The organism is Variovorax sp. GW821-FHT09D04 (genome assembly GCF_059416405.1).
The window spans coordinates 1-112063 of record NZ_JBWKPA010000002.1 but is presented as its reverse complement, the minus strand read 5'-3'; the positions used below and the strand labels follow the sequence as shown (position 1 = coordinate 112063).

Below are 112063 nucleotides of genomic sequence, written 5' to 3'. Positions count from 1 at the left end.
CGACAAGCTCTGTCGGGCATCGCCCTGATTTGTCTCATTTCGCACGCGTGCCTATCACCGCGGCCGAGATGATCAGCGCCGCCGCCAGCGCGATGCTGGCCGTGAGCGCCCGGCCGGTCACGGCCAGCAGCAGCGCGGTGGAGGCCAGCGGCGTGAGGTAGCTCAGGATGCCGATCTGCCGCGCGTCGCCGCGCTTGAGCGCCATGTCCCACACGAAGAAGGCCGCGCCCAGCGGGCCCAGGCCGCACAGCGCGACCAGCAGCCCGTCTTTCGCCGACAGCGCCACCGACGGCTCCAGCAGCGCATGGCAGGCCAGCGAGAGCGCGCCCGACACCAGCCCGAACAGGCCGATGGCCGAGGTCGGGAAGGGCGTGACACGCTGCGTCCACAGCGAATAGCTGGCCCAGATGAAGGCCGAGCCGGCCGCGGGCAGGAAGCCCCAGTACGTGGCGGGCGCGCCGGGAAGCGCCGCGCCGCCGCCGCGCGCACCGAGGATCGCGATGGCCGCGCCCGCGAAGCCCAGCAGCGCCGCCACCACATGCAGCGGGCGCAGCGACACGCCCGGCAGCAACACCGGCGCCAGCACCACCATGAGCAGCGGCCAGAGGTAGTTCACGAGGTTGGCCTCGACCGGCGGCGCATGCCGCAGCGCGATGAACAGCAGGAAGTGAAAGCCGAAGAGCCCGTACACCCCGAGCGCCAGCGTGCGCGGCGGCACGCGCCAGGCGCGGCGGTCGCGCAGCACCAGCGGCCAGCTCGGCACGCTGCCGACGATCAGCGCCAGCCCGGTCAGCAGGAAGGGCGGCAGGTGCGACAGCGCGGTGCCGAAGGTGGCGAGCGTGGCCCACAGCGCGATGGCGAGCAGGGCGTAGAAGGTGGCGGGCATGGACGCCGAGGCTACGCGCGGCGCTCGTCGCGGCCCGACGGTGCGTCGTCGCGCAACGACGGAGTCAGCGGCGCAGCGCGGCCGTGAGCGCCGACGGCGACCGGTAGCCCGTGCGGCGCGCCGTCTCGGCCACGCTCAGGCCTTCGAGCCGCAGCTCGCGCGCGTGGGCCAGCCGCAGCGTGCGCAGCCAGAGCATCGCGCTCTGGCCCTGTTCCTCGCGGCAGCGCTGTGCGAACTGGCTGGGGCTCAGGCAGGCGACCTCGGCCAGGTCGGCCACGCCCAGCGGCCGGTGCCAGTTCGCCTGCGCCCAGGCCGCGAGGGCCGGCCAGTCGATGCGGCGGCGGCGCGTGTCCGCGACCGACGGGGCGGCACCCCAGGCCTCGAGCAGCAGCGCCGGGCCGTGCTGCAGGGCGAGCGCCGCGTGCTGCGGTTGCTGCAGGCAGTGCGCAAGGTAGCGGGCCAGCGCGTGCAGCCGGGGCGCATCGGCCGGCGACTGTTCGACGCAGCGCGCCCACGGGGCGTGCGGCGTGTCGAGCACGAGGCAGACGCTGCCGCCGCGCCGGGCCTCGAAGTCGTGGCGGTCGCCGGGCGCGACCACCTGGGCCTGGCCCGTGCCGATGCCCGAACCGCGGCCTTCGACTTCGATCTCGAGCACACCGTCGAGCCCGAGCAGCACCTGGAAGTGGTCGTGCGCGTGGCTGCCGCGAGATTGCGTGTAGTCGCGCAACGAGAGGACGGGGGCGGAGGTGTTCATGACGAGGAACCGATTGTCCGCGCCGCCCCGCCGCCTGTCATCACCCCAGCCGCAGCAGCAGCGCCGAGGCCGCGCACACCAGCAAGAACGGAATGCTGATGCGGTGGAACTCGCGCGGCCCGTGCGGCAGCTTGGCCAGCCGCAGCGCGATCAGGTTGGCCAGCGAGCCCAGCACGCAGCCGAAGCCACCCACGCTCACGCCGGCCGCCAGCGCGGGCAGGTCGTGCACGTAGCGGTCGAGCAGGATCGCCGCCGGCACGTTGCTGATGACCTGCGAGGCGGCAATGGCCGCCAGGTAGGCGCGCCAGCCCTCGCCGATGGGCCAGTGGCCCAGCAGCGCCGCGATGGCGGGCAGCTCGGCGGCCTGGCGCAGGTCGACGAACATCAGGGCGATGATCGCCAGCAAGGCCCAGTCGATGCCGCGCAGCACGCGCGGGTAGGTGAGCAGCAGCACGCCGAACACCGCGCCCAGGCCCGGCAGCAGCCAGTGGCGGTCGAGCGCGACCACGAAGCCGATGAAGAGCACGCCGGCGAGCGCCAGCAGGCGCGGCTGCACGGGCGCGGCCTCGGTCTCCTCGCGCAGCGCGATCGGCGTGCGCGGCACCAGCCACCACACGGCCACGAAGAGCCAGAACAGCATGATCGCCACGGTCGGGCCCATCATGGCCATGAAGCCGAAGAAGCTCTCGCCCGAGCGGTGCCACAGGTACAGGTTCTGCGGGTTGCCGATGGGCGTGAGCGCCGAGCCCGCGTTCACGGCCAGCGCCTGCAGCACCACCAGCCGCGCCAGCGGCAGGTGCGCCTGCACGGCCAGCACCCGCGTGAGCGGCACCAGCAGGAACAGGCTCACGTCGTTGGTCACCAGCGCCGACAGCAGCGCGGCCGTGGCCGTGAGCGCCATCGCCAGCCCGCGCTGGCTGTGCGTGTGGGCCAGCAGGCGCCGCGCGGCGGCCTGCAGCATGCCGCTCTTCTCCACGCCCTGCGTGATGGCGAGCAGGCCCGCCAGCGCGCCCACGGTCTGCCAGTCGACCAGCCGCAGCCAGTCCATCGGCGCGCGCGGGCGCACGAAGGCGAACACGACCGCGACGGCCACGAGCACCCACAGCAGGCCGTTGCCACCGCCGTGTTCGGGCGGGGCGGTGTCGGTGCTTGCGGCGCTCACTCAGGCACTCAGGTCGCGCAGCTCGCGCTTGAGCACCTTGCCGATCGCGCTGCGCGGCAGCTCGTCGATGAAGCGCAGGCGCGCCAGCCGCTGGGTCTTGCCGACCTGGGCGTTGGCCCACTGCAGCAGCGCCTCTTCGGTGGTGGTGTCGCCCTCGCGGCGTACCACGAAGGCCGCGGGCGTCTCGCCCCACTGCTCGGACGGGATGCCGACCACCGCCACGTCGGCCACCGCCGCATGGCCGCGCAGCACGCCTTCGAGGTCGCTCGGGTAGATGTTGAAGCCGCCGCTGATGATCATGTCCTTCTTGCGGTCGAACAGCGTGAGGAAGCCGTCGGCGTCGAAGCGGCCCACGTCGCCGGTGCGGATGAAGCGCTTGCCGGTGGCGTCGAACCACTCGGCCTCGCGCGTCTTCGCGGGCTGGCGGTGGTAGCCGGTCATCATGCCGGCCGAATGGCCCACCACCTCGCCGGCCACCTCGGTGTCGCCGCGCGGCAGCTCGTTGCCTTCCTCGTCGATCAGTCGGATGTCGCTGCCCGGCGCGGGCTGGCCCACGGTGTGCAGCTTGGTCGGGTTCAGGTGCGCCTCCAGGATGCAGGTGCCGCCGCCCTCGGTCATGCCGTAGAACTCGACCAGCCCGCCCGGCCAGCGCTTGAGCACGTCGGCCTTGAGCGCCGCGTTGAAGGGCGCGCTGGTGCTGAACTTGTGGCGGAAGGTCGAGAGGTCGTGCGCGTCGAAGCGCGGGTGCGCCATCAGGCGCTGGTACTGCACCGGCACGAGCATGGTGTGCGTCACGCGGTGCTTTTCGGCCAGCTGCAGGTAGCCCAGCGCGTCGAACTTGGGCATCAGCACCACGCAGCCGCCGAAGGCGAGGGTGGGGAAGAACACCACCAGCGTGGTGTTGGAGTACAGCGGCGTCGACAGCAGCGTGACCGTCTCGGGCCCGTACTCGTACTTGGCGCCGCGCTGGATGTGCGACCAGCGCATGCCGTGGCCCTGCACGATGCCCTTGGGCTCGCCGGTGGTGCCCGACGAATAGATGATGTTGAAGGCCCAGTCGGGTTGCACCTCGACGGGCTCCGGCTTCGCGCCGGGCGCCGCGAGCCAGTCGTCGAGCGCGCGGCCGACGTTGGAGCCGTCGAGCGCGATGTGCGGCAGGCCGGTGGCCTGCGCGGCGCCGACCACCTCGGCGGCCGAGGCGTCGGTGAACAGCAGGCGCGCGTCGGCGTCGGTGATCATGCGCGCCAGGCTGGCGGGCGCCGAGCCGGGGGCCAGCGGGGCCACCGCCACGCCCGCGCGCAGCGCGCCGAGGAACACGGCGGCGTAGGGCACCGACGAGGCGGCGCAGACGGCGATGGCGTCGCCGGCGCGCAGGCCGTCGCGCTGCAGGGCGGCGGCGATGCGGTCCATGAGCGCGTCGAGCGCGCGGTAGTCCAGCGTCTGCTGGGCATCGGCCAGCGCGGGGCGCTCGGGGGTGTGCTGGGCGTGGAGGCGGACCAGGTCGGCAAGGGTGCCGAAGTCGCGCGCGGCGGCGTCCTGGAGGGCGGGGTGCAAGTTCAAGGTCGATCCTTCGTCTGGGGCCAGACGGCAGGATAGCGAAGAAGCCCGCCGCGGGGTGTGCCGCCCGCGACGAAACCCGATCAGCCGGCCGTGTCGTCGCCCTGCTGCGCCACCTCGAACAGCGCGCGGATCAGCGGCCGGTCCTTGCGCACCGCCAGGCAGCACAGCGAGTAGCTGATCGACAGCTCGTCGTCATCGATTTCCACCATCTTCAGGCCGGGCAGCGGAATGCACTCGATCTGCGTCACGAAGCCCACGCCCATGCCGTTGGCCACGGCGTGCAGGATGGCCTCGCGGCTGTTGATCTCCATCACGCAATTCATCTGCACGCCCTGCTGCGCGCAGGCGCGCTCCACGCGGTGGCGCGTCTTGGAGCCGGGTTCGCGCAGGATCACCGGCTCGCCTGCGATGTCGCGCGTGGCGATGGTGCGTTTCCTGGCCCACGGGTGCTTCGCGGGCACCACGGCCACGATGCGCTCCACGCGGTACGGCACCTGGTGCAGGCCTTCGATCTCGGGCGGCTCCACGAGGATGCCCACGTCGATGTCGAAGTCCTGCAGCCCGCCGAGCGTGGAGGCCTCGGAGCCGATCGACACCGTCAGGTCGAGCCCGGCGTGGCTGCGCTTGAAGCTGCGCGCCAGCTCCAGCGCGATGGGCGGCGACACCGCGCCCACGCGCACCAGCCCCGTGCGCAGCTTGTGGGCGCGCTGCAGGAACTGCATCGCCTCTTCCTCCTGCCCGAACAGGCCCTGTGTGATCGCATACAGCTGCTCGCCCGCGGCCGTGAGCCGCACGGCGCGCCCGCTGCGCAGGAACAGCTCGACGTTGAAGCGCTCTTCCAGCGCCTTGACCTGGTCGGTCACGGTGGGCTGGCCGATGTGCAGGTAGCGCGCGGCCGTGGTGAAGCCGCCGGTCTTGGCGACGGCGTGGAAGCAGCGGATCCACTTGTAGTACTGGTGAAACATGGGGCGATCGTGAGGGGCGTGCGCCGAGCCTCCCTCAGATGCGGCGCCGGCGCCTATGCAGGCTTTCCCGAAGGCATCCATCGGTTTTGGACGGGTTGCACGCGCGAAATGCGATTGGACGCCCCGGCACGCCGCTTCGACACTGCGGCCCAGACAGAAACCGGAGACAAAAAACATGCCCCACGCCTACCGCAACCCCGTGTCCATTCATTCCGGGCGAGGCAGCCTCGCACGGCTGCCCTCGCTCCTGGCGGGGCGCCGCGTCGCCCTCGTCACCTTCCCCGAGGCCCGCGGCCTGGGCCTGGTCGATCGCCTGCAGGCGCTGCTGGGCGACGCGCTCGTCACCGTGATCGACGACGTGCGCCCCAACCCCGACGTCGCCCACCTGCGCGACCTGTACAACACCTTCTGGCAGTCGGACGCGCCCTGCGACGCCATCGTGGCGGTCGGCGGCGGCAGCGCCATCGACACGGCCAAGGCGCTGATGGTGGGCACGGCCAACGGGCAGTTCGACGAACTCGTTGCGCTGCTGGCCACCGGCAAGCCCTTCGTGCCCGCCAGCGTCAAGCCGCTGATCGCCGTGCCGACCACCGCCGGCACCGGCAGCGAAGTAACGCCGTGGGCCACCATCTGGGACGCCGGCAACCAGAAGAAATACTCGCTGCACCTGGACGCCACCTGGCCCGAGGCCGCCATCGTCGACCCCGAGCTCATGCTCTCGGTGCCGGCGGGCACCACGGTGTCGACGGGGCTCGATGCGCTCTCGCACGCGCTCGAAGCCATCTGGAACGTCAACGCCAACCCGGTCTCCGACACCTTCGCCGTCTCGGCCGTGCGCGACATCTTCGACTGCCTGCCGGCGCTGCTCAAAGACCTGGGCAACCTCGAGCTGCGCGAGCGCATGGCGCTGGCCGCGCTGAAGGCCGGCATGGCGTTTTCCAACACCAAGACGGCGCTGGCGCATTCCATCTCCTACGAGATGACGCTGCGCCACGGCCTGGCCCACGGCATCGCCTGCTCGTTCACGCTGCCCCTCGTGCTGGAGAAAGCCTGGGCCCGCTCGCCCGACCGCGACCGGACGCTGCAGCTGCTGTTCGGCACCGACCTGGCGACCGCCACGCAGCGACTGCGGGCTTTCCTGCAGGGGCTTGGCGTGAAGACCGAGTTTGCCGACTATGGCGTGGCGGACAGCGAAGCGGCGGCCATGATCGCGCGCGCCATGGACGGGGCGCGCGGCAAGAACTTCATCGGCGCGGCGGCGTTGGCCTGACAGGCAGGGACTGCGCAGCGAGACAAGACAGAGACAGCCAGACACGACAGACAGCATGCCGGCCATCGAGCCGGCCCCACGGGCCCCACGCCCGTCAAGACAAGGAGACATACCATGCAAGCGGCCAATCCCATCCTGCAGGCGGGCACCTACGCACGCCCCCTCGACAACTCGTTCCGCAAGGCGCAGTGGCGGATGCTGCTGGCGGCCATGTTCTGCTACTTCTTCTTCTACACGGGGCGCCAGACCTTCGGCTTCGCCATCCCCGGCATCCAGAAGGAGTTCGGCCTCTCCAAGGAAATGCTGGGCTGGGCCTCGACCTCGCTGCTGTGGTGCTATGCCGTCGGGCAGGCCATCAACGGCAACCTGGGCGACAAGTTCGGCGGACGCCGCGTGATGACCGCCGGCGCCATCCTCTCGTGTGCTGCCAACTGGGTCGTGAGCTTCGCGGTCGGCTTCAAGAGCCTGGCGATCCCGTGGGGCATCAACGGCTACTTCCAGGCCCTGGGCTGGGCGCCGGGCAGCCGGCTGCTGTCGAACTGGTGGGGCGCTGGCGAACGCGGCAAGGTCTATGGCTTCTATGTGTTCGCCGCCGGCTGCGCCTCGGTGCTGTCGTTCGTGACCTCGATCATCGTCGTCAACGTACTGCACCTGGACTGGCGCTGGATCTTCCGGCTCCCCGTGCTGCTGATGCTGGTGGGCGGCATTGCCTTCTATCTGATCGCCCGTGAGCGGCCGGAAGACCTGGGCTTCAAGTCGCCCGATACCGGCGTGGCCAACAACAACCCGCAGGAAGCCGAGAAGGCCGGCGTGGCCGACGGCGAGCCGCAGGAAAGCTCCTGGTCGCGCTACAAGGCCGTGCTCAGCAACCCCAAGCTGATGATCGCCGCGCTGGCCATCGGCTTCCAGAATGCCGCACGCTACGGCCTCATCGTCTGGGTGCCCGTTCACTTCCTGGGCAAGGACTGGGCCAAGGCCGCCGACGGCATGATCGACCCGGCCTGGATCTCGGTGGCGCTGCCCGTGGGCATGGCCTTCGGTGCGCTCACCAACGGCTGGATCTCCGACAAGGTGTTCGGCTCCAAGCGCTACAAGGCCATCGTGCTGTACATGCTGCTGGGCGCCATCGCCTCGATGGGCATGTACCTGCTGCCCACCAGCATCCTCGGCCTGGGGCTGCTGTTCCTGGCGGGCTTCTTCGTCTACGGCCCGGCCTCGTCGTTCTGGGCCCTGTGCCCCGACCTCGTGGGCGCCAAGCGCGCCGGCACCGCCACCGGTGTCATGAACTTCTTCTCGTACCTGCTGGCCGGCCTGGGCGAACCGCTGATCGGCCGGATGCTGGACCACTCGGGCAGCACCTCGGTGGTGTTCCCCATCGTCGCGGCCAGCTGCCTCATCAGTGCCTTCATCGCGCTGTTCATCCGCCGCTGAAGCCCGCGCACCGACACACCCAACTTGCCAAGGAGCATCTCTTCATGAAATCCGACTCACTCGAAGTCAACGGCCGCAGCTACCGCTGGATGGTCCGCCCGGTGGTCGTCGTCTGCGTCGACGGCTGCGAGCCCGCGTACCTCGACGCGGCCATTGACGCCGGCGTGGCCCCGTACCTCGAGGCCATGCGCAAGGACGGCGCCGACCTGCTGGCCGATTGCGTCGTGCCCTCGTTCACCAACCCCAACAACCTGTCGATCGTGACCGGCGCGCCGCCCGCGGTGCACGGCATCTGCGGCAACTACTTCTTCGACCGCGAGCTGGGTCAGGAAGTGATGATGAACGACCCCAAGTACCTGCGCGCCGGCACCGTGCTCGCGGCCTTTGCCGACGCGGGCGCCAAGCTCGCGGTGGTCACGGCGAAAGACAAGCTGCGCAAGCTGCTGGGCCACAAGATGAAGGGCATCTGCTTCTCGTCCGAGAAGTCGGACCAGGTGACGATGGAAGAGAACGGCATCGACAACGTGCTCGACATGGTCGGCATGCCGGTGCCCTCGGTCTACAGCGCGGAGCTGTCGGAGTTCGTGTTCGCCGCCGGCGTGAAGCTGATGGAGTCGCGCCGCCCCGACCTGATGTACCTGTCAACCACCGACTACGTGCAGCACAAGGCCGCACCGGGCAGTCCCGCCGCCAACGCGTTCTATCAAATGATGGACGGCTACCTTGCGCAGCTCGACGCATTGGGCGCCACCATCGTGCTCACGGCCGACCACGGCATGAACGACAAGCATGGTGCCGACGGTTCGCCCAACGTCATCTACCTGCAGGACGTGCTCGACGGCTGGTACGGCCCGGACCGCGCGCGCGTGATCCTGCCGATCACCGATCCGTACGTGGTGCACCACGGCGCGCTCGGCTCGTTTGCCACCGTGTATGTGCCCAGCGAGGACGAGGTGCCCGGCTGGATCGACCGCATCCAGCGCATCCCCGGCATGCAGCTCGTGCTCTCGCGCAAGGAGGCCGCGCAGCGTTTCGAGCTGCCGCCGGACCGCATCGGCGACATCGTGGTGGTGAGCGAGCAAAGCACCGTCATCGGAACCTCGGCCACGCGCCACGACCTCACGGCGCTCGAAGTGCCGCTGCGCTCGCACGGCGGCGTGTCGGAGCAGAAGGTGCCCTTGATCTGCAACCGCCCCGTCGCAGGCGTGGCGAGCACGCGCCGGCTGCGCAACTTCGACGCACTCGACCTCGCACTGAACCACGCCCAAGGCCCGCTGGTGGCCGCCGCCTGAACTTATTTGACGGAGCATTCCATGAGCAAGTCCGACCATGCCGCCCTGAAGACCGGCACCGTGTACCGCGAGGCCCTGCGCATCGCCGGCGAGAAAGTCCACCGCGACCGCACCATCGAGGTCACCTACCCGTACACCGGCGAGGTGATCGCCACCGTGCCCAAGGCCACGCTGGACGACGTGCGCAACGCCCTGCGCATCGCCCGCGACTACAAGCCCACGCTCACGCGCTACGAGCGCTACAAGATCCTCATGCGCGCCGGCGAGATCATCGCCTCGCGCCTGGACGAGATGTCGCGCACCATCACGCTCGAATCGGGCCTGTCGCGCAAGGACTCGCTGTACGAAGTGGGCCGCGCCTCCGACGTGCTGCTGTTCGCCGCCAACCAGGCGCTGGTGGACGACGGCCAGGTGTTCTCCTGCGACCTCACGCACCACGGCAAGAGCCGCAAGGTCTACACGATGCGCGAGCCGCTGCTGGGCGCCATCACCGCCATCACGCCGTTCAACCATCCGCTGAACCAGGTGATCCACAAGGTGGCGCCGGCCATCGCGACCAACAACCGCATCGTGCTCAAGCCCAGCGAGAAGACGCCGCTCACGGCCTTCCTGCTGGCCGACATCCTGTACGAGGCGGGCCTGCCGCCGCAGATGCTGTCGGTGCTCACGGGCGACCCGAAAGAGATCGCCGACGAGCTGCTGACCAATGCCGACGTCGACCTCGTCACCTTCACCGGCGGCGTGCCCATCGGCAAGTACATCGCGGGCAAGGCCACCTACAAGCGCCAGATCCTGGAGCTGGGTGGCAATGACCCGATCATCGTGATGGAAGACGCGGACATCGAGGAGGCTGCCACGCTGGCTGCCAACGGGTCGTACAAGAACTCGGGCCAGCGCTGCACAGCGGTGAAGCGCATGCTGGTGCACGAAGCCGTGGCTGATCGTTTTGTCGAACTGCTGGTCGAGAAGACCCGCGCGCTGAAGTACGGCGACCCGATGGACCCCGACACCGACATGGGCACCGTGATCGACGAGGCAGCTGCGAAGCAGTTCGAGGCCGTGGTCAACGAAGCCATCGCCGCCGGCGCCAAGCTCCTGTACGGCAACGAACGCCGCGGTGCGCTGTACTCGCCCACCGTGCTCGACCACGTCGACCCCGAGATGACCGTCGCCAAGCACGAGACCTTCGGCCCCGTGTCGCCGGTGATCCGCTTCAGGAACATCGACGAGGCGATCCGCATCTCCAACGGCACGGCCTACGGTTTGTCGTCGTCGATCTGCACCAACCGGCTGGACTACATCACGCGCTTCATCCGCGAGCTGAACGTGGGCAGCGTCAACGTGCGCGAGGTGCCGGGCTACCGCCTGGAGCTCACGCCCTTCGGCGGCATCAAGGACTCGGGCCTGGGCTACAAGGAAGGCGTGCTCGAGGCCATGAAGAGCTTCACCAACACCAAGACCTATTCGCTGCCATGGTGAGCGGCGCGGCGCACGAGGCGCATGGCGCGTCGCGCGCCGTGCGTGAGACCCCGCCGCCGATGGCGTTGGCCGTCGCGCTACAGCCGCGCGCCCGCGCCTTCGTCCAAGGTGGTCGACACGGAAGGCGAGACCACAGGCGATGCAGATCGCAACGCCGCGCGCTGGATCGCCTGACCCGCGAGCACACGCGCATGCGCATCGGCCGCGAGGATGTCGTCGAGGTTCTCGTGCGCAGATGCGGGCGCGTGTTGCAGGCAGTCTTCCACCACGTGCGCAATGTCGGTGTAGCGCAGGCGCCCGTTCAGGAACGCATCGACCGCCACTTCGTTCGCCGCATTGAGCGTGACGCTGGCCGCGCACCCCTCGCGCTGCACCTCCAGCGCCAGGCGCAAGCAGGGAAAGCGCTTCAGCTCGGGCGCGGCGAAGCTCAGGTGGGCGAGCTGCAGGAAGTCCAGCGGCGCCACGCCCGAGTCGATGCGCTCGGGCCAGGCCAGCGCGTGCGCGATCGGCGTGCGCATGTCGGGGCGGCCCAGCTGCGCCAGCACCGACTGGTCGGCATAGGCCACCATCGAATGGATCACGCTCTGCGGGTGGATCACCACCTCGATGCGCTCGGGCGGCATCGCGAACAGCCAGCGCGCCTCGATGGTCTCGAGGCCCTTGTTCATCATCGTCGCGGAGTCGACCGAGATCTTGCGGCCCATGCGCCAGGTGGGATGCGCGCAGGCCTCGTCGGGCGTCACCCGGTCCAGCGCCTCCAGCGGGCGGTGCAGGAACGGCCCGCCCGAGGCGGTGAGCACCAGCCGCTGCACGCCCGCGCCGCCGGCGGGCGCGCCCGCCAGGCACTGGAAGATCGCGTTGTGCTCGCTGTCCAGCGGCAGCAGCGTGGCGCCGTGCGCGGCCACCGCGCGCATGAACAGCGCGCCGGACATCACGAGCGCCTCCTTGTTCGCCAGCAGGATCTTCTTGCCCGCGCGCGCCGCCGCCAGCGACGACAGCAGCCCCGCCGCGCCGACGATGGCCGCGACCACCGTGTCGCAGCCCGCCGACTGCGCCACCTCGCACAGCGCCTGCGGGCCGTGCATGACCTCGGTGCGCAGGCCGGCCGCGCGCAGCCGCGCCTGCAGCTGCATGGCGTCTTTCACCTCGCCGACCACCGTGACCTCGGGGCGGAAGGCGACGCAGTGCGTGAACAGCTTGTCGAGGTTGCGGTGCGCCGTCAGCGCATGCACCGTGAAGCGGTCGGGGTGGCGCGCCACGAGGTCGAGCGTGCTGTCGCCGATCGACCCGGTGGCGCCGAGCAGGGTGAGGCGTTGCGTGGCCATGGCGATGCCTTCAGACGGCCGCGATCGGCACGACGCGCTCGCGCGACGACGGCTTCATCCACGCACCCAGCCGCTCGCTCGCCTCGGCATCGGCGCCGTAGCGCGCGGCCACGTAGGTCTCGACCAGCCGCGTGAAGTCGTCGGCGATGTGCTCGCCCTTGAGCGTCAGCGCGCGTTCGCTGTCGATGTAGACGGGGGCCACGGGCTGCTCACCCGAGCCCGGCAGCGAGATGCCCAGGTGCGCGAGGCGGCTCTCGCCGGGGCCGTTGACCACGCAGCCCATCACGGCCACGTGCATGTCTTCCACGCCCGGAAAGCGCACGCGCCAGGCCGGCGCCTGCGCGTGCAGCCAGCCTTCGATCTGGCTGGCCAGCGACTGGAAGAAGGTGCTCGTGGTGCGCCCGCAGCCGGGGCAGGCCGTCACGCTGGGCGTGAAGGCGCGCAGCCCCATCGATTGCAAAATTTGCTGCGCCACCAGCACCTCGCGCGTGCGGTCGCCGTTCGGCTCGGGCGTGAGCGACACGCGGATGGTGTCGCCGATGCCCTGCTGCAGCAGCACGCCCATCGCCGTGGCCGAGGCCACGATGCCCTTGGAGCCCATGCCCGCTTCGGTCAGGCCCAGGTGCAGCGGGTAGTCGCAGCGCGCTGCGAGCTCGCAGTACACGGCGATCAGGTCCTGCCCCTGGCTCACCTTGGCCGACAGCACGATGCGATCGGGCGGCAGGCCCACGTCTTCGGCGCGCGCGGCGTTCTCCAGCGCCGAGACGATGAGCGCCTGGCGCATCACCTCGTCGGCCGGCTGCGGCTGCGGCTGCGCGGCTTGCGCGTTGACGTCCATCAGGCGCGCCAGCAGCGCGGGGTCGAGGCTGCCCCAGTTCACGCCGATGCGCACCGGCTTGCCGTGGCGGCAGGCGATCTCGATGAGCTGGCAGAACTGCGCGTCGCGCTTGTCGCCCCGGCCCACGTTGCCGGGGTTGATGCGGTACTTGGCCAGCGCCTGCGCGCAGTCGGGGTACTGCGCGAGCAGGCGGTGGCCGTTGAAGTGGAAGTCGCCCACCAGCGGCACGTGCACCTGCTGGCGCGCGAGCGCGTCGCGGATCGGTGCGACCTGCGCGGCGGCCTCTTCGTTGTTGACCGTGAGGCGGACCAGCTCGGCCCCCGCGCGGGCGAGCGCCGCCACCTGCGCCACGGTGGCGGCCGCGTCGGCGGTGTCGGTGTTGGTCATGGCCTGCACGGCCACGGGGGCGTCGCCGCCGATGCGCACCGCACCGACGCGCACCTGCCGCGAGAGGCGGCGTGCGACGGGCGGTTTCATGGCGCGGCCTTGCCGACGCGCGTTGATGATCCGGGCATGGTCGAGGCTCCTTGGTCCATCGTGGCGGCACCCTGGCGCTACGGGCGGTCGAGCACGACGTGGCGCGAGCGCGTCCAGTCCCAGCCGTTGCCGCGGCTGTCCACGTAGCGGTCGTTCTCCAGGATCCAGCGCAGGTTGCCGGCGCACATCAGGCCGAAGCTGTCCAGGTACAGGCCGAAGCGATCGGCGTCGGGGCGATGGGCGTAGCGGCGGCGCAGCAGCTCGCAGGCGTCGACGCGCGTGCGGTCGGCCTCGCGGATGCGCTGGCAGAGGATGTCCGCGGCCTCCTGCGGGCTGTGGCCGTGCGCCATGCGCAGGCTTTCCATCGCGTTGAGGGTCACGCCCACGGCATGCTCCTTGTGATGGGAGAGCAGGTCGTTGACCAGCGCGACGTGCTCGTTGGTGGCCAGGATGGCGCGCTGCAGGTCGGCGTCCTGCGCCAGCAGCTCGGTCAGGTCCAGGTCGTAGATGAACTCGGAGACCGGGAAGTAGGGCAGCAGCCCCGTGTTGGGATGGCGCAGCGCAAGAAACTCGTCGTACGGCAGCACCTTGCCTTCGGCCACCAGCCCGGCCTCCACTTCCACGCTGTCGAACCAGGCCTTCCACTCCAGGCAATAGCGGCGGTAGACCTGCGGCGACATGGACTGCCTGAGCCGGCCGAAGATGTCCGCGGCCGCGCGTGCCAGCGGGTGGCCTTCCAGCAGCGCGACGTCGCCGTCGCCGCACACCGCGTGCCGGCCCAGCGGCATGTCGTCGATGGCCAGGATGAGGCCCGTCACGCACGAGGTCAGGAAGATGCGGTCGGCCGAGCCGATCGGAAACAGCAGGCAATCCCACATCGGAAGGTGCAGGCGCAGGAATTTCAGCCGCGTCGCTTCGTCCGGAAACGGCAGGAACTCGCGGCCCCAGGCGGCATTGCGCTCGTCGATCACCGGGTAGTCGGTGTGGATCTTCGGGGGCACGCTGCAGAACATCTCCGGGATATGGAAGCTCACTTCGGGAAAGACGATGCGGTCGGGGTAGTTCATGGTGGGGTTCCGGTGGTCTTGGGGTGGGCCGTGGGTCAGGAAACGGGCGCGAGGGGCTCTGCCGATGCACCGGCGGCGCCCGCACCCGAGGCCGCCGACGAGACCGGCGGCACCGGGCGGATGGGAAAGACGCGCTTGTCGGTGGACGACGGCGGATAGAACCGGGCAGACCAGCGCCGGAACTCCGCAATCCCGCGATCGCCCCGGAGCAACTTGGGACGGCCGAGGAAGGCGCGGGCGTTCCAGATCGGAAAGTCGATCTGGGCAAAGCTGGCCAGCCAGCGCTTGGCCACCGGACCCAGCAGCGCATAGGCGGCCCGTCGCAGCGGCCGGGGGAGGCGTTCGAAGAGCGCGAGCTCAAAGGTGTCGATCCAGCTCATGGTCCATTCCATGGGCGCGGTGGGCGTGGAGTACAGCATCGTGATCACGCGAAAACCGATGCGGGACATCTCGCTTTCCGCCTGCACATGGCCCATGCCGAACTGCCGCATGCGCATGCGCATCGGCTGCCCGTGCCAGCGCGCGGTCAGCAGCGTTTCCATCCAGCAGTCGCCCACCTCGTAGGTCGCGGCGGTGTCCGTCAGTCCGTGGAGCCAGCCGAAATGCACCTGGTCGACGCTGTTCTCGCCAGTGTCCTGGGGATAGCCGCGCATCTCGTGGCTGCTGTGCTGCGGCGGCGATGCGAACGCGCTCAGGTCGCGCTCGGGCACCTCCCAGTTCGGCGGCCGGTTCTCGTGGTCCGCCCACACCATCACCGCGCCGTTGACTTCCTTCGTGTAGCGCAGCGTGAGCGATGCATCGGGAGGCGTGGTGCCCTGCCCGGTGCGCACGCAGCCGCCCTCGGGGCTGAACGCCAGTCCATGGAACGGGCAGACCAGTTCCTCGCCCTGCACCTTGCCTCCCACGCCGAGGTGGGCCCCCAGGTGCGGACAGTAGGGGTCGATGGCGCAGGCGCGCCCCGCGGCCGTCCGGTACAGCACCAGGTCCTGGCCCATGAAGGGCACGGTGCGCACGGTGCCCGGTGGGAGGTCCCGGCTGAAGCAGACCGAGAACCAGCCGTCGGGGTAGGGCAGCGGTGCGCGTGTTTCACCCACGGTGCTGCGCCTGTTCGATGGCATGCCGCCGGATGCGGGCGGGGCGACGTCGCTGGCCGTGGCCTGGGGGAGGGCTGCAGTTCTCGTCATCATCTTCTCCGTTGACGGTGGGCGTGCGCGGGCGCGGCGATGCGCGCACCCGGCGTCATGGCGTGGCCACCTCGGCGGCGGCCTCCGCGGCGAGTTCGGCCGGCAGCCGGAACACCACGTGCTCCTCGCGCCCGGGCAGCGTCAGCAGTTCCACCTCGGCCAGCCGGCGCAGCGCGGCGACCACGTCCTGCACCATGGTCTCGGGCGCCGAGGCGCCGGCGGTGACGCCCACCGCGCCGGCGTCGCGCACCCAGTCGGGCTTGAGCTCGCTGCCCTGCGCGATGAGGTAGCTGCGCACGCCGGCCTGCGCCGCGATCTCGCGCAGGCGCTGCGAGTTGGAACTGTTCTGCGCGCCGACCACCAGCACCACGTCGACCTGCTGGCTCAGTTCGCGCACGGCCGTCTGCCGGTTCTGCGTGGCGTAGCAGATGTCGCGCGTGTCGGGCCCGACGATCTGCGGAAAGCGCCGCTGCAGCGCGTCGATGATGCCGCGCGTGTCGTCCACCGACAGCGTGGTCTGCGTGATGTAGGCCAGCGGCGTGTCGGCATCGAGCACCAGCGCGTCCACGTCGGCCTCGGTCTGCACCAGCGTGACCGGCGCGGGAATCTGCCCCAGCGTGCCGGTCACCTCGGGGTGCCCGGCGTGGCCGATGAGGATCAGCGCATAGCCCTTGGCGGCATAGCGGCGCCCCTGCTCGTGCACCTTGGTGACCAGCGGGCAGGTGGCATCGATCGCGCGCAGGCCGCGCGCGCGGGCTTCTGTTTCCACCGCGCGGCTCACGCCGTGCGCGCTGAAGATCGCGACCGCGTCGGTGGGCACCTCGGCGAGTTCTTCGACGAACACCGCGCCCTGCGCCTTCAGGCCGTCGACGACGTGCTTGTTGTGGACGATCTCGTGGCGCACGTACACCGGTGTGCCGTGGCGCCGCAGCGCGTGCTCCACCGTGTCGATGGCCCGCACGACGCCGGCGCAGAAGCCTCGGGGCTGGGCAAGGATGACGCGCATGGTGGGAGCTCCTGGTGGGGGTGGTTCATCGTTCCGCCGACGCTCTCAGGACCGGCTCGGTGTCCGCGTCGCCGGGCGGGGTGGCGGGATAGAACTGCGCGGACCAGCGGCGGAAGGCGGCGATGGAGCGGTCGCCCGCCATGAGGGCGGGGCGCTTGAGGAAGGCGCGGGTGCGCCAGAACGGCATGTCCTCGCTGGAGAACGAGATCAGCCAGCGATGCGCCATGGGGTTGAGCACGCGGTAGGCGAGCTTTCTGGCGGGCGAGGGCCAACCGTCGAACCGCGCGACGCTGGGGATGTCGATCCAGCGGAAGGTCCAGCGCAGCGGTGCGATGGGCGTGGCATAGACCAGCGTCGTGACCCGCAGGCCGAACTCCGGCATCTCGTTTTCCGCCCGGGTGTGCCCGAGGCCGAAGTTGGTCAGGCGCATGTTCAGCCGCTTGCCCTTCCAGCGCGCGCTGATCGAGACGGTGAGCGTGTGCTGCTCCATCTCGTGCGTCATCGCGGCCTCGGTGAGGCCGTGAAGCGATCCGAAATGGATCATGTCCACGCTGTTCTCTCCCACGGCGTCGCCGTAGCCGTCGAGTTCCCGCTGTCCGTACTGCGGGTAGATGCGATCGTCGAGGTCGAGGCTCGGAAAGTCCCATTCGGGCGGGATGTCCTCGCTGTGGCGCCACACCATGACCACGCCGTTCGCTTCCTTGGCGTAGCGGCTCGTCAGCGCTGTGCGCGGCGGGGTCTGGCCCGGGCAGGCGCGCACGCACGCGCCATCGGGACCGAACACCAGGCCGTGGAACGCGCAGGTCAGGTGCTCGCCGTCGATCGTGCCGCCGTGCCCGAGGTGGGCGCCCAGGTGCGGGCAGTACGGCTCGATGACGCGAAGCAGGCCCGACGCCGTGCGGTAGACGACCAGGTCCTGTCCCATGAACGGGACGGTGATCAATGCGCCCGGCCTGACTTCGTGGCTGAAGCACACGGCGAACCATCCGTTGGTGTAGGGCAGCGGCATGCGCGTGTCGCCCGAGGCGCTGCGCGTGTGCAGCAGCGGCTTGCGGGCACTCACGAGGCGCGGGGCGTGCTCGCCGGCGTGGGGGCCGGTCATGAGGCGGGTCGAGGGTTCAGTCATGGCCGAGGCTCCTTGTTCGAAGGCGGGGGGACGCACCTGTGCGCGGGCGGCTCAGTGCGCGCGCTGGATGACCAGGTCGGCCAGCTGGCCGAGACGCCGGGCCCCGGGCCCGAGCGGTGCAAGCGCGGCGTGGGCGCGTTCGCGCAGTTCGCCGGCCAGCGCGCGCGAGGCCGCCAGGCCGAGCATCGACACGCAGGTCGGCTTGTCGTCGTCGGCGTCCTTGCCGGCGGTCTTGCCCAGCGTGGCCGTGTCGGCGGTCGCGTCGAGGATGTCGTCGACCACCTGAAAGGCCAGGCCGATGGCGTTGCTGTAGTCGTCGAGCGCGCGGTACAGCGCGGCGTTGACCGGCGTGTCGGCCAGGCCGCACAGCGCGCCCATGCGCACGGCCGCACGGATCAGCGCGCCGGTCTTCATGCGGTGCATCTGTTCGAGCGCCGGCTGGCTCAGCGACCGGCCCGCGCTTTGCAGGTCGATGGCCTGGCCGCCCACAAGGTGGCGAGAGCCGGCGGCCTGCGCCAGCTCGCGCATCAGCGCGATGCGACGCTCGGCCGGCAGCGGCAGTTCGCTCAGCGTGAAGAAGGCCTGCGCCTGCAGCGCGTCGCCCACGAGGATCGCGGTGGCTTCGTCGTAGGCCACATGCACGGTGGGCTTGCCGCGGCGCAGGTCGTCGTCGTCCATCGCGGGCAGGTCGTCGTGCACGAGCGAGTAGACGTGGACCATCTCGATGGCGGCGCCCGTGGCGTCGAGCGCATCGGGCGGCGCTTCGGCGAGGGCGCCCGCCGCCTGGCACAACAAGGGGCGGATGCGCTTGCCGCCGCCGAGCGCGGCATAGCGCAATGCCTCGTGCAGGCGCGTGGGCCGGGTGTCGGGCGGCGGCAGGTGCAGGCCGAGGGCCGTTTCGATGCGGCGGGTGGTGCCCTGCATCCACGCGTCGAAGGCACCGGCGGGTTCGATGCCGGTGCGCGGGACCGCGCGTGCCTCGTCCTGCCACGGAGCTTCTTGGTTCACTCAGGTCTTCCCGGGGTGGGGTCGGGTCGGTGCGCGGGACTCAGGTCCGCCGCGCAATGAAGCTGAACGACGAGGCTTTGTCCTTGAGCAGCGCGTCCGAGAAGCTCACGGCGATGTCGCGCAGCTCGGTGAACGTGGCGGTCTTGCTGGTCGGGTGGTGCGCGTCCAGGTTGTCCTTGACCAGCCCGTACCAGCGGATCACCTCCGCGTTCGACGGCAGCACGCGCTGGTCGAGCACCGCGAAGCCGTGGCGCTCGAGCACCTGCTTCACGCCGTCGGGTGTCTTGCGGTAGCCCGACGCGGCGCGGTCGACCTTGTCGGGGATGTGCGACTTGTAGGTCGCCAGGTCCACCTTGTAGAGGCTTTCCGAAATGATGACCGTGCCGCCCGTGCGCATGCGTGCCGACAGCGAGGCCATGGCCTGCTCCAGCACCTCGGGCGTGAAGTGGATCAGGCTGCCGCGCAGGATGGCCAGGTCGTAGGGCACCTGCGAATCGGGCAGCTCGCCGATGTCCTTGGCGTTGCACTGGTACAGCCGCACGCGGTCGGCCAGGCCCTCGTGCGCGATGAGTTCGCGCGCGCATTCCAGCTGCGGGCGGCTCACGTTCACGCCGTCGATGCGCGCGCACTGCGGGTAGCGCTGCGCGATGAACTTCAGCACCGGGCCCCAGCCGCAGCCGATGTCGATCGCGCGGCGCACGGTGGCTGGAGACAGGTCGGCGCCGGCCTGCTCGGCGAGCTCGAACTGGTGCTCCATGTGGCGCCGGCCGGAGGCGTCGAGCGGGAGGTCGTGCGGGTCCATCTTGTCGTCGAACACGCCGTACTGGTACCAGAGCTCGTTGCCGATCGCCTTGCGCCACTGGTCGGGCGTGTCGGCATAGACCTGCTCGATCTTGTCCTGGTAGTGGTCGAGGCTGCGGCTGTGGATGACGTCGATGCCGACGGCTTGCGCGGATGCTTGCATGGTGTGGGCGCTCCTGGTGGGGGAAATTCAGAGGCGTCGCGCGATGACGCTGTAGGTCGAGAACTTGTCCTTGATCAGCGCGACCGAGAGGCTGACCGCCATCACGCGCAGCTCTTCCAGCGGCGGCGGGATGGTGTCCGGCGTGAAGTTCTTCTCGATGTTTTCCTTCACGTCGGTGAACCAGCGCGCCACGTCGATGTTGCGCGGGAGCACGCGCATGTCTTCGACCACGAAGCCGCTCTCTTCGAGCACGCGGCGGAAGTAGGCCGGCGTCTTGCGGTGCTTGCAGGCGAGGCGGTCGACCTCGTCCTCGATGTCCGAGCGGTAGTTGTCCAGCGGGATGTTGTAGAGGTTGTCGGAGATGACGACCTTGGCGCCCGGGCGCATGCGTGCGGCCACCTGCTTCATCGAGCGTTCGTACAGGTCGTTCGGAAAGTGCGAGATGACGCCGCGGATCGTCACCAGGTCGTAGGGCGTGTCGGGGTTGGGCAGCAGGGCGACGTCCTGCGCGTCGCACAGGTACAGGTTCACGCGGTCGCTCAGGTGCTGCTGGGCGTGGTACCGGGCGCAGTGCGCGAGCTGCGTCTCGCTGATGTTGATGCCGTCGAGCTGGCGGCATTGCGGAAAGTGCTCCGCGAGGTAGCGCAGGCCGAAGCCCCAGCCGCAGCCCACGTCGAGGATGCGCCGGATGGGGAAGGGCGGAGGCTGGTCCAGGCCCGCGATCTCCATCTGCTGGTCGAAGTAGCGCAGGCCCGATTCGTTGAGCGAGATCGGCGGCACCGAGCGTGGGTCGTCGTAGACGCCGAACTGGAACATCAGGTCCTCGCCGATGGCCTTGCGCCAGTCCTCGGGGTCGTCCTGGTAGGTGTACTCGACCTTGGCGTGGTACGGGTTGGCCTCGGCACCCCGGATCACTTGAAGCGAGGGCGGGGCGGGCGCGTCGATGCGGCGTGCGGTGGCTGTGCTCATCGGGTTCTCCTGTGGCTGGCGGTCACGGTGGGTTTCAGGAAACGAGGCTCATGCGAGCCGTGCGGAACGCGGGGGCGTTGGCATCGAAGAACGCCTGGATTGACTGCACCAGCCCGTCGGCATCCAGGCCATGGGCCGCAAGCAATCGGGCGCAGTCGCCGTGTTCGACGAACTGGTCGGGCAGGCCGAGTTGCAGCGACGGAATCAGCACGCCTTGCGCGGCCAGCGATTCGAGGCAGGCCGCGCCGGCGCCGCCCATCACGCAGCCTTCTTCGACGGTCACGAGCACGTCGTGCGTCTCGGCGAGCGAGAGCACCAGGTCGGCGTCGAGCGGCTTGACGAAGCGCATGTTGGCGACCGTGGCGTCGAGCCGTTCGGCGGCGGCCAGGCTGGGCGCGACCATGGTGCCGAAGGCCAGGATGGCGATGCGCGCGCCCATCGGCTGCGTCGATTCGCGCCGCACCTGGCCGCGGCCGATGCGCAGCGGTTGCAGCGCACGCACGGGCAGCGTGCCGGGCCCGCCGCCGCGCGGGTAGCGCACGGCGGCCGGGCCGTCGTGGCGCAGGGCGGTGTGCAGCATCTGGCGGCACTCGTCCTCGTCGGACGCGGCCATCACGACCATGTTCGGAATGCAGCGCAGGTAGGCGACGTCGAAGGCGCCCATGTGCGTCGCGCCGTCGGCGCCGACGATGCCGGCGCGGTCGACCGCGAACACGACCGGCAGATTCTGCAAGGCCACATCGTGGATCAGCTGGTCGTAGGCGCGCTGCAGGAAGGTCGAGTAGATGGCGACCACCGGCCGCATCCCCGCCGCCGCGAGGCCCGCGGCGAAGGTCACGGCGTGCTGCTCGGCGATGCCGACGTCGAAGTAGCGCTCGGGAAAGCGCCGCTCGAAGTCCATCAGCGCCGAGCCCTCGCGCATGGCCGGCGTGATGGCGACCACGCGCGCATCGGCCTCGGCCTCGTCGCAGAGCCAGTCGCTGAAGACCTGGGCGTAGGTCGGCTTGGCGGGGGCGGCTGCCGGGGCGGTCTTGATGCCGGCGGCGGGGTCGAACTTGCCGGGGCCGTGGTACAGGACCGGGTCCTGCTCGGCCGGGCGGTAGCCGTGGCCCTTCTGCGTGACGATGTGCAGCAGCTGCGGACCCGGCTGCGCCTGCAACTTCTGCAGGGCCGGGATCAGCGCGCCCAGGTCGTGGCCGTCGATGGGGCCGGTGTAGTGGAAGCCGAACTGCTCGAACAGGGTGGCGGGCGACAGGCCGAGCTCCGAGGGCTCGCAGGGGGCCAGCGCCGGGCGCATGGCGCGCAATCTTTGCCGGCTGGCTTCATTGGCGCTGGCATAGGCGCGTTCTGAAATCAATCCGCCCAGATAAAGGCGTAGCATGCCGACGGGTGGTGAAATCGACATGTCGTTGTCGTTCAATATCACCAATAAGCGGCCGCAGGCCTGCGTATTGTTCATGGCCTCGAAAGCCATGCCGGCGCTCAAGGCCCCGTCGCCGATCACCGCAATGGCGTGGTCGGTCGAATTGGAAATGCGGGCGGCCTGTGCAAATCCCAGGGCGGCGGAAATGGAGGTGCTGGAATGCGCGGTGCCGAAATGATCGTGCTCGGATTCGGCGCGCCTCGGAAATCCGGAAATACCACCGAATTGGCGCAAGGTGGGCATGGCCTGGCGCCGGCCGGTCAGGATCTTGTGGGCATAGCTCTGGTGGCCGACATCCCAGACGATGCGGTCGCGCGGGGTGTCGAACACATAGTGCAGGGCGACCGTCAGCTCGACCGTGCCCAGGTTGGAGGCGAAGTGGCCGCCCGTGCGGGACACGCTGTCGACGATGAAGGATCGCAATTCATCCGCAAGGCCCGGCAATTGCGCAATGCCGAGCTGGCGCAGCGAATGGGGCGAATCGATGGCTTCGAGCAGGGCATGCATTCCGGTTTCTCCGTGAGATGGAAACGCGCGGGCCGTGGCGACTGAATTCTTTATGCGATGCGGTACTGGCTAATTTCGGACGAAACAATGCCTTGGAAATTGACGGTTCAATTTCCTTGTCAAAGCCTCCGAGGGAGCCTGAAAGCGCGTCGGCTCCGGGTTTTTAATTCCGGGTCGGGCGAAATCAGGAGGTCAGCGTAGGGGATGGATTTGACGCACGCAAGCGAATGCGGTTGCAAATTTTTTGATACCCCGGGTTATTTACCCCCGAGGTTTTAATCAGTTTTTTGGATGGCGCGGCGCGCGCGCACGACCGCCGCGGCCGTTCGAAAACGGCCGTGGTGCGAGGTCAGGGGGGAGAGGAGGGAGGGGGCGCCGACGCCCGCGCATGGCGGGCGATCGGGCGGTGCCGTCAGACGCCGGCGGCGTGCGCCTGCTGGTCGGCGTGGTAGCTGGAGCGCACCATCGCGCCCACGGCGGCGTGGCTGAAGCCCATCTTGTAGGCCTCTTCCTCGAACATCTTGAAGGTGTCGGGGTGCACGTAGCGGCGCACCGGCAGGTGCGAGCCCGACGGCGACAGGTACTGGCCGATGGTCAGCATGTCGATGTCGTGGGCGCGCATGTCGCGCATCACCTGCAGGATCTCTTCGTCGGTTTCGCCCAGGCCCACCATGATGCCGCTCTTGGTCGGCACGTTGGGGTGCAGCGCCTTGAACTTCTTCAGCAGGTTCAGGCTGAACTGGTAGTCGCTGCCCGGGCGCGCTTCCTTGTACAGGCGCGGCGCGGTTTCCAGGTTGTGGTTCATCACGTCGGGCGGCGCGGCCTTGAGGATTTCCAGCGCGCGGTCGTCGCGCCCGCGGAAGTCGGGCACCAGGATTTCGATCTGCGTCATCGGCGAGAGCTCGCGGATGTTGCTGATGCAGTCGACGAAGTGCTGGCTGCCGCCGTCGCGCAGGTCGTCGCGGTCGACGCTGGTGATCACCACGTACTTCAGGCGCAGCTTGGCGATGGTCTTGGCCAGGTTGAGCGGCTCGTCCTTGTCCAGCGGATCGGGGCGGCCGTGGCCCACGTCGCAGAACGGGCAGCGGCGCGTGCACTTGTCGCCCATGATCATGAAGGTGGCCGTGCCGTTGCCGAAGCATTCGCCGATGTTCGGGCACGAGGCCTCTTCGCAGACGGTGTGCAGGTTGCTCTCGCGCAGGATCTGCTTGATCTCGTAGAAGCGCGTGGTGGGGCTGCCGGCCTTGACCCGGATCCACTCGGGTTTCTTGAGCACTTCGCCGGTCTGCACCACCTTGACGGGGATGCGCGAGAGCTTGGCCGCGGCCTTCTGCTTGGCCAGCGGGTTGTAGGTTTCGGCGCTCTGGGCGTCGCGGACGACTTCGGTGGTGCTCATTGGTGTGTCAAGGAGCCAGGAAAGCGCCGAGCTTTTGGCTCAGCACTTTGGCGGCTTCTTCCCATGTGGTTTGGACGCCGATTGTAGAAAGGTCGACCGTTTGCAGCCCCGCGTAGCCGCAAGGGTTGATGCGCGAGAAGGGTTCGAGGTCCATCGCGACATTGAGCGACACACCGTGGTAAGTGGCGTGGCGGCTCACCTTGATGCCCAGCGCGGCGATCTTGCCCAGGCCCCGGAACGGGTCGGCGCCGGGCATCGGGCCGGTGAGGGCGGCGTGCGAGAACGGGTCGTCCAGGCGCACGTAGATGCCCGGCGCGCCCGCCACGCGGTGGCCCGTCACGCCGAAGTGGGCGAGCGTGCGCAGCACCGATTCCTCGATGCGGTAGACGTATTCCTTGACGTAGTAGCCCGCGCGCCGCAGGTCGATGAGCGGGTAGGCCACCACCTGGCCCGGGCCGTGGAAGGTGACCTGCCCGCCCCGGTCGGTCTGCACGACCGGGATCGGGCCGGGGGCCAGGATGTGGTCGGTCTTGCCCGCCAGCCCCTGCGTGAACACGGGGTCGTGCTCGCAGATCCATAGCGCGTCGGGCGTCTCGGGCGTGCGCTCCTGCGTGAAGCGCTGCATCGCCGCATAGGTGGCGAGGTAGTCGGCCCGGCCGAGCCACTGCGCTTCGAGGGGCGTCAAAGAACGACTTTCACCATCGGGTGCGCGGACAGGGCGCGGTAGAGGTCGTCGAGCTGCTCGCGGCTGGTGGCGGTGACGGTGATGGTCACGCCCAGGTAGTTGCCGGCCTTGCTGTCGCGCAGCTCGACCGTGGTGGCGTCGAAGGCCGGGTCGAAGCGCTCGGCGATCTGCGTGATGGCATGCACGAAGCCGTCGACCTTCGCACCCATCACCTTGATGGGGAACTGCGAGGGGTACTCGATCAGCGATTCCTTGCGCGGATCGGGGATCGATGCGGTGTCGGTAGGGGGCGTTGTGTCGGTCATGCGGTGGCTCCTGGCGCGTCGGCGTTGCGTTGCTTGGCCTGTTGGTAGGCGGCATACAAGCTCTGGTAGATGGGGCCGGGATGGCCATTGCCAATGGCCCGGCCATCGAGTGTGACAACGGGCAACACTTCCTTGGTGGCCGAGGACAGCAGCAGCTCGTCGGCGCCGAACACCTCGTCGCGCGACACGCGCCGCAGCGCGAAGGGAATGCCGCTGTCCTGGCACAGGCGCTCGAGCAGGCCGTAGCGGATGCCGGTCAGCACGAGATTGTCTTTCGGTGGACCGATGAGCGTGCCGTCCTTCACGATCCACACGTTGCTCGACGAGGCCTCGCTGAGCCACTCGCCGCGGAACATCACGGTCTCGGTGGCGCCGGCCTCGACGCTGATCTGCCGCGCGAGCACCGCGCCCAGCAGGCTGGTGCTCTTGATGTGGGCCTTCTGCCAGCGGAAGTCGTCGGCGGTGACGCAGGTCACGCCCTTGGCGCGCACCGCATCGGCCACGGGGGGCAGAGGGTTCACCATCGCGAACACCGTGGGGCGCAGGCCGCGCACCATGACGTGGTCGCGTGGTGCCACGCCGCGCGAGACCTGGAAGTAGATCGCCTGCGGTGCCTTGCCCTGCGGCGCGGCAAGCCGCGTGGCGATGGCGCGCCATTCGTCGCGCGAGTAGGGGTTGTCGATCTGCAACTCGGCCAGCGAACGCTCGAGGCGCGCGATGTGTTCATCGAAGCAGAAGGGCACCCCGAAGTAGACGGGGATCACTTCGTAGATGCCGTCGCCGAAGATGAAGCCGCGGTCGAGAACGCTGATCTTCGCGTCGCGCAGAGGGGTGAATTCGCCGTTGAGAAAGCACGGCGTGTCGGGCAGTGCCGAGGTGATGTCTTGCATCCGCAAATTATGGGCGGACGCCACACTCGGTGCAGAACTGTCGACGAAGTGTCACGTTATGGCGGGACCCCGCTAGGTTTTACTTATAATCAATGGCTTTGTAAAATTCTCCGGGGACAAACACGGGGTGCATTCGAATGACAACCAACGCCCCTGTCCCTGAGGTTGACGCCGAAGAATCCGATTTCAAGCCACTCACGGCCGAAGAGGCCCAGAAGTTGCGCGAGCAAAACCCCGAGCTGTCACCCTGGTGGGTGATCGCAGCCCAAGTGGCTGCAGGCGTGGTGGTAGCTTGCCTGGCGTGGATCTGGACGGCGCGATCCGAGGCTGCAATCTCGGCGTTTTACGGAGCCATGACAGTAGCGATCCCCGCGGCCTTGTTTGTCCGCGGTGTCCGGCGCAAACCGGGCATGCCGTCGCAGGCTGTCATGTTGAGGTTTTTTGTGTGGGAGATGATCAAGATCGCGCTGACCGTTGCCTTGCTGGCCGCGGCGCCGTGGCTGATCGGGGGGCTCGTCTGGCTGGCCATGGTGGCTGGCGTGGTGGTCGCCATGAAGATGTACTGGGTGGCACTGCTGGTGCGGCCCAAATTTTTGAACCGGATTTGACTGTTTTGGAAGAGAGACGCTGAAAGATGGCCGCCGAAGGACACGCCCCGACCGCGAGTGAATACATCGTTCACCACCTCCAGCACTGGCAAGTCGACTGGAGCCTCAAGCCCGTCGTTCAATCCGCCATTGTTGACTTCAACGTCATCAACCTCGACTCGGTGCTCTACGCGCTGATCATCGGCGCATTGGGCTGCTTCGTGCTGTGGCTGGCTGCCCGCAAGGCAACGCCCGGCGTGCCCGGCCGTTTCCAGGCGGCGGTCGAGATCCTGGTCGAGATGGTCGACAACCAGGCCAAGGCCAACGTGCACAACGCCGCCAGCCGCAAGTTCATCGCCCCGCTGGCGCTCACCGTGTTCGTCTGGATCTTCCTGCTGAACGCGATGGACATGCTGCCGGTCGACCTGCTGCCGGCCATCTGGACCCAGGTCTACTCGGCCCTGGGCCACGATCCGCACCACGCCTACATGCGCGCCGTGCCGACCGCCGACCTCTCGACCACGCTCGGTCTTTCCACTTCCGTGCTGCTCCTGTGCCTCTTCTACAGCGTCAAGGTCAAGGGCCTGGGCGGCTGGGGCCATGAGCTGATCACCGCGCCCTTCGGTGCCCACCCTCTGCTGTGGCCCGTCAACCTGCTGATGCAGGTCATCGAGTACCTGGCCAAGACGGTCTCGCACGGCATGCGGTTGTTCGGCAACATGTATGCGGGCGAGCTCGTCTTCATGCTCATCGCCCTCATGGGCGGTGCCATGGCGGCCTCGTTCTCCGGTGTGTTGCTGCCCATCGGGCACATCATTGCCGGCACTGTCTGGGCGATCTTCCACATCCTGGTGATCACGCTGCAGGCTTTCATCTTCATGATGCTGACCCTGATCTATCTGGGCCAGGCGCATGAGGCGCATTGAGTTTCCCTTTTTCTTTTCGTTTGCTTTAAATCTGTTCTAAGGAGTCATCATGGAAAACATTCTCGGTCTCGTCGCTCTCGCTTGTGGTCTGATCGTCGGTCTCGGCGCCATCGGTGCTTCCATCGGCATCGCGCTGATGGGTGGCAAGTTCCTGGAATCGTCGGCCCGTCAACCTGAGCTCATGAACGACCTGCAGACCAAGATGTTCATCTTGGCTGGTCTGATCGACGCGGCCTTCCTGATCGGCGTGGCCATCGCCCTGCTGTTCGCCTTCGCCAACCCGTTCGCCGCGACCCTGCTGGCCAACCTGCCCAAGTAAGCCGGTTCAACGCCACTCCAGAAAGGTGTTGCCGTGAGTATCAACGCGACCCTGTTCGTTCAGGCCATCGTCTTCCTGCTGCTGGTGCTGTTCACGATGAAATTCGTGTGGCCGCCCATCGCGAAGGCTTTGGATGAACGCGCACAAAAGATCGCTGCGGGCCTGGCGGCCGCCGAGAAGGCCAAGGCTGAACTCGCTTCCGCCAACCAGCGCGTCGAGCAGGAACTGGTTCAGTCTCGCAACGAGACCACCAGCCGCCTGGCCGATGCCGAGCGCCACGCCCAGCAGATCATCGAAGAGGCCAAGGGCCGTGCAACGGTGGAGGCCAACAAGATCGTGGCCGACGCGCACGCCGAAGCCGAACAGCAGTCCGTGCGTGCCCGTGAAGCCCTGCGTGAGCAGGTTGCTGCGCTGGCCGTCAAGGGTGCCGAGCAGATTCTCCGCAAGGAAGTCAACGCCGGTGTCCACGCCGACCTGCTCCAGCGCCTGAAGACCGAGCTCTGAGGACGATATGGCCGAACTTGCGACCATTGCCCGCCCCTACGCGGACGCGCTCTTCGGGGCTACTTCGAGCGACCTCGAAGGCACGGCCGGATGGATCGGCCAGCTGGCCGCCATCACTGCCGATCCGCAGCTCCTGCAGTTCGCTGCCGACCCGAAGGTGTCGCCGGAACAGATCTTCGATCTGATCTCCGGTCTGCTGCCGCAAGCCTTGCCGGACACCGGCAAGAACTTCCTGCGCACGGTGATCGACAACGGCCGGCTTGCTGCATTGCCTGAAGTCGCGGCCCAGTACCGCGAGCTCAAGAACGCCAAGGGCGGCACGGCCGACGCGGTGATCTACAGCGCCTTCCCGATCGACGCGGCGAGCCTCGCCGAGGTCGCCGTGGCACTGCAGCGCCGTTTCGGTCGCCCGCTGAACACGCGTGTGGAATCCGATCCTTCGCTGATCGGCGGCATCCGTGTGGTGGTGGGGGACGAAGTCCTCGACACCTCCGTCAAGGCGCGTCTCGAACAAATGAAAGCAGCGCTCACCGCCTGAGGCGGCGAGCCGCGGTTGGCCCTATTTATTGAAAGAAGGAAAGAGTCATGCAACTCAATCCCGCAGAAATTTCCGAACTGATCAAGAGCCGTATCGAAGGCCTTGGCGTCAGCGCCGACATCCGCAACCAGGGCACCGTGGTCTCGGTGACCGACGGCATCGTGCGCGTGCACGGCCTGTCGGACGCGATGCAAGGCGAAATGCTGGAATTCCCGCCCACGGCTGACGGCACGCCGTCGTTCGGCCTGGCGCTGAACCTCGAGCGCGACTCGGTCGGCGCCGTGATTCTGGGCGAGTACGAGCACATCTCCGAAGGCGACACCGTCAAGTGCACGGGCCGCATCCTGGAAGTGCCCGTGGGCCCCGAGCTCATCGGCCGCGTGGTGAACGCACTGGGCCAGCCGATCGACGGCAAGGGTCCGATCAACGCCAAGATGACCGACGTGATCGAAAAGGTCGCTCCCGGCGTGATCGCACGGAAGTCCGTCGACCAGCCGATGCAGACCGGCCTGAAGTCGATCGACTCGATGGTGCCCGTCGGCCGTGGCCAGCGCGAGCTGATCATCGGTGACCGCCAGACCGGCAAGACGGCCGTGGCGATCGACGCGATCATCAACCAGAAGGGTCAGAACATGACCTGCGTCTACGTTGCGATCGGCCAGAAGGCTTCGTCGATCAAGAACGTGGTGCGCTCGCTGGAACAAGCCGGCGCGATGGACTACACCATCGTGGTGGCCGCATCGGCTTCCGAATCGGCTGCCATGCAGTACGTGTCGGCCTACTCGGGCTGCACGATGGGCGAATACTTCCGCGACCGCGGCCAGGACGCCCTGATCGTCTATGACGACCTGTCCAAGCAAGCCGTGGCCTACCGTCAGGTGTCGCTGCTGCTGCGCCGCCCGCCAGGCCGCGAAGCCTACCCCGGCGACGTGTTCTATCTCCACAGCCGTCTGCTCGAGCGCGCAGCCCGCGTGAATGCCGACTACGTCGAAGCCTTCACCAAGGGTGAAGTCAAGGGCAAGACCGGTTCGCTGACGGCACTGCCGATCATCGAAACGCAAGCCGGCGACGTGTCCGCCTTCGTTCCGACCAACGTGATCTCGATCACCGACGGCCAGATCTTCCTGGAAACCAGCCTGTTCAACGCCGGCATCCGTCCCGCCATCAACGCCGGTATCTCGGTGTCGCGCGTGGGTTCGTCGGCGCAGACCAACCTGATCAAGAACCAGTCGGGCGGCATCCGTACCGATCTGGCCCAGTACCGTGAACTGGCCGCGTTCGCGCAGTTCGCTTCCGACCTCGACGAAGCGACCCGCAAGCAACTCGACCGCGGTGCGCGCGTGACGGAACTGCTCAAGCAGACCCAGTACAGCCCGCTGCCGATCTCGCTGATGAATGCCACGCTGTTCGCAGTGAACAAGGGCTTCATGGACGACATCGACGTCAAGAAGGTGCTCCCGTTCGAACACGGCTTCCACCAGCTGCTGAAGACGAGCCACGCCGCCCTGCTCGAAACCATGGAAAAGCATGGTGCCAAGTGGGACGTCAAGCCGGCCAAGCCGGACGACAGCGCGGAAAAGCAGGCCTTCAAGAAGGTGTGCCAGGACGCCGAAGCCGAACTGCTGGCAGCAGCCACCTCGTTCAAGAAGTCGTTCGCCTGAGCGACCTTTTGACCGACGCAAGAAGGAGCTCATATGGCAGCTGGTAAGGAAATCCGCGGCAAGATCAAATCGGTGGAGAACACCAAGAAGATCACCAAGGCCATGGAAATGGTCTCGGTTTCCAAGATGCGCAAGGCGCAAGAGCGCATGCGTGCCGCACGCCCCTACAGCGAGAAGATCCGCAACATCGCGGCGAACCTTGGCAAGGCGAATCCCGAGTACACGCACGCCTTCATGAAGAAGAACGACGCCAAGGCGATCGGCTTCATCATCGTGACGAGCGACAAGGGCCTGTGCGGTGGCTTGAACACCAACCTGCTGCGCGCCGTGACGGCCAAGCTGCGCGAAGCGCAGTCGGCCGGCGTGGCGATCGAGTCGGTCGCCATCGGCAGCAAGGGCCTGGGCTTCCTGAACCGCATCGGTGCCCGCGTGGTGGCGCACGTCACCCACCTGGGTGACACGCCGCATCTGGACAAGCTCATCGGCCCGGTCAAGACGCTGCTGGACGCTTACGCGGAAGGCAAGCTCTCGGCCGTGTACCTGTGCTACACGAAGTTCATCAACACGATCAAGCAGGAGCCGCTCGTCGAGCAGTTGCTGCCGCTGGCCGCAGACTCGCTGCAAGTCGAGGAAGGCCAGCACTCGTGGGACTACATCTACGAGCCCGATGCGCAAAGCGTGATCGACGAGCTGCTGGTCCGCTATGTCGAGTCGCTGGTCTACCAGGGCGTGGCAGAAAACATGGCGTCCGAGCATTCGGCGCGGATGGTGGCCATGAAGGCTGCCACCGACAACGCAGGCAATGTGATCAGCGAGCTGAAGCTGGTCTACAACAAGACCCGCCAGGCCGGCATCACCAAGGAGCTCTCGGAAATCGTTTCGGGCGCTGCGGCGGCCGCCGGTGTCTGAGCCCTTCGGACCTCAACAGATTTAAATTTTTATCGGAGCAGACATGGCTCAAGCAGAAGCAGTTCAAGGCAAGATCGTTCAGTGTATTGGCGCTGTGGTCGACGTGGAATTCCCGCGCGACAAGATGCCCAAGATCTACGACGCCCTCAAGTTCGAAGGCAGCGCACTGACGCTCGAAGTCCAGCAGCAGCTCGGCGACGGCGTGGTCCGCACGATTGCGCTGGGTTCTTCCGACGGCCTGCGCCGCGGCCTGATCGTGACCAACACGCAAGCCCCCATCACCGTGCCCGTGGGCAAGGCGACGCTGGGCCGCATCATGGACGTGCTGGGCGCGCCCATCGACGAGCGTGGTCCGGTCGACCAGACGCTGACCGCCTCCATCCACCGCAAGGCTCCCGCGTACGACGAACTGTCGCCCTCGCAAGACCTGCTGGAAACCGGCATCAAGGTGATCGACCTGGTGTGCCCGTTCGCCAAGGGCGGCAAGGTGGGCCTGTTCGGTGGTGCCGGCGTGGGCAAGACCGTGAACATGATGGAACTCATCAACAACATCGCCAAGGCTCACTCGGGTCTGTCGGTGTTCGCCGGTGTGGGTGAACGTACCCGTGAAGGCAACGACTTCTATCACGAGATGGCCGACTCCGGCGTCGTGAACCTCGAGAAGCTCGAAGACTCCAAGGTCGCCATGGTCTACGGCCAGATGAACGAGCCCCCGGGCAACCGTCTGCGCGTGGCCCTGACCGGCCTGACCATCGCCGAGTCGTTCCGCGACGAAGGCCGCGACGTGCTGTTCTTCGTGGACAACATCTACCGCTACACGCTGGCTGGTACCGAAGTGTCGGCACTGCTGGGCCGTATGCCTTCCGCCGTGGGCTACCAGCCGACGCTGGCCGAAGAAATGGGCCGTCTGCAAGAGCGGATCACGTCGACCAAGGTCGGCTCGATCACCTCGATCCAGGCCGTGTACGTCCCTGCCGACGACTTGACCGACCCGTCGCCCGCCACCACCTTCGCCCACTTGGACTCGACCGTGGTGCTGTCGCGTGACATCGCTTCGCTGGGTATCTACCCCGCCGTGGACCCGCTGGACTCGACCTCGCGCCAGCTCGACCCGAACGTGGTCGGCGAAGAGCACTACAACGTGGCCCGCGCCGTGCAAGGCACGCTGCAGCGCTACAAGGAACTGCGCGACATCATCGCGATTCTGGGCATGGACGAACTGGCGCCCGACGACAAGCTCGCCGTGGCCCGCGCCCGCAAGATCCAGCGTTTCCTGTCGCAGCCGTTCCACGTGGCCGAAGTGTTCACGGGTTCGCCGGGCAAGTACGTGCCGCTGTCGGAAACCATCCGCGGCTTCAAGATGATCGTGAACGGCGAAGCCGACCACCTGCCGGAACAAGCGTTCTACATGGTCGGCACCATCGACGAAGCGTTCGAAAAAGCCAAGAAGGTCGCCTAAGGCGGCATGGGAACTCAGATGGCAAACACCATTCACGTCGACGTGGTCAGCGCGGAAGAGTCGATCTTCTCGGGCGAAGCCAAGTTCGTCGCGCTGCCCGGTGAAGCCGGTGAGCTCGGCATCTATCCGCGTCACACGCCGCTGATCACGCGCATCCGTCCCGGCGCCGTGCGCATCGAGACGGCCGACGGCGGCGAAGAGTTCGTCTTCGTGGCCGGTGGCATCCTCGAAGTGCAGCCCGACGCCGTCACCGTGCTGTCCGACACCGCGATCCGCGGCAAGGACCTCGACGACGAGAAGGCCAACAAGGCCAAGGCGGCCGCCGAGGAAGCGCTGAAGAACGCGAAGAGCGACATCGACATCGCGATGGCGCAGTCGGAACTGGCCGTGATGGCTGCGCAGATCGCTGCGCTGCGCAAGTACCGCCAAAAGAAGTAAATCAAAGCCGCTGCCCTCGGGCAGAAGCAAAGAAAAAGCCGCCTCCGGGCGGCTTTTTTTCGTCCGTCCCAGCCGGGATGAAGATGTGTTCGATCTGAAATAGGTCGAAGTTCAGCCTTGCCCGGCTGAAGATGCCCTCCTAGTATTCGCCTTCGCCCGGCGACCGGTGCTTTCTTAACCGGCGCCTTTCCCACAAGAAGAGCGGAGACAACACGCGTGGCACCCTGGAGCGGCATCACGACCGACGAAATGCGGTTGCTGGAATCGACCTTCTGGTCGGCCGGCGGCTCTCGCCATGCCATGGCCGAGCAGCTGGGCTTCTCCAAGAGCAAGGCCAACGCGCTCATCGCCGGCCTGGTCGACCAGGGCCTGCTGGCCGAGGCCGGCCTGCAGCGCTCCTCGGGCGGTCGCCGCGCCGAAAACCTCCAGCTCAATGCCGAACTCGGCGTGCTCGTCGGCATCGACATCGGCGCCACCAGCCTCGATGTCGCGGTGCTGCGCCCCGACCTCACGGTGCTCGCCCAGCACGAGGAAGCGGCCGACGTGCGCGAAGGCCCGGCCGTGGTGCTGGCCCGCGTGCGCGTGCTCATGCGCGAACTGCTGGCCCGCTGCGGGCAGGGCCCGCGGAACGTGCTGGGCATCGGCATCGGCGTGCCAGGCCCCGTCAACTTCGAGATCGGCCAGCTCGTGAACCCGCCGCTGATGCCGGCGTGGGACAGCTTCTCGATCCGCGACTACCTGCGCGAGGACTATGCGGCGCCGGTGTTCGTCGACAACGACGTCAACCTGATGGCGCTCGGCGAGCTGTGGCGGCTGCGGCGCTCGCTCTCCAATTTCCTCGTCATCAAGATCGGCACCGGCATCGGCTGCGGCATCGTCTGCCACGGCGAGGTGTACCGCGGCGCGGCCGGCTCGGCCGGCGACGTGGGCCACATCTGCGTCGACCAGGAAGGCCCGCGCTGCCATTGCGGCAACCTGGGCTGTGTCGAGGCGATGGCGGCGGGCCCCGCGATCACGCGCATGGCGATGCAGGCGGCCGAAGCCGGTGAAAGCGCGACGCTCGCCGAATGCCTGCGCACGCGCGGGCGCATCGACGCCTTCGACGTGGGGCAGGCCAGCCGCGGCGGCGACCCGGCGGCCAACGCCATCATCCAGCGCGCGGGCAGCCTCATCGGGCAGATGCTCGCGTCGGTCGTCAACTTCTTCAACCCGTCGCACGTGTTCATCGGCGGCGGCATCACGCGCATCGGGCCGCTGTTTCTCGCGGCCGTGCGCCAGAGCGTCTACCAGCGCTCGCTGGCGCTGTCGACGCGGCACCTCGAGATCCAGTACACGCCGCTGGGCACGCAGGGCGGCCTCGTCGGTGCTGGCGTGCTGGCGATGCAGGAAACGCTCAAGGCCCGCGGGGTGGCGCCATGACGAACGCCGTGGCAACCAAGGGCAGCGTGGCCGTCGAGTTCGACGGCGTGGTGAAGGCCTTCGGCCCCGTGCAGGTGCTGCACGGCGTGAGCTTTGCGCTCGCGCCGGGCCGCGTGTACGGGCTGCTGGGCGAGAACGGCGCGGGCAAGTCCACGCTGATGAAGATCCTGTCGGGCTACGAGTCGCTGACCAGCGGCACCTTGCGCATCAACGGCCAGCCGCAAAGCTTCACGAGCTCGCGCGATGCCGAGGCGCTGGGCATCGTGCTGATCCACCAGGAGTTCAACCTCGCCGAAGACCTCAGCGTGGCGCAGAACATCTTCCTCGGGCACGAGAAGAAAAAAGGCTGGCTGCTCGACGACGCCGCGATGGAGCGCGATGCTGCCGCCGCGCTCGCCGCCGTCGGCCTGGCCATCGACCCGCGCACCAAGGTACGTCGCCTCATCGTCGCCGAGAAGCAGCTCGTCGAGATCGCGAAGGCCATCGCCCGCCGCGCGCGCCTGCTCGTCATGGACGAGCCCACCGCCACGCTCACGCCCGGCGAGACCGAGCGCCTGTTCAAGCTCATCGCGCAGCTGCGTGCCGACGGCGTGACCATCGTCTACATCTCGCACAAGCTCGACGAGGTGGAGCAAGTCACCGACGAGGTGATCGTGATGCGCGACGGCCGCTTCGTGGCGCGCGCACCGACGCCCGAGGTCTCGCGCCAGCAGATGGCCAACCTCATGGTGGGCCGCGAACTCGCCGACCTGTACCCGCCGCGCGATCTCGTCGTGGCCGCCGACAAGCCTGCCCTGCGCGTGCGCAATTTCAGCGTGCCCGGCTGGGCGCAGGACGCGAGCTTCGAGGTGCGCCCCGGCGAGATCCTCGGCTTCGCGGGCCTCGTCGGCGCGGGCCGCACTGAACTCTTCGAAGGCCTGCTCGGGCTGCGCCCCGCCAGCGGCAGCGTCGAGATGCGCGGCGAGCCCGTGCCGCATGGCAAGGGCTGGCGCAACCCGCGCGATGCCGCGAAACACGGCCTCACCTACCTCAGCGAAGACCGCAAGGGCAAGGGCCTGCACGTGCACTTCGGCCTGCGCCAGAACCTCACGCTGATGGCGCTCGAGCGCTACGCGCAGCCCTGGCTGAAGCCCGACGCGGAGCGCGCGGCGCTCGGCGAGGCGGTGAAGGACTACGGCATCCGCACCGGCTCGCTCGACGTGCGGGCCTCGTCGCTGTCGGGCGGCAACCAGCAGAAGCTCGCGCTCGCCAAGGTGCTGCAGCCACAGCCCAAGGTGGTGGTGCTCGACGAGCCCACGCGCGGCGTGGACATCGGCGCCAAGCGCGACATCTATTTCCTGATCCAGCGACTCGCCCGCGAAGGCCTCGCGGTGATCGTCGTCTCGTCCGAGCTGATGGAACTGATCGGCCTGTGCCACCGCGTCGCGGTGATGCGCGCGGGCCGGCTCGTTGTCACGCTCGACGCGACCCACCTGACTGAAGAGGAGCTCATCGCTCATGCCACCGGAACCGCAGACACCCACGCAGCCTGACGCCGCTCAGCAGCCACACCGCAGCGAAGGCAAGCCGCGCTGGACCGAGCGCCTGCACGGCCTCGGCCCCGTCATCGGCCTCGTGCTGCTGTGCATCGCGGGCACGCTGCTCAACGGCGACTTCGCCACCGTCGACAACGCGATGAACGTGCTCACGCGCACCGCCTTCATCGGCATCATCGCGGTGGGCATGTGCTTCGTGATCATCTCGGGCGGTATCGACCTGTCGGTGGGCTCGATGGCCGCGCTCATCGCGGGCAGCGTGATCATGTTCATCAACTGGGCCGGCCCCGCCTCGGGCTCGCCGCTGATGGCGGTGATGATGGGCGCGGTGCTCGCCGTGGTGCTCGGCGCGCTGTTCGGCCTGGCGCACGGCCTGCTGATCACCAAGGGGCGCATCGAGCCCTTCATCGTGACGCTGGGCACGCTCGGCATCTTCCGCGCGTACCTCACGTACTTTGCCGACGGCGGCGCGCTCACGCTCGACAACGAGCTGTCCGATCTCTACGCGCCCGTGTACTACGCGAGCCTTGCGGGCATCCCGGTGCCGGTGTGGGTGTTCGTGATCGTCGCGATCATCGGCGGCGTCATCCTCAATCGCACGGCCTACGGGCGCTACGTGCAGGCCATCGGCTCCAACGAACAGGTGGCGCGCTACGCGGCCGTGGACGTCGACCGCGTGAAGATCCTCACCTACGTGCTGCTCGGCGTGTGCGTGGGCATTGCCACGCTGCTGTATGTGCCGCGCCTGGGCTCGGCCTCGCCGACCACGGGCCTGCTGTGGGAGCTCGAAGCCATTGCCGCGGTGATCGTCGGCGGCACCGCATTGAAGGGTGGCGCGGGCAGCATCACCGGCACGGTGGTGGGCGCGATCCTGCTCTCGGTCATCAGCAACATCCTGAACCTCACCAGCATCATCAGCGTGTACCTGAACGCTGCGGTGCAGGGCTTCGTGATCATCGTCGTCGCGTTCCTCCAAAGAGGCCGGCGCTAGTTTTCCGTTCGTTCCGTTCCACCACCAAAGAGGAGACATCCAGCATGACGACTTTCACCCGACGCCTCGCGCTCACGGCGGTTGCCACCGCAGCGTTCGCCGCCAGCCTGCCCGCGCTTGCCGCGGACAAGGTCAACCTCGGCGTGTCGATTCCCGCGGCCACGCACAGCTTCATGGGCGGCATCAACTACTGGGCCAACCAGGCGAAGAAGGACCTTGAGAAGCAGCACAAGGACCTGAAGATCACGATCAAGACCGCCGCCAACGCGCCCGAGCAGGCCAACCAGCTGCAGGACCTGTCGACGGTCACCAAGATCAACGCACTCGTCGTGTTCCCGTTCGAATCGGCCGCGCTCACCAAGCCGGTCGCGCAGGTCAAGGCCAAGGGCGCGTACGTCACCGTGGTCGACCGCGGCCTGACCGACACCAGTGCGCAGGATGCGTACGTGGCCGGCGACAACACGGCCTTCGGCAAGATCCCGGCCGAGTACATCGTGAAGCAGCTCGGCGGCAAGGGCAATGTGGTCGCCCTGCGCGGCATCGCCACCACGCTCGACAACGAGCGCATGGACGCCTTCAACGCCGTGCTCAAGGGCAGCCCCGACATCAAGCTGCTCGACGCCAAGTACGCCAACTGGAACCGCGACGACGCCTTCAAGGTCACGCAGGACTACCTGACGCGCTTCAAGAGCATCGACGCCATCTGGGCCGCCGACGACGACATGGCCGTGGGCGTGCTCAAGGCCATCTCGCAGGCCAAGCGCGACGACATCAAGATCGTGTTCGGCGGCGCCGGCGCCAAGGACATGGTCAAGACCATCATGGACGGCAAGGACAAGCGCATCACGGCCGACGTGAGCTACTCGCCCAAGTTCATCTACGACGCGATCAAGCTCACGGCCGAGGCACGCCTGAAGGGCGAGAAGCTGCCGGCGACCACGATCATTCCGTCGGTGCTGATCACCAAAGAGAACGCGAAAGATTTCTACCATCCCAATTCGCCGTTCTAAGGTGACCGAGATCGCTTCACGTCCCCTGCGCTGCGCCATGGTCGGCGGCGGTCGCGACGCCTTCATCGGCGCCGTGCACCGCAAGGCCATGGCGCTCGACGGCCAGATCGCGCTGGTCGCCGGCGCGCTGTCGTCGAGCCCGGACAAGGCGCGCGCCTCGGGCCGCGACCTCGGCCTGGCCGACGACCGCAACCACGGCGACTGGCAGGCGCTGCTGGCCGACGAGCTGAAGCGCCCGGCCGATGAGCGCATCGACTTCGTCTCGATCGTCACGCCCAACCACGTGCACTACCCGGTGGCGCAAGCCTTCGCGGAGGCGGGCTTTCATGTGGTGTGCGACAAGCCGCTGGTGCACACGCGCGCGCAGGCCGACGCGCTGGTCGCCACCGTGGGCAAGCAGGGCACGGTGTTCGGCGTGACCTACAACTACACCGGCTACCCGATGGTGCGGCAAGCGCGCGAGATGGTGCGCACGGGCCAGATCGGCGAGGTCCGCAAGGTCGTCGTCGAATACAACCAGGGCTGGCTCGCCAGCCATGTGGAAGCCGCGGGCGGCAACAAGCAGGCCGACTGGCGCACCGACCCCGCGCGCAGCGGCGCGGCGGGCGCCATCGGCGACATCGGCTCGCACGCCGAGAACCTCGTGGCCACCGTCACCGGCCTGGAGATCGAGAGCCTGTGCGCCGACCTCGGCGCGCTGGTGCCGGGCCGCCTGCTCGACGACGACGGCAGCCTGCTGCTGCGCTTCCAGGGCGGCGCGCGCGGCGTGCTGGTGGCCTCGCAGATCAACACCGGGCTGGAGAACGACCTGCGCCTGCGCGTCTCCGGCACGCTGGGCACGCTCGAATGGCGTCAGGAGCAGCCGAGCCAACTGGTGCACCTGCCGCACGACGGGCCCCGGCGCGTGCTCACGCGCGGCGCGCCCTGGCTGTGCGAGTCGGCGCGGCGCGCGAGCCGTCTGCCGGCCGGCCATCCCGAAGGCTTCATCGAGGCGTTTGCGAACGTCTATGCGGGCGTGGCGGCGGACATCCGCGCGCGGCTCGCGGGGCAGGCGGCCGATCCGCTGGCGGCGGACTATCCGCGCGTGGAAGACGGGGCGCGCGGCGTGCGCTTCATCGAGCGCACGGTGGCATCGGCTGGAAGCGAATTAAAGTGGACGCCCTGGTAGCCGCGCACGGGCCCCGTTGAAACGAGGCGAGGCCGCGGCACCAGCGGCCGCCATGACGCACTCCTCCTCATCTTCTTCTTTCGACGCCCCTTCGCCTCAGCCTTCATGGCCGCGCGCCCTCTGGCAGCGCTGCCGGACGCTGTGGCTGCTCAAGCTGGCCGGCAACACCGTCGCCACGCTGGGCTTCTTCCCGCTGTACTTCTGGGTCATGCACCACGCCGGGCCGGCGTGGGTGCTGCCGCTCACGGCCGTCGACCGGCTGATCGCGTTCTGGCCGGCGATGCTGCCGGTGTACCTCACGCTGTGGGCCTATATCGCACTGCCGGTGCTGCTGGCCAAGGACCGGCGCGAGCTGAACACCATCGCCATCGGCTGCGCGGTGATGACGGCGATCGCATTGGCCGTGTTCTGGTGGATGCCCACGGCGATCCCGAACTTCACGATCGACGCCGTGCCGGGCTCGTCGCTGCACTTCCTCAAGACCTTCGACGCGGCGGGTAACGCCTTTCCTTCATTGCATGTGTCGTTCTCGGTGTTCGCCTGCATGGTGCTGGGGCGGCAGCTGCGCGAAGCGGGTGCGCCGGGCTGGTTGCGGCTGCTCAACCTCGCGTGGGCCGTGGCCATCGTGTACTCGACGATGGCCGTGCGCCAGCATGTGCTGATCGACGTGTTGGGCGGCCTCGGGCTGGGCCTGGCGCTGGGCTTCGCATTGCGCGAGCGCCCATCGGCGGCTTTGGCCCCGGTCGCGGCGCGCGCGGCGTAGACCGATCGCGGTATTCCGCCGCGCGGGCGCCGACGGTACAAAGCGGCATCGCCGTCCACCGAGCCCGCCATGACCTGTCGCCTGTTCTCCCTCGCTGCCGCCGCCTGTCTTCTCGCCGGCCCCGCGCTGGCCATCGACTACCCGGCGCGCAAGCCGGGGCTGTGGGAAATCCAGACCGGCGAGGGCGGCGCGGCCACGGCCAAGGCGCCGGGCCAGACGATCCAGCAATGCATCGACGCGGCCACCGACAAGGCGATGCGCGAGATGGGCCAGGGCATGGGCAAGGACATGTGTTCCAAGCAGGACCTGCGCCTCGAAGGCGTGAAGCTGGTCATCGACTCGGTCTGCAAGATCGGCCCCACCACCGCGACCTCGCGCGCCGTGATGAGCGGCGACTTCAGCAGCGCCTACCGCGTCGAAAGCAAGTCGACCTACAGCCCGCCACTGATGGGCCGCACCGAGGGCACGAGCGTGATCGACGCCAAGTGGGTCGGCCCCTGCAAGCCGGGCCAGAAGCCGGGCGACATGGTCATGGGCAACGGCATGAAGATGAACATGCTCGACGCGATGGCGAAGATGCCGCCGCGCAAGTGAGCGCGGCCGGTGGTCGGATCAGCCCGCGCCGTTCGCCTTGACCCAGCGCACGATGTCGGCCGCGCCCATCGCGCCGGCCTGCCGCGCGACCTCGCGCCCGCCCTTGAACAGCGCCAGCGTCGGGATGCTGCGGATGTTGAAGCGCGCGCCCAGCGCCTGCACCGCCTCGGTGTCGACCTTGGCCAGCCGCACCTGCGGTTCGAGCTGGGCCGCCGCCTGTTCGTAGGCCGGCGCCATCTGGCGGCAGGGGCCGCACCAGGGCGCCCAGAAATCGACCAGCACGGGAATCTCGTTGCGCGCGATGTGGCGATCGAAGGTGGCCACGTCGGGCAGTGCGGTGGAGTGGCCGGTGAACAGCGGGCGGTGGCAGCTGCCGCAGTCGGGCGCGCTGCCCAGTTGCGCCGTGCGCACGCGGTTGGTCGTGTGGCAGTGCGGGCAGACGATGTGCAGCGATTCGGATTCGGTCATGCCCGAAAAATAGGGGCCGTGTGCGCGGATTGCAAGGCGCCAGCGCCGAGGGCGCCGGGCCTCAGAGCACCACGGGCGCGTCGGGCAGCTCGTTGGTGTCGGGCTGGTCGTCGGCCAGCGGGAAGTGGGCCATCAGCAGCGCCGACACCTCTTCCAGCGCCAGCGTGATGCCGTCCTCGAAGCGGCCTTCGCGGAAGGCCACGGCCATGCGCTGCGTCATGGCGGCCCATTCGGCGGAGCCCACATGGGCGTCGATGCCGCGGTCGGCCACGATCTCGATCGCGTGCTCGGCCAGCAGCAGGTAGATCAGCACGCCGTTGTTGTGCGCCGTGTCCCACACGCGCAGCTTGCCGAACAGCGTCACGGCGCGCTCCCGGGGCGGTGCGTGGCGCCACAGGTAGGACATCGGCAGGCCGGCCTCGACGCAGATGCGGATCTCGCCGCTGTGGCGACGCTCGCTCGCGGCCACGCGGCCCGCGAGCCGCTGCATCGCGTCGGCCGGCAGCACGCGGCGCACGGCGGCTTCGTCGGTCCAGCGATGCCGCCAGATGCGGCCGAGCTTGGAGAAGAGCGTGGGGTCTGCAGTTGCCATGAGGTTCACCAGTCTCCCGACGCGCCGCCGCCGCCAAAATTGCCACCGCCGCCGGAGCTGAATCCGCCGCCACCACCTCCGCCGCCGCCGCTGCTCCAGCCGCCGCCACCGCCACCACTGCTCCAGCCACCCCCGCCGCCACCGCCTCGGCCGCCACGACCGGGGCCGAAGCCGGCAAGGCCCGAGAACAGCGAGACCATGAGCGCGATCAGCCCGGCGATCACCGCGATCACGGTGCTGGTCGTGAGGAAGAACGCGACCACGCCGATGCCGCCGCCCATGGCGACCGAGCCCATCGTCTTGCCCAGGATGGCGCGCGCGATCGGCGCGCCGACGAAGACGCCGACGAACAGGAAGATTGCGAGGTTCTCCCAGTCGAAGCCATCGCTGCTGCTGCCTCCGCTATTGCTGCGCGAAGGCTCGGGCAGCGGCTCGCCGTCGACCAGGCCGATGAGCCGGTCCACCGCCGCGTTCAGGCCGCCCGCGAAGTCGTTGTTGCGAAAGCGCGGCTTCATCTCCTCGTCGATGATGCGCACCGCTGCGAGGTCGGGCACCGCGCCTTCGAGCGTCTTGGCGGTGGCGATGCGCATCTTGCGATCGTCCTTGGCGACGATGACCAGGAGGCCGTCGCCCACGCCCTTGCGGCCGATCTTCCAGGCGTCGCCCACGCGCTGCGCGTAGCTCGCGATGTCTTCGGGCGCCGTGGTCGGCACCATCAGCACCACGATCTGCGAGCCCTTGCGCTGCTCGAAGGCCGCGAGCTTGGTCTCGAGGCCCGAGCGCTGCGCGGCGTCGAGCGTGCCGGTCTGGTCGATCACGCGCGCCGTGAGCGTGGGGATCGGCAGCAGGCCCTGCGCCAGCGCGGGCAGGCCGGCCCATGCGAGGGCCGCGATGAAGATCGCTGCCAGTGCGCGGCGGATCAGGGCTGCGGCCATCGGCGCCGCTTCTTACTTCTTGGGGGTGCTGAAGTCGACCGTGGGCGGCGTCGAGATCTGGGCTTCGTTCTGCACCGAGAAATTCGCCTTCGGCTTGTAGCTGAAGACCATGGCCGTGAGGTTGGTCGGGAAGCTGCGCGCGAGCACGTTGTACTCCTGCACGCTCTCGATGTAGCGGTTGCGTGCCACGGTGATGCGGTTCTCGGTGCCTTCGAGCGTCACGCGCAGGTCGCGGAAGGCCTGGTTGGCCTTGAGGTCGGGGTAGCGCTCGGCCACCACCATGAGCCGCGACAGTGCCGACGACAGCTCGCCCTGCGCCTGCTGGAACTTGTTGAAGGCCTCGGGGTTGTTGAGCGTCTCGGGCGTCACCTGGATCGAGGTGGCCTTGGCGCGTGCCTCGATCACCTTGGTGAGCGTGTCCTGCTCGAAGCTGGCTTCGCCCTTCACGGTGGCGACGATGTTCGGCACGAGGTCGGCACGCCGCTGGTACTGGTTGAGGACCTCGCTCCAGGCCGACTTGCTGGCCTCGTCGAGGGACTGGAACTGGTTGTAGCCGCATCCGCTGAGGGACAGGACGGCCGCGAGAATCAGGAACCAGCGCTTCATCATCATTTGCATTACCTCCGCAGAAGGAGGCCGAAGTTAGCATAGATGGGGTCATGGCCCTCGATCCCCTCCACGCCCTGCAGGCCGCGAACCGCGCGGTCCCACCGGCGGCCGCGCCGCCCGCCGGCACGCTGCTGATCGCGGGTGCGACCGGCGCGTTGGGCCAGGAGCTGCTGCACCGGCTCGCGGGCCGCCACCGCTTCCAGCGCACGCGTGTGCTGGCGCGCGAGCCCATGCACGACGGGCTGCCCGGCGTCGAGACGGTTCTGTGCCCGGCGTTGCCGATCGCGCAGTGGCCGCCGGTCGCGGCCGACGTGGCGGTGGTCGCCTTCGACCCGCCGCGCCTGTACCACGGCCGCGAACGCGCGCTGTGGCACCCCGAGCCCGCCGACCTGCCCGAACTGGCGCGCTGGCTGCGCGCCAGCGGCGTGCGCACGCTGGCCATCGTGCAGCCGCACGACCGCGGCCGGCTGCCCGAGGCGCTCAAGCGCGGGCTGGCCAGCCTCGACGAGCAGGCCGTGGTCGCCTGCGGCTTCGAGCGCGTGATCCTGCTGCGCTCGGCGCGCAAGCCGGCCGACGTGCGCCTGGCCAACCTCGGCGAGCGGTTGGCCGCCTGGATGCTGTCGATCATGCGGTTCATGGTGCCGGCCAACGAGCAGCCGGTGCGTGCGCCCAAGATGGCCGAGCTGGTCGACCTCGCGCTGCGCGTGGCGCCGCCCGGCGTGCACGTGGCCGCGCCCGAGATGGTGTGGCAGGCCGCGCAGGGCGCCACCGAGGCGGCGGCGCGCGCGTGGCTGATTCCGGCGTCCACCCCCGAAGCACCCACGGCCGGGTCGCCTGCTGCCACATGGCCGTGACATGGGCAGGGCAAAATCCGGCCTACCCCCTTCGCTCTCGCCCTTCACCGCCATGCCCAAGACCCCTTTCCGCGCCGCCGCGGCCATCGGCGGCACTGCCGACGATGTCGAGGCCGCCTTCTATGAAGCGCTGCAACGCGGCGATGTCGATGCGCTGATGGCCTGCTGGGCCGACGAGGACGAGGTGTTCTGCGTCCACCCGGGCGGCCCGCGGCTGGTGGGCGCGGTGGCGATCCGCGCGGCCTTCGAGCAGATGTTCGCCAACGGCGCCATCCATGCGACGCCGGCGCGCGTGCGCAAGATCGAGTCGCTGGCGAGCGCCGTGCACAACGTGCTGGAGCGCATCGAGGTGCTCACGGCCGAGGGGCCGCGCCATGCCTTCGTGCTGGCCACCAACGTGTATCACAAGACCGCGCAGGGCTGGCGCATGGTGGCGCACCACGCGAGCCCGGGCAGCGCGCGCGAGCCCGACGACGCGAACGATCCGCCGCAGGTCCTGCACTGAGTCCTGCTTCGAGCGATGGCCTCTCCCTTTCCTTCTTCCTCTTTCTCACCGAATTCCGCGTCGCCCGCCGCGCACGATGCGATGGGCTACGACGCCCCGCGCTGGCTGCCCGGCGGCAACCTGCAGACCATCTGGGCCGCGCTGTGCGCGCGCCGCTTCGACGGGCCCGCGCCGGTGTACCGCCGCGAGCGCTGGACCGCGCCGGACGGCGACTTCATCGACGTCGACTTCGTCGATGCGCCGCAGCCCGGCCCCCGGCCGCTGCTGGTGCTGTTCCACGGGCTCGAGGGCTCGTCGCGCAGTCACTACGCCGAGGCCTTCGCGGCTTTCGCTGCGTCGCGTGGCATGGCCTTCGCGGTGCCGCACTTTCGCGGCTGCAGCGGCGAGCTGAACCTCGCGCCGCGCGCCTACCACTCGGGCGACCACGAGGAGATCGACTGGATCCTGCGGCGCATGCACGCGCAGCACGTGGTGCAGGGCGGCGGCGGGCCGGTGCTGGCGGCCGGCGTCTCGCTGGGCGGCAATGCGCTGCTGCGCTGGGCCTGCGAGGCCGGCGAGAGCGCGCGGGCCTCGGTCGACGCGGTGGCGTCGGTGTGCGCACCGCTCGACCTGGCGGCGGGCGGCGAGGCGATCGGGCGCGGTTTCAACCGGCTGGTCTACACGCGCATGTTCCTCGCGACGATGAAGCCCAAGGCGCTGGCCAAGCTGGCGCAGTTCCCGGGTCTGTTCGACCGCGACCGGCTGATGGCGGCGCGCGATCTCTACGACTTCGACGACGTGTTCACGGCCCCGCTGCACGGCTTTCGCAACACCGACGACTACTGGGCGCGCGGCTCGTCCAAGCCGCTGCTGGGCGCGATCCGCGTGCCCGCGCTGGTGGTGAACGCGCGCAACGACCCCTTCATTCCGGCCCGCAGCCTGCCGGGGCCCAGCGAGGTCGGGTCGCACGTCACGCTGTGGCAGCCCGCGGGTGGCGGCCACGTGGGCTTTCCGCTTGGCCTGCCGCCGGGGCACGTGGGCGGAATGCCCGAGCGCGTAGGAGGGTGGCTGGCCCACCACCTCTCGTCGACGCGGGCGCAAAATACGGCCCATGGATGACATCGTCAAACAGGCATTGGCCAAGTGGCCGAACGTGCCGCACTGCTACGGCTGGCTGGGTCTGGACGCGCGCGGCAACTGGTACATGCGCGACGACCGCACGCAGGCGCAGGGCCCGTTTCGCAGCGCCAAGGGCTCGATGCTGCGGCACGACAAGCTGATCGACTTCATCCACCGCAACTACGAGCACGACGCCGACGGCCAGTGGTTCTTCCAGAACGGGCCGCAGCGCGTGTATGTCGAGCTGGAGGCGGCGCCGCTGGTGTGGCGCGTGGCGCAGCAGGGCGCGAACGCGTTCACAGTCACGGCCCACACGGGCGTGCCGGCCGAGGTGTCGGGCTGCCTGCTCGACGAAGAAGGCCGGCTCTATCTCGTGGCCCCGGCGGGGCTCGGGCTGGTGCACACGCAGGACGTGGGCATCGCCGCCGAGGCCGTGGAGCAGGGCGTCTGGACGCCGGAGCCGGTGCGCGCGGCCGACCTGCCGGGGCGCTTCGGCCATGTGCTGAGCCCGGTAGAACGCCATGCAGGCGTGGCTGTATAGCTACTGAAAAGATAGCAATCCGGATCGTCCGGACGTAAAAAAACCGGCCTGAGAGCCGGTTTTTTCATGGGCGCGAGGCGCCGTCGATCGCTTACTTGGCAGGCGCGCTGGCCGCAGCCGATGCCCCTTCGGCCGGCGCGGCGGCCGCTGCCGGACGGTCCGGCACCGGGAACTTGGCGCCACCGGCGTTGGCCAGGTACACCACGGCACGGCCGATTTCGATGTCTTCGAAGTCGCCGCCGCCCTGGGCGGGCATGGCGCCCTTGCCCTTGAGCGCGTGCTCGAGCAGCGTCGCGTAACCCTGGCCGATGCGCGGGCCCCAGGCTGCGGCGTCGTTCAGGTGCGGGGCGCCGGGGATGCCGGGTGCGCCGTGGCAGGCCACGCACTGGGCCTTGAACACGGCATCGCCAGCGGCCAGCGGCCGGTTGGCGTCACGGATCTCGATGGAGCCGACCTTCTTGAGGCGTTCGGCCACTTCACGGTCGCGCGATTCCTTGGTCACGCCGTAGAGCGCCATGTTGTCGCCCTCCGCGGTACCGGCGGGCTTGGTGCCCGAGACCACATAGGACACGAGGCCCACGATGATCAGGATCGGAATGATGAAAGAGAAAAATACCGCGAGCAGCAGTTGCTTCGGGTTCTTGATCGGGCCGGTATGGGCTTCTTCTGTGGCCTGGTTGTGCGGGTCTGCGCTCATGGCGTCCTCAATAACGGGGGGCTCGTCGGGGGCTTTTTCTAACCAACCGGCGATTATAGAGAGGCCCTTTGCCCGCGCGGGCAATTGACCTCTCCATATCGGACGCGCAGGTGTCTCAACCGTTGTTGCGTGTGGCCCAGCCGCCACCCAGCGTCTTGTACAGCGTGACCTGGTTCTGCAGCTGCAGCAGGCGCGTGGCCACGGCCGATTGCTGCGCCGTGAACAGCGAACGCTGTGCGTCGAGCAGGTCGAGCGCGCTGGCGATGCCGTTGCGATAGCGCAGGTCGGAGAGCTTGTAGCGCACCGCCTCGGCGTCGGCCTGCGCGGTCTGCGCGCGCGCCTGCTCGCCCAGCGTGGCGCGGCCCGCGAGCGCGTCGGCCACTTCGCGGAAGGCGGTCTGGACCGACTTCTCGTACTGCGCCACCGCGATCTCGCGCCCGGCCTTGGCCGAGTTGAGTCCCGCGATGTTGCGGCCCGCGTCGAAGATCGGCAGCGTGACCGTGGGCGCGAAGCTCCAGGCCTTGGTGCCGCGGTCGAACAGGTTCGAGAACTCGCTGCTCGCGGTGCCGATCGAGCTCGTGAGCGACACGCGCGGGAAGAAGTTCGCACGCGCTGCGCCGATGTTGGCGTTGGCCGCGATCAGCTGCTGCTCGGCCGCGCGGATGTCGGGCCGCTCGGTCAGCAGGTCGGAGGGCAGGCCGGCCGGCACGTCGGGCATCGGGCGGATGCCCGCGAGTCCCTTGGTGCCGCCGGCGGTGGCCTCGGCCGGCACCGGTGCGCCCAGCAGCAGGGCGAGTGCGTTCTCGTCCTGCAGGCGGGCGCGCTGCTGCTGCGCATAGGCGGCGCGCGCGGTCTCGGCCTGCGAGTTCGCGGCCTGGAAGTCGATCTCGGACGACACGCCGTTGTCGAAGCGCAGCTTGGTCAGGCGCACCGATTCGTCGCGCGTGACCATGGTCTGGCGCGTGATCTCGAGCAGCTCGTCGTCGGCCAGCAGCGTGAGCCAGCCGCTGGCCACGGCCGCGATCAGGCTGATCTGCGCGGCCTTGCGCGACTCTTCGGTGGCCAGGTACTGCGACAGCGCCTGGTCCTTCAGCGCGCGGATGCGGCCGAAGAAGTCGAGCTCCCACGCGGTGAAGCCGAAGTTGACTGCGTACTGCGAGGCCACGCTGCCCTGGCTGGGATCGATCGCCTGGTAGGCGTTGGGGCTCGAGCGCGAGCCCGTGCCCGTGAGGCCGAGTGCCGGGAACAGCGCCGAGCGTTCGATCTGGAACTGCGCACGCGCCTGCTCGATGTTGAGCACCGACACGCGCAGGTCGCGGTTGTTCGCCAGCGCCGTCTGGATCAGGCCCGTCAGGCGCGGGTCGGTGAAGAAGTCCTGCCAGGGCAGGGCGGCCGCAGCGGGACCCGACGGCTGCGCCGGGTCACCCGGGTAGGTCGTCGGCACCGGCGCCGCGGGGCGCTCGTAGGTCGGGATCAGCGAGCAGCCCGCCAGCAGCATCGCTGCTGCCAGCACGGTAGGGATCAGAGGTTTCTTAGTCATGGTGTGTGGTATCTCCCGTGATGCCGGCAGCTGCCGCATGCCGCTTGTCGGCCTCGTGCTGGCGCGCGCTGCCCTTGAACAGCGTGCGCACCACCACGAAGAACACCGGCACGAAGATCACGGCCAGGACCGTGCCGGTCACCATGCCGCCGAGCACGCCGGTGCCGATGGCGCGCTGGCTCGCCGAGCCTGCGCCCGAAGCAAGGACCAGCGGCAGCACGCCCAGGCCGAAGGCCAGCGAGGTCATGATGATGGGACGGAACCGCAGGTGCGCGGCCTCGAGCGCGGCCTCGACCACGCCGCGGCCCTGCGCCTGCAGGTCTTTCGCGAACTCGATGATCAGGATCGCGTTCTTCGCCGACAAGCCGATGATGGTGATCAGGCCCACCTGGAAGTACACGTCGTTGGAATAGGCGCGCAGCATCGTCGCCACCAGCACGCCCAGCACGCCCAGCGGCACCACCAGGATCACCGACAGCGGGATCGACCAGCTCTCGTACAGCGCGGCCAGGCAGAGGAACACCGCCAGGATCGCGAAGCCGTACAGGATCATGGCCTGCGAGCCGGCGAGCTTCTCTTCACGCGACTGGCCGGTCCACTCGAAGCCGAAGCCTTGCGGCAGCTGGCCGGCGAGCTTTTCCATCTCGGCCATGGCCGCGCCCGTGCTCTGGCCCGGCGCCGCGTCGCCGCTGATGCGGATGGCGGGGTAGCCGTTGTAGCGCACGGTCTGCGTGGCGCCCGAGACCCACTTGGTGGTCGCGAAAGCCGACAGCGGCACCGGTTGGCCCTTGGTGTTGACGGCGTTCAGGCGCAGCAGGTCGTCCGGCTGCATCCGTGCCGGCGCATCGGCCTGCACCACCACGCGCTGCAGGCGGCCGCGGTTCGGGAAGTCGTTGATGTAGCTCGAACCCAGCGAGGTCGACAGCGCGCTGTTGATCGCGTCGAAGCTCACGCCCAGGGCGTTGGCCTTGTCGCGGTCGATGTCGATCTCCAGTTGCGGCGCGTCTTCCAGGCCGTCGGGGCGCACCTGCGCGAGGATCTTGCTCTGCGAGGCCATGCCCAGCAGCTGATTGCGCGCGTTGATCAGCGCCTCGTGGCCTGCGCCCGCGCGGTCTTGCAAGCGGAAGCTGAAGCCGCTGGCGTTGCCCAGTTCGGGAATCGGCGGCGGGCTCAGCGGGTAGATGAAGGCGTCGCGGATGCCCGACAGCGCACCGAAGGCACGGCCGGCCAGCGCACTGGCCGAGTTGGCCGGGTCCTTGCGTTCTTCCCAGTCCTTCAGCGTCACGAAGGCGAGGCCCGCGTTCTGGCCCTGGCCGGAGAAGCTGAAGCCCATCACGCTCACGATGCTCTGCACTTCAGGCTGCTTCAGGATGAAGCCTTCGACCTGCTGCATCACCGACAGCGAACGCTCCTGCGTCGCGCCCGGGGGCAGTTGCACGTTCACGATGATGTTGCCCTGGTCTTCTTCGGGCAGGAACGAGCTCGGCAGGTGCGTGTAGAAGTACGCGACGGCGCCGATGATCGCGGCGTAGATCACGAGGTAGCGTGCGGCGCGGCGCAGGATGCGCGCGACCACGCCTTCGTAGCCCTTGGCCGTGCGAGAGAAGCCGCGGTTGAACCAGCCGAAGAAGCCGCGCTTCTCATGGTGGTGGCCGGCTTCCACCGGCTTGAGCAGCGTGGCGCACAGCGCCGGTGTGAGCGACAGCGCCATGAAGGCCGAGAAGCCGATCGAGGCCACCATCACCGCCGAGAACTGGCGGTAGATGTTGCCGGTCGAACCCGCGAAGAAGGCCAGCGGCACGAACACCGAGATCAGCACCACGGTCACGCCGATGATGGCGCCCGAGATCTGCTGCATCGCCTTGCGCGTGGCGTCGAGCGGCGACAGCCCCTCTTCGCTCATGATGCGCTCGACGTTCTCCACCACCACGATGGCGTCGTCCACCACGATACCGATCACCAGCACCATGCCGAACATGGTGAGCACGTTGATCGAGAAGCCCAATGCGAGCAGCGTGGCGAAGGTGCCCAGCAGCGCGATCGGCACCACGATCGTCGGGATGATCGTGTAGCGCCAGTTCTGCAGGAACAGGAACATCACCAGGAACACCAGCGCGATGGCCTCGAACAGCGTCTTCACCACTTCGGAGATCGAGATCTGCACGAAGCGCGAGCTGTCATAAGGAATGTCCCACTTCACGCCCTTGGGGAAGTAGCGCTCCAGCTCGGCCATCTTGGCGCGCACGGCCTTGGCCGACTTCAGCGCGTTGCCGGTGGGCGTGGGCTGCACGCCGATACCGACCGCGGGCACGCCGTTCAGGCGCGCGGAGGTGGCGTAGTTCTGGCCGCCGAGTTCGACGCGCGCCACGTCCTTCAGGCGCACGGTCGAGCCGTCGGTGTTGGCGCGCAGCACGATGTTCTGGAACTGCTCGACGCTGTTGAGCTGGCCGTTCACCGTGACCGTGGCGGAGATCGCCTGGCCGGGGATGTTCGGCAGGTCGCCGAGCGTGCCCGAGGCCACCTGGGCGTTCTGCGCGCGGATCGCGGCATTCACGTCGTTGGCCGATAGGTTGAAGCCTTGCAGCTTCGCCGGGTCGATCCAGATGCGCATCGCGTTCTCGGAGCCGAACAACTGGGCCTGGCCCACGCCGTCGATCCGCTGCAGTTCCGGCACGATGTTGCGCGCGGCGTAGTCACCGAGCGCCACCGGGTCGAAGTCGGGGTTGTCCGAGGACAGCATCGCGAACAGCAGGAAGTTGTTGCGCGACTTGTCCACGCGCACGCCCTGCTGCGTCACGGCCGAAGGCAGCCGCGGCGTGGCGCGCGAGAGCCGGTTCTGCACGTCCACCTGCGCGAGGTCTTCGTTGGTGCCGGCCTCGAAGCTGATGGTGATGGCGCCGGTGCCGTCGGCCTGGGCCACCGATTCCATGTAGATCAGGCCGGGCGAGCCGTTCATCTCGCGCTCGATCACGGACAGCACGCTGTCCTCAAGTGTCTGCGCGGACGCACCGGGGTAGGCGACGTTGATCACGATGGCCGGCGGGGCCACCGGCGGGTACTGCGAGATCGGCAACTGCGTGATGGCAACGCCGCCCACCACGATGATGAACAGTGCGATCACCCACGCGAAGATAGGTCGGTCGATAAAGAATTTGGCCATGCGAGGCGCTCCTGATTACTTCTTGTCAGCCGGGGCCGAAGCCGGGCTGGCGGCGGGTGCCGCTGCGGCAGCAGACGCTGCCGGTGCCGCGGGTGCAGCCGCGCCGTTCGGCGTCGGCTTCTGCCACGGCACCGCCTTCACGGGCGTGCCGGGCGGCATCATCTGCAGGCGCTGGAAGCCATCGACCATCACCTGTTCGCCGGCCTTCAGGCCGTCGAGCACCACCCACTGGTTGTCCTTGGCGGCGCTGATCTTCACGGTGCGCTGGCTCAACTTGCCGTCGGCGCTGACCACCGTCACGTGGTCGCCCTGCTGGGTGCGCGTGACGGCCTGTTGCGGCACCGTGATCGCGTTCGTCACCTGGGCCTGCTCGAGCTTCACGCGCACGTACAGGCCGGGCAGCAGCTCGCCCTTGGGGTTCGGGATCTCGGCGCGCAGCGTGACCTGGCCCGTGGTCGGGTCGACCGTGAGGTCGGAGAACAGCAGCTTGCCGTCTTGCCCGTAGTCGGTGCCGTCTTCGAGCACCACGCGGATGCTCGCGGCTTCTTCGCCGCTGGCACGCTTGTACTGGCCGGCGGCCACGGCGCGGCGCAGCTTGAGCACGTCGGAGGCCGACTGCGTGAAGTTCACGTACAGCGGGTTGATCTGCTGCACCACGGCCAGCTCGGTGGCGTCGCCCTGGCCGACCAGTGCGCCTTCGGTGACCAGCGCGCGGCCGATGCGGCCTGCGATGGGCGAGGTGACATCGGCGTAGCCCTGGTTGATCTTGGCGGTCTGCAGCAGCGCGCGGTTGGCGGCCACGTCGGCGTCGGCCGTCTTGGCGGAGGCCACGGCCGTCGCGTATTCCTGCTTGCTCACGGCGTTGGCTTCGACCAGCGGCTTGTAGCGGTCGGCCAGTGCCTTGGCCTGCACGGCGTTGGCTTCGGCGCGGGCCAGGGCGGCCTGGGCGTTCTGCGTGGCAGCCACCAGCGGTGCCGGGTCGATGCGGAACAGCAGCTGGCCGGCCTTCACGTCGCTGCCTTCGCGGAACTCGCGCTTGAGCAGGATGCCGGGGGTGCGGGCGCGCACCTGGGCGATGCGCGAGGCTTCGAGGCGGCCGGGCAGCTCGGTCACGAGGCCCACGTCGGTGGGCTTGACCGTCACCACGCCGACTTCAGGCGCCGGACGGGCACCACCGCCACCGCCGCCCGGTCCGGCCGGGGCCTCGCCCTTGCCGCAGGCGGCCAGGAACAGGAGGGAGACGAGGGCCACGGTCGCGAGACGCGGCGAAAACGACAAGGACGGTTGACGCGAGACATGCAGAAGAGGCATGTGATTCCTTTGATGCGAAGACGGGAGATGGCGCGTTTGCGGGAGAGATCCGTAAACCAGCACGGGCAGGTGGGCCATCCGAGAAGCGCGCTAGTTTACATACATTCATGGATGTATAGTGACAGCCATGCAATGGCCCCACGATACGCAAAGGGCGTTCGCTTTACAAATCAGGAGACTTGGTGGCACGTCGTACGAAGGAAGAAGCACTGGCGACGCGGAATCGATTGCTCGATGCCGCGGAACTGCTGTTTCAGGCGCAAGGTGTTTCGCAGACCACGCTGCAGCAGATCGCGCAGCAGGCCGGCGCGACCCGGGGCGCCATCTACTGGCACTTCAAGGACAAGGCCGATCTGTTCAACGCCATGATGGAGCGCGTGATCCTGCCGCTGGAGACGCCGCCCAAGAGCGACATCCCCGGCGATGACCCGCTGGTCGAGATCGAGGAAGGCCTGATCCATGCGCTGACGCTCATGGTCGTCGACCCGCAGGTGCGGCGCGTGTTCGACATCGCGACCCACAAGGTCGAGTACACGCACGACATGGCCTCGGTGCAGCAGCGCCACCTGGACGCGCGCAACGCCTGCGTGGTCGATTTCGAAAAGGCCCTGCGGCTGGCCGCGCGGCGCGCCCGCATCCGGCTGCCGTTGCCGGGTGCGGTCGCGGCGCAGGGCATGCACGCCCTGATGGGCGGGCTGATCCAGAACTGGCTGCTCGACCCCACGGCCTTCGACCTCGTGTCGACCGGCCGGCGCACCTTCCGCGTCTACCTGGCCGGGCTCGGTTTCTCGCGCACGCCGGCCGGTGGCGTCCCGACGGCGCACGACGCGGAAACCACCGCGGCCTGATAGGCCATAATGTGTGGCTCCGGTGCATTCCGGAGCACCCCTCTCGCTGTATTTCAACGGATAGAATTCGGCCCTCCGAAGGCTGAGATCCAGGTTCGATTCCTGGCGGCGGGACCACCTTCAAGACCGGAAATTCCGCAAGGGCTTCCGGTTTTTTCACTTCTTCCCCGACCCGGCGCGGCCTTGCAAGACAAGGCCGATCCGGAGATCCGCGCGACCGGGCCGTGACACGCCGTTGCACCCTGTCACCCGGACGCACGCATGTAAAAATTCCCCGCATGATGGAGCTCTCCGAACTGGACGAAACCAGCCTCGCAGCACACGCCGCCGAATGGCGTCGGCGCGCGCTGCGCGGCGAGAAACAGGCCCGCGGCATCGCACATGCCCTGGAGGCCGAGATGCGCCGCCGCTTCGGCGATTCGATTCCGCCGAGCCAGAGCGCCGACCTGGACACCCGCCCCCTCGCCCTGCGCCAGCCACCGCGTCCGTGGTGGAAGTTCTGGTGAACCGGCCGCGCGCCTTCGCTGCCTGATCTGACATCCCTCGCAGCCGGTCATCGGTTGCAGCGCCCCGTCGGCCCTGACACCATGGCCGCATGGCATACCAACTTCATTACTGGCCCACGATCCAGGGCCGTGGCGAGTTCGTGCGGCTCGCACTCGAAGCAGCGGGCGCCGACTACGTCGATGTCGCGCGGCTGCCCGCCTCGCAAGGCGGCGGCGAGTCCGCGCTGGGCCGCCGGCTCGGCGACCCCGGCAACCCGCGCGCCGCGTTCGCACCGCCGTTCCTTGTCGACGGCGACATCGTGGTCGGCCAGACCGCCGCGATCCTGCTGTACCTCGGCCCCAAGCTCGGGCTGGCCGGCATCGGCGAATCCGACGGCCTGTGGACGCATCAGCTGCAACTCACCATCGCCGACGCGGTGGCCGAGGCGCACGACACCCATCACCCGATCTCGACCGGCGACTACTACGAAGACCAGCGCGACGCGGCCCTGCAGCGTGCGCGCGCCTTCCGCGAAGCGCGCATTCCGAAATTCCTGAACTGATTCGAGCAGGTGCTGCAGCGCAACCCTTCCGGCGACCTGCACCTGGTCGGCGACGTGTTGACCTATGCCGACCTGTCGCTGTTCCAGTTGGTGGACGGCCTGCAGTACGCTTTTCCGAAGGCCACCGCGCGAGCGCTCGCCGCCACGCCCGCGGTCGTGAAGCTGCACGCGAACATCCGGCGACGCCAGCGCGTGCACGACTACCTGCGCAGCCCGCGCCGCATTGCGTTCAACGAGGACGGGATCTTTCGGCGCTATGCCGAGCTGGACGGCTGAGGCTAGTCGTCGCCAGCTTCGTTGCGGATGCGCAGCGCCAGCTCGTACAGCGTGTTGCGCGGCGCACCGCTGATCTCGGCGGCCAGCTTGACGGCCGTCTTCACGGGCAGTTCCGCCAGCAGCAGGCGCAGCACGCGCTCGCCTTCCGCGCCGCCGTCGCCGCTCACCGCCACGGGATGCAGTACCAGCGCGAACTCGCCACGCGTGCGGTCGCGGTCGGCGCCGAACCAGTCGGGCAGCGCGCTGGCGGCCACGGTGGCGATCTCTTCGAACTGCTTGGTGAGCTCGCGGCCGACGGTGATGCGGCGCTCGCCCAGCACGGCAAGGGCGCGGGCCAGGGTTTCGATGCGGTGCGGCGCTTCGAGCAACACCACGGCGCGCGGCTCCTGCGCGAGGGCCTGCACGGCGGTGTCGCGCTCGCCGGCCTTGCTCGGCAGGAAACCCGCGAACACGAAGGCGCTGCTGTTGTGCGCGTGGCTGCTCTCGCCGCCGTCGGCCACGAGCCCGGCCGCGCTCACCAGCGTGACGACGCTGCTGGCGCCCGGCAGCGGCAGCACGCGCTGGCCGGCCGCGCGCACGGCGGCGGCCAGGCGCGCGCCGGGGTCGCTCACGCCGGGCGTGCCGGCGTCACTCACGTAGGCGATGCGCTCGCCCTGCGCGAGCCGCGCGACCACCGCTTGCGCGGCCTCGGCCTCGTTGTGCTGGTGCACCGCGAGCAGCCGCGCGCCGGGGCGGTCGATGCCGTAGGCGCGCAGCAGGCTTTGCGTGTGGCGCGTGTCCTCGCAGGCCACGGCGTCCACCAGCTGCAGCACATGCAGCGCGCGCAGCGTGATGTCGGCCAGGTTGCCGATCGGCGTGGCGACGATGTACAGCGTGCCCTGCGGATAATGCTGCGCGCCCGCGGCGTCGAGCGCGGCCGGCAGGGCCGCGCCGAAGGAAGCAGGGGCGAGTGAAGCCAAGAGGTTTCTCCGTAGGGCAGCGAAAACAAGAACAGGGCAGGGAGCCATGACGACAAGCACCACGACCACGAAGCATCGCGGCGATGCGGCGGAAGACGCCGCGCTCGACCACCTGCGCCAGGCCGGCCTCGTGCCGGTCGCGCGCAATTATCGAACGCCGGGGCGCGGCGGCGGCGAGGTCGACCTGATCATGCGCGATCCGCGCGACGGCACGCTGGTGTTCGTCGAGGTGCGCCAGCGCAGCGCGGCCTCGCACGGCGGCGCGGGTGGCAGCATCACGGCGGGCAAGCAGCGGCGCATCGTGCTGGCCGCGCGGCACTATTTGGGCCGGTTGCGGTCGCTGCCGCCTTGCCGTTTCGATGTGGTGCTGATCGAGGAGAAAATCACCTGGCTGAAAGCCGCCTTCGACGCCGGCTGACGCACTCGCCAGGGAACTGAAGCCTTGCTGAAGGCTCCACCACTCAAACGTCTTGTTTCACGACCCCCAGTTATCATCGCGCCCCATGCTCGAGCAACGGATTCAGCAGCACTTCATTGACAGTGCCGACCTCAAATACCAGACCGGCCCGGTCCTCAGCAAACCCATCTCTCAAGCGATGCAGGCCCTGCTGGCCTGCGTGACCAGCGGCGGCAAGGTGCTGGCCTGCGGGGCCGGCGTGTCGGGCCTGCTGGCCGCGCAGTTCGCATCGAACTTCGTGGGCCGCTTCGAACGCGAGCGGCCCGAGCTGGGCGCCATCGCGCTGCCCGGCGACACCACCGACCCGGCGGCCGACAGCCCGCAGGCCGCCGATGCCGACCGCTTCGCGCGCCAGGTGCGCGCGCTCGGCCAGGCCGGCGACGTGCTGCTGGTGCTCAGCGCCAGCGGGCAGTCGTCCGCGGTGCTGGCCGCCGTGCTTTCCGCGCATGAGCGCGACATGACGGTGGTGGCGCTGCTCGGCAACGCCGCCACGGGGCTGGCCACCGCGGCGCCCGGCGTCGGCGGCACCGGCGGCGCCATCGGCCGCGCGCTGCGCGAAACCGATGTACAGATCAGCGTGCCGCACGAGCGTGCGGCGCGCATTCACGAAATCCACCTGCTCGCGCTGCATTGCCTGTGCGACGGCGTGGATGCCCAGTTACTCGGAGAACAGGAAGTTTCCTCATGACCATGACGACCCTGACCAAGGCCTCGACCCAACGTTTCGCCCTGGCGCTCACCCTGGGCGCCGCCCTGGTGGCCGGACTGTCCGCCTGCGTGCCGCTCGTCGTGGGCGGCGCCGCGGTGGTGGGCGTGGGCATGGTGGCGACCGACCGCCGCAGCTCGGGCGCGCAGCTCGACGACCAGGGCATCGAGCTGCGCGCCGCGGCCCGCGTGCGCGACATCGCCAACGACAACATGTACGTGAGCGTCACCAGCTTCAACCGCCAGGTGCTGCTGACCGGCGCCGTCGGCAACGACGCCGACCGCCGCCGCGTCGAGGACGAGGTGAGCCGCGTGGTCAACGTGCGCTCGGTGGTGAACGAACTCACCATCGGCGCCCCGAGCACCTTCCAGGACCGCTCGAACGACCTGTACATCACCGGCAAGGTGAAGGCCTCGCTGCTCGACGCCAAGGACATCTTCGCCAACTCCTTCAAGGTCGTGACCGAGCGCAGCACGGTCTACCTGATGGGCATCGCCACGCGCCGCGAGACCGACCGCGCCACCGAGATCACGCGCGGCGTGACGGGCGTGGCGAAGGTCGTGCGCGTGGTCGAGGTGGTGAGCGAGGCCGACCTCGCCGCGAGCCAGGCGGCCAACCAGTCCGCCGCTCAGCGCGGCGGCACGGGCCCCGCACCGGTGAGCAATGCGACGCCATCGACGCCGGGTGCTTCCTCCTCGGGTTCGCGCGTGCCGCTGCCGCCGATGGAGCCGCTGCCCGCGCCGGCCGGCGGTGCAACGACCTCGCCGGTCCGCTGAAACCAAAAAGCCCGCTTCTGCGGGCTTTTTTCATTTGAGCCTGATGATCAGGCTGGAGGTGTCCCAGCGCCTGCCGCCGGCCTGCTGCACGTCGGCATAGAACTGGTCGACCAGCGCCGTCACCGGCACGCGCGCGCCGTTGCGCTTGGCTTCGTCGAGCACCAGGCCCAGGTCCTTGCGCATCCAGTCGACGGCAAAGCCGAAGTCGAACTTGCCCTCGATCATGGTCTTGCCGCGGTTGTCCATCTGCCAGCTCTGGGCCGCGCCCTTGCCGATGACGCCGAGCACGGCTTCCATGTCCAGGCCGGCGCGCTGGCCGAAGGCGATGGCTTCCGACAGGCCCTGCACCAGCCCCGCGATGGCGATCTGGTTCACCATCTTCGCGAGCTGGCCCGCGCCGCTCTCGCCCAGCAAGGTGACCGCACGCGAGAAGGCCATCGCCACCGGCTTGATGCGTTCGAACACCGCCGCGTCGCCGCCGCACATCACGGTGAGCGCGCCGTTCTGCGCGCCCGCCTGGCCGCCCGACACGGGCGCGTCGATGAAGTGCAGGCCGCGCGCGAGCGCCGCCTTCGACAGCTCGCGCGCCACGTCGGCCGAGGCCGTGGTGTGGTCCACGAGCACGGCGCCGGGCTTCATGCCGGCCAGGGCGCCGTCGTCGCCCAGCACCACCGAGCGCAGGTCGTCGTCGTTGCCGACGCAGCAGAACACGATGTCGGCGCCGGCCGCTGCTTCGCGCGGGGTAGGGGCGTGGCGGCCGGGGGCGCCGAACTCGGCGACCCAGGCCTGCGACTTGGCGGGCGTGCGGTTGTAGACCGTGACCGTGTGGCCGGCCTTGGCCAGGTGCCCGGCCATGGGCCCGCCCATGACGCCGAGGCCGAGAAAGGCCACCGTCTGGGCGGGAACGGATTCGTAGGTGCGGGGGTTGATGCTGCTCATGGCCGACAGCTTAAAGCCAAAGAAAGAAACAAGGCCGGCGCACCGCGGGGCGCCGGCGGGGCGGCCTCAGACGATCGCGAAGTGCTCGGTGCCGGCCGCCAGGTCGGTGCTGCGCGCGCGCTGGCTGTTGAGCTTGATCTGCAGGCGCAGGTCGTTGGCCGAATCGGCGTTGCGGATCGCCTCTTCGAAGTTGATCGCGTTGCCCTCGAACAGGTCGAACAGCGCCTGGTCGAAGGTCTGCATGCCCAGGTTGCGGCTCTTCTTCATGATCTCCTTGATCTCGCCCACCTCGCCCTTGAAGATCAGGTCGGAGATCAGCGGCGTGTTCAGCAGGATCTCGACGGCGGCCACGCGGCCCTGGCCGTCTTCGGTGGGCACCAGCCGCTGCGAGACCAGCGAGCGCAGGTTCAGCGACAGGTCCATCAGGAGCTGCGCGCGGCGCTCTTCGGGGAAGAAGTTGATGATGCGGTCCAGGGCCTGGTTGGCGCTGTTGGCGTGCAGCGTGGCCATGCACAGGTGGCCGGTTTCGGCGAAGGCCACGGCGTGCTCCATGGTTTCGCGGTCGCGGATTTCGCCCATGAGGATCACGTCGGGCGCCTGGCGCAGCGTGTTCTTCAGCGCGGCTTCCCAGCTGTCGGTGTCGATGCCCACTTCGCGCTGCGTCACCACGCAGTTCTTGTGCGGATGCACGAACTCGACCGGGTCTTCCACCGTGACGATGTGGCCGTAGGAGTTCTCGTTGCGCCAGTCGATCATCGCGGCCAGCGTGGTCGACTTGCCCGAGCCCGTGGCGCCCACCAGGATGGTGAGGCCGCGCTTGGTCATCGCCACGTCCTTGAGCACCTGCGGCATGCCCAGCCCGTCGATGGTCGGCAGCTTGGCGGGAATGGTCCGCAGCACCATGCCGACCTTGCCCTGCTGCACGAACGCATTGACGCGAAAGCGCCCGATGCCCGTCGGCGAGATCGCGAAGTTGCACTCCTTGGTGCGCTCGAACTCGGCCGTCTGGCGGTCGTTCATGATCGAGCGCGTGAGCGCCAGCGTGTGCTGCGCGCCCAGCGCCTGCTGCGAGACCTTGGTGACCTTGCCGTCGACCTTGATGGCCGGCGGGAAGTCGGCGGTGATGAACAGGTCGCTGCCGTTGCGGCTCACCATGAGCTTGAGCAGGTCGTTGATGAACTGGCTGGCTTGATCGCGTTCCATGATGTCTGTGCTCCGAAGGACTGTAGGGATCAGCCGGGGAAATTCTCGGGAATCTTCGCTTTGCCGCGCGCTTCGGCGGCAGAGATCGTATTGCGGCGCACCAGCTCCGTCAGGTTCTGGTCGAGCGTCTGCATGCCCGAGCCCTGGCCGGTCTGGATGGTGGAGTACATCTGCGCGACCTTGGCCTCGCGGATCAGGTTGCGGATGGCCGGCGTGCCCAGCATGATCTCGTGCGCCGCCACGCGGCCCTGGCCGTCCTTGGTCTTGCACAGCGTCTGCGAGATCACGGCCTGCAAAGACTCCGACAGCATCGCGCGGATCATTTCTTTTTCTTCGCCCGGGAACACGTCGATGATCCGGTCGATGGTCTTGGCGGCTGACGAGGTGTGCAGCGTGCCGAACACCAGGTGGCCGGTTTCGGCCGCGGTCATCGCCAGGCGAATGGTTTCGAGGTCGCGCAACTCGCCCACCAGGATGGCGTCCGGGTCTTCGCGCAGGGCGGAGCGCAGCGCGTTGGCAAACGACAGCGTCATCGGCCCCACTTCGCGCTGGTTGATCAGGCACTTCTTCGATTCGTGCACGAACTCGATCGGGTCTTCCACCGTGAGGATGTGGCCGTACTCGTTCTCGTTGAGGTAGTTCACCATCGCCGCCAGCGTGGTCGACTTGCCCGAGCCCGTGGGGCCCGTCACCAGCACGAGGCCGCGCGGCTTGAGCGCGAGTTCGCCGAAAATCTTCGGCGCGTTGAGCTGCTCGAGCGTGAGGATCTTTGAGGGAATGGTCCGGAACACCGCGGCCGCGCCGCGTGCCTGGTTGAAGGCGTTCACGCGGAAGCGCGCGAGGCCGTCGATCTCGAACGAGAAGTCGACCTCCAGGAACTCTTCGTAGTGCTTGCGGTGCGTGTCGCTCATGATGTCGTACACCATGGCATGCACGGCCTTGTGGTCCAGCGCATCGACGTTGATGCGGCGCACGTCGCCGTTCACGCGGATCATCGGCGGCAGGCCGGCCGACAGGTGCAGGTCGGAGGCTTTGTTCTTGACGCTGAACGCCAGCAGTTGGGTGATGTCCACGGGGCTCCTCAGGCAGGCTTTAGTGACGTTTTGATACGAATTCGGAAGATTATGACGATGATTGGCGACGATCTCCAGCAAGTAAGGGCCCGGATCGACCAGGCCTGTGCGCAGGCCGGGCGCGACCCGGCGGCGGTGCGCCTGCTGGCGGTGTCCAAGACCTTCGGGCCGGAGGCGGTGCGCGAGGCGCACGCGGCCGGCCAGGCGGCCTTCGGCGAGAACTACGTGCAGGAGGGCCTGGACAAGATCGCCGCGCTGGCCGACCTGCGCGCGGGACTCGAATGGCACTGCATCGGCCCTCTGCAGAGCAACAAGACGCGGCCCGTGGCCGAGCAGTTCGACTGGGTCCACAGCATCGACCGCCTGAAGATCGCCGAGCGCCTGTCGGCCCAGCGCCCGGCCCACCTGCCGCCGCTGCAGGTGTGCCTGCAGGTCAACGTGGACGGCGGCGCGAACAAGTCCGGCGTGCCGCCGGAAGAGGCCTTGGCGCTCGCGCGCGCTGTGGCGGTCTTGCCACAACTGACGCTGCGCGGGCTCATGGCGATCCCCGAACCGGCGCCCGATTTCGCGGCGCAGCGCGCGTTGTGCCTGCGCGCCCATGCGGTGTTCGAGGCGATCCGTGCAGAGGGCATCGCGCTGGACACGCTGTCGCTGGGCATGAGCGGGGACCTCGAGGCGGCGGTCAGCGCCGGCAGCACGATGGTGCGGGTCGGGACGGCGATCTTCGGCGGGCGGGTGAAGGCGCCCGCATAGGCAGGTCAGGGGGCGGCGGCTGTCTTCTGGACGCGCTTCAGATCCTGGGCCACCGAATCGGCGATGTCCGAGGCGCTCTTCTCAAGGCGGCTGGCGCTGGCCTTGGTGTCCGCCATCAGTGCGGCGAAGTCGGGAAAGGTCGTCTTCGCTTCCGTGTTGCGCCACCCTTCGGCGAGAGGCTTCCAGCCGGCCGAGTGGTAGCCGCGGTAGATCGGCTTCGTCTTGTCCTTGCCCAGCAGGACCACGACCGAGGTGATCGTCGGCAGGTAGACGCCCACCCGAGGCGGCGAGACGAAGCCGACCATCGTGGGGGACACCACGAGGATCGCGTCCGCGGGGCTTTCGAGCTTGTCGAACGCGAGCGTGTAGCCGCCATTGGCTTCCACCCACGGCGCGTCCTGTTCGGTGACGGCATAGCCCTGTGCCTCGAGGCGCGTGGCGAGCTGCTTCACCAGCAGGGTGTTGATCGCCGTGCCCTGTGCCTTGTAGGCCGCCGACAGCGTGTCCTGCTTGCTGGACTGGTCAGCCGCCGCAACCAGGCCGCCGATCAGGCCGAAGGCCATGCCGGGATGGCCCATGTTGAACACCGTGTAGGTCTTGGGCTCCGGCACCTTGACCACGGCAATCGACTTGATTTCCACCAACCGTTCGAGCGGCGCGTCGATCTTCGGTACCGGGCCCACGCAGGCGCCCAGCAACAAGGTTGCAACCAGGACGACCGCCGATCCAATGCGTTTGAACATTCCCTCGCTCCGTTGTGTTGATATGGCGGAGCATTCTGGGTAAGCAACAAAAATGTTTCAATAGGTACTGACGTTGCAGCCCTCGGGCTGCAACAGTCAGACCCCCAGCGGCAAGCGCGCGCTGCTCTTGACCTCTTCCATCACCGCATACGTGCGCGTCTCGCGCACCCCGGGCAGCTGCCACAGCACCGTGCCCGCGAACTCGCGGTAGGCGGCCATGTCGGCCATGCGGGTCTTGAGGAGGTAGTCGAAGCCGCCGGCGACCATGTGGCATTCCATGATCTCGTCGCGCACCTGCACGGCGGCCTTGAACTGGTCGAAGACGTTGGCGGTGGTGCGGTCGAGCAGCACCTCGACGAACACGGTGAAGCCGCGACCCAGCTTGTAGGGGTCGAGGCGGGCCTCGTAGCCCAGGATGAAGCCGTCGCGCGTGAGGCGCTGCACGCGCGCCAGCACGGCGGTGGGGGAAAGCGCGACCGCCTCCGCCAGCTTGAGGTTGGTGATGCGGCCGTCTTCCTGAAGGATCTTCAGCAGGCGCAGATCGATGCGGTCCAGATCAAGCATTCGAGGATTATCCGGCGCACACATCGATCGACTGCAAGAAATGCGGCCTATTTGCCACGGCCATAGGAGATAGAACCAAGGAAATGCCGTTGGACTACCCTTTCGCAGTCATTTGAACTACCGAAAGCCGTGGGTCACCGCATTCAACGCACCGTGGTCGATCCGGGTGCGGCAGCCTGGCGGCCCGAGAGCTGGTCGACCAGCGCGCCGTAGGCCGGGCCTTCGCGCAGCTTGGTGTAGGCGGCCTGGGCTTCGCGGTAGCCGGGGCGCGACGTGTCGGCGCCGGCTTCGCCCGACTGCTGGGCGGCCAGGCCCGAGCGGATCCACAGCTGCGTGTCGGCGGCCACGGCAGCGCGGCTGTTGGCCGAGACCGCGACCGGCTCCTGGCCCATGTTCTCGTTGTAGCCCTGGGTGGGCGCGGTCTTCAGCCACTGCTGGGCATCGGCCGTCACGGCGGCGCGCGTCGTCGACGACGCGAAGGGCGCGGGACGCGGGTCGCCTTCGGCGTAGTTGCCGGCAAAGCTCGGCGCGGCGGCCAGGCCCAGCAGGGCGGCGACGGCGGCGGTGTTCAGAAGGCGGGTGGTGGCAGACAGCTTCATGTTCGTTCACTCCTTGAGGTGGTTGCTTGGTTGGTGAGAACGACTGTACGAAGCGCATCCACGCGACCGATAACGTCTGGATGACGGTTTTGTCATGTGCGTATCCACCTGCATCGGGCCGCGCCGAGAGGGACCGCAAGGGGCCTTCCAACTTCTCTTGCATAACCGCCATCGCGGCATGCATAAGCCATGGCGCGCGGCCCTCAGTCGGAATATCGTTGCGCCCATCCATTCCAACCAAGGGAATCTTCCATGAACGAGAAACTCTCCTTCGTCAATCCGACGGCCAACAGCCCCTGGGGCACCTACCTGTCGCAGGTCGATCGCGTCGTGCCGTACCTCGGCCCGCTGGCACGCTGGGTCGAAACCCTCAAGCGCCCCAAGCGCGCGCTGATCGTCGACGTGCCGATCGAGATGGACAACGGCACCATCGCCCACTTCGAGGGCTACCGCGTGCAGCACAACATGAGCCGCGGCCCGGGCAAGGGCGGCGTGCGCTTCCACCCCGACGTCACGCTGGAAGAAGTGATGGCGCTGTCGGCCTGGATGACCATCAAGACCGCGGCCGTCAACCTGCCGTACGGCGGTGCCAAGGGCGGCATCCGCGTCGACCCGAAGAAGCTGTCGCTGCAGGAGCTGGAGAAAGTCACGCGCCGCTACACCAGCGAGATCGGCATCATCATCGGCCCGCACACCGACATCCCCGCGCCCGACGTGAACACCAACGCGCAGATCATGGCGTGGATGATGGACACCTACTCGATGAACGTCGGCGGCACCGCCACCGGCGTGGTCACCGGCAAGCCGCTGCACCTGGGCGGATCGCTGGGCCGCGTGAAGGCCACCGGCCGCGGCGTGTTCGTCACCGGCCGTGAAGCGGCCCGCCGCCTGGGCATGGACCTGCGCGGCGCGCGCATCGCGGTGCAGGGCTTCGGCAACGTGGGCTCGGTCGCGGCCGAACTCTTCGTCGAAGCAGGCGCCAAGATCGTCGCGGTGCAGGACCACACCGGCACCATCGTGAACACCAATGGCCTCGATCTGACCCAGCTGGTGCCCATCTCGCGCACCGACGGCGTGGTCGGCTTCAAGGCCGGCGGCGACATCGTGCCGAACGAAGACTTCTGGGACGTGGCCTGCGACATCCTGATCCCGGCCGCCCTCGAAGGCCAGCTCACGGCCGAGCGCGCCAAGAAGACCACCGCCAAGCTGGTGCTCGAAGGCGCCAACGGCCCGACGGTGCCCGAAGCGGACGACATCCTGGCCGAGCGCGGCGTGCTGGTCGTGCCCGACGTGATCTGCAACGCCGGCGGCGTGACGGTCTCGTACTTCGAATGGGTGCAGGACTTCTCGTCCTTCTTCTGGGACGAGGACGAGATCAACGTGCGCCTGGATCGCATCATGATGAACGCGCTCAACCAGATCTGGGACACGGCCGACAAGCACAAGATCCCGCTGCGCACGGCGACGTATGCGGTGGCCTGCGAGCGCATCCTGATGGCGCGCCAGGAACGCGGTCTGTACCCCTGACGCGATCTCTGGGGCTTTCAGGGCCTTTCGGGAACCCCCGGCCTGCCGGGGGCTCGAAGCGAAGCCACCGGTTGGTTAGCATCCGGTGTCCTTCCCGCCCTGCCATGCCCCCCACCTCTTCTGCTGCTTTCTTCTCTTCGCCGGCCCGCGTGCCGGCGTTTCTGTTCCCGGGCCTGCTGTCGGCCCTGTTGCTGGCCGGCTGCGGCAGCTTCGGCACGGGCCAGGCCTACGAGCCCGAAGACTTCGACTCCACCACCACCCACACGCGCAACTACGCCGCCAGCGAGGCCCAGACCTGCGAGGCGGCGCGCCGCGCGCTGCTGAGCCAGGGCTACATGGTCACGGCTGCCAACGCCGACCTGGTGACCGCGCGCAAGAGCTTCCAGCCCGCGGCCGAGACGCACGTCGAGGTCGAGTTCCGCGTGGTCTGCGCGCGAGAAATGGGTACTGGCAGCGCCTCGGCCGGACGCAGCACCGTGGCCTTCGCGACCGCATTGCAAGACCGCTACGGCCTGAAGAAGGGCAGCAACTCGGCCAGCCTGGGCGTGGGCGCCATCGGCTCGCTCTCGCTGCCCTTCGGCGGCAGCAACGAGGCGATGGTCAAGGTGGCGAGCCAGACGCTCACCGACGAACGTTTCTACGACCGCTTCTTCACGTTGGTCGAACGCTTCCTGCAGGGAGGCGGCCCCGACATGCCAGCGGACGCGGCACCGGCCGACGACGCACCGAAGCCCGCCACGCGCCCCGCCGCCGCCACCTTCCCGGTGGCGCCGTCGCCCAACCGCGGCTGAACAGGCTCGGCAGTCAGCGCACCAGCGTCGACTTGCCGAACAGGCTCTCGATCAGCTCCACCGCCACTTCGGCCGTCTGGTTGCGCACGTCGAGCGCGGGGTTGAGCTCCACCACGTCGACCGAGCCGAGCCGGCCGGTGTCGGCGATCATTTCCATGCACAGCTGCATCTCGCGGTAGGTCGGCCCGCCGCGCACGCCCGTGCCCACGCCGGGCGCGTCGGCCGGGTCGAGGCAATCGAGGTCGAAGCTCACGTGCAGGTGGGTGTCCTCGTCCACATCTTGAAGCGCCTCGGTCATGGTGGTGCGCATGCCGTTCTCGTCGATGTGGCGCATGTCGAACACATGCAGGCCGAGCGTGCGGATCGCTTCCTTCTCGTCGGCGTCCACGCTGCGGATGCCGATGAAGCGGATGGCGTCGTGCGCCAGCGCCGCGGGCTCGCCGCTCCAGCCCGTGAGGTCCGCCGGCCCGTGGCCCAGCAGGCACGACACCGGCATGCCGTGCAGGTTGCCGCTGGGGCTCGTGGTCTCGGTGTTGACGTCGGAATGCGCGTCGAGCCACAGCACGCGCAGCTTCTTGCCGCGCTTGCGTGCGTGCCAGGCCACCGCGCTGATCGAGCCGATCGCCAGGCAGTGGTCGCCGCCCAGCATCACCGGCACGTGGCCGGCGCCCAGCGCGGTGTCGACGGCGGCGTAGACCGAGCGGTTCCACGCGATCACCTCGGTGAGGTGGCGCAGCCCGTTGGCCGGCGGCGCCCACGGCGTGGCCGGGCCCGCGAGGTTGCCGCGGTCGAGCACCGTGAAGCCCTGGCCCGCCAGCGCCTCGGCCAGGCCGGCCACGCGCAGCGCGTCGGGGCCCATGCCCGCGCCGCGCACGCTGGCGCCGATGTCGGTCGGCGCGCCGATCAGTTCGAGGGTGGTGGCGGTACTGCTGCTGTTCATGCCGGTCTCCCGATGTGGTGCCAGAGGTAGGCGTAGCCGAGCGCATCCATGAAGGCGGACGCCTTGTTGTCCGCGGCGGCGCTGTGGCCGCCTTCCATGTTCTCGTAGAAGCTGCTGTCGTGCCCCTGCGCGAGCAGCTTCGCATGCATCTTGCGCGCATGCACCGGCCCCACGCGGTCGTCGCGCGTGGAGGTGGTGAAAAGGGCGGGCGGGTAGGGCGTGTCGGCCTGTGCGTTCTCGTAGGGCGAGAAGGTCTGGATGAACTCCCACTCGTCGGGCAGTTCCGGGTCGCCGTACTCCGCGATCCACGAGGCGCCGGCCGACAGCTGCGTGTAGCGCTTCATGTCGAGCAGCGCCACCTCGCTCACGATGGCGCCGTACAGCTGCGGGTACAGCGTGAGCATGTTGCCCATGAGCAGGCCGCCGTTGCTGCCGCCCATGGCGCCCAGGTGCGCGGGCGAGGTGATGCCGCGCGCGAACAGGTCCTGCGACACGGCCGCGAAATCCTCGCAGGTGCGCAGGCGGTTTTCCTGCAGCGCGGCCTGGTGCCAGCGCGGGCCGTACTCGCCGCCGCCGCGGATGTTCGCCACCACGTACACGCCGCCGCGTTCGAGCCAGGCGCGGCCGATGCCGCCGCTGTAGCTCGGCTCCAGCGAGATCTCGAAGCCGCCGTAGGCGTACTGCAGCGTGGGGTTGGTGCCGTCGGCCACGAGGTCTTTCGCGGCGATCTCGAAGTAGGGCACGCGCGTGCCGTCCGCCGAGGTCGCGAAATGCTGGCTCACGCGAAAGCGCGAGGCGTCGAAGAAGCCGGGGCTGTGCTTCAGCGGCTGCGGCTCGCCCTGGCCGAGGGTGCCGATGTACAGCGTGGTCGGCTGCAGGAAACCGCTCACGGTCAGGAAGTAGTCGTCGCTCTCGGTCTCGTCGATGCCGCCGGCCGCCACGCACGAGAGTGCGGGCGCGCCGCCCAGGCTGTCGCGGGCCCAGTCGCCCAGGCCGTCCGCCGGCGGCGTGAGCACCTCCAGCCGGTTCACCACGTCGTGCATCACGTTGAGGATCAGGTGGTGGCGCGTCCACGAATAGTCGTCGAGCGCGGTGGTGTCGTCGGGCTCGAACAGCAGCGTGAGTTCGCGCGCGCCGGCCATGTAGTCGTCGAAGCGCGCGGCCAGCAGCGAGCCGGCGGTGTAGGTACGGCCGGCCACGGTCCAGTCTTCGCGCGGCTCGATCAGCAGCCACTCGCGCGTGACGCCGGTGTTGGCGTCGTCGGGCACGTCGATCTTGGCGAGCGTGCCGTCGGGCGCGCGCAGCCAGGTCTCGCTGTCGTAGAAGTCGATCTGGCGCGAGACGAAGTCACGCTCGAAGCCGGGCGTGTGGTCGCTCCAGGCGCTCACCGACATGTCTTCGTGCGCACCTTCGTACACGGTGACGGCCTCGGCCAGCGGCGTGCCGCGTTGCCACTCCTTCACCAGGCGCGGGTAGCTCGAGCTGGTCATGGAGCCGGGGCCGAAATCGGTGCCTACGTACAGGTGGTCGATGTCTTTCCAGGTGACGTGGTTCTTCGCCTCGGGCAGCGCGAAGCCGCCTTCGACGAAGGCCAGGTTCACCAGGTCGAACTCGCGCACCACGTCGGCATCGGCACCGCCGCGTGACAGCGAGATGAGGCAGCGTTCGTACGCGGGCTCCAGGCAGTCGGCACCGTGCCAGACCCAGTTCTCGCCGTCCTGCGCGGCCAGCGCGTCGAGGTCGAGCACGGTCTCCCACGCGGGCTCGGGCGTGCGGTATTCATCGAGCGTGGTGCGGCGCCACAGGCCCTTGGGGTGCGCCTTGTCGCGCCAGAAGTTGTAGTACAGCGCACCGATCTTGCTGACCATCGGAATGCGCGCGTCCGAGTCGAGCACCTCGAGCAGGCCCTGCTCGATCGCCTGGAAGGCCGGCGACTGCGCATAGGTGTGAACGGCATGTGCATTCTGCTGGCGAGCCCAGTCCAGAGCGGCTTCGCCGTCGATGTCTTCGAGCCAGAGATGGGGGTCGTCGTTGTGCGCAGAGGTCATGCGGCACAGTGTACGAAGCCCCCGTGAATGCGGCGGCCTGTGAGCAGTTGTTGCTGCATTCGAGGCGCGTCGATTTTTTCATTACATGTGGACGCGCGCCCCGGCCATCCTTGGGGCAAACCCCTGTCCCGGGCGTGCCTTCCCCCGGTGGAAACACTGAAGAAGCGAAGGCCCACGAACGCGATGCCCACGGTATCCTGCCGGACGGCGCATGCCCCAACGAGGAGAACCACACATGAAACACCTGAGCGGTCTTGATGCCACCTTCCTGCACCTGGAAACCCCCGAGATGCCGATGCACGTGGGTTCGCTCAACGTGCTGGACCTGCCCAAGGGCTACAAGGGCGACTTCTACGAAGACGCCAAGGCCTTCATGGCCAGCCGCATCCACCTGGCCGACGTGTTCACGCGCAAGCTCGCGCTGATGCCCTTCGACATGACCAATCCGGTGTGGGTCGAGGACGACGACATCGACCTCGACTACCACGTGCGCCACATCACGCTGCCCAAGCCGGGCACCAACCGCCAGCTGCAGCAGTACGTGGCGCGGCTGCACTCCACGCTGATGGACCGCAGCCGGCCGATGTGGGAGTTCTTCATCATCGACGGCCTCAAGAGCGGCCAGGTGGCGCTGTACACCAAGGTGCACCACGCGGGCATCGACGGACAGGCCGGCGTCGAGCTGGGCAAGGCCATCTTCGACCTCGAGGCCACGGGCCGCGTGATCAAGCCGCCGCGTGTGCGCCCGCGCAGCAACGGCTACCAGCTGGGCATGGCCGAACTCGCCACGGCAGCGCTGCGCAACACGGCGCAGCAGTACGTCAAGCTCTTCAAGATGGCGCCGGCCATCGCGCGCGCCATCGGCGGCCTGGCCCAGCCCGACGAGAAGGCGGCCGACAAGGCGGCGGCCACCGCGCCGAAGAAGTTCAACCTCTTCGCGCCGCGCACCTCGCTGAACGTGTCGATCACCAACCAGCGCACCTTCGCCGGGCGCACCATCTCGCTGGCCGAGACCAAGTACATCGCCAAGCACTTCGGCGTGTCGCTCAACGACGTGGTGCTGGCCACCGTGGCCGGCGCGTTGCGCCACTACCTGGCCGACAACAACGAGCTGCCGGCCAAGCCGCTGGTGGCCGGCGTGCCCGTGAGCCTGCGCGAGGCGGGGGACCAGACGGCCAACAACCAGGCCAGCATGATCCTCGTGAGCCTGGCCACCGACATCACCGATCCGCTGCAGCGGCTGAAGGCGATCAACGCCTCGTCGAACTCGTCCAAGTCGACGATGAACCGCTTCAAGGCCGTGATCCTGGACGACTTCCCGACCTTCGCCGCGCCCTGGCTGGTGTCGGGCATTGCGTCGATGGTGGGACGCTCGGGCATCGTCAACCTGCTGCCGCCGGCGGCCAACGTGGCGGTCTCGAACGTGGCGGGCGCGCCGTTCCCGATGTACTTCGCGGGGGCGCTGGTCACCTGCTACTACCCGGTGTCGATCGCCAGCCATGGCACCGCGCTCAACGTCACCGTGCAAAGCTACAACGGCCGCATGGACTACGGCCTGATCGCCTGCCGCCGCGCCGTGCCCGACATCACCGAGATCGGCGACTACCTGCTGGCCGAGCACAAGCTGCTGATGGAGCTGACGCAGAAGCACCCGGCCGTCTCCGGCGCGCCGGCCACACCGCCCAAGCCCGTGGCCGCCCCCGCCCCGGAAGCGGACGAAGAGGCCCAGGCCGCTGCACCGGCCCGCAAGCCGGCCGCGCGCAAGAAGGCGCCGGTGAAGGCCGTCGCCGCCAAGAAGACGGCGCAGAAGGCCCCTGCCAAGGCCGCACCGGTCAAGGCGGCGGCGAAGAAAGCCCCTGCGAAGAAGGCGGCGGCAAAGAAGGCTGCGCCCCGGCCCGCGGCCCGCAAGGCCGCCGCATCGCCGCGCGCCGCTGCGGCATGATCGACAGGGCCGGCCCGGCCTGGAAAAAAAATTGGGGCAGTTGGACTAGTTTTCCGACCGTTCTAGTTTTCCAGGCCTAGGCCCTGCGGAAGATGATTGGCCCATCGCGATTCCCCGCGAGCCATTCAACTTCAAGGAAATCTCACATGTCCACGCAAACCAACATCGCTTCCGCCGCCATCCACGTCGTCGGCCAGTACAACGACGCCGGCAAGACCCTGGTCGGTGCCTACCGCACCGGCGTGCAACGCCTGCTGGGCGGTGCCGCTTCGCGCTACAGCGAGTTCCTGGGCAACCGCCAGATCCCGATGGTGAGCGAGCAGATCAAGGCCAACCTGATCGGCGCGCAAGAGAAGGTGCATGGTTTCCTGTCCAACCGCCTGGACATCGACACCAGCCGCATCGTGAACGCGATGGACCGCGTCGCTGCCGGCACCACCAGCGGCATCGAAACCGTCGCCAACCGCGTCGCCCAGATCGAATCGCCCGCTGCCACCACCGTGCTGAACGCCCTGTCGGCCGTGAACCAGCCCTTCGCCACCGTGTCGGTGCAGATCGCTGACCGCATCGTTGCCGGCACCAAGCAGATCGAAGCCCGTGTGAGCGGCACCGAAGAAGCCGCCCCCGTGCGCACCGTGAAGGCCAAGGTCGCTGCGGCCAAGAAGCCGGTTCGCCGCGCTGCCCGCAAGGCGGCCTGATCCCGGGGCGCTGACCGCGCCCTTTCCCTTTTTCACGCCCTTGGAGCACCACCGCATGGCGACCCGTCCCGATGACACTGCAAAGTTGAAGAAGAGGGCGGCGCCTGCCAAGAAGGCTCCGGCGGCGAAGAAAAAGGCCGCGCCCCGCAAGGCGGCGCCGGCTGCAAAAGCCCCGCCCGCAGACACAGCTGCGGCGGGCACCAACAAGGCCGAAGCGCTGCTGCGCGCCGGCCTCAAGGCGCTGGACAACGTGCGCAACGACGTCGCCAAGCGCCAGGCCAACGTGATCGAAGGCCTGCTGGGCATCGGGCACGGCAAGGCCGACGTGGCCGGTGCGAAGGCGGCGCTGACGCGCGGCTTCCCCAGCCTGGACACCTTCGGCATCCGCAAGTTCGAGGACGTGTTCGACCAGCGTGTCGCCACCGCCCTGCAACGCCTGGGCATGCCCAGCGCCGACGAGGTGCAGGCCCTGCGCGACGAGGTGGCGCAGTTGCGCGAACGCCTCGCGAAACTCGAGAAACCGTCCAGTTCAAGTGGCTCCGGCGGCAAGCGCTGAGCGGCACACAACGCACGCAACACGCCGCTTGTGGCCAGCTCCAACACCACGCGCGATCGCATCCTGCAGACCAGCCTTGCGCTGTTCAACGCGGAAGGTCTTCCGGCTGTGTCCACGCACAAGATCGCGGCCGAGCTCGGCATGAGCCCGGGCAACCTGCACTACCACTTCAAGGCCAAGCAGCTGATCGTCGAATGGCTGTTCCGGCGCTTCGAGCAGCGGCTCGAGGTGCTCAACGGCTCGTCGGCCTCCATCACCGCCATCGACGACCTGTGGCTGGCGCTGCACCTGCGCTTCGAGGCCATCGACGAGTACCGCTTCATCTATCGCGACATGGCCTTCCTGGCCAGTGAGTACCCGGCCCTGGGCCAACGCGCCCAGGCCATGACCGCGCAGAACCTGCTCGCCGCCCAGACGCTGTGCGAAGGGCTGGTGGCCTCGGGTGTGATCGAGACCAGCGCCGAGCAGGCGCGCATCCTCGCGCTGCAGATGGTCTTCACCACCACCTGCTGGCTCTCGTTCGAGCGGCTCGTGCCGGGGCGCGACGCGCTGGCGCAGGCCGACCCCGGTTTGGCGGCTTTCTACACACTCACGCTGGTTTCTCCGTATGTTTCCAGCGAATCGAGGGCTTATCTTGATTACCTGAGGGGCAAATACCTCGGATAAATGAAGTCGTCGTCCGACGGGGCATGCAACTTCGCACCCCCATCGTCGTCCTACAGAAGAAAGAAACAGAAAGGAAGCCGCCATCATGACCACCGCCACCCACGAACCCATCGCACCGCCGTCGCGCCTGCTCTTGCTGGCCGAAGCGCGCGCCCTCTGGGAAACCGGCGCCGGCCTCGCCATGTGGCCGCTGCTGCAGCTCGCGCCGCGCGGTGACGGGCACCCCGTGCTCGTGCTGCCGGGCCTGGTGGCCAGCGACATGTCCACGCTGCTGCTGCGCCGCTACCTGTGCAGCCGCGGCTACGACGCGCACGGCTGGGGCCAGGGCCGCAACCTGGGCCCGCGCGCCGGCGTCGAGGACGGCATGGTCGACCTGCTCAAGACCCTGGCCGACAAGAGCGGCCAGAAGGTCAGCGTGATCGGCTGGAGCCTGGGCGGCGTCTACGCACGGCTCTTGGCCTCGGCGCAGAAGGACCTCATCCGCAACGTGATCACGCTGGGCAGTCCGTTCTCGGGCAGCCCGCGCGCCACCAACGCCTGGCGCGTGTACGAGGGCGTGAGTGGCCAGAGCTCGCACGACCCGCGCCGCATGAAGTTCGTCGAACCCACGCCGCCCGTGCCCACGACCTCGATCTTCAGCCGCACCGACGGCGTCGTCGCATGGCGCTGCAGCCTCGAGAAGACCGGCCCGCAGTCCGAGAACATCGAGGTGGTGGCAAGCCACCTGGGGCTCGGCGCGCACCCGGCCGTGCTCTATGCGGTGGCCGACCGGCTGGCGCAGCCCGAGGGCGAATGGAAGCCGTTCAACCGCGGCATGCTCGGGCCGCTGGTGTACCCGGACCCGGACCGCAACGTCTGACCCGGGGCGAACACTCCCAATGAAAAAAGACCGGCAACTGCCGGTCTTCTTCTTTGGGGCTCCAGGCTTGGTTCTTCAGGCCCCGGCCCACACGTCGAGCACATAGCGCTGCTCGGCAATCATCTGGTCCATCCACGCCGCACTGTCCTGCCCGTGCTCGCGCGCGAGGTCGCTGAGCGTGCGTCGCACGTCGGGCTCCATGCGCGAGCCGTCGCCGCACACGTACACCACGGCACCGGCTTCGAGCAGCTTCCACACGGCAGCGCCCTGTTCGCGGATCAGGTCCTGCACGTAGACCTTGCGGTCGCCGGCGCGCGAGAAGGCCGTGTGCAGTTTCATCAGGCCGCGGTGCGACCAGGCCTGCAGCTCTTCTGCGTAGATGAAGTCCTGCTCGGGATGGCGGCAGCCGAAGAACAGCATCGCCTCGCCCAGCGCGTCGCCGCGTTCGACCTGCGCCGCGCGCGCCTGCAGGAAGCCGCGGAACGGCGCCAGGCCGGTGCCCGGGCCGATCATGATGAGCGGCCGGTTGGCGTCTTCCGGCAGGCGGAAGCCCTCGGCCGTGGTCTCGCGGATCACGCCGTGCACCGTGTCGCCGGCCTCGGCGCGCGCCAGGAAGTTGGAGCACACGCCCTCGAAGGTGCCGTTGCCCGACAGCGCGGGCGCGCTCACCACGCCCACCGTCACGCTGCAGCGCCCCGGCGTCATCGTCGGTGACGAGGAGATCGAGTAGTAGCGCGGCGACAGCGGCGACAGCATTTCCAGGAACACCGAGAACGGCACCTGGCAGGCGCGGTGCTCCTCGAGCAGCTCCAGCAGCGACTTGCGCTTGTGCAGCACCTCGGCCTTGTACGCGGCCTGCGAGGCCTCGTCGCTGCCCGACAGCGCCTGCAGCTTGGGCTTGGTGAAGGGGCACTCGGTGTGCGCGGCGAGCGTGGCGATCTGCTTGCGCGTGGCCACGTCCTGCAGCTCGACGTAGTCGCCCAGCAAACGATCGACAGCGATCACCTGGTCGACCGGCAGCGCCGCCTTGCGGCCCGGCACGGCCGACAGGCGCACGTGCGCCGAGCGGTCGAAGCCGAAGCGCGCCATCGCGCGCTCGACCTGCGCGGGGCTGTTGCGCGGCACCACGCTCAGGTGGTCGCCGGGCACGTAGTTCACGCCCTCGGGCAGCATCAGCTCGACGTGGCGCGTGGAGCGTCCGGCCTCGCCGTTGGCGCCGGCGCTTTGCAGCTCGCGGTTCTCGATCACGCGCAGCGGCACGGCGCCCAGCGCATCGACCAGCGCGTTCTTCTGCGGCGGCGGCAGTTCTTCGAGCGTGTACAGCGGCTCGGCCTCGGCCGGCGTGTCGGCGCCATTCTTGATGTCGAAGGTCTTCACCAGCGCGGGCCACAGCGCGTCGCTCCAGTCCTGGAAGGCGCCGTCCATGTCCTCGCGCGCATCGCCTTCGCCGCGCGCGTGCACGCGGTCGGCGCCCAGCGCTTCGAGCCGTTCGTCGATGCGGCGCGGCACCGCCTGGTAGGTGGCGGCCCAGTCGGTGTTGCCGCAGCCGAAGACGCTGAAGCGCACGCCGTTGAGCGAATCGTCGGCCTTGTCGAGCCAGCGGTGGAACTCCGCCGCGTTGTCGGGCGCCACGCCGTTGTACGAGGCGCAGACGATGGCCACCGCGCCGCTGGCCGGCAGCCGCTCGGCATAGTCGTCGAGCGAGGCCAGCTGGGTCGAGAAGCCGCGCAGCTCGCCGGCCTCGGCCAGCTGGCGCGCCAGGTCTTCGGCGGTGCCGAGGTTGGAGCCCTGCAGCACCAGCAGCGAGGTGCCGTGGCGCGCCGCTTGCGGCTTGCGCGCGGCGGGCTTGGCCGGCGTGTCGGGCGTGGCCGCCGCTTCCACGGTGCCGCGCGGGCGCGAGGCCGGGTCGCGCAGCAGCGCCTTGATCTTGAAGTTCTCGGGCTTGATCGTCAGCGCTTCCTTGATCTTGAGCTTGTAGCCCGTGTGATCGACGAGGTTGAAGCGCTGCAGGATCATGCCCAGCGTGAGCACCGCTTCCTGCAGGGCGAACTGCCGCCCGATGCAGGCGCGCTGGCCGTTGCCGAAGGGCTTGAAGGCGTTCACGGGCCGCTCGCGCTCGGCTTCGCGGCTGAAGTGGTCGGGGTTGAACTGGTCGGCGTCCTCGCCCCAGATGCCCTTGTCACGGTGCAGCGCCAGCGCATGCATGATGACCATGTTGTTCTTCTTGATCGTGTACTGGCCGCCGATCTTGGTGTCTTCCTTCGCGCGCATCGAGATCGCGGGCGCGGTCGGGTACAAGCGCAGCGATTCCTTCAGCACCTGCATCACGTACTGCAGCCGGTTGACCTGCGCGTAGGTGGGCTTTTGCGTGGTGTCGCCGCCGAACACGCTGTCGACCTCGGCCTGCGCCTTGGCCATCGCCTCGGGGTTGTTCAGCAGGAAGTAGATGGCGAACGACAGCAGGCCGCTGGTGGTCTCGTGGCCCGCGATGAGGAATTCGATGCACTCGTCGCGGATCATCTTGTCGGTGAGCTTCTCGCCGCTCTTCTTGTCCACGCCCGCGATCATGTAGCTCAGCAGGTCGGGCTTGGTGGCGATGTCGGCGCCGCTGGCGCGCCGCTCCTCGATGATGTCTTCCACCATCTTGTGCATGTAGCGGATGTCCTTGCGCTGCTGCGCCAGCTCCTTCTTGAGCATCAGCTCCTCGAGCGGAATGCCGCGCCGGTTCTGCACCGTCTCCAGCGTGCGCACCATCGCATCGACGAAAGGATGGAAGCCCTCGCGGTAGAACGAGTTGAAGCGGTAGCCGAAGCCGCACAGGCCGATGGTGTCGAGCGTGAGTGCGGTCATGTCGCGCACCACGTCCACCTCTTCATCGAAGTTGAGCCGCTCCCACTTGGTGACCAGCTGCCCCGCGATGTCCAGCATCATCGGGTGGTAGGCCTGCATCGCGCGCTGGCTGAAGTTGGCCAAGAGGATGTTGTGCGGCTTGGACCACGTCTCCTCGTGCGTGTCGGAGGTGAAGAGGCCGTGCGATGCGGCGCGCAGCCGCCGAAGTGCGCCGCGCGTGCTCTTGTCGAAGCGCGGCTCTTCGCACAGCTCGTCGACCAGCGCGGGCGACGACACCACGATCACCGGCATGCCCGGCATGTCGAGCCAGTAGATGCCGCCGAGGTCCTGCGCGATCTTCCACATGTCGAGCACCGGCGAGTCGGAGCCGATGGACAGCAGATTGCCGACGAAGGGTTTCTTCGCCGGATGGGGGATCGGATGGAGCGAGTTCTTTCCTGCCATGGTGTACCTTGTTGTGCCTTCGGTATGGACCCGCTTCGGATGTCCGGGATGCGAATCCGGAGTATCCCGATGGCACAGGGGGTGGGCAGGACGGGGTTTCCCTTAGGAGGCGACGGGGGCGTTCACAGAGTCAGCGTGATCGCCATTCACAGTGCAGCCGCGGTCCACGGCGTGCCCCTGTCCGGTGGCCCGGGCACGTCCCCCGAAAGCATTCCATCAGGGCCGGACCATCTTGCAGTCGGTGCCTTGCGCCAGCTCGTTCCCGGTATAGACCGCATCGGTGCGGAAGCCGTAGTTGGTGCCTTCCCAGCCCGTCTTCACCGCCTTGCCGTCCACCGGCGCGATGGTGTTCACCACCTGCGGCAGCAGCAGCTGGTGATCTTCGCCGCGCATGCGCACCGGGCCCACCACCGAGTCGAAGCTCAGGTCTTCGAGGGCGCGCGCCACCTTCACCGTGTCGGCGCTGCCGGCCTTGGCGATGGCGGCGGCCAGCAGGCGCGGCGTCAGGTCGATGCGCGGCGCGAGGAAGTCCTTGCCGGTCTTGGCCTTGTAGGCCTTGGCGAGTGCATCGACCTTCGGCGTGTCGGCCTGGCCCGGGTGCCATTCGGCCACCCAGGTGAGCTGCCCCGTCTTGGCCTGCGACACGGCGGTGACGGTGCCGGGCACCGAGCCCGCGCTGTGGTTGAAGTAGCGCAGGTTGTAGCCCGCGTCGCCCGCGGCCTTCTGCAGCAGCGTCATGTCCTGGCCCCAGTTGCCGGTGATGACCGAGTCGGCGCCGCTTTGCTTGATGTTGGCGATGTAGGGCGCGAAGTCTTTCACGCGGCCGATCGGGTGCAGCGTCTCGCCGACGAACTGGATGTCGGGGCGCGCCAGGCCCACCAGCTGGCGGCCGTAGCTGGCCCACTGCTTGCCGTGGGCATAGTCCTGGTTCAGCAAGTAGACCTTCTTCACGTCCGGCGTCTTCTTGATGTAGTTGGCCAGCGCCTTCATCTTCATCGCCGTGTTGGCCTCGGTCTGGAAGTGCCAGAAGCTGCAGCCCTTGCCGGTCATCTCGGGGTCGATCGAGGAGTGGTTCAGCACGATCAGTTCCTTGCCCGGGTTGCGTTGGTTCCAGCGCGCCACGGCCAGCACCAGCGCCGTCACCACCGACGAGCCCGAGCCGCCCGTGACGATCGCCTTGGCGCCCTGGTCGATGGCCGCCTGCAGCGCGCTCTGGCTTTCCTGCGCCGAGAGCTTGCTGTCGAACTGCAGCAGCTGCAGCTTCATGCCGCCGAGCACGCCGCCCTTGGCGTTGATGTCCTCGATGGCGTACTGCGTGTGCATCAGCATCAGCTCGCCCACGTTGGCAAACGGCCCCGACAGCGGATCGATGTAGGCGATCTTGTAGGTCGGCTGCTGGGCCTGCGCCTGTGCCGCGGTGCCGGCGATGGCAAACAAGGAGGCAAGGGCGATCCGCGCCAGGGGCGCATGCGTGAGCTTCATGGGTGTCTCCGGAGGGTGTGTGAAAGACGGAATCAGTGCGTCGCGCGCAGCCCGATCACGCGGCTGGCCAGCTTCGTGAGCTGCGCCACCACCTCGTCGGGCGAGAGGCGCCCGCCGGGGCGGTACCAGCTGTAGAGAAAGCCCGGCAGGCTGCAGGCCGCGAGCGCGGTGATCTTGGTCTCGTCGAAGTCGAGGTCGCCGTCGCGGCGGGCTTCTTCGAGCAGCGGGCACAGCAGGTCGTAGAAGTGGTGCGCGAGCTTCTTCTGCGCTTCGAGGTATTCGGGGCGGTACACCTGCGGCTCGCGGTACGCGAAGAAGGCCACCGGGTGGTGCGAGATGGTGGCGCGGATCAGCCGCTCGATGCCTTCCATCACCTTCTCGCTCGCGCGGCGCGGGTCGGCGGCGGCGAAGTCGAGCGCGGTGAAGCAGTCGACCGCGGGGCGCCACGACAGCGTCTCGAAGATCTCCTGCTTGTCGCGGAAGTAGTAGTACACGAAAGGCTTGGTCACGCCCAGCTCGCGCACGATCTGCGCCATGGTCGTGTTGGCGTAGCCCTGCGCAGCAAACAGCTGCGCCGCCGCCTGCAGGATACGCTCGCGCTGCAGGTCGGTGCCCTGCGTGGCCGCGCGCTGGCGGCCCGTGCCCTGCGGCAGGTGCGGCTGCGCCGCCAGCGCCGTGTGCGTGGCAGAGGGTTTGTTCGGTGTCGCGGAAGTTATACCCATGGGTAGGATTGTTCGTGCACGATGCCGCATTGGCAAGCGCCGGCCCTGCGCAGGCGGCTATCGATAACCCTGAGAAAGTGACGCCATGGAGACAACGCCCGCCACCCCCGCACGTCTGAAGGAGCTGCCGCCGCGCGTGCAGCAGCCCCTGCACGCCTACCTGCGAGACCACGCACGCGCGCGCGGCGACGCCACCGCCTGCCTCTGGTACGGCCAGGCCCTGAGCTGGGCCGAGCTCGACCGCGCGAGCGACGCCTTCGCCGCGCGCCTGCAGGCCCTGGGCGTGGCCAAGGGCGAACCCGTGGTGCTGTTCCTCAACAACTGCCCGCAGTACCTGGTGGCGCACTTCGGCATCCAGAAGATCGGCGCCATCGTCTGCCCGAGCGGGCCGCTCAACAAGGAGCACGAGCTGGCCTACCAGGTCAACGACCTGAAGGCGCGCGTGATCGTCGCGGCCGCGCCGCTCGTGCCGGTGGTGCGCAAGGTGCAGGCCGAAAGCGCACTGGCGCATGTGTTCGTGGTGCACTACGCCGACCTGCTGCCCGCCGAGCCCACGCTCGACCTGCCGGCCGAACTGGCCGCCGAGCGCACGGCCGAACGCACGATGCCCGAAGGTTGCGAAGACTTCCTTGCCGTGATGCGCAGCGGCGCCACGCCGCAGCCCGTCGCCATCGACATGGACGACATCGCGCTCATGACCTACACCTCGGGCACCACCGGGCTGCCCAAGGGCGCAATGCTCAGCTACGGCAACGCGCTCTTCAAGACGCGCGCCGCGGCCGACTGCAACGGCGTGGGGCCGGACGACGTGCTGCTGTCGATCGCGCCGCTGTACCACATCGCCGGCATGCTCATGGGCGTCAACGTGCCCGTGCTCAGCGGCGCGGCCTCGGTGCTGATGCACCGCTTCGACCCGCGCGCCGTGCTGCAGGCCATTGCCGCCTACCAGGTGAGTTGGTGGTACAGCATCGCGCCGATGAACGTGGCGTGCATGCAGGTGCCCGACATCGCCCGCTTCGACCTGTCGAGCCTGAAGATGAATCCCGTGACCAGCTTCGGCATCGCTTTCACCGAACCGCTGGCCGCGCAGTGGCGCTCGCACGCCAACCACTGCAGTTCCTTCGAGGCCGCCTACGGCCTGAGCGAAACCCACACCTGCGACACCTACACGCCGCACGTGGCGCCGCGTTGGGGCACGCAGGGCGTGCCGGTGCCGGGCGTGACCATCCGCATCATCGACACCGAGACGCAGGCCGACATGCCCACGGGCGAGGTCGGCGAGATCGTGCTCACCAGCGCCGGCTCATTCAAGGGCTACTGGAACAAGCCCGAGGCCACGGCCGCCACGCTGCGCAACGGCTGGGTGCACACGGGCGACATGGGCAAGCTCGACGCCGACGGCTACCTCACCTTCATCGGCCGCTTCAAGGAAATGATCAAGGTCTCGGGCTACAGCGTGTTCCCCGAAGAGGTCGAGACCATCCTCATCAAGCACCCGGCGGTGGCGCAGGCGGCGGTCATCGCGCAGCCCGACCCCGAGAAGGGCGAGGTCGTGAAGGCCTTCATCGTGCGCAAGCCCGGCGCCGCGCTCGAGGCGGACGCGCTCGTGGCCTGGGCGCGCGAGAACATGGCGAGCTACAAGGCGCCGCGCGCCGTGAGCTTCATCGATGCATTGCCCACCACGGGCGCGGGCAAGGTGCTGCGCCGCCTGCTCAAAGACAAGACCTGAAAGGCTTCCTCGCGTGTTTTCCAAAGTTCTGATTGCCAACCGCGGCGAGATCGCCGTGCGCCTGGTGCGCGCGCTGCGCGACCAGGGCATTGCCAGCGTGGCCATGCATGCGCGCGACGATGCCGCCGCGCTGCATGTGCAGCTGGCCGACGTGGCGGTGGCGCTCGACGCGACCGGCCCTTCGGCCTACCTTGACGTGGCCGCGCTGATCGCGGTGGCGAAGGCGCAAGGCTGCGATGCGGTGCATCCCGGCTACGGCTTCCTCAGCGAGCGTGCCGACTTCGCACAGGCCTGCGCCGACGCGGGCCTGGTCTTCATCGGCCCCACGCCCGAGCAGCTGGGCCTGTTCGGCGACAAGGCCCGTGCGCGTGAACTGGCCGCGCAGTGCGACGTGCCCGTGATGCCCGGCAGCGCGGGCGCCGTGACGCTCGCACAGGCCCAGGCCTTCTTCGCCGAACAGCACGCGCAGGGCGCGGGCGTGATGGTCAAGGCCATCGGCGGCGGCGGTGGGCGCGGCATGCGCGCGGTGCTGAACGCCGAAGAGCTGCCCGAGGCGCACGCGCGCTGTATGTCCGAGGCCAAGGCGGCGTTCGGCATCGAAGGCGTGTACGTCGAGCGCCTGATGCGCAACGCGCGGCACATCGAGGTGCAGGTGCTCGGCGATGGCGCGGCAGTGGCCAGCCTCGGCGAGCGCGAGTGCACGCTGCAGCGCCGCTTCCAGAAGCTGGTCGAAATCGCGCCCAGCCCCTCGCTGCCCGAGCCGCTGCGCGCGCAGGTCACGCAGGCCGCGTTGCGCATGGCCAAGGCCGTGGGCTATCGCGGCCTCGGCACCTTTGAATTCCTGGTCGATGCCGCATCGACCACCCTGCCTTTCGTCTTCATCGAAGCGAACCCGCGCCTGCAGGTCGAGCACACGGTGACCGAGGCGGTGACGGGGCTGGACCTCGTGCAGCTGCAGATCGCCGTCGCTTCGGGCGACACGCTGGACGCGCTCGGCGTGGAGGCCGGCCGCACGGCACCGCAGCGCGGCTTCGCGGTGCAGTGGCGCATCAACGCCGAGACGCTCGACGCGCAAGGCAACGCGCGCCCCGCGGGCGGCACGCTCGCGCGCTTCGACCTGCCCGCCGGCCCCGGCGTGCGCGTCGACACGCACGGCTACGCCGGCCTGGCGCCTTCGCCGCACTACGACACGCTCTTGGCCAAGCTCATCGTGCATTCGCCGTCGCCGCGTTTCGCGGACGCGCTGCGCCGCTCGCTGCGCGCGCTCGACGAATGCCACATCGACGGCATCGCCACCAACCTGCCGCTGCTGTGCGCCATCGCCGCGCGGCCCGAGTTCGCGACGCAGGCGGTGCACACGCGCTTCGTGGAAGCGCACCTGGGCGACCTGCTCGCGGACGCGAAGGCGTTCGAGAAGCACACGAAGAAGGTCACCGCGCCCGCCGCCGCGAGCGCACCGGTGCCGGACGACGCAGACGACGACGGCCTCACCGTCAAGGCGCCGATGCCCGCGAAGCTGGTGCAGTTCGAGGTCGCGGTGGGCGACGTGCTGCCCGCCGGCGCGCAACTCGGCGTGCTCGAGGCCATGAAGATGGAGCACCTGCTGCACGCGCCCGTGGCCGGCCGTGTGCTGGCGCTGCTGGCCGCACCCGGCGACTACCTCGTCGAAGGCCAGTCGCTGGTGCGGCTGGAGGCCGTCGATGCGCAGGGCGTCGAAGCGCAGACGCGCGTCGCGCACGACCTCGATGCGATCCGTCCCGACCTGCAGAAGGTCATCGACCGCCATGCGCCCACGCTCGATGCGAACCGCAAGGCGGCCGTCGACAAGCGGCATGCGCAGGGCGGGCGCACCGCGCGCGAGAACATCGCCGACCTGTGCGACATGGCCGGCGACCCGGGCAACTTCATCGAGTACGGCGCGCTCGCCATCGCCGCGCAGACGCGCCGCCGCACGCTCGAAGACCTCATCGCCAACACGCCGGCCGACGGCATGGTGACCGGGCTGGGCAGCGTCAACGCAAAGCAGTTCGGCCCCGAGAAATCGCGCTGCGCCGTGCTCGCCTACGACTACACCGTGCTGGCCGGCACGCAGGGCATGCGCAACCACCACAAGACCGACCGGCTGCTCGCGGTGGCGCACCAGCTCAAGCTGCCGGTGGTGCTGTTCGCCGAGGGCGGGGGTGGGCGGCCGGGCGACACCGACATGCCGATCGTCGCGGGTCTCAATAACCACACCTTCAGCCAGTTCGCGGCGCTGTCGGGCAAGGTGCCGGTGGTCGGCATCGTGCACGGGCGCTGCTTCGCGGGCAACGCGGCGCTGCTGGGCTGCGCCGACGTGATCATCGCCACCAAGGGCAGCAACATCGGCATGAGCGGCCCCGCGATGATCGAAGGCGGCGGCCTGGGCACCTTCGCGCCCGAGCAGATCGGGCCGAGCAGCGTGCAGTCGCGCAACGGCGTGATCGATATCCTGGTGGAGGACGAAGCTGCAGCCGTGGCGGCTGCGAAGCAGTACCTGTCGTACTTCCAGGGTCCGGTGAGCGACTGGCAGTGCGCCGATCCGCGCACGCTGCGCCACGTCGTGCCCGAGAACCGCCTGCGCGTGTACGACGTGCGCGCCGCGATGCGCGGCGTGGCCGACACCGGCTCGCTGCTCGAATTGCGCGCGGGCTTCGGCGCGGGCATCGTCACCGCGCTCGCACGCATCGAGGGCAAGCCGGTCGGCCTGATGGCGAACAACCCGCACCACCTGGGCGGCGCGATCGACGTGGAGGCGGCCGACAAATCCGCACGCTTCATGCAACTGTGCAATGCCCACGGGTTACCGATCGTGTCGTTGTGCGACACGCCCGGCTTCATGGTCGGGCCCGAGGTCGAGGCGCAGGCGCAGGTGCGCCACGTGTGCCGCATGTTCATGGTGGCCTCGCATTTGCGCGTGCCTTTCTTCGCGGTGGTGCTGCGCAAGGGCTACGGCCTGGGCGCGCAGGCCATGACCGCCGGCGGCTTCGATGCGCCCGTGTTCACCGTGGCCTGGCCGACCGGCGAGTTCGGTGCGATGGGCCTCGAAGGCGCGGTGCGGCTGGGCTTTCGCAAGGAACTCGCGGCCGTGCCCGAGGGTGCCGAGCGCGACGCGCTCTTCAAGCAGCTGGTGGCGCAGCAGTACGCGAACGGCGAAGCGATCCACATGGCGCAGACGCTGGAGATCGACGCGGTGATCGACCCGGCCGACACGCGCACCTGGCTGGTGCGCGGCCTGGCCTCGGCCACACGGCCGGCCGAGGCGGTCTCGGCGTACGTCGACACTTGGTAACTTTAGGTTAGACCTCGTCACTGGCGCGGGCAAGGCGGCTCCGTACACTGGGCCGCTTTTGCACGCATGAAGCTTCCTGCCCGCTGGCGCGTCCGTCTGCGCGACGCCGCCTTTTCCCCTGCACACTGGATGGCCGTTTTCGGCCTTGCGGTGCTGCTCGTGGGCGTGCAGGCGGTGTGGGCCGAGAAGGTCGAGCAGGCGGCACGCCAGCCGGCCGAAGCGCGCTGGGTGGCGAGCTGGGCCGTGGCGGTGCTCGACTTCGCCGAGCTGGATGCGAACCCCGCCACGGCCGCCATCGGCGGACCGGGCGACCATGTGTTCCGCGGCCAGACCTTGCGCCAGATGATGCGCCCGACGATCGACGGCGAGCGCATCCGCGTGCGGGTGTCGAACCGCTTCGGCAAGACGCCGCTGCGCATCGCCGCCGCCACCGTGGCACTGGGCACGGGCGGCGACGCCATCTCGCCGGCCTCGTTGCGCACGCTGCGTTTCGGCGGCCGCGCCACCGTCACCGTGGCGCCGGGCGCGGAAGCATGGAGCGACGGCGTGGCGCTGAACGTTGCGGCGGGCCAGGCCGTGGCCGTGAGCCTTTTTCTCGACCGCGCGACACCGTTCGCCACGATGTACCTGCTGTCCACTGACACGGGCTGGCTGGCCAACGGCAACGTCGTGGCGTCGCCCCGGCTGCCGAAGCCGGCGGCGCTGCCGATGAGCCACATCGTGACCGGGCTCGACGTGCTCACCACCCGACCCGTGCGCACCGTCGTCGCGTTCGGCGATTCGATCACCGCGGGCGGTGGCGAGTCGGGCGACGGTTCGTACCCCGACATGCTCGCCACGCGGCTGCGTGACAGCCCGCAGGCCGCGCACGCGGTGTCGGTGATCAACGCCGGCATCGGCGGCAACCGGCTGCTGGTGAACGGCATCGGCCCCGACGGCCTGTCGCGCTTTGCGCGCGACGCGCTGGGCCAGAGCGGCGTGACGCACGTCATCGTGCTGCTGGGCACCAACGACATCGGCCGCGCCATCTTCGCGGGCATCCCCGGCCTGAAGGTGCCGTCGCACGACGTGCCCACGGCCGAGCGCGTCACCGAGGGCCTGGGGCAGCTCGTCAAGCAGGCGCGCGCCAAGGGCGTGAAGGTGCTGCTGGGCACCGTGCCGCCCTTCGGCAACACGATCTACGGCACCGACGCCAACGAGGCCATGCGCGAGGCCGTGAACCGCTGGGTGCGCAGCCGCCAGGACGTCGATGGCGTGGTCGACTTCGATGCGGTGCTGCGCGACCCCGCGGCGCCGCGTCAGCTGAATCCGACATTCGACAGCGGCGATCACCTGCATCCCAACCGCGCCGGCCACGCGGCCATGGCCGCGGCCATCGACCTGCGCGAATTGCAGGAATAAAGCGCGTCTGCGGCAGCGAAACAGCTCTACACAAGATTTCGCGCAGCGCTTACAGGCGCTTCACACGGTCCCGGCAGCATGAAGGCTCCTCCAACAACCATGGGGCTTTCTCATGAAAACACTCGCAGTCGCTCTTTCCATCGGTGCCGCTTCGCTGCTGTCGGTGGGCGCCCTGACCGTTCCCACGGCCGCGCAGGCGCAGGCGGTGATCACCATCCAGGGGCCGCCGCCCCCGCCGCGCTACGAGCGCATGCCGCCGCCGCGTCGCGGCTATGTGTGGTCGCCGGGCCACTATGAGTGGCGTGGCGGTCGCCATGTGTGGGTGCGCGGCATGTACGTGCGTGCACGCCCGGGCTATGCCTACCGTGCGCCGGAATGGCGCGAGAACAATGGCCGTTGGGAATACAACCGCGGCCGCTGGGACCGCGACGGCGACGGCGTGCCGAACCGCCAGGACCGGCGTCCGGACAACCCGTACCGCAATTGATCGATAGAGCGCGCGCGGCGCGCGCCCGGGGCTAGCGGATGCTCACCAGCTCGAGCACTTCGCTGACCTGGAACGCGCCGCCGCTCGCACCGCCGCGCGTCTGCACTTCGAAGCGGACGACGCGGCCCAGCTCCGGCGAGAACCACACGCTGGCGCGGTAGGTCCCGTACTGGTTGCCACTCCAGGCGCCCGCGTTCGCGAAGCGCTGGGTGTGGCCGCGGTAGTCGATCTTCACTACCTTCATCTCGCGGCCGTTGACCGGCAGCATGGCGGCGTCGTCCACCACGTGGGCGCGCAGGTCCATCTTGATGCGCGTGCCGCCCATGGTGGCGTCGTATTCCGTGGCCCAGGCGGCGTCCTGTTCCAGGGTCGGGCGGGCCCAGCCGCCCGGCGGCATGACGCTGTCGAACTCGCCGCCCACGGCCGTCGTGACGCCGATCACTTCGCCGCCCGGCTTCTCGATCCAGCCCCCGTTGTTGAAGCTGAGGCGGTCGTCACTGGTGGTGGCCGTGTCCGCGCGGTAGATCACCTTGCGGTAGGTGTTGGTGAGGCGGTCGTGCAGCTGGTACTCCACGAGGCTCGGGCGCTGCAGCGACACGCTGGCCGGCGCGGGCTGCGAGGCCAGGCGCTCGATGGCCCGCTGGCCGCGCGTCGGCAGCTCCGCGATCCACGCGGCTGGCATGGCGAGGGTCGCCGGCGCCGATCCGGCGACGAGGCCCACGAGGCGGCCTTGCGCATCGAACAGGCCGGCACCGGCCAGGCCCGCCTCGGTCGGCGTGGCCAGCTGCAGCGACTCGAGCGCGCCCGCGGCGTTGCGGCGCACGCCGCCGAGCATGGAGATGCCGAGCGTGAGTTCGCGCCCGCGCGGCGACCCGATGACGTACAGCGGCATCCCGACCTGCAACGCCCCCGCGGGCACGACGCCCAGCGTCGGCGACACGAGGTTCGCGATGCGCAACTGGCACAGGTCGCGTTCGACGTCCGGGTGCTCCAGCGCGGCGCCGTAGCTCACGTTGTCGCGGCGCAGCACCACGGCGCTGGCCTTGGCCAGCAGCTTGCAACTGGTGACGGCCGTGCCCGGGCCGGTGGCCACTGCGCTGCCGGTGGCCAGGACCTTGCCCTGGGCGTCGCTGGCCTGCACCACCCAGACGCTGGGCGAGATGCGCGCGAACAGCGCGTCGGGCGCCAGCGGGGCGCTGCCGGCGCGGGCGTCCTGGGCGAAGGTGGCGGGCGCTGCCAGAGCGGCAGCAAGGGCGAAAAGCGGAAGCTGCAGGCGCATCTGGGAGCGGCGGTGGGGTGGGTTAGCGGAACACGACCGTGCGGTGGCCGTTCAGCAGCACGCGGTGCTCGCTGTGCCACTTCACGGCGCGGGCCAGCACCTGGCTTTCGGTGTCGCGGCCGCGGGCCGTGAGGTCTTCGACCGTGTCGGTGTGGTCGGCACGGGCCACGTCCTGCTCGATGATCGGGCCTTCGTCGAGGTCGGCCGTCACGTAGTGGGCTGTGGCGCCGATCAGCTTCACGCCGCGGTCATGTGCCTGGTAGTAGGGCTTGGCGCCCTTGAAGCTGGGCAGGAACGAGTGGTGGATGTTGATCGCGCGGCCGGCCAGGCTCTTGCACAGGTCGTTGCTCAGGATCTGCATGTAGCGCGCGAGCACCACGAGTTCGGCGCCCTCGGCCTCGATGATCTCGAGCTGCTTGGCCTCGGCCTGCGCCTTGGTCGCGGCCGTCACCGGGATGTGGTGGAAGGGCACGTTGTAGCTGGCGGCCAGCTGGTAGAAGTCGCGGTGGTTCGAGATGATGGCGCGCACGTCAATCGACAGCAGGCCGCTCTTCCAGCGGAACAGCAGGTCGTTCAGGCAGTGGCCTTCCTTGCTGACCAGGATCACGGTCTTCATCGGGTCGGCGGCGGCGTGCAGCTGCAGGCTCATGCCGAAACCGGTGGCGAAGGCCTTCAGCTCCTCGCGCAGCACGGCTTCGCTGTGGTCGCCGCAGGCGAAGCGCACGCGCATGAAGAACAGGCCGGTGCCGTGGTCGTTGTATTGGGCGGCCTCTTCGATGTTGGCGCCGCGCTCGAGCAGGAAGCCCGACACGGCGTGCACGATGCCCGTCCGGTCGGGACAGGAGAGGTTCAGGATGTAGGCAGGCGTAGTGGTCGTCATCAGGGGCAGGATTGTGGCAGGGGTGCCAGAATCGCGATTTTCCCTCCCCACATAACCGCAGGAGCGAGACATGGCCTTCCAGGACTTCAACATGGACAACCAGTGGTTGCCCTTCACGCCCAACCGCCATTTCAGGAAGGACCCGCGGGTGTTCGTGGCGGCCGACGGCATGACGTTCACCACGCACGACGGCAAGAAGGTGGTCGACGGCATCTCCTCGCTGTGGTGCGTGGGCGCGGGCCACAACCGCAAGCCGATCAACGAGGCGATCAAGAAGCAGCTGGACACGCTGGACTACGCCACCGCCTTCCAGGTCAGCAACGACAAGGCCTTCAAGGCGGCCGAGATGATCGCCGCGCTGGCCCCGGGCGACCTGAACAAGGTGCTGTTCTGCAACTCGGGCTCCGAGGCCGCCGACACCTCGATGAAGGTGGCACTGGCCTACCACCGCGCGCGCGGCGAAGGCCACCGCAACGTGTTCATCGGCCGCGAGAAGGGCTACCACGGCGTGGGCTTCGGCGGCATGTCGGTGGGCGGCATCCCGGGCAACCGCAAGGTGTTCGGCTCGGCCTTCCTGCCGCGCGTGGACCACATGCGCTTCATCCACGATCCGGTGAACCATGCCTACATCCACAACGCGGAGCCGGTGTGGACCGAAGACCCGCTGGTCGAGCTCGAAACCCGCATCCTGCCGCTGCACGACCCGAGCAACGTGGCCGCGATCATCGTGGAGCCCGTGGCCGGTTCGGCCGGCTGGTACCTGCCGCCCCAGGGCTACCTGAAGCGCCTGCGCGAGATCTGCGACAAGCACGGCATCCTGCTGATCTTCGACGAGGTCATCACCGGCTTCGGGCGCATGGGCACCAACTTCGCGTCGGACTATTTCGGCGTGGTGCCCGACATGTTGAACTTCGCCAAGTGCGTGACCAACGGCGTGATTCCGCTGGGCGGCGTGATCTGCCGCGACAAGCTCTACGACGCGATGATGAAGACCGACGCGCCCGAGCACGTGGTCGAGTTCTTCCACGGCTACACCTACTCGGGCCACCCGGTGGCCTGCGCCGCCGCCATTGCCACGCTCGACCTGTTCAAGGAAGAAAACCTGTTCGCCCGCGCCGGCGAGATGGGCAAGGTGCTGGGCGATGCCTTCCACAGCACCTTCAAGGGGCTGCCGAACGTGGTGGGCATCCGCAGCCTGGGCCTGGCGGCGGCCGTGGAGCTCGCGCCCATCGCCGGGTCGCCGGGCAAGCGCGCCTACGAGGTCTTCCTCGACTGCTTCCACAAGGGCGCGCTGGTGCGGCCTGCGGGCGACGTGCTGGTGATCGCGCCGCCCTACATCGTCGAGAAGCAGCACATCGACACGCTGGTCAACACGCTGGCGGATTCGATCAGGAAGTTCGCCTGAGCACGCCCGCGCAGTAGTCCACCGGCGGCAGCGCCGGCGTGCGCCAGGTGGCGTCGTAGGCGTCGGTGTCGTCCTCGGCCGGACCGCCGGCCTGCAGGTGGACCGTCTTCACCGACACGTCGGTCGGCAGGTGCTGCGGCACGCCCAGCACCTTGGTGACGTGGCCCGCGCCGGCGATCAGCACCACCGTCTTGCCTGGTTGGCGGGCCTTCACCAGCGCCTGCGCCATGGCGCGGTCGCGACCGACCTGGATGCGCGTCATCGGGCCGATCTGCGATTCGGGCAGCAGCTTGCAGTGGCCCTCGCGCACGGCCTCCTGCTGCGCGGCGTAGGCCTCGCCGTTGAGCTGCACATCGAGCGAGACGTCGGCCATCGCGTCTTTCATGCGCGCACGCGGCAGGTTGGCGCCGACCACCGGCACGCCGGCGCGCACGGCCGTCATCACCGTGGGGCCGTAGCGCGTCCACGGCCAGGCCTTGTCGTTCCAGCCGAGGGCGGTCTGCACTTGGGCGTCGGTCGCGGTGGCGGGCAGGCGGGCGCTGCTGCGGCCGTCCTCGGCCATCTCGAGCGCCAGCGCGGCGAGCTGGCCGCGTTCGGCCAGGGCCTGTACGGTCTCGCGTTCGAGCGCGTGGTGTTCGGGGGCGTCGTGCTGCTCGCCGAGCAGCAGGGCGTCGGCCGGCAGCAGCGCCGCCACGCGGCGCGCGACGGGCGCTTCGGCGGACAGCGCGGCGCAGCCGGCGAGCAGGGCGGCTGCGAGCAGGGGCGCGAGGAACCGGGAAGCACGGGAAGGGCGAGAAGGCATCCCGCCATACTATGCCCGGCGCCCTGCACCGGGCTGTCGTCCTTTTCCGCTGCTTTCTCTGCCCGTGTCCTTTCGTTTTCCCCTTCGCGTGCTGGCCACGCTGCTGTTGGCGCTGGCCGCCGCACTCGCCTGTGTCGCCCTGCACACCCCGCTGCCCTGGATGATCGGCCCGCTGTTCGCGGTGTCGCTGGCCTCGATCGCGGGCCAGCCGACCGCGAGCCACACGCCGCTGCGCAACCTGGGGCAGTGGGTCATCGGCACCGCGCTGGGCCTGTATTTCACGCCGCAGGTGGTGACGCTGGTGGCCGGCGTGTGGTGGGCGATCCTGCTGGCCATCGGCTGGGCGCTGCTGCTGGGTTGGGGGTTCGGCCGCTGGCTGCACCGCGTGCATGCGGCGCGCATGCCGCATGTGCCGGCGAAATCCATGAGAGCCACGACTTACTTCGCAGGCGCCATCGGCGGCGCTTCGGAGATGACGCTGCTGGCCGAATCGGCCGGTGCGCGCACCGACCTGGTGGCCGCCGCGCACAGCCTGCGACTGATGGTGGTGACGGTGACGATCCCGTTCGCGATGCAGTGGAGCGGGCTGCACGGCCTGGAGATCAACCCGCCCGGCGTGCGTGAGGTGAACCCGGCCGGGCTGGCCCTGCTGGCGCTGGCCACCGGCGCGGGCGGGCTCGTGATGCGGGCGCTGGGCCGCACCAATCCGTGGTTCATGGGGCCGCTGCTGGTGGCGATGGGCTTCACGGTCGCGGGGCAGTCGCTGTCGGCGGTGCCGACCTGGCTGTCGAACACCGCGCAGCTGGTGATTGCCGTGAGCCTGGGCGTGCGCTTCAGCCGCGAGTTCCTGCACACGGCGCCGCGCTGGCTCGGCTCGGTGGCGCTGGGCACGGTCGGCATGCTGGTGCTGTGCGCCGGCGCGGCCTGGCTGCTGGCCGGGGCGACCGGGCTGCATCCGGCCACGATGATCCTGGGCACCTCGCCCGGCGGCATCGCCGAGATGTCGATCACGGCCAAGGTGCTGCAGCTGGGCGTGCCGGTGGTCACGGCCTTCCAGGTGTGCCGGCTGGTGGCGGTGCTGCTGATCGTGGGGCCGATGTACCGCTGGACCGAGCGCTGACGGCGCAGTACACCGCCAAAGAAAAAGCGCCCCGCGGGGCGCTTTTTTCGTTCGGGCGGGGCAGGGCGCTCAGTGCACCAGCACCGGCGTGTGCGCCAGCTCGGCATAGCCTTCGAGCGTGTCCTCGACCTCTTCCTGCGTGGGCGTGTTGAGCTGCCACGCGGCGATCTGCTGCTGGAACAGTTCGGCCCAGGAGCCGTCGAGGTACACCTCCTTGCCCGATCGCTTGTCCACGATCTCGAAGCCGTGGCGTTCCAGCACGGGGCCGTTGGGCGTCGTGCTCGGCTCGTCGCCGTCGTTCGGCTGCACGTGCACGACGACGAAGGACTCGGAGTCGTAAAGCATGTTCATGGCGGGCCCTGTGAGGATGTCGATGGCGTTCATGAGGGTTAGATAGCAATCAACGCGCCAGTTTCAAGAACAGTTGTCGTCGCGCCGTTGATATGTGAGTCTTTTTGCCTCAATTGGCGGGCGCCTGGGGTAGGGGTTTGCGCAATTGGGCGTCAGCAAAATCACCATTTGCCTCGGTTTGCCGGATGCGCACGGGCAGATAGCCGTACTGCGGCGCCAGCCAGAGCTCCAGTTTCCGGTCGAAATCCTTGCGCGGCGTGCGGGTGAGCTTGCGCGTGGTGAAGTCGCCGGCCGGCAGGCTCAACTGCTCCTCGTCGCCGACCTCGAAGACCCAGACATCGCCGTCGCGCACGCCCACCGTCTGCACCGAGATCCGGGTGCCGGGCGGGTAGCGCCCCGGGCTGGCCGCCAGCAGGCCGCCCAGCTGCATCATCACGCTCATGCGGTCCTGCGCGCCCGGCTGCAGGGGCACGGGGGGGGCGTTGTTGCTGAAGATGATCTGCCCCTGGTCGCGCGCGAAATGCGAGGCCACCTCGGCCTTGCGGCTTTCCGAATAGCGCTCGGGTTCCAGGCCCGAGGGGCCGATCTTGCCGGTGCTGTGCCAGTTCAGCAGGGTGAAGAACACCGCCTTGAGCGTGAGCCGCCCGTCGTAGCGGCTGCCGTCCTGCAGCCAGACCAGCTCGCCGAACACGCCGCGCTGCGGCGAGGCGCCTTTCTGGCCCGTGGCCTCGAAATCGAGCGTGACCGAGCCCGGAATCCGCAGCGCCTGGGTGCCGGCGATGGTGCCCGAGGCGCCGCTGCCGGCCGTGGTCGTGCCGCCCTGCGTGCCACCGGCCGTGGTGCCCGTGGCGGCGGCCGGGGCGCTGGCCGGCGCCTCGGGGGCGGTTGCTCCTGAATCTGTAGCGGCTTGCGCGGTCTGGTCGGGCGTTTCGGGCGGAGGCGTCTGGGCCGGCGCATCCGGCACGGGCGCCGGGGCCGGCTTGGGGCGAGGCACCGAGGCCTCGCGCGGACGCCGGGGCTTGGCCGGTGGCGGCGGCTTGGCCGCGACCGGCGCGGCGGCCGGTGCCGCGGGGGCCTCCGCCGCGGGCGGCGCGATCACGATCGTGCGCGTGATGAACTTGCTGGCCAGCGGCGAGGGCTCCGGCCCGATGGCCATCGGCGCCAGCCCGAGCAGCAGCAGGTGCGCCAGCGCCACCATCAGCGTCAGCGCCGCGAGCGCGCGCCAGGACGGGCGCCCGGGCAGGCCCAGGGACAGCGGTGGGGGCGCGACGTGCGTCGACATGGGTGTGTGGAGTGGGTTGCGGCGCCGAGGTTCACGAAGTCCACTCGGTACACTGCCGCCCGTTCAACCAGTTTAGTGGGCGCGGCGCCGCGCCCTTTTTCTTGCTCACGCCCGCACCATGAAACTCGCCACCCTGAAGGACGGCTCGCGCGACGGCCAGTTGGTCGTCGTCTCGCGCGACCTCACGCTCGCCCACTACGCCACCGGCATCGCGAGCCGGCTGCAGCAGGTGCTGGACGACTGGGGCTTCATGAGCCCGCAGCTGCAGGACCTGTACGACGCCCTCAACCACGGCCGCGCGCGCCACGCCTTTCCCTTCGACCCCGTCCAGTGCATGGCGCCGCTGCCGCGCGCCTACCAGTGGGCCGACGGCTCGGCCTACCTGAACCACGTCGAGCTCGTGCGCCAGGCGCGCAACGCCGAGGTGCCCGAGAGCTTCTACACCGACCCGCTCATGTACCAGGGCGGCAGCGACGACTTCCTGGGCCCGGTCGACGACGTGATCGTGCCCAGCGAAGCCATGGGCATCGACTTCGAGGCCGAGATCGCCGTCGTCACCGGCGACGTGAAGATGGGGGCCACGCCCGAGCAGGCGCTGGACGGCATCCGCCTCGTGATGCTGGCCAACGACGTGAGCCTGCGCAACCTCATCCCGGCCGAGCTGGCCAAGGGCTTCGGCTTCTTCCAGAGCAAGCCCGCCACCGCCTTCAGCCCCGTGGCCGTCACGCTCGACGAGCTCGGCGAGGCCTGGCAGGACGGCCGCGTGCACCTGGCGCTGCAAAGCAGCTGGAACGGCCGCAAGGTCGGCCTGTGCGACGCAGGCCCCGAGATGACCTTCCACTTCGGCCAGCTCATCGCCCACATCGCCAAGACGCGCAACGTGCGCGCCGGCAGCATCGTGGGCAGCGGCACCGTGAGCAACAAGGGCGTCGAGAAGAACGGCCGCATGGAATGGCCCAAGGGCTACTCGTGCATCGCCGAGAAGCGCTGCATCGAAACCATCCAGGACGGCGCGCCCGCCACCGACTTCATGAAGTTCGGTGACACCATCCGCATCGAGATGAAGGGGCTGGACGGGCGCTCGCTGTTCGGCGCGATCGACCAGGAGATCGTGTCGACGGCGGGGCGGCCGGTGGAGGCGCCGGTGTCGCTCACCAAGCCGCAGGCCGGAACCGACACCGGCACCGCCCCGGAACCCGCCGCCGAAGGCTGACGCAGGCCCTGTCGGGGTTTCTCCCCGTTCGGCTGGCCGGAAGCCCCCGTTCCGCAAAGCCCAACCCTGCGCGGCGGGCGCTGCCTAGGATGCAGCGATCCGTTCACTGCAAGGAGACAGGTCCATGGGCATGCCGAAGCTGGCGGGGCGCGCGCTGTGCGCATGGGGGGTGATGGGCATGGCGCTGGCCGGACAGGCCGCCGCCCAGAAGCTCAGCGACGACAAGGTGCGCGTGGGCGTGCTGTCGGACATGTCGGGCCTGTACGCCGACACCGCGGGGCGCGGCTCGGTCGAGGCCGCGCGCATGGCCATCGAGGACTTCGGCGGCCAGGTGCTCGGGCGGCCCATCGAGCTGGTCTCGGGCGACCACCAGAACAAGGCCGACATCGGCGCCTCGCTGGCGCGCACCTGGTACGACCGCGACGGCGTCGACGCCATCTTCGACATGAACAACTCGGCCGTCGCGCTGTCGGTGGTCAACCTGGCGCGCGAGCGGCAGAAGCTGTCGATCAACACCGGCGGCGCCTCGGTGGCGCTCACCAACGAAGCCTGCGCGCCGACCTCGGTCCACTACACCTACGACACCTACGCGCTGGCCAACGGCGCCGCGCAGGGCGTGAGCCGCCAGGGCGGCAAGACCTGGTTCCTGCTCGGCGTGGACTACGCCTTCGGCAAGGCCATGGCCGCCAACATGACCGAGTTCGTCGGCGAGCTGCAGGGCAAGGTGATCGGCAGCGTGTTCCACCCGCTCAACGCGAGCGACTTCTCGTCGTACGTGCTGCAGGCGCAGGCCTCGGGGGCCGACACCATCGCGCTGGCCAACGCCACCAGCGACACGGTCAATGCCGTCAAGGCGGCGCGGCAGTTCGGCGTGTCGCCGAAGCAGCGCGTGGTGCCGATGCTGATGTTCATCAACGACGTGCATGCGCTGGGTCTGGCGCAGGCGCAGGGCATGACCTTCGCCACCGGCTTCTACTGGGACCGCACGCCCGAGTCGCGGGCCTGGGCGCGGCGCTACTTCGAGCGCATGAAAAAAATGCCCTCGATGATCCAGGCCGGCGCCTACTCGGCGGTCACGCACTACCTGAAGGCCGTGCAGGCTGCGGGCACCGACGACGGCGCCACCGTGGCCGCGAAGATGAAGGCGATGCCGGTGAACGACTTCTTCGCGCAGGGCGGCACGATCCGCGCCGACGGCCGCATGGTGCACGACATGTACCTGGTGAGCGTGAAGAAGCCCGCCGAGTCGAAGTACCCGTGGGACTACTACACGGTGCTGTCCACGATCCCCGGCGACAAGGCCTTCCAGCCCTTGTCGAAGAGCAAGTGCCCGCTGGTTGCCGCAGCGAAGTCCTGATGAGCTGACCGCCTGACCGAACTCAAGGAAACCCCATGAAAGTCCGTGCCGCCGTCCTGCAGCGCCTCGGCGCCCCCGCGCCCTATGCCCAGAGCCGACCGCTCGAGATCGAGGAGGTCGAGCTGGCGCCGCCCGGCCCCGGCGAGGTGCTGGTGCGCATCGCGGCCGCGGGGTTGTGCCACTCGGACCTGTCGATCCTCAACGGCGACCGGCCGCGCCGCACGCCGATCGTGCTGGGTCACGAAGCGGCCGGCGTGGTCGAGGCGCTGGGCGAGGGCGTGACCGACCTGGCGCCGGGCGACCACGTGATCCTGGTCTTCGTGCCGAGCTGCGGCCATTGCGCGCCCTGCGCCGAGGGCCGCCCCGCGCTGTGCGAGCCGGGCGGTGCGGCCAACGTGGCGGGCACGCTGCTGGGCGGTGCGCGGCGGCTGTCGTACCGCGGCGAGCCGATGGACCACTTCGTGGGCGTGTCGGCCTTTGCCGAGTACGCGACGGTGTCGCGCCGCTCGCTGCACAAGATCGACCGCGAGCTGCCGCTGGAAATTGCTGCCATGTTCGGCTGCGCGGTGGTGACGGGCGTCGGGGCCGTGGTCAACACCTCGCAGGTGCGGCCGGGCCAGACCGTGGCCGTGGTGGGGCTCGGCGGCGTGGGGCTGGCCGCGCTCATGGGCGCGCTGGCCGCGGGCGCCGCGCGCGTGATCGCGGTCGACCTGGCGCAGGACAAGCTCGACTTCGCCCTCGCGCTGGGCGCCACCGACAGCGTCAACGCCAGCGACCCCGATGCGGCCAAGCGGCTGCGCGACATGACCGAGGGCGGTGTCGACCATGCGCTCGAGATGGTGGGCTCGGCCAAGGCGCTGGAGTTCGCCTACAAGGTCACGCGCCGCGGCGGCACCACCGTGACCGTGGGCTTGCCCGCCGCCATCCAGACGCTGAACACGCCGGTCTGGCACCTCGTGGCCGAGGAGCGCACGCTCAAGGGCAGCTACCTCGGCAGCTGCGTGCCGCGGCGCGACCTGGGGCGCTTCATCGCGCTGTACCGCCAGGGCAAGCTGCCGGTGGACCGGCTGCTCACCGGGCGCCTGAAGCTCGAGGAGATCAACGAGGGCTTCGACCGCCTGCAGCGCGGCGAGGCCATCCGGCAGATCGTCACGATGCCGTGACGGCCGCGGGCATCGCCCCCCGCAGCAGCTCCTTCTGCGTCCGAATCCCCAACCGCCGGAACGCCCGGTACTGATGCGTGCGCACCGTGCTCAGCTCCACGCCCAGCACGCGCGCCGTCTCCTTCGCCGTGCGGCCCGCCATCAGGTGGCCGATCACCTCGCGTTCGCGCAGGCTCAGCGTCAACAGCCGCGAGGCGAGGGTGGGCGCGGCCGCCTCGTGCACGGCCGCCGCGCTGCGGCTGTGGGCGCTGGCGGCGTCGGCCAGCAGGGTGGCGTGGGCGGCGATGACGCCGAAGTCGGTGTCGCCGAACTCGGGCTGCGCCAGGCTGCGGTAGAAGCTCACGGCCACGCGCTGGCCGCTCGGGCGCAGCAACAGCACCGAGCTGCGCTCGCGGATGCCCACGTCGCCGTAGCAGGCGGCGCGGTAGGCGGGGTCGGCCACTTCGTCGCCGTGCTGGTGGCCCATCCACAGCTGCGCGCGCTTGGGCAGCTTGCGCGCGGCCAGCCAGGCCATGTGGGGGTCGAGCCGGTCGAAGCGCTGCGCCACGTAGCGCTCGGCGGTGCGCTCGGCCGTGTGGCCGTAGCTGCTGGCAGCCGACACGGTCTCGATGCGGCCGGTGGCGTCGACGCCGAACACGGTGCAGAAGGTGACGGGCATCACGCGGTGCATCGCCGCCAGGCAGCTGGCCGCCAGGTGTGGCGTGCCGATGCCCGCCAGCACGTCGCCGACGACGGCCGCCGACAGTTGCGCGTCGGCGGCGGGGTGGAGGCGCCAGCGTTTCATGGGGTTTCGAAGGAGGACTAGGGTAAATACCTCCTACGAAGTTATGACATTGGCGCGGGCGGCGCATCGGGACAATCCCGTTCCATGACCACCACCCGTACCGCCGATGCCGCCACCGGCCCCGTGCCGCCGCCGTCCTCCGCGACCGCGCTGCCGCCTTCGGTCGGCGCCTTCCACTACACGCGCTTCGCGCCCCGCCTGCCGTCGCTCGGCGCCGACGGCATGGAGCCTGGCCGCCACCCCGTCGTGATCGCGGGCGGCGGCCCGGTGGGCATGGCGCTGGCGCTGGGGCTCGCCAACCACGGCGTGCGCTGTGTGGTGCTCGAGGCCGACGACACGGTCTGCGTGGGCAGCCGCGCGGCCTGCATCTCGCGCCGCAGCCTGGAGATCGTCGAGCGCCTGGGCGCGCTGCCGGCCTTCATGGGCAAGGGCCTGCCGTGGAGCGTGGGGCGCAGCTTCTACAAGACGGCGGAGGTGTTCCGCTTCGAGATGCCGCAGGCCGCGCAGCAGAAGCTGCCGCCGATGATCAACCTGGAGCAGTACTACATCGAGCAGTACCTGCTGGACGAGATCGAGCGCCGCAATGCCGCGACGCCGGGGCTCATCGACATCCGCTGGGGCACCGAGCTCACCGCGCTTGCGCAGGACGAGGACGGCGAGGGCGTGACGCTCGACGTGCGCAACGCCGAGGGCGCCTACCGCCTGCGCGGCCAGTGGCTCGCGGCCTGCGACGGCGGCCAGAGCTTCGTGCGCAAGTCGCTCGGGCTGGCGCTGGAAGGCACAGGCTACGAAGGCCGCTACGTGATCATCGACATCGAGCTGCACAGCGACCACCCGACCGAGCGCCGCGCCTGGTTCGACCCGCCGTGGAACCCCGGCTCGACCGTGCTGATGCATCGCCAGCCCGACGACATCTGGCGCATCGACTACCAGCTGCGCGCCGGCCAGAGCACCGAAGACGCGCTGCAGCCCGCGGCGGTGGCCGAGTTCGTGCAGCGCCACCTCGACGCCATCGGCGAAGGCCACCTGCCGTGGAAGACGGTGTGGACCTCGGTGTACCGCGCCGGCGCGATGACGCTCGAGCGCTACCGCCACGGCCGCGTCGTGTTCGCGGGCAACGCGGCGCACGCGATGCCGATCTTCGGCGTGCGCGGCCTCAACTCGGGCTTCGACGACGCCGACAACCTGGCCTGGAAACTGGCCTTCGTGGCCCAGGGCCTGTCGGGCCCGGCGCTGCTGGATTCGTACTCGCAGGAGCGCATCGCGGCCTTCCACATCAACGCCGAGAGCGCGATGCGCAGCACCGAGTTCATGTCGCCGCCCTCGCGCGGCTTCGACCTGCTGCGCGAAGCGGCGCTGTCGCTGTCGGAGGCGCACCGCGGCATCGCGCAGCTCATCAACCCGCGCCAGACGCAGGCCGTGCGCTACGACGGTTCGGCGCTGTCGAGCGCGGGCGACACGCTGCCGGCCGGTCCGCTGCCGGGTGAGGCGATGCCCGAGCAGCCGCTCGCGCAAGGCCATCTGACCGACTGGATCGGCCCGGTGTTCACGCTGCTGGTGCTGCAGCCGGACCTGGCGCCGCTGCCCGACGCCGACATCGCGCAGGCCCGGCAAGGCGCCTTGCCGTTCGAGGTGTGCACCATCGGCAGCCTGGGGAGCAACGACCGCACCGATGCGCAGGCATCCCCCGCCGTCTTCGCCGCGCTCGGCGCCGGCGATGGCGCCGTCTACCTGCTGCGCCCCGACGGCCACGTGGCCGCGCGCTGGCACCGCCTGCCGGCCGGTGCGCTGCCCGCCGCGCTGGCGCGCGCGGCCGTCGCCACTTCACAGGACATTCCCGCATGACGACCTCCGCCCCCTCGCTCCACCCCGACGCCCGCGACCGCCTGTACGCCGAGTGCGCGCGCGCCATCACCGAGGCCGGCGCCGAGCGCGAATCGCTGTTCCTCGCGCGGCTCGCGCTGCTGCTGTTCGAGCAGGTCGGTGACGAGGCGCGCTGCCGCGCCGCGCTGGCCGACGCGTTGCGCGCGCTGCCCGTACCATCGCTGTCCGCTTCCGAACAAAAAACAGGAGATTGATCTCATGGATCGCCGCACCCTTCTCGCCACGCTCGCCTCCGGCGCCGCCGTGGCCGCAGCCCCCTTCGCCCACGCACAGGACTACCCCGCGCAGCTCATCAAGTGGGTCGTGCCGTACCCCGCGGGCGGCGGCACCGATGTGATCGCGCGCGTGCTGGCCGAGGCCATGCGCCAGACGCTGGGCCAGCAGATCGTGGTCGACAACCGCCCCGGCGCGTCGACCAACATCGGCGCCGACCTGGTCGCCAAGAGCAAGCCCGACGGCTACACGGTGCTGTCGGCCGACAACGCCGTGCTGGCCTTCAACGAGCACCTGTTCAGCAAGCTGCCGTTCAACCCCGAGAAAGACTTCACCTACATCGGCGCCATCGGCAAGTTCCCGCTCGCGCTGGTGGTGCACCCGGACTTCCCGGCCAAGACCTTCAAGGAGTTCCTGGCCTACGTGAAGGCCAACCCCGGCAAGGTGAACTACGCGTCGCCCGGCAACGGCTCGCCGCACCACCTGGCGATGGAAATGTTCAAGGCGCGCACCGGCACCTTCATCACCCACATCCCGTACCGCGGCGCGGCGCCGGCCATGGCCGACGTGATGGGCGGCCAGGTGCCGTGCATGTTCCTGGACCTGGCCTCGGGCCTGCCGATCATGCAGGGCAACAAGGTGCGCGTGCTGGCCATCGGCTCGGGCGCGCGCAGCAAGCGCCTGCCCGACGTGCCGACGCTGGCCGAAGTGGGCGTGCCCAACACCGAGGTGTTCGCGTTCCAGGGCATCCTGGGCCCGGCCGGCCTGCCCGCCGCCGTGGTGAACAAGCTCAACAGCGACCTGAACAAGGCCTTCAGCACGCCGGCCGTGCAAAAGCGCTTCGACGACTTCGGTATGGAAGCGATGCCCGGCACGCCGGCGCAGTTCGCGGCGCTGTCGCGCGCGGAGTCGAAGCGCTGGGGTCCGATCATCAAGCAGGCCGGCATCAAGCTGGACTGATGCCGCCCAGAGGCGTTCGTCCTAGCGGGCGAACGCTTTTCGCGAGCCGTCTTCGAAGACTTCGTCGTCGCGCTGCAGCTCGCCGTTCTCGTCCCAGCTGCGTTCGCGCGTCACGCGCCCCTTGTCGTCGAAGCTCGACTCGGCCAGCAGCTCGCCTTTTTCATTGAAGCGCTGGTGCGTGCCCACGGGCACCTGCCGGCCGCGCCCCGGCGCGAAGTAGCGGCCCTGCGCGGCGCGCTGGCCGCTGTCGTAGAACTCGGTCACGTCGACCGTGCGCTCGCTGCCGGCGCCGCTGTAGACGGCCTTGCTGCGCGGCTGGCCGTTGAGGTGGTAGCTGTCGTCGCTCAGGGGCTCGCCCGCGGCGTTCCAGCGCTGGTCGCGCACCAGCGAGCCGCGGTCGGAGAACTCCTGCTCGCGCTGGCGGATCGACGAGCGCCCGACCAGCAGCCACACGGTTTCGCGCCGCTTCACGCCCTCTGAGGAAAAACTGCGCTCCACGCGCCGGTTGCCGGTGGTCTCGTCGACCACCGACGGCTTGCCGTTGTCGTAGAACTCCTGCGTGCGCACGCGCTTGCCCGCCTGGTACGACAGCCGCGAGCGCAAGGTGCCGCGCGCGTCGAACAGGTCGACGTTCGACGGCCCGCCCGTGAAGCCGCACAGCTTGGCATCGTCGGCCACCGGCGCCAGCACCGGCGCTTCGGCGCAGCGCAGCATCGACATCTGGCCGCGCTCGGTGAACTCGACCATGGCGCGCTCGGTGCCGCGGTCGGGGTAGAAGGTGGCGCGCCGCAACTGGCCGCCGGGGTAGAAGCTGCGCACCAGGCCGCGCTCCTGGCCGTCGTCGTACGTGGCGTCGCGCAGCACCTGGCCGCCGGGCGCGAACTCGCGCGCGCGGCCGTGCATGTTGCCCTTGGCGTTGATGGTGTGCTCGCGCGCGAGCTTGCCCTTTTCATAGAAGCGCACCAGGCCCATGAAGACGCCGTTCTGCACCTGCTGCTCGCGCTGGAGTTCGCCGGTGCCGCGGTCCTTGCAGCGCATCAGGCCGGTCTTGCCGGCGGTGCTGTTGCCGTCGGCGGGGCTCACGCGCTGGCCGTTGAGCTCGCATTCCTGCTGCGCGTGGACCCTCGGGGTACCCAGCAGCGCGGCCAATGCGATCGCGGCCAGGCCGAGGAGGGACGCGGCCGCCCGGGGCGCCCGAAGATCGGAAGCGGGCGGGCGCAGGGTCACTTGTCGTAGAGCGTGTCGAGCGAGCGGAAGCCCTTGGCCTCGATCGGGTTGCCGAAGGGGTCGCAGAAGAACATCGTCCACTGCTCGCCCGGCTGGCCTTCGAAGCGCACCTGCGGCTTCAGCACGAACTCGGTGCCGGCGGCCTCGAGGCGCCCGGCCAGTGCCTGCCAGTCAGGCAGCGCGAGCACGATGCCGAAGTGCGGCATGGGCACCATCGCATCGCCGACGCGGCCGGTGCGGGTGGTGGCGAAGGGTTCGCCCAGGTGCAGCGAGATCTGGTGGCCGAAGAAGTCGAAGTCGACCCAGGTGTCGGTGCTGCGGCCTTCGGCGCAGCCCAGCACGTCGCCGTAGAAGCGGCGGGCGCCGTCCAGGTCGCGCACGTGGAAGGCAAGGTGAAAGATGCTTTGCATGGTTTTGGATTATGGGCAGCGGTGCTGTGAGAATGCCGGACTTTCTTTCAATCATGGAGCTCGCCTTGCGGATACTCCGAGCCCTCGTCGCACCGCTGCGCCTGCTGTCGCGCGGCACCGACCGGCCGGCGCCCCAGCGCCTTCTTGCACGTCTGACCCGCCAGGCCTTCGCGGCTGTCGGTGGTTGTTTCATCGCGGTGGCCGCACATGCCGCCGCCTGCCCGCCCTCGGCCATCGCGAGCCTGGAGAAGCCCGGCATCGGCCTGCGCAACGGCATCGACCGCGGCCTGCTGTGGCGCATCGAGCGCGACGGCCGCACCTCGTGGCTCTACGGCACCCTGCACCTGGGGCGCGGCGAATGGGTGCGTCCCGGCCCGACCGTGCAGAAGGCGCTGGCGCAGAGCGACACGCTCGCGCTGGAGCTCGACTCGCGCGATGACGCCACGGTGCGCGCCCTGAGCCAGCCGGCCGACCCGGCCGCGGTGGCGCGCGTGCTCAGCGGCGAACGCGCCCGCCGGCTCGAGCGCCAGAATGCCGAGGCCTGCGTGCCGCCGGGCTCGACCGCCCGGCTGCCGCCCATCCTGCAGGTGACGGCGCTGACCGCGCTGGCGGCGCGCGCCGACGGGCTGTATGCGGAGTTCGGCGTCGACGAGACGCTGGCCGTCTCGGCGCGCAACAGCAACAAGCCGATCGTCGCGCTCGAGAACGCCGCCGATCAACTGCGCTGGCTCACCGGCGGCTCCGAAGCCGAGGAGGCCGAGCAGATCGACGCCATGCTCGACGAGCTCGAATCGGGCCGGCTGCGCGGCCAGCTCAAGACGCTGGCCGATGTCTGGGCGCGCAGCGACGCGGCCCGGCTGGCGCGCTACGCCGAGTGGTGCGAGTGCCTGAACACGCCGGCCGAGCAGCGCCTCATGAAGCGCCTGCTCGACGACCGCAACCCCGGGCTGGCCGACGGCATCGAGCGCCTGCACGCGGGCGGGCGCAGCGCGTTCGCCGCGGTCGGCGCGCTGCACATGGTTGGCGCGCAGGGCCTGCCCACGCTGATGGCGGCGCGCGGCTTTCGCGTCACGCCGGTGCTCACCGAGGCGCAGGCGCAGCAGGCGCTGCCGATGCCGGCGCTCGCCGCGCCCGAGCCGCCAGCCCGCAAGGCGGTGCGCGGTGGCAAGAGCGTCAAGGGGCAGAAGGCGGCCAAGGGCACGGGCCAGAAGGCCGCTGCGAAGGGCGGGGCCAAGCCGGCGTCCAAGGCCGCTGCTGCGCCCAAGGGCAAGGTCGCACCCCGTGCCGCCCCCAAGGCCACCAACAGCAAAGTGCGCCGATAATCGCGACCGCCATGCACACGTTGCGCCCCCACCCCCGCTTGATCGGCCGCCTCGGCCGGTGGGTGCTGCTGTGGTTCGTGCTGTCGCTGGGCGTGGCGGTGGCGTCGCCGGTGGTGCATCCGCAGGCGATGGAACTGGTGTGTTCCGGCGCCGGCACCATCAAGGTGGTGGTGCACACCGAAGACGGCGTGCAGGACATGGGCGCCACGCACATGGACTGCCCCCTGTGCGCGCTGACCGGTGCGCCGCCCCCGCCGCCCGTGGCGGCCGCGTTCGATGCGCCCCTGCCGCTGGGGCGCGTGCTTCAACCCATTCCCGCCGCGCGCCATGCCGCGGCCACGGCCGCGCCGCTGCCGGCCCGTGGGCCTCCGCGTTCCGCCTGAGCGATCAGCAACAGCGCTGTCTGTCGGTGCACCCCGGGTGCGCGCAGGCAGTCCCTTTGGCTTGAAGTTCGTGGAGCCGGTTCCCCATGAAGCAGCACTCCCGCGCCCTGGCGATCGCCATGGCATTTCCTTTCAGCGCGCCGGTGTGGGCGCAGCAGCAAACGCCGCCGGACATTGATCCGCCGGAGGCCGGCGCTGCGGCCGCCCCGGGCCGCACGCTGGGTACCGTCACCATCAGCGGTGGCCGGCCGACCTCGCTGCCGACGCAGATCCCCACCACCATCGAAGGCGTGACCGCCGAGCAGATCGCCGAGACGGTCAACGCGACCGACGCCGAAGACGCGCTCAAGTACCTGCCGAGCCTGCTGGTGCGCAAGCGCTACATCGGCGACTTCAACCACGCGGTGCTGGCCACGCGCGCCTCGGGCACGGGCAACAGCGCGCGTGCGATGGTCTACGCCGACGGCATCATGCTGTCGAACCCGCTGGGCAACGGCGCCACCTTCGCGCCGCGCTGGGGCATGGTGTCGCCCGACGAGATCGAGCGCGTCGACGTGCTCTACGGCCCGTTCTCGGCCGCCTACCCGGGCAACTCGGTGGGCGCCGTGGTCGACTACGTGACGCGCATGCCCACGCAGCTCGAGGCGCACGTCAAGCTCAGCGGCTTCACCTCGAATTTCGACCTGTACAACAGCCATTCGTCGCCGGGCGGCCAGCAGCTCGACCTGTCGCTGGGCAGCCGCAGCGGCGACTGGTCGTGGTGGCTCGGCGCCTCGCGCACCCACAGCAAGGGGCAGTCGCTGTCGTTCGCCAACCGGCTCGTGAGCGCGGGCACGGTGGGCAGCGCGGGCACGCCCGTCACCGGCGCGGTGCTCGGGCTGAACCCGTCGAACCAGCCGTGGTGGCTGCTGGGCGGCATCACCGCCTACGACACCACCCAGGAGCAGGCCAAGCTCAAGCTGGCCTACGACTTCTCGCCCACGGTGCGCGCCACCTACACGCTGGGCGCCTGGCACAACACCACGCACGGCAGCACCGACACCTACCTGCGCGATGCGCTCGGCCAGCCGGTGTACGGCGGGCGCGTGAACCTCGGCGGACGCACCTACAACCTCGACGCGCCGGCCGCCGCCTTCGCGCCGACCGAGACGGCGCTCACGCACTACATGCACGGCCTCTCGGTGAAGAGCCACACCGGCGGCGTGTTCGACTGGGAGGTGGCGGCGAGCCTGTTCGACTACGCGAAGGACACCTCGCGCACGCCGACCACGGCGCTGCCGGGCGCCTTCTACGGCGGCCCCGGCCGCACCACCGACATGGGCGGCACCGGCTGGCACACCTTCAAGGCCGCGGGCACCTGGCGGCCCACCGGCTCGGCCGAAGGCGTGGGCGCGCACGTGGTCGACTTCGGCGTCCAGCAGGACACCGCGCGGCTGCGCAGCGCCATCGGCAACACGCGCGACTGGATCGGCGGGCCGGCCGTGTCGCCGTTCTCCGCCTTCAACGGCAACACGCGGCTGCGCTCGCTCTACGTGCAGGACACCTGGCGCTTCGCCAAAGACTGGAGGACCACGCTGGGCCTGCGCCACGAGCGCTGGGAGGCCTACGGCGGCCAGCTCGGCAACGCGGCGCGGCTGCTCGACTTCGCGCCGCGCAAGAACAGTTTTGTCTCGCCCAAGGCCGCGCTCGCCTGGCAGGCCACGCCCGACTGGCACTTCAAGGCCTCGGTCGGCCGCGCCGTGCGCATGCCCACCGTGAGCGAGCTCTACCAGGGCTCGATCGAGGGCAACCGCATCGTCAACACCAACCCCGAGCTGCGCCCCGAGCGTTCGTGGACCGCCGAGCTGAGCGCCGAGCGCGACCTCAAGCGCTGGGGCGTCGACGGCGTGCTGCGCACCACGCTGTTCTTCGAGCACACGAAGGACGCGCTCTACACCCAGGCGCTCACCAACCTCGTGAGCACGGTGCAGAACGTCGACGCCATCCGCACGCGCGGGCTGGAGGTGGCGATCAACACGGTCGACGCGGGCATCCAGGGGCTGGACCTGGGCGGCAGCCTCACGCTGACCGATTCGAAGATCACCGCCAACCGCGGCTTCCCGGCCAGCGTGGGGCGCGACCAGCCGCGCGTGCCCAAGGTGCGCGCCTCGCTGCTCGCCACCTACCGGCCCGACGCGAAGTGGAGCTACACCGTCGGCGCGCGCTACAGCGGCCGGCAGTACGGCACGCTCGACAACAGCGACCCGAACGGCATGGCCTTCATGGGCTTCTCGAAGTTCTTCGTGGTCGATGCGCGCATCCGCTACCGCATCGACCGCCAGTGGAGCGCCGCCGTCGGCATCGACAACCTGAACAACCGGACCTACTGGGCCTTCCACCCGTACCCGCAACGCACCTTCGTGGCCGAACTCAAGTTCGACCTTTGACCCTCACTTTTTCCTCCCCAAGGACACACGCCATGACGAAGCTTTCGACCCCCACTTTCCCCACCTTCCACACCCTCGCCGCCTGCGCCCTGCTGGCCGGTGCCGGCGCCGCCGGCGCCCACGTGAGCCTGCCCCCGGGCGGCGCCACCGTCGGCAGCGAGTACAACGCCGCCTTCCGCGTCGGCCACGCCTGCGAAGGCGCCAAGGCCACCACCGGCCTCGCGGTGCGCCTGCCCAAGGGCTTCGTGCTCACCGACGCCCAGGCGCGCAAGGGCTGGAAGCTCGACGCGCCCAAGGCGGGCAGCGCCGAAGGCGAAGTGCGCTGGACGGCAGAGACGCCGCAGAACGCGCTGCCCGGCAGCGAGCGCGGCGAGTTCGTGCTGCGCGGCAAGGTGCCCGCCACGCCGGGCCCGCTGTGGTTCAAGGTGCGCCAGGACTGCGACGTCGGCAGCGTCGACTGGGCCGAAGTGCCCGCCGCGGGAAGCACCACGGCCGGCCTGAAGAAGCCCGCGGCCAAGCTCGACGTGGTGGCGCAGGGCGTGGCCACGGTCGACGTGCGCGACGCCTGGGTGCGCCAGTCGGTGCCGGGCCAGAGCGGCACCGGCGCCTTCATGAAGCTCACCGCGCCCACGGGCACGAAGCTGGTCGGCATCTCGACGCCTGCCGCCGGCGTGGCCGAGGTGCACGAGATGAAGATGGAAGGCGACACCATGCGCATGCGCGAACTCGCGGGCGGCCTCGAGCTGCCGGCCGGCAAGACCGTCGAGCTCAAGCCCGGTGGCTACCACGTGATGCTGATGGACCTGAAGGGCGCGATGACCAAGGGCGCGACCGTGCCCATGACCCTGAAGTTCGAGGACGCCAAGGGCGCGAAGACGACGCTGGAGCTGAAGCTGCCGGTCGGTGCGCCCGAAGGCGCCGCCGCTGCCGCTGCGCCCGCGGCGGGCGGTGCGCACCAGCACAAGCACTGACCCCGGCGGGGTCTGGCCGGACCGTCAGAGCAACTGGTCCGGCGCCAGCGGCCCGAACAGTCGCAGCAGGAAGCGCAGCGTGGCGCTCGCGTCGGGCTCGGTGTCCGTGTCCTGCAGGCCGCTGCCTTCGGGCGCGTGCCACACCAGCGTGCCTTTTGCGAGCTCGACATGCCAGGCGCGCTCGCGCATGCCGCGCTCGATCTGCTCGGCCGCCATGCGCGAGAGTTCGCCGCTGCGGATCAGCAGCGCGATCTCGGTGTTCTGCAGCTGCGAGCGCAGGTCGAGGTTCATCGAGCCGACCACCAGCAACCGGCCGTCCATCACCAGCACCTTGGAGTGCAGCATCGCGCGCGATTCGCCGCTGACGCTGCCCGCGCCGCTGCCGCCCGAGGAGCCGAACACATTGCCGAAGTCGGCCTGCTCGCTGCGCAGCTCGTAGAGCTCCACGCCGGCGGCGAGCAGCGCCTTGCGGTGGCGCGCATAGCCGACGTGGGCGATGGGCGCGTCGTTCGAGGCCAGTGAATTCGTCAGCACCCGGATGCGCACGCCCCGCGCGCGCGCCGCGGCAAAGGCCTGCTGCATGTCGGGGCCGGGCACGAAGTAGGGCGAGATGATCAGCAGGTCGGTGCGCGCCTGGCCGATCAGGTGCAGCAGGCCTTCGACCACCGTGTCGCCGCTGGAGGCCAGGTCGGCCAGCGCGGTGGCGCTGCGCGAGGGCAGCTCGGGCCGACTGACCACGAGGTCGGGGTTGCGCACCGCGCCGGGGCCGCTGTCGGCCGGGATCTTGCCGGGCGCGTCGGCCAGCATCAGGGCCGGGGCCCAGACGAAGGCGGCGCTGCGTAGATCCAGCGGCTTCTCGTCCCAGGCGCGGGCGCGCTGCTCGGCCGTGGGGCCGGCGCCGGGGCGCGGCTCGCCGTCCGGGGGCTTGGGCTGGTTGCGTGCTTCGGCCGCTTCGTCGCTGAGTTCCTGGTCGACCCGGCGCGCGCGGTCGCGGATGCGCTGGAACTCCTCGCGCGAGACCAGCGACTGCACGGGGTAGGCGCGCTCGTTGTTCCAGTAGCTGTCGAAGCTGCGCGAGAGGTCCTGCACGATCGGGCCGGCCGCCAGCACGTCGACGTCGACGAAGTTGCCGGTGATGGCATTGCCGAAGTAGGCGTCGCCCAGGTTGCGCCCGCCCGTCACCCCCATCACGTTGTCGGCCAGGAACAGCTTGTTGTGCATGCGCTGCTGGATGCGCGAGACCTCGCCGATGGCGTTGAGCATGCGGTTGAAGCCGGTGCCGCGCGAACCCGCGAGCGGGTTGAACAGCCGCATCTCGATGTTCGGGATGAAGGCCAGGCCGAGCACCAGCGCGTCGCGGCCGATGGTGTGGAAGTCGTCCAGCAGGATGCGCACCCGCACGCCGCGCTCGGCCGCCGCGCGCAGCCCGCGCACCAGCCGGCCGGTGCTGGCGTCGGCGTGGATGGCGTAGTACTGCAGGTCCAGCGTCTTCTGTGCGTTCTCGATCAGCGCCAGCCGGCTGCCGTAGGCGGCCTGCGGGCCGCCCAGCAGCAGGAAGCCGGAATCGAAGCGCGCCTTGTCGGCGTTGCGGCGCTCCCGCAGCAGCGTGGCCAGCGCCGTGCCGTCGGGCGAGGCGAACGCGGTCGAGACGGGGCGGTCCACGTCCTTCGGAAGCTGCGCGCAGGCGCCGAGCACCATGAGGGCCAGCAGCGCGACGCTGCGGCGGACCAACGCGTGGAAGGAAGAAGAAGGCATGCGGCGGGGTCTTTCCGGGGGCTTGGGAAGGCGGTGCCGCATGTATAGCCGAGTTGGCGCCCGTCGTGGGTGGGACGGGCGGCCAACCGGTGAGGGAAGAGGGCGCTCAGCGCCCGGCGCCGAGTTCTTCCTGGCGCTCCAGCGCGGCGAGCAGCTCGTCGTCGATTTTCGCGTGGCGCTCGCTCAGCTCGACCGCGCGCGAGGCGTCGCTTGCATAGATGGCGCCGCCGTCGAGTTCGAGCATTTCGCTGATGCGCTTCTGCTCGGTTTCGAGGGCTTCGATCTGCGCGGGCAGGGCTTCGAGTTCGCGCTGCTCCTTGTAAGAGAGCTTCTTGCGGGGACCGCCGGTGGGGGCTGCAGCGGGTGCAGCCGCGGGGGCCGGGGCCGGTGCGGCGGCTGGAGGCGGCGGTGGCGCCGACGCGAGGCGCTGCTCGGCGATCTCGCGTGCGCGCTTGGACTGGATCAGCCAGTCTTCCACGCTGCCCTCGTACTCGCGCCAGCGGCCGTCGCCTTCGAAGGCGATCGTGCTGGTCACCACGTTGTCGAGGAAGGTGCGGTCGTGGCTCACGAGGAACACGGTGCCGTCGTAGTCCTGCAGCAGGCCTTCGAGCAGCTCGAGCGTGTCGATGTCCAGGTCGTTGGTCGGCTCGTCGAGCACCAGCACGTTGGCCGGGCGCGCGAACAGGCGCGCCAGCAGCAGGCGGTTGCGTTCGCCGCCGCTGAGCGAGCGCACGGGGGAGTTGGCGCGCGCGGGCGAGAACAGGAAGTCCGACAGGTAGCTCTTGACGTGCTTCTTCTGGCTGCCGATTTCGATCCACTCGCTGCCGGGGCTGATGAAATCTTCCAGCGTGGCGTCGAGGTCGAGCTTGTCGCGCATCTGGTCGAAGTACGCCACCTGCTGGTTGGTGCCGCGGCGGATCTTGCCGCTGTCGGGCTCGAGTTCGCCGAGGATCAGCTTGAGCAGCGTCGTCTTGCCGGCGCCGTTCGGGCCCAGCAGGCCGATCTTGTCGCCGCGCAGGATGGTGCCGCTGAAACCGCGGATCACGGTCTTCTCGCCGAAGGACTTGGTGGCATCGGTGAGCTCGGCCACGATCTTGCCGCTGGACTGGCCCGAGGCCACATCCATGTTGACGCTGCCCTGCACCTCGCGGCGCGCGGCGCGGCTGGCGCGCAGTTCCTGCAGCCGCGTGATGCGGCTCTGGCTGCGCGTGCGGCGGGCTTCGACGCCCTTGCGGATCCAGATCTCTTCCTGCGCCAGCAGCTTGTCGGCCTTGGCGCTGATGATCGCTTCCTGGGCGAGCTGCTCTTCCTTTTGAACGAGGTACTGCTCGAAGTTGCCCGGGTAGGAACCCAGCTTGCCCCGGTCGAGCTCCACGATGCGGGTGGCGACGCGGTTTAGGAAGCTGCGGTCGTGGGTGATGGTGACGACGCTGCCCTTGAAGTCGATCAGCAGCTGTTCCAGCCACTCGATGGAGTCGAGGTCCAGGTGGTTGGTGGGTTCGTCTAATAGAAGCACGTCCGGCGCGGCCACCAGGGCCTGGGCCAGCGCGACCCGCTTGCGCGTGCCGCCCGAGAGCGAGCCGACGCGCGCGTTGCGGTCGAGGTGGAGGCGATGCAGCGTCTCTTCGACGCGCTGCTCCCAGTTCCAGGCGTCGTAGGCTTCGATCTTGGACTGCAGGGCGTCCAGGTCGAGCCCGTCCGCGCCGGAGAGGTACAGGTCACGGATGGCGATGACTTCGCCCAGGCCCTGGCTGGCGGCGGTGAACACGTCCGCATCCATGTCCAGCGCGGGTTCCTGCGCCACGTAGGCCACGCGCAAGTTCTGCTGCAACTGCAGCGTGCCGTCGTCGGGCTTTTCCAGCCCGCCCAGTATCTTGAGCATCGACGACTTGCCGGCGCCGTTGCGGCCGATCAGGCCGATGCGTTCCGATTCGAGAAGAGAGAAGTCCGCATGATCCAGCAGCGGGACGTGACCGAACGCGAGCTGCGCGTCGAGGAGTGTGATGAGTGCCATGTGGCACGGATTATCGGAGGGGCGGGTGACGGCGCCTGGCGGCTGGGGAAGAAGGCTTCTTTGTGGCTCTCTATATAGAAGGGACTGGAGTCCCCTGGGAGAGACGTCGGCAGTCAGGGACGAGGCGTGAAGCGGGCGGCGAGTGGGGCGGCAAAGGTCTTCTTCAAGTTTCTTTCAGCTTGGCTTGCACGAGCCGAAATCTGTCATATACTCGTGGGCTTCGCTGCTGAATACCTCTGGTGTTCGAAGCGACCGGAGCTCTCAGGAGTGCTGGTTGTGAGTGGTGAAGAAAGTCTTCGAAAGTTGACGCGGTTTGAAAAAACAGTGCATAATCGAAGGCTTCGCTGAAACAACTTCAGCGACTTG

Annotated in this window: 102 protein-coding genes, 1 tRNA gene and 1 pseudogene; 55 read left to right on the top strand and 49 right to left on the bottom strand. The window is 69.1% G+C overall.

The window, feature by feature from the left end:
* Nucleotides 1-34 precede the first annotated feature (34 nt).
* From AC07O4_RS06690 to AC07O4_RS06670, 5 genes are all read right to left on the bottom strand, one after another.
* Nucleotides 35-886, bottom strand: a complete 852-nt coding sequence (locus tag AC07O4_RS06690; RefSeq protein ID WP_495304078.1) for a DMT family transporter — start codon at nt 884-886, stop codon at nt 35-37.
* A 64-nt stretch (nt 887-950) separates the two neighbouring features.
* Nucleotides 951-1640, bottom strand: a complete 690-nt coding sequence (locus AC07O4_RS06685; protein ID WP_495304077.1) for a helix-turn-helix domain-containing protein — start codon at nt 1638-1640, stop codon at nt 951-953.
* 40 nt (nt 1641-1680) lie between these two features.
* Nucleotides 1681-2802 carry an SLC13 family permease gene (locus AC07O4_RS06680; RefSeq protein ID WP_495304075.1) on the bottom strand — a complete coding sequence of 374 codons (1122 nt, stop codon included), beginning with the start codon at nt 2800-2802 and terminating at the stop codon, nt 1681-1683.
* Complete coding sequence (locus AC07O4_RS06675; RefSeq protein WP_495304462.1) at nt 2803-4356, bottom strand: class I adenylate-forming enzyme family protein; 1554 nt, start codon at nt 4354-4356, stop codon at nt 2803-2805.
* Between the two features lie 86 nt (nt 4357-4442).
* Complete coding sequence (locus AC07O4_RS06670) at nt 4443-5327, bottom strand: LysR substrate-binding domain-containing protein (protein WP_492732581.1); 885 nt, start codon at nt 5325-5327, stop codon at nt 4443-4445.
* A gap of 175 nt (nt 5328-5502) precedes the next feature.
* On the opposite strand from AC07O4_RS06670, the gene psrA reads away from it, so the two are divergent.
* The 4 genes from psrA (at nt 5503) to phnY (ending at nt 10799) form a co-directional block, all read left to right on the top strand.
* A complete protein-coding gene (psrA, locus tag AC07O4_RS06665; RefSeq protein WP_495304073.1) occupies nt 5503-6597 on the top strand; it encodes an iron-containing alcohol dehydrogenase PsrA in 1095 nt (364 codons plus the stop codon).
* 114 nt (nt 6598-6711) lie between these two features.
* Nucleotides 6712-8028: an MFS transporter gene (locus AC07O4_RS06660; protein ID WP_095747023.1), complete on the top strand. Its 1317-nt coding sequence runs from the start codon at nt 6712-6714 to the stop codon at nt 8026-8028.
* Nucleotides 8029-8072: 44 nt separating this feature from the next.
* On the top strand, nt 8073-9320 hold the full coding sequence (phnA, locus tag AC07O4_RS06655) for a phosphonoacetate hydrolase (protein WP_495304072.1): 1248 nt from the start codon (nt 8073-8075) through the stop codon (nt 9318-9320).
* Nucleotides 9321-9341: 21 nt separating this feature from the next.
* Nucleotides 9342-10799, top strand: coding sequence for a phosphonoacetaldehyde dehydrogenase (gene phnY / locus AC07O4_RS06650; RefSeq protein ID WP_495304070.1), 1458 nt, complete (start codon nt 9342-9344; stop codon nt 10797-10799).
* Nucleotides 10800-10876: 77 nt separating this feature from the next.
* On the opposite strand, the gene ispC is transcribed toward phnY, so the two are convergent.
* The 14 genes from ispC to AC07O4_RS06580 form a co-directional block, all read right to left on the bottom strand.
* Nucleotides 10877-12124 (bottom strand): 1-deoxy-D-xylulose-5-phosphate reductoisomerase, encoded by a 1248-nt coding sequence (gene ispC / locus AC07O4_RS06645; protein ID WP_495304069.1) that lies wholly within the window; start codon nt 12122-12124, stop codon nt 10877-10879.
* Between the two features lie 10 nt (nt 12125-12134).
* Complete coding sequence (ispG, locus tag AC07O4_RS06640) at nt 12135-13439, bottom strand: flavodoxin-dependent (E)-4-hydroxy-3-methylbut-2-enyl-diphosphate synthase (RefSeq protein WP_495304068.1); 1305 nt, start codon at nt 13437-13439, stop codon at nt 12135-12137.
* Nucleotides 13440-13516: 77 nt separating this feature from the next.
* Nucleotides 13517-14506: a terpene synthase family protein gene (locus AC07O4_RS06635; protein ID WP_070063787.1), complete on the bottom strand. Its 990-nt coding sequence runs from the start codon at nt 14504-14506 to the stop codon at nt 13517-13519.
* A 35-nt stretch (nt 14507-14541) separates the two neighbouring features.
* Nucleotides 14542-15690, bottom strand: a complete 1149-nt coding sequence (locus AC07O4_RS06630; RefSeq protein WP_216360110.1) for a Rieske 2Fe-2S domain-containing protein — start codon at nt 15688-15690, stop codon at nt 14542-14544.
* A gap of 55 nt (nt 15691-15745) precedes the next feature.
* A complete protein-coding gene (gene ispH / locus AC07O4_RS06625; RefSeq protein WP_495304066.1) occupies nt 15746-16696 on the bottom strand; it encodes a 4-hydroxy-3-methylbut-2-enyl diphosphate reductase in 951 nt (316 codons plus the stop codon).
* A gap of 25 nt (nt 16697-16721) precedes the next feature.
* Nucleotides 16722-17822: a Rieske 2Fe-2S domain-containing protein gene (locus tag AC07O4_RS06620; RefSeq protein ID WP_083259397.1), complete on the bottom strand. Its 1101-nt coding sequence runs from the start codon at nt 17820-17822 to the stop codon at nt 16722-16724.
* Nucleotides 17823-17873: 51 nt separating this feature from the next.
* On the bottom strand, nt 17874-18746 hold the full coding sequence (locus tag AC07O4_RS06615; protein WP_495304461.1) for a polyprenyl synthetase family protein: 873 nt from the start codon (nt 18744-18746) through the stop codon (nt 17874-17876).
* A gap of 124 nt (nt 18747-18870) precedes the next feature.
* Nucleotides 18871-19794, bottom strand: coding sequence for an SAM-dependent methyltransferase (locus AC07O4_RS06610; protein WP_495304065.1), 924 nt, complete (start codon nt 19792-19794; stop codon nt 18871-18873).
* A 27-nt stretch (nt 19795-19821) separates the two neighbouring features.
* Complete coding sequence (locus AC07O4_RS06605) at nt 19822-20763, bottom strand: SAM-dependent methyltransferase (protein WP_062480112.1); 942 nt, start codon at nt 20761-20763, stop codon at nt 19822-19824.
* A gap of 34 nt (nt 20764-20797) precedes the next feature.
* Nucleotides 20798-22693: a 1-deoxy-D-xylulose-5-phosphate synthase gene (gene dxs / locus AC07O4_RS06600; protein ID WP_495304063.1), complete on the bottom strand. Its 1896-nt coding sequence runs from the start codon at nt 22691-22693 to the stop codon at nt 20798-20800.
* 412 nt (nt 22694-23105) lie between these two features.
* The gene (lipA, locus tag AC07O4_RS06595; protein WP_062480166.1) at nt 23106-24089 is read right to left on the bottom strand and encodes a lipoyl synthase; all 984 of its coding nucleotides are present in this window, start codon (nt 24087-24089) and stop codon (nt 23106-23108) included.
* Nucleotides 24090-24096: 7 nt separating this feature from the next.
* The gene (lipB, locus tag AC07O4_RS06590; protein ID WP_062480168.1) at nt 24097-24774 is read right to left on the bottom strand and encodes a lipoyl(octanoyl) transferase LipB; all 678 of its coding nucleotides are present in this window, start codon (nt 24772-24774) and stop codon (nt 24097-24099) included.
* Entirely contained in the window at nt 24771-25079 is a 309-nt protein-coding gene (locus tag AC07O4_RS06585) for a YbeD family protein (RefSeq protein ID WP_095747011.1), read from the bottom strand. The genes lipB and AC07O4_RS06585 overlap by 4 nt, the downstream gene beginning before the upstream one ends.
* Entirely contained in the window at nt 25076-25969 is an 894-nt protein-coding gene (locus AC07O4_RS06580; RefSeq protein ID WP_495304061.1) for a D-amino acid aminotransferase, read from the bottom strand. Before AC07O4_RS06580 ends, AC07O4_RS06585 begins: the two co-directional genes overlap by 4 nt.
* A 137-nt stretch (nt 25970-26106) precedes the next feature.
* Here AC07O4_RS06580 and AC07O4_RS06575 point away from each other — a divergent pair, with 137 nt between their 5' ends.
* From AC07O4_RS06575 to AC07O4_RS06500, 16 genes are all read left to right on the top strand, one after another.
* Nucleotides 26107-26577 carry an ATP synthase subunit I gene (locus tag AC07O4_RS06575; protein WP_056576477.1) on the top strand — a complete coding sequence of 157 codons (471 nt, stop codon included), beginning with the start codon at nt 26107-26109 and terminating at the stop codon, nt 26575-26577.
* A gap of 26 nt (nt 26578-26603) precedes the next feature.
* Nucleotides 26604-27482: a F0F1 ATP synthase subunit A gene (atpB, locus tag AC07O4_RS06570; RefSeq protein WP_095747009.1), complete on the top strand. Its 879-nt coding sequence runs from the start codon at nt 26604-26606 to the stop codon at nt 27480-27482.
* A 49-nt stretch (nt 27483-27531) separates the two neighbouring features.
* A complete protein-coding gene (atpE, locus tag AC07O4_RS06565; protein WP_056576471.1) occupies nt 27532-27801 on the top strand; it encodes a F0F1 ATP synthase subunit C in 270 nt (89 codons plus the stop codon).
* Between the two features lie 33 nt (nt 27802-27834).
* Entirely contained in the window at nt 27835-28305 is a 471-nt protein-coding gene (locus tag AC07O4_RS06560; protein ID WP_495304059.1) for a F0F1 ATP synthase subunit B, read from the top strand.
* A 7-nt stretch (nt 28306-28312) separates the two neighbouring features.
* Nucleotides 28313-28843, top strand: coding sequence for a F0F1 ATP synthase subunit delta (locus AC07O4_RS06555; RefSeq protein WP_062480178.1), 531 nt, complete (start codon nt 28313-28315; stop codon nt 28841-28843).
* Nucleotides 28844-28890: 47 nt separating this feature from the next.
* Nucleotides 28891-30504 carry a F0F1 ATP synthase subunit alpha gene (gene atpA, locus AC07O4_RS06550; protein WP_062480180.1) on the top strand — a complete coding sequence of 538 codons (1614 nt, stop codon included), beginning with the start codon at nt 28891-28893 and terminating at the stop codon, nt 30502-30504.
* 33 nt (nt 30505-30537) lie between these two features.
* Complete coding sequence (atpG, locus tag AC07O4_RS06545; protein ID WP_062480182.1) at nt 30538-31413, top strand: F0F1 ATP synthase subunit gamma; 876 nt, start codon at nt 30538-30540, stop codon at nt 31411-31413.
* Nucleotides 31414-31456: 43 nt separating this feature from the next.
* Nucleotides 31457-32872: a F0F1 ATP synthase subunit beta gene (gene atpD, locus AC07O4_RS06540; RefSeq protein WP_062480184.1), complete on the top strand. Its 1416-nt coding sequence runs from the start codon at nt 31457-31459 to the stop codon at nt 32870-32872.
* An 18-nt stretch (nt 32873-32890) separates the two neighbouring features.
* Nucleotides 32891-33310 (top strand): F0F1 ATP synthase subunit epsilon, encoded by a 420-nt coding sequence (locus AC07O4_RS06535; RefSeq protein ID WP_062480186.1) that lies wholly within the window; start codon nt 32891-32893, stop codon nt 33308-33310.
* 249 nt (nt 33311-33559) lie between these two features.
* On the top strand, nt 33560-34729 hold the full coding sequence (locus AC07O4_RS06530) for an ROK family protein (RefSeq protein WP_139705568.1): 1170 nt from the start codon (nt 33560-33562) through the stop codon (nt 34727-34729).
* Nucleotides 34726-36261 (top strand): sugar ABC transporter ATP-binding protein, encoded by a 1536-nt coding sequence (locus AC07O4_RS06525; RefSeq protein WP_492745678.1) that lies wholly within the window; start codon nt 34726-34728, stop codon nt 36259-36261. Before AC07O4_RS06530 ends, AC07O4_RS06525 begins: the two co-directional genes overlap by 4 nt.
* Nucleotides 36227-37255 (top strand): ABC transporter permease, encoded by a 1029-nt coding sequence (locus AC07O4_RS06520; RefSeq protein WP_492745682.1) that lies wholly within the window; start codon nt 36227-36229, stop codon nt 37253-37255. Before AC07O4_RS06525 ends, AC07O4_RS06520 begins: the two co-directional genes overlap by 35 nt.
* Nucleotides 37256-37299: 44 nt before the next feature.
* A complete protein-coding gene (locus AC07O4_RS06515; protein ID WP_139705524.1) occupies nt 37300-38265 on the top strand; it encodes a substrate-binding domain-containing protein in 966 nt (321 codons plus the stop codon).
* 37 nt (nt 38266-38302) lie between these two features.
* Nucleotides 38303-39433, top strand: a complete 1131-nt coding sequence (locus AC07O4_RS06510) for a Gfo/Idh/MocA family protein (protein WP_495304460.1) — start codon at nt 38303-38305, stop codon at nt 39431-39433.
* Between the two features lie 52 nt (nt 39434-39485).
* Nucleotides 39486-40196, top strand: a complete 711-nt coding sequence (locus AC07O4_RS06505) for a phosphatase PAP2 family protein (RefSeq protein ID WP_495304057.1) — start codon at nt 39486-39488, stop codon at nt 40194-40196.
* Between the two features lie 69 nt (nt 40197-40265).
* Nucleotides 40266-40790 carry a DUF3617 domain-containing protein gene (locus tag AC07O4_RS06500; RefSeq protein WP_495304056.1) on the top strand — a complete coding sequence of 175 codons (525 nt, stop codon included), beginning with the start codon at nt 40266-40268 and terminating at the stop codon, nt 40788-40790.
* Between the two features lie 18 nt (nt 40791-40808).
* Here the strand turns inward: AC07O4_RS06500 and trxC are convergent, their stop codons facing one another.
* The 4 genes from trxC to AC07O4_RS06480 form a co-directional block, all read right to left on the bottom strand.
* A complete protein-coding gene (gene trxC / locus AC07O4_RS06495) occupies nt 40809-41258 on the bottom strand; it encodes a thioredoxin TrxC (protein WP_070063801.1) in 450 nt (149 codons plus the stop codon).
* Nucleotides 41259-41319: 61 nt separating this feature from the next.
* The gene (locus AC07O4_RS06490; protein ID WP_070063861.1) at nt 41320-41850 is read right to left on the bottom strand and encodes a TPM domain-containing protein; all 531 of its coding nucleotides are present in this window, start codon (nt 41848-41850) and stop codon (nt 41320-41322) included.
* A gap of 5 nt (nt 41851-41855) precedes the next feature.
* A complete protein-coding gene (locus tag AC07O4_RS06485) occupies nt 41856-42785 on the bottom strand; it encodes a TPM domain-containing protein (RefSeq protein WP_495304054.1) in 930 nt (309 codons plus the stop codon).
* A gap of 12 nt (nt 42786-42797) precedes the next feature.
* On the bottom strand, nt 42798-43397 hold the full coding sequence (locus tag AC07O4_RS06480) for a LemA family protein (protein WP_172438430.1): 600 nt from the start codon (nt 43395-43397) through the stop codon (nt 42798-42800).
* 47 nt (nt 43398-43444) lie between these two features.
* Between AC07O4_RS06480 and AC07O4_RS06475 the strand changes: the two genes are divergently transcribed.
* The 4 genes from AC07O4_RS06475 to AC07O4_RS06460 all read left to right on the top strand — a co-directional run bounded on the left by AC07O4_RS06475 (nt 43445) and on the right by AC07O4_RS06460 (nt 46392).
* On the top strand, nt 43445-44248 hold the full coding sequence (locus AC07O4_RS06475; protein ID WP_492745445.1) for a hypothetical protein: 804 nt from the start codon (nt 43445-43447) through the stop codon (nt 44246-44248).
* A gap of 52 nt (nt 44249-44300) precedes the next feature.
* Complete coding sequence (locus tag AC07O4_RS06470; RefSeq protein WP_062481770.1) at nt 44301-44753, top strand: YybH family protein; 453 nt, start codon at nt 44301-44303, stop codon at nt 44751-44753.
* Between the two features lie 81 nt (nt 44754-44834).
* Nucleotides 44835-45851 carry a YheT family hydrolase gene (locus AC07O4_RS06465; RefSeq protein WP_492745447.1) on the top strand — a complete coding sequence of 339 codons (1017 nt, stop codon included), beginning with the start codon at nt 44835-44837 and terminating at the stop codon, nt 45849-45851.
* Entirely contained in the window at nt 45844-46392 is a 549-nt protein-coding gene (locus AC07O4_RS06460) for a DUF2946 family protein (protein WP_492745448.1), read from the top strand. The genes AC07O4_RS06465 and AC07O4_RS06460 overlap by 8 nt, the downstream gene beginning before the upstream one ends.
* 91 nt (nt 46393-46483) lie before the next feature.
* Here AC07O4_RS06460 and AC07O4_RS06455 read toward each other — a convergent pair whose 3' ends face one another.
* The 4 genes from AC07O4_RS06455 to AC07O4_RS06440 all read right to left on the bottom strand — a co-directional run bounded on the left by AC07O4_RS06455 (nt 46484) and on the right by AC07O4_RS06440 (nt 53100).
* Nucleotides 46484-47089, bottom strand: a complete 606-nt coding sequence (locus tag AC07O4_RS06455; RefSeq protein WP_062481762.1) for a c-type cytochrome — start codon at nt 47087-47089, stop codon at nt 46484-46486.
* 115 nt (nt 47090-47204) lie between these two features.
* Nucleotides 47205-48629, bottom strand: a complete 1425-nt coding sequence (locus AC07O4_RS06450; RefSeq protein ID WP_492745450.1) for an efflux transporter outer membrane subunit — start codon at nt 48627-48629, stop codon at nt 47205-47207.
* A complete protein-coding gene (locus tag AC07O4_RS06445) occupies nt 48622-51789 on the bottom strand; it encodes an efflux RND transporter permease subunit (protein ID WP_062481757.1) in 3168 nt (1055 codons plus the stop codon). The genes AC07O4_RS06450 and AC07O4_RS06445 overlap by 8 nt, the downstream gene beginning before the upstream one ends.
* 15 nt (nt 51790-51804) lie before the next feature.
* On the bottom strand, nt 51805-53100 hold the full coding sequence (locus AC07O4_RS06440; RefSeq protein ID WP_062481754.1) for an efflux RND transporter periplasmic adaptor subunit: 1296 nt from the start codon (nt 53098-53100) through the stop codon (nt 51805-51807).
* A 179-nt stretch (nt 53101-53279) separates the two neighbouring features.
* On the opposite strand from AC07O4_RS06440, the gene AC07O4_RS06435 reads away from it, so the two are divergent.
* From AC07O4_RS06435 to AC07O4_RS06420, 4 genes and pseudogenes are all read left to right on the top strand, one after another.
* Nucleotides 53280-53948, top strand: a complete 669-nt coding sequence (locus AC07O4_RS06435) for a TetR family transcriptional regulator (protein ID WP_495304052.1) — start codon at nt 53280-53282, stop codon at nt 53946-53948.
* Nucleotides 53949-53990: 42 nt separating this feature from the next.
* A tRNA-Arg gene (locus tag AC07O4_RS06430) sits at nt 53991-54065 on the top strand.
* Nucleotides 54066-54226: 161 nt separating this feature from the next.
* Nucleotides 54227-54454 carry a hypothetical protein gene (locus AC07O4_RS06425; protein WP_062481748.1) on the top strand — a complete coding sequence of 76 codons (228 nt, stop codon included), beginning with the start codon at nt 54227-54229 and terminating at the stop codon, nt 54452-54454.
* 89 nt (nt 54455-54543) lie between these two features.
* Nucleotides 54544-55272, top strand: a pseudogene (locus AC07O4_RS06420) (glutathione S-transferase).
* Between the two features lie 2 nt (nt 55273-55274).
* Here the strand turns inward: AC07O4_RS06420 and rsmI are convergent.
* On the bottom strand, nt 55275-56231 hold the full coding sequence (rsmI, locus tag AC07O4_RS06415) for a 16S rRNA (cytidine(1402)-2'-O)-methyltransferase (protein ID WP_492745456.1): 957 nt from the start codon (nt 56229-56231) through the stop codon (nt 55275-55277).
* Between the two features lie 46 nt (nt 56232-56277).
* Between rsmI and AC07O4_RS06410 the strand changes: the two genes are divergently transcribed.
* The 3 genes from AC07O4_RS06410 to AC07O4_RS06400 all read left to right on the top strand — a co-directional run bounded on the left by AC07O4_RS06410 (nt 56278) and on the right by AC07O4_RS06400 (nt 58170).
* On the top strand, nt 56278-56649 hold the full coding sequence (locus tag AC07O4_RS06410; protein WP_070063810.1) for a YraN family protein: 372 nt from the start codon (nt 56278-56280) through the stop codon (nt 56647-56649).
* Nucleotides 56650-56734: 85 nt separating this feature from the next.
* On the top strand, nt 56735-57376 hold the full coding sequence (locus AC07O4_RS06405; protein WP_062482322.1) for an SIS domain-containing protein: 642 nt from the start codon (nt 56735-56737) through the stop codon (nt 57374-57376).
* Complete coding sequence (locus AC07O4_RS06400; protein WP_095950095.1) at nt 57373-58170, top strand: BON domain-containing protein; 798 nt, start codon at nt 57373-57375, stop codon at nt 58168-58170. The genes AC07O4_RS06405 and AC07O4_RS06400 overlap by 4 nt, the downstream gene beginning before the upstream one ends.
* 30 nt (nt 58171-58200) lie before the next feature.
* Here AC07O4_RS06400 and AC07O4_RS06395 read toward each other — a convergent pair whose 3' ends face one another.
* The 3 genes from AC07O4_RS06395 to AC07O4_RS06385 form a co-directional block, all read right to left on the bottom strand.
* Nucleotides 58201-59109: an NAD(P)-dependent oxidoreductase gene (locus AC07O4_RS06395; RefSeq protein ID WP_369630306.1), complete on the bottom strand. Its 909-nt coding sequence runs from the start codon at nt 59107-59109 to the stop codon at nt 58201-58203.
* A gap of 66 nt (nt 59110-59175) precedes the next feature.
* Nucleotides 59176-60312: a PilT/PilU family type 4a pilus ATPase gene (locus tag AC07O4_RS06390; RefSeq protein WP_062482331.1), complete on the bottom strand. Its 1137-nt coding sequence runs from the start codon at nt 60310-60312 to the stop codon at nt 59176-59178.
* Nucleotides 60313-60341: 29 nt separating this feature from the next.
* Complete coding sequence (locus AC07O4_RS06385; RefSeq protein ID WP_062482334.1) at nt 60342-61385, bottom strand: type IV pilus twitching motility protein PilT; 1044 nt, start codon at nt 61383-61385, stop codon at nt 60342-60344.
* 51 nt (nt 61386-61436) lie between these two features.
* Between AC07O4_RS06385 and AC07O4_RS06380 the strand changes: the two genes are divergently transcribed.
* Nucleotides 61437-62138: a YggS family pyridoxal phosphate-dependent enzyme gene (locus AC07O4_RS06380; protein WP_495304048.1), complete on the top strand. Its 702-nt coding sequence runs from the start codon at nt 61437-61439 to the stop codon at nt 62136-62138.
* A gap of 5 nt (nt 62139-62143) precedes the next feature.
* Here AC07O4_RS06380 and AC07O4_RS06375 read toward each other — a convergent pair whose 3' ends face one another.
* From AC07O4_RS06375 to AC07O4_RS06365, 3 genes are all read right to left on the bottom strand, one after another.
* Nucleotides 62144-62881, bottom strand: coding sequence for a hypothetical protein (locus AC07O4_RS06375; protein ID WP_307588150.1), 738 nt, complete (start codon nt 62879-62881; stop codon nt 62144-62146).
* A 96-nt stretch (nt 62882-62977) separates the two neighbouring features.
* Nucleotides 62978-63445, bottom strand: coding sequence for an Lrp/AsnC ligand binding domain-containing protein (locus AC07O4_RS06370; RefSeq protein ID WP_062478450.1), 468 nt, complete (start codon nt 63443-63445; stop codon nt 62978-62980).
* A gap of 143 nt (nt 63446-63588) precedes the next feature.
* Nucleotides 63589-64044, bottom strand: coding sequence for a hypothetical protein (locus AC07O4_RS06365; RefSeq protein WP_369630304.1), 456 nt, complete (start codon nt 64042-64044; stop codon nt 63589-63591).
* Between the two features lie 252 nt (nt 64045-64296).
* Between AC07O4_RS06365 and AC07O4_RS06360 the strand changes: the two genes are divergently transcribed.
* Both AC07O4_RS06360 and AC07O4_RS06355 read left to right on the top strand, forming a co-directional pair.
* The gene (locus tag AC07O4_RS06360; protein ID WP_062478443.1) at nt 64297-65571 is read left to right on the top strand and encodes a Glu/Leu/Phe/Val family dehydrogenase; all 1275 of its coding nucleotides are present in this window, start codon (nt 64297-64299) and stop codon (nt 65569-65571) included.
* A gap of 104 nt (nt 65572-65675) precedes the next feature.
* Nucleotides 65676-66362: a DUF2242 domain-containing protein gene (locus AC07O4_RS06355; RefSeq protein ID WP_495304047.1), complete on the top strand. Its 687-nt coding sequence runs from the start codon at nt 65676-65678 to the stop codon at nt 66360-66362.
* Between the two features lie 13 nt (nt 66363-66375).
* On the opposite strand, the gene rocF is transcribed toward AC07O4_RS06355, so the two are convergent.
* Together rocF and AC07O4_RS06345 are read right to left on the bottom strand one after the other, a co-directional pair.
* On the bottom strand, nt 66376-67302 hold the full coding sequence (rocF, locus tag AC07O4_RS06350) for an arginase (RefSeq protein WP_492687256.1): 927 nt from the start codon (nt 67300-67302) through the stop codon (nt 66376-66378).
* Nucleotides 67299-69350: a prolyl oligopeptidase family serine peptidase gene (locus AC07O4_RS06345; protein ID WP_495304046.1), complete on the bottom strand. Its 2052-nt coding sequence runs from the start codon at nt 69348-69350 to the stop codon at nt 67299-67301. Before AC07O4_RS06345 ends, rocF begins: the two co-directional genes overlap by 4 nt.
* A 235-nt stretch (nt 69351-69585) precedes the next feature.
* On the opposite strand from AC07O4_RS06345, the gene AC07O4_RS06340 reads away from it, so the two are divergent.
* The 5 genes from AC07O4_RS06340 to AC07O4_RS06320 all read left to right on the top strand — a co-directional run bounded on the left by AC07O4_RS06340 (nt 69586) and on the right by AC07O4_RS06320 (nt 74071).
* Nucleotides 69586-71292, top strand: coding sequence for a WS/DGAT/MGAT family O-acyltransferase (locus AC07O4_RS06340; RefSeq protein ID WP_495266248.1), 1707 nt, complete (start codon nt 69586-69588; stop codon nt 71290-71292).
* A 146-nt stretch (nt 71293-71438) separates the two neighbouring features.
* Nucleotides 71439-71990, top strand: a complete 552-nt coding sequence (locus tag AC07O4_RS06335) for a hypothetical protein (protein ID WP_159274669.1) — start codon at nt 71439-71441, stop codon at nt 71988-71990.
* An 85-nt stretch (nt 71991-72075) separates the two neighbouring features.
* A complete protein-coding gene (locus AC07O4_RS06330) occupies nt 72076-72546 on the top strand; it encodes a phasin family protein (protein WP_495304045.1) in 471 nt (156 codons plus the stop codon).
* Nucleotides 72547-72576: 30 nt separating this feature from the next.
* Nucleotides 72577-73212, top strand: coding sequence for a TetR/AcrR family transcriptional regulator (locus tag AC07O4_RS06325; protein WP_062478422.1), 636 nt, complete (start codon nt 72577-72579; stop codon nt 73210-73212).
* 85 nt (nt 73213-73297) lie between these two features.
* Entirely contained in the window at nt 73298-74071 is a 774-nt protein-coding gene (locus AC07O4_RS06320) for an esterase/lipase family protein (protein ID WP_095746971.1), read from the top strand.
* Nucleotides 74072-74146: 75 nt separating this feature from the next.
* Here AC07O4_RS06320 and AC07O4_RS06315 read toward each other — a convergent pair whose 3' ends face one another.
* The 3 genes from AC07O4_RS06315 to AC07O4_RS06305 all read right to left on the bottom strand — a co-directional run bounded on the left by AC07O4_RS06315 (nt 74147) and on the right by AC07O4_RS06305 (nt 79569).
* Complete coding sequence (locus tag AC07O4_RS06315; protein ID WP_495304043.1) at nt 74147-77365, bottom strand: bifunctional cytochrome P450/NADPH--P450 reductase; 3219 nt, start codon at nt 77363-77365, stop codon at nt 74147-74149.
* Nucleotides 77366-77581: 216 nt separating this feature from the next.
* Nucleotides 77582-78847 carry a branched-chain amino acid ABC transporter substrate-binding protein gene (locus tag AC07O4_RS06310; RefSeq protein ID WP_495304042.1) on the bottom strand — a complete coding sequence of 422 codons (1266 nt, stop codon included), beginning with the start codon at nt 78845-78847 and terminating at the stop codon, nt 77582-77584.
* A 32-nt stretch (nt 78848-78879) separates the two neighbouring features.
* Nucleotides 78880-79569, bottom strand: a complete 690-nt coding sequence (locus tag AC07O4_RS06305) for a TetR/AcrR family transcriptional regulator (RefSeq protein ID WP_070063835.1) — start codon at nt 79567-79569, stop codon at nt 78880-78882.
* Nucleotides 79570-79654: 85 nt separating this feature from the next.
* Between AC07O4_RS06305 and AC07O4_RS06300 the strand changes: the two genes are divergently transcribed.
* The 4 genes from AC07O4_RS06300 to AC07O4_RS06285 all read left to right on the top strand — a co-directional run bounded on the left by AC07O4_RS06300 (nt 79655) and on the right by AC07O4_RS06285 (nt 86496).
* Nucleotides 79655-81298, top strand: coding sequence for an AMP-binding protein (locus AC07O4_RS06300; protein WP_495304041.1), 1644 nt, complete (start codon nt 79655-79657; stop codon nt 81296-81298).
* A 13-nt stretch (nt 81299-81311) separates the two neighbouring features.
* Entirely contained in the window at nt 81312-84608 is a 3297-nt protein-coding gene (locus AC07O4_RS06295) for a carboxyl transferase domain-containing protein (protein ID WP_495304040.1), read from the top strand.
* A gap of 66 nt (nt 84609-84674) precedes the next feature.
* Entirely contained in the window at nt 84675-86009 is a 1335-nt protein-coding gene (locus AC07O4_RS06290; protein WP_495304039.1) for a GDSL-type esterase/lipase family protein, read from the top strand.
* Nucleotides 86010-86121: 112 nt separating this feature from the next.
* Complete coding sequence (locus tag AC07O4_RS06285) at nt 86122-86496, top strand: YXWGXW repeat-containing protein (protein ID WP_070063838.1); 375 nt, start codon at nt 86122-86124, stop codon at nt 86494-86496.
* 31 nt (nt 86497-86527) lie between these two features.
* Here the strand turns inward: AC07O4_RS06285 and AC07O4_RS06280 are convergent, their stop codons facing one another.
* Together AC07O4_RS06280 and purU are read right to left on the bottom strand one after the other, a co-directional pair.
* Nucleotides 86528-87775 (bottom strand): S1 family peptidase, encoded by a 1248-nt coding sequence (locus AC07O4_RS06280; protein WP_492744450.1) that lies wholly within the window; start codon nt 87773-87775, stop codon nt 86528-86530.
* 22 nt (nt 87776-87797) lie between these two features.
* Nucleotides 87798-88655: a formyltetrahydrofolate deformylase gene (gene purU, locus AC07O4_RS06275; RefSeq protein ID WP_062478396.1), complete on the bottom strand. Its 858-nt coding sequence runs from the start codon at nt 88653-88655 to the stop codon at nt 87798-87800.
* Nucleotides 88656-88725: 70 nt separating this feature from the next.
* Here purU and aptA point away from each other — a divergent pair, with 70 nt between their 5' ends.
* On the top strand, nt 88726-90060 hold the full coding sequence (aptA, locus tag AC07O4_RS06270; RefSeq protein ID WP_062478394.1) for an omega-aminotransferase AptA: 1335 nt from the start codon (nt 88726-88728) through the stop codon (nt 90058-90060).
* Here the strand turns inward: aptA and AC07O4_RS06265 are convergent.
* On the bottom strand, nt 90044-90862 hold the full coding sequence (locus AC07O4_RS06265; RefSeq protein ID WP_495304038.1) for a ChaN family lipoprotein: 819 nt from the start codon (nt 90860-90862) through the stop codon (nt 90044-90046). The two genes, aptA and AC07O4_RS06265, sit on opposite strands and share 17 nt — an antisense overlap.
* A 64-nt stretch (nt 90863-90926) precedes the next feature.
* On the opposite strand from AC07O4_RS06265, the gene AC07O4_RS06260 reads away from it, so the two are divergent.
* Nucleotides 90927-91982: an AbrB family transcriptional regulator gene (locus AC07O4_RS06260; RefSeq protein ID WP_159279685.1), complete on the top strand. Its 1056-nt coding sequence runs from the start codon at nt 90927-90929 to the stop codon at nt 91980-91982.
* Nucleotides 91983-92051: 69 nt separating this feature from the next.
* Here the strand turns inward: AC07O4_RS06260 and AC07O4_RS06255 are convergent, their stop codons facing one another.
* Entirely contained in the window at nt 92052-92333 is a 282-nt protein-coding gene (locus AC07O4_RS06255; protein ID WP_062478455.1) for a BTH_I0359 family protein, read from the bottom strand.
* Nucleotides 92334-92442: 109 nt separating this feature from the next.
* Nucleotides 92443-93615 (bottom strand): DUF3108 domain-containing protein, encoded by a 1173-nt coding sequence (locus AC07O4_RS06250; protein ID WP_495304037.1) that lies wholly within the window; start codon nt 93613-93615, stop codon nt 92443-92445.
* A gap of 118 nt (nt 93616-93733) precedes the next feature.
* Here AC07O4_RS06250 and AC07O4_RS06245 point away from each other — a divergent pair, with 118 nt between their 5' ends.
* The 3 genes from AC07O4_RS06245 (at nt 93734) to AC07O4_RS06235 (ending at nt 97348) form a co-directional block, all read left to right on the top strand.
* Nucleotides 93734-94828, top strand: coding sequence for a fumarylacetoacetate hydrolase family protein (locus tag AC07O4_RS06245; protein WP_495304036.1), 1095 nt, complete (start codon nt 93734-93736; stop codon nt 94826-94828).
* A 130-nt stretch (nt 94829-94958) separates the two neighbouring features.
* The gene (locus tag AC07O4_RS06240) at nt 94959-96185 is read left to right on the top strand and encodes an ABC transporter substrate-binding protein (RefSeq protein ID WP_495304459.1); all 1227 of its coding nucleotides are present in this window, start codon (nt 94959-94961) and stop codon (nt 96183-96185) included.
* Between the two features lie 35 nt (nt 96186-96220).
* Nucleotides 96221-97348: a zinc-dependent alcohol dehydrogenase family protein gene (locus AC07O4_RS06235; protein ID WP_070063846.1), complete on the top strand. Its 1128-nt coding sequence runs from the start codon at nt 96221-96223 to the stop codon at nt 97346-97348.
* Here AC07O4_RS06235 and AC07O4_RS06230 read toward each other — a convergent pair.
* Nucleotides 97335-98132: a helix-turn-helix transcriptional regulator gene (locus tag AC07O4_RS06230; protein ID WP_369630286.1), complete on the bottom strand. Its 798-nt coding sequence runs from the start codon at nt 98130-98132 to the stop codon at nt 97335-97337. The genes AC07O4_RS06235 and AC07O4_RS06230 overlap by 14 nt on opposite strands.
* 84 nt (nt 98133-98216) lie before the next feature.
* On the opposite strand from AC07O4_RS06230, the gene AC07O4_RS06225 reads away from it, so the two are divergent.
* From AC07O4_RS06225 to AC07O4_RS06215, 3 genes are read left to right on the top strand one after another with little or no spacing between them, the layout of a single operon-like run.
* On the top strand, nt 98217-99977 hold the full coding sequence (locus AC07O4_RS06225) for an FAD-dependent monooxygenase (protein WP_495304035.1): 1761 nt from the start codon (nt 98217-98219) through the stop codon (nt 99975-99977).
* Nucleotides 99974-100210 (top strand): hypothetical protein, encoded by a 237-nt coding sequence (locus AC07O4_RS06220; RefSeq protein ID WP_095746954.1) that lies wholly within the window; start codon nt 99974-99976, stop codon nt 100208-100210. The genes AC07O4_RS06225 and AC07O4_RS06220 overlap by 4 nt, the downstream gene beginning before the upstream one ends.
* 4 nt (nt 100211-100214) lie before the next feature.
* Nucleotides 100215-101189 (top strand): Bug family tripartite tricarboxylate transporter substrate binding protein, encoded by a 975-nt coding sequence (locus AC07O4_RS06215; RefSeq protein WP_062482864.1) that lies wholly within the window; start codon nt 100215-100217, stop codon nt 101187-101189.
* A gap of 21 nt (nt 101190-101210) precedes the next feature.
* Here AC07O4_RS06215 and AC07O4_RS06210 read toward each other — a convergent pair whose 3' ends face one another.
* Complete coding sequence (locus tag AC07O4_RS06210) at nt 101211-102410, bottom strand: toxin-antitoxin system YwqK family antitoxin (protein ID WP_495304458.1); 1200 nt, start codon at nt 102408-102410, stop codon at nt 101211-101213.
* A 2-nt stretch (nt 102411-102412) separates the two neighbouring features.
* Nucleotides 102413-102826: a VOC family protein gene (locus tag AC07O4_RS06205; RefSeq protein ID WP_095746953.1), complete on the bottom strand. Its 414-nt coding sequence runs from the start codon at nt 102824-102826 to the stop codon at nt 102413-102415.
* Between the two features lie 65 nt (nt 102827-102891).
* Here AC07O4_RS06205 and AC07O4_RS06200 point away from each other — a divergent pair, with 65 nt between their 5' ends.
* From AC07O4_RS06200 to AC07O4_RS06185, 4 genes are all read left to right on the top strand, one after another.
* A complete protein-coding gene (locus AC07O4_RS06200) occupies nt 102892-104148 on the top strand; it encodes a TraB/GumN family protein (RefSeq protein WP_495304034.1) in 1257 nt (418 codons plus the stop codon).
* Between the two features lie 11 nt (nt 104149-104159).
* Nucleotides 104160-104531, top strand: coding sequence for a DUF2946 family protein (locus tag AC07O4_RS06195; protein WP_495304033.1), 372 nt, complete (start codon nt 104160-104162; stop codon nt 104529-104531).
* 86 nt (nt 104532-104617) lie between these two features.
* Nucleotides 104618-106957, top strand: a complete 2340-nt coding sequence (locus AC07O4_RS06190) for a TonB-dependent receptor (RefSeq protein ID WP_495304031.1) — start codon at nt 104618-104620, stop codon at nt 106955-106957.
* Nucleotides 106958-106989: 32 nt separating this feature from the next.
* Nucleotides 106990-107928 carry a copper chaperone PCu(A)C domain-containing protein gene (locus AC07O4_RS06185; protein ID WP_495304030.1) on the top strand — a complete coding sequence of 313 codons (939 nt, stop codon included), beginning with the start codon at nt 106990-106992 and terminating at the stop codon, nt 107926-107928.
* Between the two features lie 24 nt (nt 107929-107952).
* Here the strand turns inward: AC07O4_RS06185 and AC07O4_RS06180 are convergent, their stop codons facing one another.
* Nucleotides 107953-109683 carry a phospholipase D family protein gene (locus AC07O4_RS06180; RefSeq protein ID WP_495304029.1) on the bottom strand — a complete coding sequence of 577 codons (1731 nt, stop codon included), beginning with the start codon at nt 109681-109683 and terminating at the stop codon, nt 107953-107955.
* A gap of 106 nt (nt 109684-109789) precedes the next feature.
* On the bottom strand, nt 109790-111697 hold the full coding sequence (locus tag AC07O4_RS06175; protein WP_495304028.1) for an ATP-binding cassette domain-containing protein: 1908 nt from the start codon (nt 111695-111697) through the stop codon (nt 109790-109792).
* Nucleotides 111698-112063: the final 366 nt, after the last annotated feature.

Coding starts and splice junctions, on each gene's coding strand:
- AC07O4_RS06690 (WP_495304078.1), bottom strand. CDS start 886: ATGCCCGCCACCTTCTACGCCCTGCTCGCCATCGCGCTGTGGGCCACG.
- AC07O4_RS06685 (WP_495304077.1), bottom strand. CDS start 1,640: ATGAACACCTCCGCCCCCGTCCTCTCGTTGCGCGACTACACGCAATCT.
- AC07O4_RS06670 (WP_492732581.1), bottom strand. CDS start 5,327: ATGTTTCACCAGTACTACAAGTGGATCCGCTGCTTCCACGCCGTCGCC.
- psrA (WP_495304073.1), top strand. CDS start 5,503: ATGCCCCACGCCTACCGCAACCCCGTGTCCATTCATTCCGGGCGAGGC.
- AC07O4_RS06660 (WP_095747023.1), top strand. CDS start 6,712: ATGCAAGCGGCCAATCCCATCCTGCAGGCGGGCACCTACGCACGCCCC.
- phnA (WP_495304072.1), top strand. CDS start 8,073: ATGAAATCCGACTCACTCGAAGTCAACGGCCGCAGCTACCGCTGGATG.
- phnY (WP_495304070.1), top strand. CDS start 9,342: ATGAGCAAGTCCGACCATGCCGCCCTGAAGACCGGCACCGTGTACCGC.
- ispC (WP_495304069.1), bottom strand. CDS start 12,124: ATGGCCACGCAACGCCTCACCCTGCTCGGCGCCACCGGGTCGATCGGC.
- ispG (WP_495304068.1), bottom strand. CDS start 13,439: ATGAAACCGCCCGTCGCACGCCGCCTCTCGCGGCAGGTGCGCGTCGGT.
- AC07O4_RS06635 (WP_070063787.1), bottom strand. CDS start 14,506: ATGAACTACCCCGACCGCATCGTCTTTCCCGAAGTGAGCTTCCATATC.
- AC07O4_RS06630 (WP_216360110.1), bottom strand. CDS start 15,690: ATGACGAGAACTGCAGCCCTCCCCCAGGCCACGGCCAGCGACGTCGCC.
- ispH (WP_495304066.1), bottom strand. CDS start 16,696: ATGCGCGTCATCCTTGCCCAGCCCCGAGGCTTCTGCGCCGGCGTCGTG.
- AC07O4_RS06620 (WP_083259397.1), bottom strand. CDS start 17,822: ATGACTGAACCCTCGACCCGCCTCATGACCGGCCCCCACGCCGGCGAG.
- AC07O4_RS06615 (WP_495304461.1), bottom strand. CDS start 18,746: ATGCAGGGCACCACCCGCCGCATCGAAACGGCCCTCGGCCTGCACCTG.
- AC07O4_RS06610 (WP_495304065.1), bottom strand. CDS start 19,794: ATGCAAGCATCCGCGCAAGCCGTCGGCATCGACGTCATCCACAGCCGC.
- AC07O4_RS06605 (WP_062480112.1), bottom strand. CDS start 20,763: ATGAGCACAGCCACCGCACGCCGCATCGACGCGCCCGCCCCGCCCTCG.
- dxs (WP_495304063.1), bottom strand. CDS start 22,693: ATGCATGCCCTGCTCGAAGCCATCGATTCGCCCCATTCGCTGCGCCAG.
- lipA (WP_062480166.1), bottom strand. CDS start 24,089: ATGAGCACCACCGAAGTCGTCCGCGACGCCCAGAGCGCCGAAACCTAC.
- AC07O4_RS06585 (WP_095747011.1), bottom strand. CDS start 25,079: ATGACCGACACAACGCCCCCTACCGACACCGCATCGATCCCCGATCCG.
- AC07O4_RS06580 (WP_495304061.1), bottom strand. CDS start 25,969: ATGCAAGACATCACCTCGGCACTGCCCGACACGCCGTGCTTTCTCAAC.
- AC07O4_RS06575 (WP_056576477.1), top strand. CDS start 26,107: ATGACAACCAACGCCCCTGTCCCTGAGGTTGACGCCGAAGAATCCGAT.
- atpB (WP_095747009.1), top strand. CDS start 26,604: ATGGCCGCCGAAGGACACGCCCCGACCGCGAGTGAATACATCGTTCAC.
- atpE (WP_056576471.1), top strand. CDS start 27,532: ATGGAAAACATTCTCGGTCTCGTCGCTCTCGCTTGTGGTCTGATCGTC.
- AC07O4_RS06555 (WP_062480178.1), top strand. CDS start 28,313: ATGGCCGAACTTGCGACCATTGCCCGCCCCTACGCGGACGCGCTCTTC.
- atpA (WP_062480180.1), top strand. CDS start 28,891: ATGCAACTCAATCCCGCAGAAATTTCCGAACTGATCAAGAGCCGTATC.
- atpG (WP_062480182.1), top strand. CDS start 30,538: ATGGCAGCTGGTAAGGAAATCCGCGGCAAGATCAAATCGGTGGAGAAC.
- atpD (WP_062480184.1), top strand. CDS start 31,457: ATGGCTCAAGCAGAAGCAGTTCAAGGCAAGATCGTTCAGTGTATTGGC.
- AC07O4_RS06535 (WP_062480186.1), top strand. CDS start 32,891: ATGGCAAACACCATTCACGTCGACGTGGTCAGCGCGGAAGAGTCGATC.
- AC07O4_RS06530 (WP_139705568.1), top strand. CDS start 33,560: ATGCGGTTGCTGGAATCGACCTTCTGGTCGGCCGGCGGCTCTCGCCAT.
- AC07O4_RS06525 (WP_492745678.1), top strand. CDS start 34,726: ATGACGAACGCCGTGGCAACCAAGGGCAGCGTGGCCGTCGAGTTCGAC.
- AC07O4_RS06520 (WP_492745682.1), top strand. CDS start 36,227: ATGCCACCGGAACCGCAGACACCCACGCAGCCTGACGCCGCTCAGCAG.
- AC07O4_RS06515 (WP_139705524.1), top strand. CDS start 37,300: ATGACGACTTTCACCCGACGCCTCGCGCTCACGGCGGTTGCCACCGCA.
- AC07O4_RS06510 (WP_495304460.1), top strand. CDS start 38,303: ATGGTCGGCGGCGGTCGCGACGCCTTCATCGGCGCCGTGCACCGCAAG.
- AC07O4_RS06505 (WP_495304057.1), top strand. CDS start 39,486: ATGACGCACTCCTCCTCATCTTCTTCTTTCGACGCCCCTTCGCCTCAG.
- AC07O4_RS06500 (WP_495304056.1), top strand. CDS start 40,266: ATGACCTGTCGCCTGTTCTCCCTCGCTGCCGCCGCCTGTCTTCTCGCC.
- trxC (WP_070063801.1), bottom strand. CDS start 41,258: ATGACCGAATCCGAATCGCTGCACATCGTCTGCCCGCACTGCCACACG.
- AC07O4_RS06490 (WP_070063861.1), bottom strand. CDS start 41,850: ATGGCAACTGCAGACCCCACGCTCTTCTCCAAGCTCGGCCGCATCTGG.
- AC07O4_RS06485 (WP_495304054.1), bottom strand. CDS start 42,785: ATGGCCGCAGCCCTGATCCGCCGCGCACTGGCAGCGATCTTCATCGCG.
- AC07O4_RS06480 (WP_172438430.1), bottom strand. CDS start 43,397: ATGATGATGAAGCGCTGGTTCCTGATTCTCGCGGCCGTCCTGTCCCTC.
- AC07O4_RS06475 (WP_492745445.1), top strand. CDS start 43,445: ATGGCCCTCGATCCCCTCCACGCCCTGCAGGCCGCGAACCGCGCGGTC.
- AC07O4_RS06470 (WP_062481770.1), top strand. CDS start 44,301: ATGCCCAAGACCCCTTTCCGCGCCGCCGCGGCCATCGGCGGCACTGCC.
- AC07O4_RS06465 (WP_492745447.1), top strand. CDS start 44,835: ATGGGCTACGACGCCCCGCGCTGGCTGCCCGGCGGCAACCTGCAGACC.
- AC07O4_RS06460 (WP_492745448.1), top strand. CDS start 45,844: ATGGATGACATCGTCAAACAGGCATTGGCCAAGTGGCCGAACGTGCCG.
- AC07O4_RS06455 (WP_062481762.1), bottom strand. CDS start 47,089: ATGAGCGCAGACCCGCACAACCAGGCCACAGAAGAAGCCCATACCGGC.
- AC07O4_RS06450 (WP_492745450.1), bottom strand. CDS start 48,629: ATGACTAAGAAACCTCTGATCCCTACCGTGCTGGCAGCAGCGATGCTG.
- AC07O4_RS06445 (WP_062481757.1), bottom strand. CDS start 51,789: ATGGCCAAATTCTTTATCGACCGACCTATCTTCGCGTGGGTGATCGCA.
- AC07O4_RS06440 (WP_062481754.1), bottom strand. CDS start 53,100: ATGCCTCTTCTGCATGTCTCGCGTCAACCGTCCTTGTCGTTTTCGCCG.
- AC07O4_RS06425 (WP_062481748.1), top strand. CDS start 54,227: ATGATGGAGCTCTCCGAACTGGACGAAACCAGCCTCGCAGCACACGCC.
- AC07O4_RS06410 (WP_070063810.1), top strand. CDS start 56,278: ATGACGACAAGCACCACGACCACGAAGCATCGCGGCGATGCGGCGGAA.
- AC07O4_RS06405 (WP_062482322.1), top strand. CDS start 56,735: ATGCTCGAGCAACGGATTCAGCAGCACTTCATTGACAGTGCCGACCTC.
- AC07O4_RS06400 (WP_095950095.1), top strand. CDS start 57,373: ATGACCATGACGACCCTGACCAAGGCCTCGACCCAACGTTTCGCCCTG.
- AC07O4_RS06395 (WP_369630306.1), bottom strand. CDS start 59,109: ATGAGCAGCATCAACCCCCGCACCTACGAATCCGTTCCCGCCCAGACG.
- AC07O4_RS06390 (WP_062482331.1), bottom strand. CDS start 60,312: ATGGAACGCGATCAAGCCAGCCAGTTCATCAACGACCTGCTCAAGCTC.
- AC07O4_RS06380 (WP_495304048.1), top strand. CDS start 61,437: ATGACGATGATTGGCGACGATCTCCAGCAAGTAAGGGCCCGGATCGAC.
- AC07O4_RS06375 (WP_307588150.1), bottom strand. CDS start 62,881: ATGTTCAAACGCATTGGATCGGCGGTCGTCCTGGTTGCAACCTTGTTG.
- AC07O4_RS06370 (WP_062478450.1), bottom strand. CDS start 63,445: ATGCTTGATCTGGACCGCATCGATCTGCGCCTGCTGAAGATCCTTCAG.
- AC07O4_RS06365 (WP_369630304.1), bottom strand. CDS start 64,044: ATGAAGCTGTCTGCCACCACCCGCCTTCTGAACACCGCCGCCGTCGCC.
- AC07O4_RS06360 (WP_062478443.1), top strand. CDS start 64,297: ATGAACGAGAAACTCTCCTTCGTCAATCCGACGGCCAACAGCCCCTGG.
- AC07O4_RS06355 (WP_495304047.1), top strand. CDS start 65,676: ATGCCCCCCACCTCTTCTGCTGCTTTCTTCTCTTCGCCGGCCCGCGTG.
- rocF (WP_492687256.1), bottom strand. CDS start 67,302: ATGAACAGCAGCAGTACCGCCACCACCCTCGAACTGATCGGCGCGCCG.
- AC07O4_RS06345 (WP_495304046.1), bottom strand. CDS start 69,350: ATGACCTCTGCGCACAACGACGACCCCCATCTCTGGCTCGAAGACATC.
- AC07O4_RS06340 (WP_495266248.1), top strand. CDS start 69,586: ATGAAACACCTGAGCGGTCTTGATGCCACCTTCCTGCACCTGGAAACC.
- AC07O4_RS06335 (WP_159274669.1), top strand. CDS start 71,439: ATGTCCACGCAAACCAACATCGCTTCCGCCGCCATCCACGTCGTCGGC.
- AC07O4_RS06320 (WP_095746971.1), top strand. CDS start 73,298: ATGACCACCGCCACCCACGAACCCATCGCACCGCCGTCGCGCCTGCTC.
- AC07O4_RS06315 (WP_495304043.1), bottom strand. CDS start 77,365: ATGGCAGGAAAGAACTCGCTCCATCCGATCCCCCATCCGGCGAAGAAA.
- AC07O4_RS06310 (WP_495304042.1), bottom strand. CDS start 78,847: ATGAAGCTCACGCATGCGCCCCTGGCGCGGATCGCCCTTGCCTCCTTG.
- AC07O4_RS06305 (WP_070063835.1), bottom strand. CDS start 79,569: ATGGGTATAACTTCCGCGACACCGAACAAACCCTCTGCCACGCACACG.
- AC07O4_RS06300 (WP_495304041.1), top strand. CDS start 79,655: ATGGAGACAACGCCCGCCACCCCCGCACGTCTGAAGGAGCTGCCGCCG.
- AC07O4_RS06290 (WP_495304039.1), top strand. CDS start 84,675: ATGAAGCTTCCTGCCCGCTGGCGCGTCCGTCTGCGCGACGCCGCCTTT.
- AC07O4_RS06285 (WP_070063838.1), top strand. CDS start 86,122: ATGAAAACACTCGCAGTCGCTCTTTCCATCGGTGCCGCTTCGCTGCTG.
- AC07O4_RS06280 (WP_492744450.1), bottom strand. CDS start 87,775: ATGCGCCTGCAGCTTCCGCTTTTCGCCCTTGCTGCCGCTCTGGCAGCG.
- purU (WP_062478396.1), bottom strand. CDS start 88,655: ATGACGACCACTACGCCTGCCTACATCCTGAACCTCTCCTGTCCCGAC.
- aptA (WP_062478394.1), top strand. CDS start 88,726: ATGGCCTTCCAGGACTTCAACATGGACAACCAGTGGTTGCCCTTCACG.
- AC07O4_RS06265 (WP_495304038.1), bottom strand. CDS start 90,862: ATGCCTTCTCGCCCTTCCCGTGCTTCCCGGTTCCTCGCGCCCCTGCTC.
- AC07O4_RS06255 (WP_062478455.1), bottom strand. CDS start 92,333: ATGAACATGCTTTACGACTCCGAGTCCTTCGTCGTCGTGCACGTGCAG.
- AC07O4_RS06250 (WP_495304037.1), bottom strand. CDS start 93,615: ATGTCGACGCACGTCGCGCCCCCACCGCTGTCCCTGGGCCTGCCCGGG.
- AC07O4_RS06245 (WP_495304036.1), top strand. CDS start 93,734: ATGAAACTCGCCACCCTGAAGGACGGCTCGCGCGACGGCCAGTTGGTC.
- AC07O4_RS06240 (WP_495304459.1), top strand. CDS start 94,959: ATGCCGAAGCTGGCGGGGCGCGCGCTGTGCGCATGGGGGGTGATGGGC.
- AC07O4_RS06235 (WP_070063846.1), top strand. CDS start 96,221: ATGAAAGTCCGTGCCGCCGTCCTGCAGCGCCTCGGCGCCCCCGCGCCC.
- AC07O4_RS06230 (WP_369630286.1), bottom strand. CDS start 98,132: ATGAAACGCTGGCGCCTCCACCCCGCCGCCGACGCGCAACTGTCGGCG.
- AC07O4_RS06225 (WP_495304035.1), top strand. CDS start 98,217: ATGACCACCACCCGTACCGCCGATGCCGCCACCGGCCCCGTGCCGCCG.
- AC07O4_RS06220 (WP_095746954.1), top strand. CDS start 99,974: ATGACGACCTCCGCCCCCTCGCTCCACCCCGACGCCCGCGACCGCCTG.
- AC07O4_RS06215 (WP_062482864.1), top strand. CDS start 100,215: ATGGATCGCCGCACCCTTCTCGCCACGCTCGCCTCCGGCGCCGCCGTG.
- AC07O4_RS06205 (WP_095746953.1), bottom strand. CDS start 102,826: ATGCAAAGCATCTTTCACCTTGCCTTCCACGTGCGCGACCTGGACGGC.
- AC07O4_RS06195 (WP_495304033.1), top strand. CDS start 104,160: ATGCACACGTTGCGCCCCCACCCCCGCTTGATCGGCCGCCTCGGCCGG.
- AC07O4_RS06190 (WP_495304031.1), top strand. CDS start 104,618: ATGAAGCAGCACTCCCGCGCCCTGGCGATCGCCATGGCATTTCCTTTC.
- AC07O4_RS06185 (WP_495304030.1), top strand. CDS start 106,990: ATGACGAAGCTTTCGACCCCCACTTTCCCCACCTTCCACACCCTCGCC.
- AC07O4_RS06180 (WP_495304029.1), bottom strand. CDS start 109,683: ATGCCTTCTTCTTCCTTCCACGCGTTGGTCCGCCGCAGCGTCGCGCTG.
- AC07O4_RS06175 (WP_495304028.1), bottom strand. CDS start 111,697: ATGGCACTCATCACACTCCTCGACGCGCAGCTCGCGTTCGGTCACGTC.